At 71.1% G+C, this 115,343-nt stretch carries 89 protein-coding genes and 1 pseudogene (2 of these 90 running past the window's edge); 55 read left to right on the plus strand and 35 right to left on the minus strand.

What is annotated here, in order from left to right:
* The 4 genes from AB0959_RS04090 to AB0959_RS04105 all read left to right on the plus strand — a co-directional run.
* Positions 1-778 carry the 3' portion of a helix-turn-helix transcriptional regulator gene (locus tag AB0959_RS04090; RefSeq protein WP_366824690.1) on the plus strand. 95 nt of this gene lie to the left of the window's left edge, so only the last 778 of its 873 coding nucleotides appear in the window; the start codon falls outside the window, past its left edge; the stop codon is at positions 776-778.
* Entirely contained in the window at positions 775-1,026 is a 252-nt protein-coding gene (locus AB0959_RS04095; protein WP_366824692.1) for a DUF397 domain-containing protein, read from the plus strand. Before AB0959_RS04090 ends, AB0959_RS04095 begins: the two co-directional genes overlap by 4 nt.
* 76 nt (positions 1,027-1,102) lie before the next feature.
* Complete coding sequence (locus AB0959_RS04100; RefSeq protein WP_366824693.1) at positions 1,103-1,918, plus strand: SAM-dependent methyltransferase; 816 nt, start codon at positions 1,103-1,105, stop codon at positions 1,916-1,918.
* A gap of 218 nt (positions 1,919-2,136) precedes the next feature.
* Complete coding sequence (locus tag AB0959_RS04105; RefSeq protein WP_366824694.1) at positions 2,137-3,141, plus strand: peptidase; 1,005 nt, start codon at positions 2,137-2,139, stop codon at positions 3,139-3,141.
* Between the two features lie 4 nt (positions 3,142-3,145).
* Here AB0959_RS04105 and AB0959_RS04110 read toward each other — a convergent pair whose 3' ends face one another.
* From AB0959_RS04110 to AB0959_RS04155, 10 genes are all read right to left on the minus strand, one after another.
* Positions 3,146-4,687, minus strand: coding sequence for a vWA domain-containing protein (locus tag AB0959_RS04110; protein ID WP_366824695.1), 1,542 nt, complete (start codon positions 4,685-4,687; stop codon positions 3,146-3,148).
* On the minus strand, positions 4,684-7,569 hold the full coding sequence (locus AB0959_RS04115; protein WP_366824696.1) for a hypothetical protein: 2,886 nt from the start codon (positions 7,567-7,569) through the stop codon (positions 4,684-4,686). The genes AB0959_RS04110 and AB0959_RS04115 overlap by 4 nt, the downstream gene beginning before the upstream one ends.
* Positions 7,566-8,684 (minus strand): hypothetical protein, encoded by a 1,119-nt coding sequence (locus AB0959_RS04120; RefSeq protein ID WP_366824697.1) that lies wholly within the window; start codon positions 8,682-8,684, stop codon positions 7,566-7,568. Before AB0959_RS04120 ends, AB0959_RS04115 begins: the two co-directional genes overlap by 4 nt.
* The gene (locus tag AB0959_RS04125; RefSeq protein ID WP_366824698.1) at positions 8,677-10,785 is read right to left on the minus strand and encodes a hypothetical protein; all 2,109 of its coding nucleotides are present in this window, start codon (positions 10,783-10,785) and stop codon (positions 8,677-8,679) included. The genes AB0959_RS04120 and AB0959_RS04125 overlap by 8 nt, the downstream gene beginning before the upstream one ends.
* A gap of 244 nt (positions 10,786-11,029) precedes the next feature.
* Positions 11,030-13,039 (minus strand): serine/threonine-protein kinase, encoded by a 2,010-nt coding sequence (locus tag AB0959_RS04130; protein WP_366824699.1) that lies wholly within the window; start codon positions 13,037-13,039, stop codon positions 11,030-11,032.
* 3 nt (positions 13,040-13,042) lie between these two features.
* Positions 13,043-13,975: a hypothetical protein gene (locus AB0959_RS04135; RefSeq protein ID WP_366824700.1), complete on the minus strand. Its 933-nt coding sequence runs from the start codon at positions 13,973-13,975 to the stop codon at positions 13,043-13,045.
* 1 nt (position 13,976) lies between these two features.
* Positions 13,977-16,811 carry an SAV_2336 N-terminal domain-related protein gene (locus tag AB0959_RS04140; protein ID WP_366824701.1) on the minus strand — a complete coding sequence of 945 codons (2,835 nt, stop codon included), beginning with the start codon at positions 16,809-16,811 and terminating at the stop codon, positions 13,977-13,979.
* A gap of 4 nt (positions 16,812-16,815) precedes the next feature.
* The gene (locus AB0959_RS04145; protein WP_366824702.1) at positions 16,816-17,928 is read right to left on the minus strand and encodes a MoxR family ATPase; all 1,113 of its coding nucleotides are present in this window, start codon (positions 17,926-17,928) and stop codon (positions 16,816-16,818) included.
* A 38-nt stretch (positions 17,929-17,966) separates the two neighbouring features.
* Positions 17,967-19,985 (minus strand): caspase family protein, encoded by a 2,019-nt coding sequence (locus tag AB0959_RS04150; RefSeq protein ID WP_366824703.1) that lies wholly within the window; start codon positions 19,983-19,985, stop codon positions 17,967-17,969.
* A gap of 4 nt (positions 19,986-19,989) precedes the next feature.
* The gene (locus AB0959_RS04155) at positions 19,990-21,171 is read right to left on the minus strand and encodes a hypothetical protein (RefSeq protein ID WP_366824704.1); all 1,182 of its coding nucleotides are present in this window, start codon (positions 21,169-21,171) and stop codon (positions 19,990-19,992) included.
* Positions 21,172-21,702: 531 nt separating this feature from the next.
* On the opposite strand from AB0959_RS04155, the gene AB0959_RS04160 reads away from it, so the two are divergent.
* The 3 genes from AB0959_RS04160 (at position 21,703) to AB0959_RS04170 (ending at position 25,745) form a co-directional block, all read left to right on the plus strand.
* Complete coding sequence (locus tag AB0959_RS04160; RefSeq protein WP_366824705.1) at positions 21,703-23,661, plus strand: serine/threonine-protein kinase; 1,959 nt, start codon at positions 21,703-21,705, stop codon at positions 23,659-23,661.
* A 517-nt stretch (positions 23,662-24,178) separates the two neighbouring features.
* Positions 24,179-25,366, plus strand: coding sequence for a cytochrome P450 (locus AB0959_RS04165; protein ID WP_366824706.1), 1,188 nt, complete (start codon positions 24,179-24,181; stop codon positions 25,364-25,366).
* A gap of 163 nt (positions 25,367-25,529) precedes the next feature.
* Complete coding sequence (locus tag AB0959_RS04170) at positions 25,530-25,745, plus strand: DUF4177 domain-containing protein (protein WP_366824707.1); 216 nt, start codon at positions 25,530-25,532, stop codon at positions 25,743-25,745.
* Positions 25,746-25,847: 102 nt separating this feature from the next.
* Here the strand turns inward: AB0959_RS04170 and AB0959_RS04175 are convergent, their stop codons facing one another.
* From AB0959_RS04175 to AB0959_RS04185, 3 genes are all read right to left on the minus strand, one after another.
* The gene (locus tag AB0959_RS04175) at positions 25,848-27,332 is read right to left on the minus strand and encodes a DEAD/DEAH box helicase (protein WP_366824708.1); all 1,485 of its coding nucleotides are present in this window, start codon (positions 27,330-27,332) and stop codon (positions 25,848-25,850) included.
* Positions 27,333-27,503: 171 nt separating this feature from the next.
* Entirely contained in the window at positions 27,504-27,707 is a 204-nt protein-coding gene (locus AB0959_RS04180) for a cold-shock protein (protein ID WP_062705208.1), read from the minus strand.
* Positions 27,708-28,068: 361 nt separating this feature from the next.
* Positions 28,069-28,491: a secondary thiamine-phosphate synthase enzyme YjbQ gene (locus AB0959_RS04185; protein ID WP_366824709.1), complete on the minus strand. Its 423-nt coding sequence runs from the start codon at positions 28,489-28,491 to the stop codon at positions 28,069-28,071.
* Between the two features lie 120 nt (positions 28,492-28,611).
* On the opposite strand from AB0959_RS04185, the gene AB0959_RS04190 reads away from it, so the two are divergent.
* The 6 genes from AB0959_RS04190 (at position 28,612) to AB0959_RS04215 (ending at position 34,015) form a co-directional block, all read left to right on the plus strand.
* Positions 28,612-28,695 (plus strand): putative leader peptide, encoded by an 84-nt coding sequence (locus AB0959_RS04190; protein ID WP_366824893.1) that lies wholly within the window; start codon positions 28,612-28,614, stop codon positions 28,693-28,695.
* 166 nt (positions 28,696-28,861) lie between these two features.
* On the plus strand, positions 28,862-29,779 hold the full coding sequence (locus AB0959_RS04195; protein WP_366824710.1) for an ABC transporter permease: 918 nt from the start codon (positions 28,862-28,864) through the stop codon (positions 29,777-29,779).
* Positions 29,752-30,516, plus strand: a complete 765-nt coding sequence (locus AB0959_RS04200; protein ID WP_366824711.1) for an ABC transporter ATP-binding protein — start codon at positions 29,752-29,754, stop codon at positions 30,514-30,516. Before AB0959_RS04195 ends, AB0959_RS04200 begins: the two co-directional genes overlap by 28 nt.
* Before the next feature lie 84 nt (positions 30,517-30,600).
* On the plus strand, positions 30,601-31,632 hold the full coding sequence (locus AB0959_RS04205) for an ABC transporter substrate-binding protein (RefSeq protein ID WP_366824712.1): 1,032 nt from the start codon (positions 30,601-30,603) through the stop codon (positions 31,630-31,632).
* Complete coding sequence (locus tag AB0959_RS04210; RefSeq protein ID WP_366824713.1) at positions 31,632-32,792, plus strand: LLM class flavin-dependent oxidoreductase; 1,161 nt, start codon at positions 31,632-31,634, stop codon at positions 32,790-32,792. Before AB0959_RS04205 ends, AB0959_RS04210 begins: the two co-directional genes overlap by 1 nt.
* A gap of 140 nt (positions 32,793-32,932) precedes the next feature.
* Positions 32,933-34,015: an NAD(P)-binding domain-containing protein gene (locus tag AB0959_RS04215; protein ID WP_366824714.1), complete on the plus strand. Its 1,083-nt coding sequence runs from the start codon at positions 32,933-32,935 to the stop codon at positions 34,013-34,015.
* A gap of 102 nt (positions 34,016-34,117) precedes the next feature.
* Here AB0959_RS04215 and mltG read toward each other — a convergent pair whose 3' ends face one another.
* Positions 34,118-34,960, minus strand: a complete 843-nt coding sequence (mltG, locus tag AB0959_RS04220; RefSeq protein ID WP_366824715.1) for an endolytic transglycosylase MltG — start codon at positions 34,958-34,960, stop codon at positions 34,118-34,120.
* A gap of 100 nt (positions 34,961-35,060) precedes the next feature.
* Complete coding sequence (locus tag AB0959_RS04225) at positions 35,061-36,866, minus strand: ABC transporter ATP-binding protein (RefSeq protein WP_366824717.1); 1,806 nt, start codon at positions 36,864-36,866, stop codon at positions 35,061-35,063.
* A 96-nt stretch (positions 36,867-36,962) separates the two neighbouring features.
* On the opposite strand from AB0959_RS04225, the gene AB0959_RS04230 reads away from it, so the two are divergent.
* From AB0959_RS04230 to AB0959_RS04240, 3 genes are all read left to right on the plus strand, one after another.
* A complete protein-coding gene (locus AB0959_RS04230) occupies positions 36,963-37,424 on the plus strand; it encodes a MarR family transcriptional regulator (protein ID WP_366824718.1) in 462 nt (153 codons plus the stop codon).
* Between the two features lie 81 nt (positions 37,425-37,505).
* Complete coding sequence (locus tag AB0959_RS04235; RefSeq protein WP_366824719.1) at positions 37,506-38,195, plus strand: helix-turn-helix domain-containing protein; 690 nt, start codon at positions 37,506-37,508, stop codon at positions 38,193-38,195.
* Between the two features lie 229 nt (positions 38,196-38,424).
* Positions 38,425-38,853 (plus strand): hypothetical protein, encoded by a 429-nt coding sequence (locus AB0959_RS04240; RefSeq protein ID WP_366824720.1) that lies wholly within the window; start codon positions 38,425-38,427, stop codon positions 38,851-38,853.
* On the opposite strand, the gene AB0959_RS04245 is transcribed toward AB0959_RS04240, so the two are convergent.
* From AB0959_RS04245 to AB0959_RS04255, 3 genes are all read right to left on the minus strand, one after another.
* Positions 38,854-40,227, minus strand: coding sequence for a cation:dicarboxylase symporter family transporter (locus AB0959_RS04245; RefSeq protein WP_366824721.1), 1,374 nt, complete (start codon positions 40,225-40,227; stop codon positions 38,854-38,856). It abuts the gene before it with no gap.
* Positions 40,228-40,371: 144 nt separating this feature from the next.
* Complete coding sequence (locus tag AB0959_RS04250) at positions 40,372-41,976, minus strand: peptide-N4-asparagine amidase (protein WP_366824722.1); 1,605 nt, start codon at positions 41,974-41,976, stop codon at positions 40,372-40,374.
* 104 nt (positions 41,977-42,080) lie between these two features.
* A complete protein-coding gene (locus tag AB0959_RS04255; protein WP_366824723.1) occupies positions 42,081-42,833 on the minus strand; it encodes a hypothetical protein in 753 nt (250 codons plus the stop codon).
* A gap of 260 nt (positions 42,834-43,093) precedes the next feature.
* Here AB0959_RS04255 and AB0959_RS04260 point away from each other — a divergent pair, with 260 nt between their 5' ends.
* The 4 genes from AB0959_RS04260 to AB0959_RS04275 all read left to right on the plus strand — a co-directional run bounded on the left by AB0959_RS04260 (position 43,094) and on the right by AB0959_RS04275 (position 47,605).
* Entirely contained in the window at positions 43,094-44,944 is a 1,851-nt protein-coding gene (locus AB0959_RS04260; protein WP_366824724.1) for an ABC transporter ATP-binding protein, read from the plus strand.
* Positions 44,941-46,722: an ABC transporter ATP-binding protein gene (locus tag AB0959_RS04265; RefSeq protein WP_366824725.1), complete on the plus strand. Its 1,782-nt coding sequence runs from the start codon at positions 44,941-44,943 to the stop codon at positions 46,720-46,722. Before AB0959_RS04260 ends, AB0959_RS04265 begins: the two co-directional genes overlap by 4 nt.
* 103 nt (positions 46,723-46,825) lie before the next feature.
* Positions 46,826-47,296, plus strand: a complete 471-nt coding sequence (locus AB0959_RS04270) for a DUF5709 domain-containing protein (protein WP_366824726.1) — start codon at positions 46,826-46,828, stop codon at positions 47,294-47,296.
* A gap of 54 nt (positions 47,297-47,350) precedes the next feature.
* A complete protein-coding gene (locus AB0959_RS04275) occupies positions 47,351-47,605 on the plus strand; it encodes a type B 50S ribosomal protein L31 (protein WP_366824727.1) in 255 nt (84 codons plus the stop codon).
* Positions 47,606-47,633: 28 nt separating this feature from the next.
* On the opposite strand, the gene AB0959_RS04280 is transcribed toward AB0959_RS04275, so the two are convergent.
* Entirely contained in the window at positions 47,634-48,428 is a 795-nt protein-coding gene (locus tag AB0959_RS04280) for a metal-dependent hydrolase (protein WP_366824728.1), read from the minus strand.
* A 143-nt stretch (positions 48,429-48,571) separates the two neighbouring features.
* Between AB0959_RS04280 and AB0959_RS04285 the strand changes: the two genes are divergently transcribed.
* Complete coding sequence (locus AB0959_RS04285; protein ID WP_366824729.1) at positions 48,572-51,085, plus strand: DUF3516 domain-containing protein; 2,514 nt, start codon at positions 48,572-48,574, stop codon at positions 51,083-51,085.
* Positions 51,086-51,125: 40 nt separating this feature from the next.
* Positions 51,126-52,046: an acyl-CoA thioesterase II gene (locus AB0959_RS04290; RefSeq protein ID WP_366824730.1), complete on the plus strand. Its 921-nt coding sequence runs from the start codon at positions 51,126-51,128 to the stop codon at positions 52,044-52,046.
* Positions 52,047-52,053: 7 nt separating this feature from the next.
* On the opposite strand, the gene AB0959_RS04295 is transcribed toward AB0959_RS04290, so the two are convergent.
* Together AB0959_RS04295 and AB0959_RS04300 are read right to left on the minus strand one after the other, a co-directional pair.
* Entirely contained in the window at positions 52,054-52,779 is a 726-nt protein-coding gene (locus AB0959_RS04295; protein ID WP_366824731.1) for a nucleotidyltransferase domain-containing protein, read from the minus strand.
* 84 nt (positions 52,780-52,863) lie between these two features.
* Positions 52,864-54,132: an SGNH/GDSL hydrolase family protein gene (locus AB0959_RS04300; protein WP_366824732.1), complete on the minus strand. Its 1,269-nt coding sequence runs from the start codon at positions 54,130-54,132 to the stop codon at positions 52,864-52,866.
* Positions 54,133-54,493: 361 nt separating this feature from the next.
* On the opposite strand from AB0959_RS04300, the gene lanKC reads away from it, so the two are divergent.
* The 4 genes and pseudogenes from lanKC to AB0959_RS04320 all read left to right on the plus strand — a co-directional run.
* On the plus strand, positions 54,494-57,202 hold the full coding sequence (gene lanKC, locus AB0959_RS04305) for a class III lanthionine synthetase LanKC (RefSeq protein WP_366824733.1): 2,709 nt from the start codon (positions 54,494-54,496) through the stop codon (positions 57,200-57,202).
* An 89-nt stretch (positions 57,203-57,291) separates the two neighbouring features.
* Positions 57,292-57,420, plus strand: a complete 129-nt coding sequence (locus tag AB0959_RS04310) for a SapB/AmfS family lanthipeptide (protein WP_366824734.1) — start codon at positions 57,292-57,294, stop codon at positions 57,418-57,420.
* 185 nt (positions 57,421-57,605) lie between these two features.
* Positions 57,606-59,414, plus strand: coding sequence for an ABC transporter ATP-binding protein (locus AB0959_RS04315; protein ID WP_366824735.1), 1,809 nt, complete (start codon positions 57,606-57,608; stop codon positions 59,412-59,414).
* A gap of 1,126 nt (positions 59,415-60,540) precedes the next feature.
* Positions 60,541-60,873: pseudogene (locus tag AB0959_RS04320) on the plus strand (ATP-binding cassette domain-containing protein); the annotation flags it as partial.
* Positions 60,874-61,155: 282 nt separating this feature from the next.
* Here the strand turns inward: AB0959_RS04320 and AB0959_RS04325 are convergent.
* The 3 genes from AB0959_RS04325 to AB0959_RS04335 all read right to left on the minus strand — a co-directional run bounded on the left by AB0959_RS04325 (position 61,156) and on the right by AB0959_RS04335 (position 63,577).
* The gene (locus AB0959_RS04325; RefSeq protein WP_366824894.1) at positions 61,156-61,764 is read right to left on the minus strand and encodes a response regulator transcription factor; all 609 of its coding nucleotides are present in this window, start codon (positions 61,762-61,764) and stop codon (positions 61,156-61,158) included.
* A gap of 270 nt (positions 61,765-62,034) precedes the next feature.
* Positions 62,035-63,036 (minus strand): DUF6397 family protein, encoded by a 1,002-nt coding sequence (locus tag AB0959_RS04330; RefSeq protein ID WP_366824736.1) that lies wholly within the window; start codon positions 63,034-63,036, stop codon positions 62,035-62,037.
* Between the two features lie 136 nt (positions 63,037-63,172).
* Positions 63,173-63,577, minus strand: a complete 405-nt coding sequence (locus tag AB0959_RS04335) for a roadblock/LC7 domain-containing protein (RefSeq protein WP_366824737.1) — start codon at positions 63,575-63,577, stop codon at positions 63,173-63,175.
* Positions 63,578-63,670: 93 nt separating this feature from the next.
* Between AB0959_RS04335 and AB0959_RS04340 the strand changes: the two genes are divergently transcribed.
* Positions 63,671-64,099: a PPOX class F420-dependent oxidoreductase gene (locus tag AB0959_RS04340; protein ID WP_366824738.1), complete on the plus strand. Its 429-nt coding sequence runs from the start codon at positions 63,671-63,673 to the stop codon at positions 64,097-64,099.
* Positions 64,100-64,122: 23 nt separating this feature from the next.
* Here the strand turns inward: AB0959_RS04340 and AB0959_RS04345 are convergent, their stop codons facing one another.
* From AB0959_RS04345 to AB0959_RS04365, 5 genes are all read right to left on the minus strand, one after another.
* Positions 64,123-64,728, minus strand: a complete 606-nt coding sequence (locus AB0959_RS04345) for an ATP/GTP-binding protein (RefSeq protein ID WP_366824739.1) — start codon at positions 64,726-64,728, stop codon at positions 64,123-64,125.
* A 224-nt stretch (positions 64,729-64,952) separates the two neighbouring features.
* Entirely contained in the window at positions 64,953-65,366 is a 414-nt protein-coding gene (locus AB0959_RS04350; protein WP_366824740.1) for a DUF742 domain-containing protein, read from the minus strand.
* 19 nt (positions 65,367-65,385) lie between these two features.
* On the minus strand, positions 65,386-65,823 hold the full coding sequence (locus AB0959_RS04355) for a roadblock/LC7 domain-containing protein (RefSeq protein ID WP_366824741.1): 438 nt from the start codon (positions 65,821-65,823) through the stop codon (positions 65,386-65,388).
* Positions 65,820-68,465: a nitrate- and nitrite sensing domain-containing protein gene (locus tag AB0959_RS04360; protein WP_366824742.1), complete on the minus strand. Its 2,646-nt coding sequence runs from the start codon at positions 68,463-68,465 to the stop codon at positions 65,820-65,822. The genes AB0959_RS04355 and AB0959_RS04360 overlap by 4 nt, the downstream gene beginning before the upstream one ends.
* 50 nt (positions 68,466-68,515) lie before the next feature.
* Positions 68,516-69,289, minus strand: a complete 774-nt coding sequence (locus AB0959_RS04365) for an MHYT domain-containing protein (RefSeq protein WP_366824743.1) — start codon at positions 69,287-69,289, stop codon at positions 68,516-68,518.
* 151 nt (positions 69,290-69,440) lie between these two features.
* On the opposite strand from AB0959_RS04365, the gene AB0959_RS04370 reads away from it, so the two are divergent.
* The 3 genes from AB0959_RS04370 to AB0959_RS04380 all read left to right on the plus strand — a co-directional run bounded on the left by AB0959_RS04370 (position 69,441) and on the right by AB0959_RS04380 (position 71,479).
* Positions 69,441-70,040 carry a class I SAM-dependent methyltransferase gene (locus tag AB0959_RS04370; RefSeq protein WP_366824744.1) on the plus strand — a complete coding sequence of 200 codons (600 nt, stop codon included), beginning with the start codon at positions 69,441-69,443 and terminating at the stop codon, positions 70,038-70,040.
* Positions 70,041-70,160: 120 nt separating this feature from the next.
* Positions 70,161-70,457 carry a hypothetical protein gene (locus AB0959_RS04375; protein ID WP_366824745.1) on the plus strand — a complete coding sequence of 99 codons (297 nt, stop codon included), beginning with the start codon at positions 70,161-70,163 and terminating at the stop codon, positions 70,455-70,457.
* A 134-nt stretch (positions 70,458-70,591) separates the two neighbouring features.
* On the plus strand, positions 70,592-71,479 hold the full coding sequence (locus AB0959_RS04380; protein ID WP_366824746.1) for a hypothetical protein: 888 nt from the start codon (positions 70,592-70,594) through the stop codon (positions 71,477-71,479).
* 42 nt (positions 71,480-71,521) lie between these two features.
* Here the strand turns inward: AB0959_RS04380 and AB0959_RS04385 are convergent, their stop codons facing one another.
* Positions 71,522-71,710 carry a hypothetical protein gene (locus AB0959_RS04385; protein ID WP_366824747.1) on the minus strand — a complete coding sequence of 63 codons (189 nt, stop codon included), beginning with the start codon at positions 71,708-71,710 and terminating at the stop codon, positions 71,522-71,524.
* A 231-nt stretch (positions 71,711-71,941) separates the two neighbouring features.
* Between AB0959_RS04385 and AB0959_RS04390 the strand changes: the two genes are divergently transcribed.
* The gene (locus AB0959_RS04390; protein ID WP_366824748.1) at positions 71,942-74,794 is read left to right on the plus strand and encodes a DEAD/DEAH box helicase; all 2,853 of its coding nucleotides are present in this window, start codon (positions 71,942-71,944) and stop codon (positions 74,792-74,794) included.
* Positions 74,791-76,065 carry an SWF or SNF family helicase gene (locus AB0959_RS04395; RefSeq protein WP_366824749.1) on the plus strand — a complete coding sequence of 425 codons (1,275 nt, stop codon included), beginning with the start codon at positions 74,791-74,793 and terminating at the stop codon, positions 76,063-76,065. Before AB0959_RS04390 ends, AB0959_RS04395 begins: the two co-directional genes overlap by 4 nt.
* A gap of 404 nt (positions 76,066-76,469) precedes the next feature.
* On the opposite strand, the gene xylA is transcribed toward AB0959_RS04395, so the two are convergent.
* Positions 76,470-77,636, minus strand: coding sequence for a xylose isomerase (gene xylA / locus AB0959_RS04400; protein ID WP_366824750.1), 1,167 nt, complete (start codon positions 77,634-77,636; stop codon positions 76,470-76,472).
* Positions 77,637-77,819: 183 nt separating this feature from the next.
* Between xylA and xylB the strand changes: the two genes are divergently transcribed.
* The 7 genes from xylB (at position 77,820) to AB0959_RS04435 (ending at position 86,499) form a co-directional block, all read left to right on the plus strand.
* Positions 77,820-79,265, plus strand: a complete 1,446-nt coding sequence (gene xylB / locus AB0959_RS04405) for a xylulokinase (RefSeq protein ID WP_366824751.1) — start codon at positions 77,820-77,822, stop codon at positions 79,263-79,265.
* Positions 79,266-79,375: 110 nt separating this feature from the next.
* Positions 79,376-80,587 carry an ROK family transcriptional regulator gene (locus tag AB0959_RS04410; RefSeq protein ID WP_366824752.1) on the plus strand — a complete coding sequence of 404 codons (1,212 nt, stop codon included), beginning with the start codon at positions 79,376-79,378 and terminating at the stop codon, positions 80,585-80,587.
* Positions 80,588-80,814: 227 nt separating this feature from the next.
* The gene (locus AB0959_RS04415) at positions 80,815-81,828 is read left to right on the plus strand and encodes an acetamidase/formamidase family protein (protein ID WP_366824753.1); all 1,014 of its coding nucleotides are present in this window, start codon (positions 80,815-80,817) and stop codon (positions 81,826-81,828) included.
* Between the two features lie 102 nt (positions 81,829-81,930).
* Entirely contained in the window at positions 81,931-82,530 is a 600-nt protein-coding gene (locus tag AB0959_RS04420) for an N-acetylmuramoyl-L-alanine amidase (RefSeq protein WP_366824754.1), read from the plus strand.
* Positions 82,531-82,667: 137 nt separating this feature from the next.
* Positions 82,668-83,969 (plus strand): GAF domain-containing protein, encoded by a 1,302-nt coding sequence (locus tag AB0959_RS04425; RefSeq protein ID WP_366824755.1) that lies wholly within the window; start codon positions 82,668-82,670, stop codon positions 83,967-83,969.
* A 55-nt stretch (positions 83,970-84,024) separates the two neighbouring features.
* Positions 84,025-85,548 (plus strand): aldehyde dehydrogenase, encoded by a 1,524-nt coding sequence (adh, locus tag AB0959_RS04430; RefSeq protein ID WP_366824756.1) that lies wholly within the window; start codon positions 84,025-84,027, stop codon positions 85,546-85,548.
* A gap of 189 nt (positions 85,549-85,737) precedes the next feature.
* On the plus strand, positions 85,738-86,499 hold the full coding sequence (locus tag AB0959_RS04435; protein WP_366824757.1) for a ZIP family zinc transporter: 762 nt from the start codon (positions 85,738-85,740) through the stop codon (positions 86,497-86,499).
* Positions 86,500-86,544: 45 nt separating this feature from the next.
* Here the strand turns inward: AB0959_RS04435 and AB0959_RS04440 are convergent, their stop codons facing one another.
* Entirely contained in the window at positions 86,545-87,750 is a 1,206-nt protein-coding gene (locus tag AB0959_RS04440) for an aromatic ring-hydroxylating dioxygenase subunit alpha (RefSeq protein ID WP_366824758.1), read from the minus strand.
* Positions 87,751-87,970: 220 nt separating this feature from the next.
* Here AB0959_RS04440 and AB0959_RS04445 point away from each other — a divergent pair, with 220 nt between their 5' ends.
* The 6 genes from AB0959_RS04445 to AB0959_RS04470 all read left to right on the plus strand — a co-directional run bounded on the left by AB0959_RS04445 (position 87,971) and on the right by AB0959_RS04470 (position 96,379).
* Complete coding sequence (locus AB0959_RS04445; protein WP_366824895.1) at positions 87,971-88,474, plus strand: trehalase-like domain-containing protein; 504 nt, start codon at positions 87,971-87,973, stop codon at positions 88,472-88,474.
* Between the two features lie 313 nt (positions 88,475-88,787).
* Complete coding sequence (locus AB0959_RS04450; RefSeq protein WP_366824896.1) at positions 88,788-92,390, plus strand: nitrate reductase subunit alpha; 3,603 nt, start codon at positions 88,788-88,790, stop codon at positions 92,388-92,390.
* On the plus strand, positions 92,390-94,012 hold the full coding sequence (gene narH, locus AB0959_RS04455; RefSeq protein WP_366824759.1) for a nitrate reductase subunit beta: 1,623 nt from the start codon (positions 92,390-92,392) through the stop codon (positions 94,010-94,012). Before AB0959_RS04450 ends, narH begins: the two co-directional genes overlap by 1 nt.
* Positions 94,009-94,632, plus strand: a complete 624-nt coding sequence (gene narJ / locus AB0959_RS04460) for a nitrate reductase molybdenum cofactor assembly chaperone (protein WP_366824760.1) — start codon at positions 94,009-94,011, stop codon at positions 94,630-94,632. The genes narH and narJ overlap by 4 nt, the downstream gene beginning before the upstream one ends.
* Positions 94,629-95,372 carry a respiratory nitrate reductase subunit gamma gene (gene narI, locus AB0959_RS04465; RefSeq protein ID WP_366824761.1) on the plus strand — a complete coding sequence of 248 codons (744 nt, stop codon included), beginning with the start codon at positions 94,629-94,631 and terminating at the stop codon, positions 95,370-95,372. The genes narJ and narI overlap by 4 nt, the downstream gene beginning before the upstream one ends.
* A complete protein-coding gene (locus tag AB0959_RS04470) occupies positions 95,369-96,379 on the plus strand; it encodes a tellurite resistance/C4-dicarboxylate transporter family protein (protein ID WP_366824762.1) in 1,011 nt (336 codons plus the stop codon). The genes narI and AB0959_RS04470 overlap by 4 nt, the downstream gene beginning before the upstream one ends.
* 70 nt (positions 96,380-96,449) lie before the next feature.
* Here AB0959_RS04470 and AB0959_RS04475 read toward each other — a convergent pair whose 3' ends face one another.
* Positions 96,450-97,118, minus strand: coding sequence for a helix-turn-helix domain-containing protein (locus AB0959_RS04475; protein ID WP_366824763.1), 669 nt, complete (start codon positions 97,116-97,118; stop codon positions 96,450-96,452).
* 124 nt (positions 97,119-97,242) lie between these two features.
* Between AB0959_RS04475 and AB0959_RS04480 the strand changes: the two genes are divergently transcribed.
* The 7 genes from AB0959_RS04480 to AB0959_RS04510 all read left to right on the plus strand — a co-directional run bounded on the left by AB0959_RS04480 (position 97,243) and on the right by AB0959_RS04510 (position 109,006).
* Positions 97,243-98,457 (plus strand): cytochrome P450, encoded by a 1,215-nt coding sequence (locus AB0959_RS04480; protein ID WP_366824764.1) that lies wholly within the window; start codon positions 97,243-97,245, stop codon positions 98,455-98,457.
* Between the two features lie 140 nt (positions 98,458-98,597).
* Complete coding sequence (locus tag AB0959_RS04485) at positions 98,598-98,798, plus strand: ferredoxin (protein ID WP_366824897.1); 201 nt, start codon at positions 98,598-98,600, stop codon at positions 98,796-98,798.
* Between the two features lie 357 nt (positions 98,799-99,155).
* Positions 99,156-103,427, plus strand: coding sequence for a HAMP domain-containing protein (locus tag AB0959_RS04490; RefSeq protein WP_366824765.1), 4,272 nt, complete (start codon positions 99,156-99,158; stop codon positions 103,425-103,427).
* 229 nt (positions 103,428-103,656) lie between these two features.
* Entirely contained in the window at positions 103,657-106,050 is a 2,394-nt protein-coding gene (locus AB0959_RS04495) for a SpoIIE family protein phosphatase (protein ID WP_366824898.1), read from the plus strand.
* A 35-nt stretch (positions 106,051-106,085) separates the two neighbouring features.
* Entirely contained in the window at positions 106,086-106,499 is a 414-nt protein-coding gene (locus AB0959_RS04500; RefSeq protein WP_366824766.1) for a cytidine deaminase, read from the plus strand.
* Positions 106,500-106,670: 171 nt separating this feature from the next.
* Positions 106,671-108,335, plus strand: coding sequence for an allantoin permease (locus AB0959_RS04505; protein WP_366824767.1), 1,665 nt, complete (start codon positions 106,671-106,673; stop codon positions 108,333-108,335).
* A 167-nt stretch (positions 108,336-108,502) separates the two neighbouring features.
* Complete coding sequence (locus AB0959_RS04510; RefSeq protein ID WP_366824768.1) at positions 108,503-109,006, plus strand: hypothetical protein; 504 nt, start codon at positions 108,503-108,505, stop codon at positions 109,004-109,006.
* Positions 109,007-109,078: 72 nt separating this feature from the next.
* On the opposite strand, the gene AB0959_RS04515 is transcribed toward AB0959_RS04510, so the two are convergent.
* Positions 109,079-109,942, minus strand: coding sequence for an NAD(P)H-binding protein (locus tag AB0959_RS04515; protein ID WP_366824769.1), 864 nt, complete (start codon positions 109,940-109,942; stop codon positions 109,079-109,081).
* Between the two features lie 203 nt (positions 109,943-110,145).
* Here AB0959_RS04515 and AB0959_RS04520 point away from each other — a divergent pair, with 203 nt between their 5' ends.
* Complete coding sequence (locus tag AB0959_RS04520; RefSeq protein ID WP_366824770.1) at positions 110,146-110,832, plus strand: TetR/AcrR family transcriptional regulator; 687 nt, start codon at positions 110,146-110,148, stop codon at positions 110,830-110,832.
* A gap of 181 nt (positions 110,833-111,013) precedes the next feature.
* Here the strand turns inward: AB0959_RS04520 and AB0959_RS04525 are convergent, their stop codons facing one another.
* Positions 111,014-113,443 carry a SpoIIE family protein phosphatase gene (locus tag AB0959_RS04525; protein ID WP_366824771.1) on the minus strand — a complete coding sequence of 810 codons (2,430 nt, stop codon included), beginning with the start codon at positions 113,441-113,443 and terminating at the stop codon, positions 111,014-111,016.
* A gap of 338 nt (positions 113,444-113,781) precedes the next feature.
* Between AB0959_RS04525 and AB0959_RS04530 the strand changes: the two genes are divergently transcribed.
* On the plus strand, positions 113,782-114,447 hold the full coding sequence (locus AB0959_RS04530; RefSeq protein ID WP_366824772.1) for a hypothetical protein: 666 nt from the start codon (positions 113,782-113,784) through the stop codon (positions 114,445-114,447).
* Positions 114,448-114,643: 196 nt separating this feature from the next.
* Positions 114,644-115,343 carry the 5' portion of a DUF4142 domain-containing protein gene (locus tag AB0959_RS04535; protein WP_366824773.1) on the plus strand. Its footprint extends 5 nt past the window's final position, so only the first 700 of its 705 coding nucleotides appear in the window; its start codon is at positions 114,644-114,646; the stop codon falls past the right edge of the window.

Below are 115,343 nucleotides of genomic sequence, written 5' to 3' on the forward strand. Positions count from 1 at the left end.
GGTGTCACTGGACGACGCCGCGAAGGCCCTGCGCGTGAAGCCCCTGACCATCCGCCGCCTGGAGAAGGCGGAAGTGGCCCTCAAGCCCCTCTACGTCGAGAAGCTGCTGGAGACCTACGGGGCCGGCCGGCAGGAGATCGACGAGTTCGTCACGCTGGCCGAGCGCGCCAACCAGCCCGGCTGGTGGCACCCGTACCGCGATGTGGTGCCCACGTGGTTCACCGCGTACGTGAGTCTGGAGACCGGCGCCAGGACCCTGCGCACGTACGAGCCCCACTACGTCACGGGGCTGCTGCAGACGTACGGATACGCGCGTGCCCTGCTGCGCGCGGGTTTCCCCCAGGACAGTGACGAGGACCTGGAGCGACGGGTCGATCTGCGGCTGCGCCGCCAGGGCCTGCTGGAGAGATCCGAACCGCCCACCCTCTGGGTCGTGATGGAGGAGGCGGTGCTGCATCGCGCGGTGGGCGGGCCCGAGGTGATGCGGGAGCAGATCGACCGGCTCCTCGCGGCTTCGGAACTGGACCACGTCAGCGTCGACATCGTGCCGTTCTCCGCCGGCGCCCATGTCGGGGTGTGCGCCCCCTTCACCTACTTCCGGTTCGAGGAGCGGGAACTGCCGGACATCGTCTACAGCGAGATCCTCTCCGGCTCGATGTATCTGGACCAGCGCTCCGACGTCGTGGCCCATCTCGAGGCGCACAACCGGATGTCCCTGCTGACCTCCTCGGCGGACAGCAGGGCGCTGTTGCACCGCATGCGCAAGGAGTACTCATGACCACCACCGACAGCAGTGTCTACAACGGGATGCCCGCGTCGGCCCTCGGCGAGCAGGGCTGGGAGTGTCCCTGGAGCGGTCCCAACGGAGGTCAGTGCGTGGAGACGAAGCAACTCGCGGACGGCCGCGTGGCCCTGCGGCAGTCGACCGACCCCTCCGGCCCCGCGCTGATCTGCACACCCGAGGAGATCGCCGCGTTCGTCGCGGGAGTCAAGAAGGGCCTCGCCGATCACCTGACGGCCGGCTGAGCCAGAGCACGAGCCGGCGGGACGCACCCCCACGCCCCGCCCGGCCCGCCGACGCACCCCACTGAAGGGAAACAGCATGAGCACCCCCCACGCCGCGCGGGACATCGACACCAGTCGGCCGCATTCCGCCCGCATGTACGACTACTACCTGGGTGGCAAGGACCACTTCGACATCGACAAGCAGGCGGCCGAGACGGTCGCCGCGGCCTATCCGGGCATCTTCGTGTGCGCCCGGGAGAACCGCGCCTTCATGCACCGGGCCACCCGCGTCCTCGCGCAGGAGCACGGCATCCGGCAGTGGCTCGACATAGGCACCGGCATCCCCACCGAGCCGAACCTGCACCAGGTGGCGCAGGGCGTGGTGCCCGACGCCAGGGTGGTCTACGCCGACAACGACCCGCTCGTCCTCAAGTACGCCGAGCGCCTCATGCGCAGCACGCCCCAGGGGCGGACCACCTACCTCGAGGCGGACGTCAACGACCCGGAGGCGCTCCTGAACGCCCCCGAGCTGGCCGAGGTCCTGGACCTGGACCGGCCCGTGGCCCTGTCCCTGAACGCGCTCATGCACTTCATCACCGACGCCCAGGACCCGTACGGGATCGTCGGCCGTCTGCTGGGCGCCCTGCCCTCGGGCAGCGCCCTGGCGCTGAGCCACTGCACGCCCGACTTCGACCCGGCCACCTGGCAGAAGGTCACCGACATCTACACGAACGCCGGAACCCCCGTGCGGTTCCGCTCCCAGCAGGACGTGGCGCGCTTCTTCGACGGGCTCGACCTCCTCGAACCCGGCATCACCGTCGGCCACCGCTGGCGCCCCGACACCCCGGCGGGCGAGACCGGTCCCACGGACGCCGAGGTCAGTCTGTGGACCGGGGTGGGCATCAAGCCGTAGACGCGATCAAGCCGTAGGCACCGCGACGAGAGCTGTCGGCGTGTTCTGTTCGTGTCCTCCGCGGAGAGGGTGTGTGGCTTTTCGGTCATGGCGATGACGTGCACCTGTCGGACTTGTGGGTCCGGTGGCAGGCTGCCTCCTGACTGCGCGCAGTAACACCCCTGCCTGACCGGGCGGTTGGTCCTCCGTCGCCCGGCCCCCTCGCAGAAGGAGACCGCGTGAACGGCAGCCTCAGCAGGCTTCACTCATCCGGTGGCACCCGAACTCGCCGCACCCTTCTCGGCGTTCTGGCCGGCGTCGCCGCACTGCTGACCACGGGTATCACCGCCGCGCCGCCGAGCGCCGCCGCCCCGGAACCAGGGGTGGTGGCACTCTCGGCGCAGCAGCACGCCCGTGGTTTCTGGACCCCGGAACGGATGCGTCGGGCGGCTCCGCTCGACCTGCTGTCCGTCGACCGCTCCGCCGTGGGGACGTCGTCCCCGCGCGGAGGCGAGAAGTCCGTCGTCGCGCCCACTTCACCCTCCGCCGTCGGGCCATTGGCGATACCCGACGGCGGCGGACCCTGGACCGGGGGCGGCACCGTGGTGCGGACCGCGGGGCGTGTGTTCTTCACCTACCAGGGCCGTACCGCATCCTGCTCCGGCAACGCCGTCACGAGCGCCAACAAGAGCACCGTGATCACCGCCGGACACTGCGTCAAGCTGGAGGGCGCCTGGCACACCAACTGGGTGTTCGTTCCCGGCTACCACGACGGGCAGGCGCCGTACGGCACGTGGACGGCGTCGAAGACCCTGTCCACACCGCAGTGGACGGCCAGTGAGGACATCAACTACGACGTCGGCGCGGCCGTGGTCGCCCCGCTCGACGGCAAGCGGCTGACCGAGGTCGTCGGCGGCCAGGGCCTCGCCTTCAACACCGGCTACAACAAGGCCATGTACGCCTTCGGGTTCCCCGCCGCCGACCCGTACGACGGCGAGAAGTTCATCTACTGCAGCGGCACCACCTACCGGGACTTCCTGCTGTCCGACGACCACGGACTGACCTGCGACATGACCGGCGGCGCCAGCGGCGGTCCCTGGTTCACCCAGTTCGACGAGGGCACCGGAACAGGACTGCAGTCCTCGGTGAACAGCTTCAAGTACAACTTCCTGCCCACAGCCATGTACGGTCCGTACTTCGGCTCGGACGCGCAAGCCCTCTACCAGACGGCCCAGTCGTCCTGAGCGATCACAGACGCTGAGCGGGCAACGGCGTGTAGTGGAACTCGATGCCGCACAGCAGGACGGTCTGGCCCGGCGAGCAGACGATCTCGCGTTCCGGCCGGTCGGCGGTGCGGCAGCGCAGGCGGATCGTCGGCTGCTCCCGCAGCGGGCCCGGAACGCTCTTGATCCTGACCGTGCCGGTGCTCTCCAGCAGGGAGGAGAGGTCCGCCGTGACCTCACGGCGCCCCTGCAGAGGGATCTGCAGGGGCTGCCGGGCGTCGACCGCCTCGGCGGACACCAGTCCCTGGACCGGGCGGTTCCGGCGCAGCAGCCAGACGCCGGACGGGACGGAGGCCGCCAGGAGGAGGACCAGCAGGGCGGCCCACCGCAGCGCGTCGGCGGACGTCTGCGCCGTCCCCGCGACGGCCAGGGACGCGCCGGCCGGGCCGTCGGCGAGGTCGGCGCCCCGGTGGGCGTACCGCTCGGCGTCCGCCGCCAGGGGGGTGCTCACCTTTCCGGCGACGGACAGGTGCCAGGTCTCGGGCTCGGCGCCGCCGAACCAGTCCTCGTGATGGGCCGTGGCCGGGCTCAGCGAGAAGTCGAGGTCCCGGGACTCGCCGGGCCGGAGGTCGACCGAGCGGGGCAGGTCCTCGGCGAGGGCGACCCCCTGGGGCAGACCCTCGATCCGGAGACCGGTCAGACGTACGGGCAGGGCCTTCGTGGTCGCCGTGAGGCGCAGGCGCATGTCCGATCCCGCGGACACCGGCCGGCCCTTCCCGGTACCGGGCCACGAGACGGCGATCCCCTTGCCCTTGTCTCCCGCCACGGACAGCGCGGCCTGCCGCAGCCGCGTGTCGTCCTGAGCCTCCGTCATGGCCGCGCCGATCCTGCTGCCCGACTTGTCGAGCATCTGGTAGGCGGGGAAGACCTTGGCCAGCACGTCCTCGACGGCGGAGCCGGACGTCAGGCCGATGCCGTAACCGGTCAGGGTGCGGTCCGCCGGCAGACCGGAGGCCTGTTTGCGCAGGGCTGACCAGCCGCTCGCCTCGAAGTCGCGGTAGCGGGAATCGTCGGGCGCGTGCAGTTCGGCGTCGGACAGCAGCAGCACGCCGCAGACGTCGGTGCCGGTGCGCTGCAGACCGTCCAGCGCCTGCTCGAAGGCCCGGCCGAAGTTGGAGGCGGTGCCGCCCGGTCTCGTGGGCAGGGCCTCGTCGAGCTCTTCGAGCGCCTCGTCCCGGGACATCATCTCGCACGCGCGGGCGCCGTCGCTGAACGGGATCAGGCAGACGCGGTCCTCGGGGTGGAGCGACTTCAGGAACGTCGGCAGCACCGCGCGGACCTTGTCGTACGAGCCGTTGTCCGCCATGGACTGCGAGGTGTCGACGAGCACCGCGTAGCTCGCTCCCCGGTGGCCGACGACCGTGTCCAGGAAGGACTCCAGGTCGCCGGCGCCCGCCGCCCGGGCGGGCGCACAGGGGCCCAGTGCGGGCATCAGCGAGAGGACACCCGTGGTCAGAAGGGCCGTCAGGGCACGGCGGGGCGCCCCGAGCCGGTTGTTGCTCATCATTGGCTGTTTCCTTTGTTCCGCTTCTTGTGCCTGCGCGGCCTTCCCGAGGACAGGCCGAGAAAGGACAACAGCCGCACCCGGCGCAGTTCACGCACCCGTGAACGCTGCTGTCTCAGATCCCTCTTCGCCTGTTTCAGAACCGTTCCGGCCCGCCATCCGCCGCCGCCGTGACCGGAGGCCCGGCCGGCCACGATCAGTCGCCGGATGTCCTGCAGCGCTTCCGTGGTGGCGTGGACGCTGCGCTGCTGCTCGGTCAGGAGCACGAGCTCCAGGTGGTCGAAGAGCGCCTTGCGGTCCTCGTTCATGGCCTTCTCCCACCAGCGGCCCGCCAGTTCGAGGGCCTCGCGGCCGTCGTGGCTGTCCAGCCGAAGGGCGAAGGGGGCCCACATCGCCGCGATCTCACGGGCCGGGTAGGACTGTCGGACGGCCAGCGCGAAGTGTTCCATCGGGGTGTACTGGTCCTGCGGATGCTCTCCGCGCCGCAGGGTTTCGAGGGTGCCGGAGGCCGGCGCTCCCCCGTGGCCGAGGACGGGCCCGCGTCCGGAGTCCTCGCCGGACCAGACCATCGCCCCGCCGGCCATCTGTGCGCCCCCGGCACGCTGGTCGGGGCCGGGCCGCCGCACGGCCTGGTGCTGCGGGTGCGTCCGGCCTGCGGGCAGCTCCGCCCTGCGCCGCGCGTCCGCGGCCCGGGCGGACGCCTCGGCCTCCCGCCGCTCCCACTCCCGCTCCCGGGACACGACACGCTTGCGCAAGTCCGCCACGGCAGCGTGGTCCTGGGCGCCTTGGAGGGCGGCCAGCACGATGGGCTCCCCCTCCTTGCCGAAGGGGTCGGCCAGCACCGGCTCGGCGAGTTGGCCCAGCAGCACACCCAGAAAGGGATGCAGCCTCCTGTCCCGCAGCAGGAAGTCCAGGCTCCGCGCGTAGGCGAGGCACGCCTCCGCGCGCCACTGCGGGCCCATGGCCGGGAGTCCGACGAGGCAGCGCAGGACGTCGGCCCACGCCCGGCAGTCCTGCCAGACGTCCGCGACGGCGAGCACGGCCGCCAGAGCCTGCGCGCCGTTCTCCGCCGCCTCGTCCGGCGGGGTCGTGGCGCGGGCCGCTCCCCGGTTCCGGAAGGGGAGAGAGAACATCGCTCCGTCCCGCCCGTTCTCGCCGGTGGGCACGGTGCCGCGCGATCCGACGGCCAGCGTGCACAGCGGGCCCCACAGGCCTTTGACGACCTCGGCCGCCCAGTCCGGCCGCTGCGCGCCGACAGCGGCGGAGAGTACGGAGAACGCCTCTCCCGGCGTCGGGAACGGCTCGACGAGGGCCGCGTCCGCCTCGCCGCGCGGCAACAGGACCGACCACGCCCGCAGCCAGGCCGGTGCCTCGCGCCTGCCCGCCCCGAGCAGGTTGAGCCAGTGCCGCAGCCTGACCGGATCGGCCGACTCCTTGCCGAGCACCCCCAGGGTGAGCCGGCGTTCCTCCCAGAGCACGTACACGGGGGCGGTACGGTCCCCGATCACCCTGGACGGTCTCAGGACGCACAGGCAGTCGACCACGAACGGCAGCCGTTGGTCCGCGTCGGGCCCCTCACTGCCGGACAGCAGCCGGAGGACCTCGGCCTCCTTCCCGCACTCCTCCACCATCTGCCACAGGCGGCTCAGCCGCTCCCGGCAGGACGAGCTGTCCGTGCCGGAGGCGACACCGCTCAGGGACACGCTCAGCAGGTTCTGCGCCACGCACGCGGACACCAGCGGCCCCTTGCCCTCTTCCACCCACAGCCGCCGCAGCGCGTCGTCCATCTCCCGGTCGCTGTACTCGACCACGTAGTCGATCCCGCGCTGGACGAGCCGCTGCACGTCGGCGGAGTCCGGATCGGCGCCGTCCGTCAGGCTGTTGAGTCCCTCGGCGACCAAGTGAACCGACTCGTGGCCGGCCTCCACGGCGTTCACCGCCGCCTGAAAGGGGTCCAGCCGGTCGAGGCAGCGCAGGATGCCGCCGTGGTCGGCCACCGCGAGGGGGGCGTCGTGGGACAGCAGACTGCCGGTGACCGTCTCGAACCCCCGGTCCTCGATCAGGTGGGCCAGCCGGCTCCGGTAGTACTCGGGGCGGCCTTCGGGGAGTTGCGGGAGGGTGCCCAGCCGCACGGTGAGGGCGGTCGGGGTGTGCCCCGGCCCGAAGGCCAGGTGGGTGGGCGGGTTGTCGCCGCCGTCGACGCAACTGCCCACGGCCAGTCCACTGCGCACCCCGTACGGCAGGAAGCCGACGACCGCGTCGAACACGGCCAGCCGGGTCCGGGCGTCGAGCGGGCCGCCGCCGGTGATGACGACGGGCTCGCCGTGCAGGAGGAGCGCCGCCACGGCGGCGGCCCACTGGGCGGCCGCCGTGCGCCGCCGGTCCGTCTCCGCTCCGGCGGGGATGCCCGGCACGTGGCCGGCGACGGTGTCCAGCCCGGTGAGCAGTCCGTGGCCCGACCGCACGGCCACCTGCAGCGGGATGCCGTCGCCGTGTTCCGGCGGCAGCGGTACGTCGGACACGGCGTCCCACAGCGTCACGTACTCCACCCGGTGGCGAACGAGTTCGGGCGAGCTCAGCAGGAAGTAGCGCGTCGGTGTGACCTCCCGGTTCGCACCGTCCCGCAGCGGTGAGGGCTCCATCACCGAGATGCCGGTCCACTGGCCCTCGTCGAAGGGCAGGCCGACCATGGAGACCCACGGCAGCCGGTCGTGCGCCGCGCTCGCGGAGGGCGGGTTGCCGAGGCCCGCGGCGGTGATGTACTGGGCGAAGAAGTCGCGGCGTTCGGCCCCTCCGGCGCAGTGCAGCACGTCGTACTCGCCCAGGGAGCCGGGTTCCTTGCTGTACCAGGCCCACGGCGCCTTCACGGTGAACACGTCGTTCACGGGCGTCCCCCGCCTCGCAGGCCGAGCAGCAGCGCGACGAGCGGGTCCATGACGTTGTACGGGCTGAGCGGACCCACGATGCGGTAGTCGCCGTCGACGACGTTGACGTTGCCGAACCTCTTGAGGTCGATCGAGCCGCCCGGCATGGTGCCGAAGCCGATCGAGGACGTGGTGAAGTAACGGATGCGCGCCGGATGGAAGTTGGCGCGCAGGGTCTGTCCCACCAGCCGCATGGTGCTGCCGTGCAGGTCGTCGGCCAGCCAGTCGAAGAAGCCGGCCGGGTCGCACACCACGGGCACACCGCCCCGCCCGAGGTCGGTCCAGCCGCCGCGCCGGGCCCGGTCGAAGACCTCGGGGTCGTCGAACTTCGTCAGGCAGACGGCGATGTGGTGCGGCAGGTAGGGACCGTCCAGGCGGTTCTCCTCCATGCAGATGCGGGTGATCCGGGTCAGTGTGCCGTTGAGGTAGGCGAAGGAGTCGCTGTCCTGGGCCTCCCGCAGCGGGTCGAAGAGGTAGACGAGCCCCTGGGCCCGGGCCAGGTGCTCGATGCTGCGGGTGGCGATGGATCCGCCCTTGAGGTCTTCGTACGCGCCGCCGGGCACGTCCAGAACGCTCAGGTCGAACTCCATCCGGGGCGAGGGCCGCGCGCGCCAGAGTCTGCGTCTGCCGAAGGCGGTGCCGCTGACGTCCCCGCGGAACCGCCAGGCGTAGGAGCGGACCTGCTGGGTCGCCGGCGGGAAGACCCGGTCGATGGCCAGCTGCCGGGAGGTCTCCACCAGGAAGGCCTCCGACGCGTCGTCCGACGGCACGACCTGCCATCGGCCGTACGGGCCGGCCGGGTCGAGCGCCGCGAGCCGCAGCGCGCCCAGGAACGTGGTCTTGCCCGAGGCCGGGGAACCCCAGACCCCGATCCGGGTCGCGCTGTCCTGCTGGGCCGCGGTGGCGAGTTCGGGGGCGGACGGTGCCGGGTCCCCGCCGCCGTCCTCGGCCGGCGCTGGGGCGGACTCGACCGGCCATATCTGTTCCAGAGGGTCGTCTCCGCCGGGCTCCGGAAAGGGGTCCGGCGGCATGAGTGCCGGTGGGAACCGGGTCTCGTCCGGCTCGTGTTCAGTCATCGCGCTCACTGTCCTTCCGGCTGGGTGGTGCTCCCGCAGGGCCGAAGCCGTGCGGCACGGCGTGACGCCGGCCGCCCGGGTCGGTCAGCAGTCCGGGTGCCTCGGTGGGGTGGCCCAGGGCGCTGCTGACGCACAGGGCGACGTCTTCCGGTGTGTGGGTCCCGAGGGCGAAGAGGTGGTCGCGGCCGAGGTCGCGCCAGGCCTTCTGCAGTCGTTCGAGGGTCTTGGGGCGCCAGTGCCCGGGGATGCCGGCGTCCAGGTCGCGTACGCCGACGACGGTCAGGCCGGGGCAGGACACCGACCGCAGACGGCGCAGGGACTCCTCGTAGTCGCCTCCGTCGGGGCAGGGCAGGCTGAGGTCGGCCTGCTGGCGTGCCGGGTGGGGCGGCCGGCGAGCCAGCACGAGCAGGACGTGCCGGGCGCCGTCGCGCCAGTGCCGCCAATGGGCCGCGGCGTGCAGGGCGTCCTCGAGCGGGGCGGCGTAGTCGTGCCGTACGGGGCGCGCGGAGTAGCGGCGAACGGCCTCGGCGGCGGCGCCCGCGCTGCCCGGCCCCCAGGGTCTGAGTACCGTGGCGGCGGCCCCGGCGCGCACGGGCAGGAACGTGTGGTCCTCGTAACCGATGAGCCCGACGCTGAGGCCCTGCGTCGTCCCCGTGTGCGGGCGGCCGTTGTCGCGGACCGGCCGCCAGGCGCCGCCGACCTGCTGGAGCAGCGTGCCGAGGAAACGGGCGCGGCGTTCGAACTCCTCGCGGCCGCCGCCGAGTTCGAACAGGAGCAGCAGATCGGCGGCCCCGGATCGGGGCAGGGCGGGGGTGGTCGGGTACGGCAGTGTGTGCCCGCCCCGACCCTCCGCGAACAACTCCGGTCCGGTGAAGCGCAGTTGGCCGTGCCGGTCGAGTGCGACGGTGACGGTGGTGCGGTGTCCGGGCCGTACCCGGGTCCGACCGGTCCGCAGCACCGGCCAGTCCTCGGTCCGGGTGCCCCTGGCCGTGACCAGCGGCAGGGCATACACCCCGGAGGTCTGCCCGGGTTCCGCCAACAGCTCGACGGAGGTCAGCAGTTCGCCGTCGCGGGGCAGGGTGGTGCCGCCGGGGAAGAGGATGCGGGCCGAGGTCCTGTCCTGGTCCGGCGGGCCGGCCTGGGAGGGGCGGGTGAGCAGGGCGTAGCCGTGGCGCAGCGGTACCTGGTGGCAGGCCTCCGCCACGATGTCGTCCAGCGTGCGGGCGTCGGAGGCGTCGAGCAGCACCTGCGCCGCCGCGGCCGCCCGGGTCGCCAGCGCCCTGCCCGCGTGGCCCGGCCAGCGCCAGCCGGCCGCCTGGCTCACGAGGATCAGCGGCACCATGCGGCCCTGGGCGCGTGCGGCGCGCAGGGGCGCCAGCGCCGTGTGGAGGGCGCGGTCGATGACCGGTTCCCAGGCGTGGTCGGCGGCGCGCGGCACGCCGCGCACGCCGTAGGGGGGCGCCGTGCCGATGCCTCCCGCGAGGACGAAGGCACGTTCCGCCACCGAGGCGGGCAGCCAGGGCACGGCGTCCGGCCAGCTCGTTCCGCCGTCGGCGGGAGAGCGGGTCCAGCCGGTCCCGTGCTCGTCCCGCCCCAGTTCCCGTACGGCCAGGCCGGTCGCGGAGATGCCGAGGACGCAGACGGCGTCGCACTCGCCGGCCGCGAGCGCGGTGAGGACGGACACGGCGCCCGCGAGGCTGCCGCGGGACACGCCCGGGCTTTCCTCGAGGGCGCGGACCCGGGCGGCGGGCGCGGGTCCCCGGGAGGGGGCGCGCCGGACCAGGGACCGGAGCCGGACGTCGACGGTGCCGGCCGGAGGCCTGCCGCTCGACGGCCTGCCGTGTGCGCGGCCGCTCGCCGCCATGTGCCGCGAGGCGAGGACGGCGGCGGCGATGTCCCAGGACCAGCAGGCGGCGATCTCCTCGTTCCGCGCGTCGGGGCCGGCGGCCGCGCCCGGCTCCCAGCCGCAGGTGTCGCAGGGCCCGGGGGCTCCGCTCGACCAGCAGACGGGGCAGAGTCCGGGTGCGGTGACTGCCGGGTCCCCGTCGCCGGCGGCCGGTGGTGCGAAGAGCTCGGATCCGTCCCGGCGGACGCTCGTCACGGGCGACGCCCAGGGCCCTTGTCGCCGGATGTGGATGTCGGGCGCTCACTCGCCCTCGAAACGTTGTGCACGGTTTCCCCCTCGGACCGGCGCCCCCACGGCTGTGCCGGGGCGTTGACCTCCCGGTGACGTACTGCCGGCTGAGGGCGCGTCAGCGATCGTACTGGGGCACCTGCCCCGTTGTCCGACGAAAAGATGGAATCTTTCACTAATTTATCTGTTAAGCATGTACATCTCAGGAAATTCAGGGCACGGAGAGAGTGCGGTTCGCTGCCCGGAGGCCTGCCTCGTCCAGCGTCAGGCGGCGCACCGCACCGTCGAGTCCGACCGCGATCAGGCCGCCTTCGACCGGGCGCAGACCGGAGACCGCGGTCAGCTCCCAGCACCGTTCCTCGCGGCCGTCGGCCATGCTCAGCAGGCGGATCCCGCCCTGGTCCGCGACGCACACCGCCGAGCCGTCCGTGAGGACGTCCAGGGCTCGTGGACCCGGGGCACCGAGAACCGCCGCCGTCCACAACGGGCGTTCGTTCACGGCGTCCAGGGCTGTCACGGCACCCTCGGCGGTGGCGACCACCACGGTCTCTCCGCAGACGACGGGTGGCAGGTGCACGGTGCCGCCCACCCTCGTGCGCCACAGGGACCGGCCCGTGTCGCGGCACAGGCCCTCGACCCGCCCGTCCGCCGTGGCCACGACCACGGCGTCACCGAGCTCCGTCGGGCCGCCCGGGCAGACTGCGCGCAGGTCCACGTCCCACATCGGACTTCCGTCGTCCATCCGCCGGCTCAGCACCGTGCCCCGGTCGGTGCAGCAGACCACCGTCGTGCCGGTCACCAGGGGCCGTCCCGTCACCGCGCCGACGCCCTCGGCGGCCCAACGGGGGTTCCCGGTCACGGGGTCCAGCACCCGCACGCCCGTCCCCTCGGCGACGAACAGCCGGTCGGTGCCGCCGTCGAGGCCCCCTGACCAGCCCACCGCGTGCACCGCGGCCGCGAACCGGTGGCGCGCGTGCGTGGGGCCGCCGGCCGCCGGACGGACGTGGTGCACCGCTCCGTCGGCGGTGCCCAGGACCACCGCGTCCTGAGCCGGGACCATGCCGCCCCTCACCGGCGCCCCGAGATCCAGGCGCCACAGAGGCCGCCCACTGCGGTAGTCCACCCCATGAAGGACCCCTGCCGAGGTCACGGTGAGCACCGCGTCCTCGCGCAACCAGGGCGCGACACGGATCCAGTCGTGGCAGTGCCACACCCACTGCTCACCTGCGGCAACGGCCGGTGCCGTCCTCAGCAGGCCCTGCCGTGACCGGCTCGTGGGCTGCTCCCGCCCGCTCGCCTCCTCCTGCTCCAGGTGGTCGGCGCGCGGCCCGATGACGGAGCGCAGCTCGTCCCGGTGCCGTTCGAACACCCGTAGCGCGAGGGGCGGATAGGGGATGCGGGCCGTGTCCGCCGCTTCGGCCAGGGTGGTGCGCACCTCGTCCATCGTGGGGCGGTCGGTGTCCGTGAACCGCAGGCAGGCGGTGATGAGTTCGCGCAGGCCGCCCTCCCGCACGCCGCTGATGTCCGGTGGCTCGGTGAGAGCGCGCAGCCGGATGTCGAACTGGTTGCGGCCGCTGTAGGGCGGGTGTCCGGTGGCGGCGAACAACAGGGTCGCGGCGAAGGCGAACACGTCGGCGGGCCCCTGGGCGCGGCCGAGGCCGCTCGCCTGTTCGGGCGCGGCGTACTGGAAGCTGCCCATGGCGTCCGCGGTGACGGTCAGGCTGGGATCGGCGGCGAGCCGTACGAGGCTGAAGTCGATGATCCAGGGCCGGCTCCTGGTGACCAGGACGTTGCTGGGCTTGAGGTCCCGGTGGTAGAGCCCGGCACCGTGCAGGTCGGCCAGGGTGCCGCCCAGGACGTGACCGAGGGCGAGCACGGTGTCCTCGGGCAGCGGGCCTGCCTCGTCGACCAGCCGCTGCAGGGAGGGGCCCGGGATGTAGCGCGTGGCCAGCCAGGGGCGCCGGGCCGCCGGGTCGGCGTCCAGCAGTTCGGGGATGCCCTCGCCTCCGGCGCGGTCGACGGCCTCGATCTCGCTGCGGAACCGCGGCCGGAGCCGCTCCGACTCGGCGACGTCGGTGCGGATGAGCTTGATGGCCGCGAGCCGGCGCGCGGCCGACTCCTCCCGTCCGAGGAACACCTCGCCGAACCCGCCCGCGCCGATGCGCGACAGCAGCCCGAACCGTCCGAGCCATCTGGGGTCGTCGCCCCGCAGTGCTTCCATCGGTCAGTCCTCCAGGTACGCGTCGGCAGAGGGCCTCGTCCCGCGTCGTGTGCCGTCGCCGGGGAACGAGGCGGGGGCGGTCCGTTCGGCCAGCGCCCGCAGCAGGCCGGCGGTGCCGAGTTCGTCGCGCATCAGCCGCAGCCTGGCCAGATGGGCGCGTGCCGGGTCGGAGGCGGGTTCGGGCGGGACGCCCTCCTCGACCGGGAGCCGGCGCGGTGAGGACGCCCTCGTGTAGCAGATCCACGGAGTGGCCGCCGTGGCGTCCGGCGCCCATGTCGAGGCGGTCAGGGCCGCCCGGTAGCCGAAGGGCAGCAGGGAGGCGACGGCGTCGATGGTGCTGATCCGGCTCAGGGCGAACCGGTCGCCCGGGGCCGCCAGGGCCAGCGGCGCCTCCAGCGCGGCCGCCGCGGTGGCGGCCACCCAGTGGAAGCCGAGGTCCTCCACCACCTGGGCGGTCCGCTCCACGTGGTCGTTCCGCGCCGCCAACAGCACGGGGGCCGTGTCCTGCTTCGCGTCCATCGGCAGCGGCACGGGCCGTACCTCGTTCCACAGGGAGACCAGCCCCATCCCGTGCCGGGCCACGTCCTCGTAGGGCACCAGAAAGCAGCGGGTGGTGGCGGAGCGACGTCCGGAGGAGTCCCAGGTCGCCTCCGCGAGGCTGTTCCAGTCCGTCACGGAGACGGTCACCCACCGGCCGCGGCCGGCCGTCGCTCCGGCTCCGCACACCCCGAACGAGATCCACGGCAGCGTCTCCCCGGGACGACCCGCGACGGACCACGGAGGCGGGGTGCCGAACAGCGTGTCGCGGACCACGCGTTCGAACCAGGCCACGGCCGAGGGTCCGTCGCTGCAGACCAGGACGCGGTAGTCGCTGCTGTCGGCCTGGGGTTTCGACAGCACGGCCCACCGCGCGCGCAGGGTGAGAGAAGAGTCCATGTCAGATGTCTCCCGACGCCCGCCCCAGGGCGATCAGCGGCTCCAGCACGTTCAGCGGCCGGGCCGGACCGCGCAGCACCCTCAGGCCCCGTTCGTCGTACGTCTGGTTCGAGCAGTCGTCCAGGTTCAGGGCCCCGTCGGGGGTGCGGTGGAACCCGATCGCCGACACCGCGTACCACGACACCCGTTGCGGCAGGAAGTTCCTGGTCACCAGGTTCCGCGCCCTGGCCACGTCGACCGAACGGTCGCCCAGCCAGGCGATGTAGCCCTCGGCATCGGCGTCCGGCACGCACGGGTCGCCCTGCGAGGTCTGGCCCACCCAGTTGCCGCGCCGCGCGTCCTGGAAGACGAAGGGTTCGTCGAACTTCGTGACGCAGAAGGCGACATGGTGGGGCAGGCGCCCCCGCAGGAGTCGGCCGCTCTCGTGGAACTCCTGGGTCAGCCGCTCCAGATGGGGCACCAGGAACTCCGCCTGGGGGCCGGTGCCCACGGGGTCGATCAGGATCACCAGGTGCCCGGCTCGCCCCAGATGCGCGTCGAGGACCCGGTTCTGGCCGTAGTTCTCCCGCCGGTACTCGCGTCCGCCGACATCACAGAAGTCCAGCGCGAAGTCGACCCGTTCGGGGCGCCGCCGGCCCGTCACCTCGGCGCGGAACACGTACGAGAACGCCGTCGGGCCCATGGTCGCCTCGGGGAAGCGGCGCACGACGGCCAGGGCGTTGGTCTGCTGGACGAGGAAGTGTTCCGCCTGCTCGCTCTCGGCGATGACGTTCCAGCGGCCGAGCCGCGGCCGTGCCGCCGTGGCGGCGAGCGAGGCCGCCGCCAGGAACGTGGTCTTGCCGCTGTGCGCCGTGCCGAGGACGGCGATCGTACGCCTCGGCTGCCGAGCCGCCGGCTCCCGGAGCTGCGGCTCGTCGGTCGGCGCCGGGGCCGTCCCCGGGACGGCGGGAGCGGTTCCTGGAAGGGGCGGCGGGAACGCGGCTGGTGTGCCGGTGACGGGAGGCGCGGGGACCGGCTCCGGGGACGCGGGAGCCGTCGGGGCGTTCTGCGGGGAGGCGAGGGGGGCACCGGAGGCGCCGGGGCCGCTGGACGTGCCGGTCGTGTCGGGGAGTTCGGCGACGGCGGCCTCGATACGGCGCACCGCGTCGCCGTAGGCCGGCCCGAGTCCCCTCAGGAGGCGTGCCGCGATCTCCGCGAACGGACGCGTCTCCGGGTCGATCTGTCCGACCAGCCGGGCGTCGCGCGGCGATGCCAGCAACGCGGGGAAGGCGAGCGCGGTGCGGCCCATCTTCGTGGACACGTACGCGGAGACCGTCTGGAAGGTCTTCACCGCCTCGACGCGGTCCATGCCCTCCAGCAGGGTCTGCCGGGTGTCCCCGACGAACTCGTAGGCGGGCTCCGCCTCGTGGGCTCCGGTGGCGTCCCGTACGGGCCTGGGCCGCAGCAGTCCGCTGAAGAACACCTCGGCCAGCGGCGCCGGATCGTAGGGCTCCTTGCGCCACTGGCTGGTGACCAGGTGGGTGAGCCACATCGTGGACAGGTTCAGCGGCACCACGGCGAGGCTGCGCAGCAACCGCCGGGCCCGCGGGGTGGCGGTGGCGTCGAACTCGTCCAGCAACTCCTCCTCGTCGACCGGCTGTTCGGTGGCGGTGTCCGGTACGGGCGCGGGGGCGGGCCGCTCGTCGGCGGGCCCGGCCGCCACCACCCAGGCCGGAGCGGACACCACCCGGGAGCGCGCCCCCGTGAGCAGTGAGGCCCACCGGTTGAGGGAGTCCGGCGCCAGCGGCACGACGGGGACGGCGTGCGGCCGTCCGCCGTGCGGCGGGCGGCCACCGGGCCACAGGTCCCTCAACGACCAGCCGGCCGGAGTGAACCGCTGCGCCCCCGGGCCGGACCGCGCCCCGTCCGCCTGCGGGTGGAATGACACCGGCAGCGGGGCGACACCGGTGCGCCCCCACAGATGGCGCGGCAGCAGATGGACGATGACCACCGGCCCGTGCGCGGCCAGCAGATGGACCTGCGCGGCCAGCCGCCCGTCGTGCCATCCGGGACCGACACCGTCGGTGACGAAGGCGGTCAGGCGCCTGCCGCCGGGCTCCAGCAGGGTGCGCAGACCGGTACGGCCGCCACCGGCGGGCGTCGGCGTGGTCTGGGCGGTGTGCGGGTCCAGCCAGCGCACGGTGACCGACCGGAAGGCGCCGAACCGGGCGGCGGCCCTGCCCATCTCGCGCATCAGCGGCGTCCACAGCCTCATGGAGGAACCGGTGTCGCACACCAGCGCGAGGTCGTAGTGCGGCTCCTCGGCGGCCGTGACCATCGGCACGACCATGCCGGTCGCGGCGGCGAACTCCGCGGTCAACTCCTCGTCCACCACGGTCCGTACGGGCGAGGGGCTGGTGCGCCGCAGCGGGCGCAGGGCGTTGCCCAGCCCGGGCCGGCCGGGCAGCCACCGGGCCGGCAGCGGCGCCGGGACACGGCTGGAGACCCCGCCCATCTCGGCGATCGCGGGTTCGGCGGCCCGCAGCCACAGCCCCATGTCGTGGCGCGCGGCGCCGCCGGGCGCCCGGAACGGGCCACCCGGCGGGAGCGGACCGCCCTCAGAGGTCGCCGGGGCCTCACCGACCGCCGGCTCGCGCGCGCCCTCGCCATCGCCATTCACATCGCTCCCGCGGTCGCCACCCGGGTCGGCGGAGCCCAGCTCCGGGCTCGAACGCATCCCTGTCGGCGAGGAGTTCACCGCGGGCAGCCGCCCGGCCAGCCAGGCGATGTCGAGGATCTCTCCCAGGCCGACCTCGGCATCGCAGTCCAGCAGCGCCCTCGCGACCTCCGGGTCCACCGCGTCACGCTCCGGAGAGCGGGTGGAACACCGCGTTCGCGATGGTTTCCATGTCCTCCGGTCCCAACTGGGCCGTGAGCCTGAGGCGTACGGCGTTGATCAGCTGGTCGGGCGAGAGCTGACGACCGTCGTCGGTCAGCTGGTCGTAGCGCTTCAGGACGTCCCTGACCTCGGACAGGTCCCGCATCTCCGGCACGTGGGCCCGGAGGATCTCGTGGAGTCGGGTCCCCTCGGGACGCTTGAGGCTCAGGAAGAGACAGCGGCGGCGGAAGGCCGGTGGGAACTCCCGGTCGCCGTTGCTCGTGAGGACTACGACGGGGAACTGCGCGCACCGCACCCGCCCCTGGTGCACGGGCACCCGGTCGTTTCCGTCCCAGCTGAGCACGCGGACCGGCGAGTCGGCGATCCGGCGCAGCTCGGGGATCTCGTAGCCCCCCGTCTCGAAGACGTGCAGCAGGTCGTTGGGCAGGTCGACGTCGCTCTTGTCGATCTCGTCGATCAGCAGGACCCGGGGTCGGCGCCTGGGCAGCAGCGCGTCGCCCAGCGCGCCGAGCCTGATGTACCGTCCGATGTCCTCGTGGTCGCCCTTGCCCTTGGCCACCCTGCGGTTCTGGGCCGAGCCCTTGCGCAGGTTCATGTCGTGCAGGCGGCCCAGCACGTCGTAGCCGTAGAGGCCTTCACGCAGGGTCGAGCGGCTGGTGATGCCCCACCTCAGCACCGGCCCGAGGCCGAGTTCGCGGGCGATGGAAGAGGCCAGGGTGGTCTTTCCGGTGCCGGGCGGGCCGGTGACCACCAGGGGCCTGCGCAGCTGGATGGCGGCGTTCACCAGGTCGTGCACCTCGCGGTCGCCGCGGTACGCGACCGCGACCCGGTCGTCCCAGGAATCCTCGCTCTCGGTGCGGGGCGGTGGCACCGGAAGGCCGATGTGGTCCGGCTCCCGCTCGCGCAGCCGGGGCTCCTCGTCGGGGGCCACGAGCGTGGACAGGCGGAAGGAGCGCCAGGGCGGGGGCTCCGGAATGTCCGGGGTCGTGTCGGCCGTGGTCCGGGGCGCTCCCCAATGTCCGCGGTAGACCCACCAGTCGGGAGCCTCCGAAGAGGCGCTCGGGCCTTCCGTCATGTGCTCTTCCCTTCTGTTCGCCGGGCCCGGAGCCCGGGTCACGGCATGGCCACCGCGGTCCGGACCAAAGGAGAACGACGCGGGTCGTCGAAAAGCACGACCATGTCCCGGAACACCTCGGCCTCGTCGCCCCCTTTGCAGCGCAGGTCGAAGACGATCTCGGGCACGTCCTCCAGGGGACGGCCCTCGAGCTGGCGGATCAGGCTCTCCCGTATCAGCGCGCCGTCGCAGAGCGCACCGCCGTCACCGCCGCGCACACAGCTGCCCGCCGTGGACCGGGCAGGCCAGACGGCCAGTACCGCGCCGTGGTTGAGGGCCGTGCCGACCATGTCGAAGGACGCGCCGTCGTCCAGGGGGCCGGAGAGCACGATGCCGGCGCACACGTCGGTCGCCGCGTTCGCGGTGAAGGCGTGTTCCACCGCGCGGGCCTGCCCCGCGTGCCGCTCTCCTCCGGGTGCGCACACAACGGCGCAGTCCCCCCACTGCAGTCGCGCCGCGGGGACGGAGTCCAGCAGCGCGCCGCGGCGTTCCCAGCTCAGTGTCTGCGGGCCCCTGCGGTGCCGCCAGCGGTCGCGCAGCACCACCGGGGCGTTGTCCCCCAGCAGCGGCGCCTTCCCGCTCGGCACGGTGAAGCGCGGCATCGTGTCGAAGCGGTGGCCGAACAGGTCCCGGTCGACGATGAACTCCACCCAGGCTCCGTGCAGTGCGGAGCGGACCTTGGAGTGGGCTCCGTCGTATATCTGCTCGACGAGCGTGGCGAACTCGCCCTTGTGCCAGCTCCTTTCCGGGACCTCGATCCGCCGGCGTTTGTGCCCGGTGTAGAACCACGCCTGGGCGCGGTAGGTCGGCTCCGGGAGGTTCGCGGCGGGTTCGGCCGCGTCGCCTCCCTGGGTGATGTCGTCCAGCCGTTCCAGATCGATGACCAGGTGGGCCCGGGACCGGGGTGGTGCGTGGTGTGCCGCTTCCCGCGGCAGCGGGGCCAGACCCTTGGCGGGGGCCCAGGAGCCGTACCAGTCGTGGATCTCGTCCCGCAGGCGTTCGACCCGGGTCAGGACCGCGCAGAGATCGGTGATGCAGTGGCTGCCGTCCGCGCGGTGCGGCAGTCGTGTCACCCGTACGGCCATGTCCGGCAGGGTCAGGTCGTCGTCGGGCACGCGGGGCCCGAAGGCGTGCAGCCAGTCCCACACCTCGCCCTCCTCCTGCGAGGTCAGACCGGCCCCGCTCAGGAGCGCGCGCAGCCGTTCGGCCTGGCGCGGGGTGACCGCCGCGCCGGGCAGGAAGTCCTTGTCCACGAGGACCCGGCCGCGGTGGGAGATCCAGTAGTGGGTGGGTATCTGGCCGTAGTCGGGATCCGCCTGCTCGTAGGCCGTCTGGAAGCGCTCTTCCAGGGCGACGGCGGCCTCCTCGATCGTGTCGAGTTCCAGCCGGTCGCGGCGCGGCAGCGGCTTCAGAGCCTCGATCAGCCGACGGGTGAAGACTCCGCCCTGCTCGTCGAAGAGCGCCTGCTCGCCGTGGCGGGCGCCGTACAGCACGAGCCCGTCCCAGTCCGGGTGCTGTACGACACCGGCGGCGGTGACGAGCGTCTGGGCGCCGGTGTCACCCGCGGGTGCCGAGTCGCCTTCCCGGCAGGCGTCGATCACGAACAGCAGGCGTCTGGGTCTGCCCGGGCCGGCCACGCGGGCCTGCATGTCCTCCAGTTCCATGAAAGCGCCCTGGGACAGGTACAGGCGGTGCCGGCCGGTTTCCCTGCCGATCGTGCCATGGCCGAGCCAGTAGAGGACGAAGGCGTCGTCCTCCCCCAGTTCGTCCAGGGGGCCCTGGCGGACGAAGAAGTCCAGCAGCGAGGCGAGTTCGGCCCGCGCCCGGTTCACCGTGCCGGCCCTGAACTCCTCGTGGATCCGGTCGGCGTTGGTCAGGACGGTGACGGAGCAGGGCTCCCCGACATGGTTCACCAGCCAGGAGGCGAAGCGGGCGCCGGCGGCCGCCGAGCCGGGCAGTTCCCGCAGCGGCGAGCCCTCGTACGTCTCCGGGCACACCACCAGAGCGCGTACCGCCATGTGCTCAAGCCTCCTCGACGGCCGCGCGGACGGCCTCGAACACCTGCGGGGTGGTCCAGTAGGAGCCGTGGGCCCGAGGGAAGGGCTCCCGGGTGTCGACCTCGACGTCCGTGACCCGCCCCGCGAAGTGGTCCTCGGCGGGGAAGGCCAGGAGGTCCTCCTGGTCGACCACGTTCACCCAGCGGGCCCGGAAGTGCTCCGGCAGGGGCGCGCCGAGGCGGTGGGTGGCCAGCGCGTCCAGGCCGTAGAGGTACGGCACCTGGCTGCCGACGGTGACCAGGAGCCGTACGTCGGGCAGGTCGTGAGCCACCAGGGTCTCGAAGCACGCCACTCCCCCGAGGCTGTGCCCGAGCAGGACCACGGGTCCGGGGAGCTCCCTGACCCGCTCGGCCAGGAAGGTCCGCAGGGGCTTGCCGCGGGACTGGTAGAGCAGGATGTCACCGAGGGCGGGCGTGGCCCGGGTGAGGATTCGCTCGCGGTGGCGCCGGACGACCGGTCGGGCCATGTGCTGGGCCGTCGACCAGGCGACGGCCCGGGTCCTGTCGCCCAGGCCCAGGGGTGCCGATCCCAGGCACTTCTCGATGGCACGCCACAGCGCGTCGCGTTCCGCCGCGGACACGAGCACCGTGCCGCCGTCGTTCTCCCGAAGCCTGATGTGCACGGCGGTCAGGCAACGGGCGACGAGGTCGTGCGATGCCCGGGCCGCGAGAAAAGGGAGCGCGGCCGTGAATTCCTCGTTCCGCAGCACCTCCGTCACGGCTTCGCGCACGTGGTCGCCGAGTTCCCCGGAGGGAGCCAGTTGCTGGATCACCGGTTCGTCGGGGAGTTTCCGCATGCGCGATCTCAGGAGATCCAGGGCTCTCGGCGAGACGGAGGACGCGGCACCGGGCGCCGCCAGAACGGCCGGACGAATTTCGAACAGCGGATCGTCGTACAACCGGGCCCATACGGCCCGTTCCGCGTTCGACCAGGTCGCCCCCGACTCGTCCGGGGACCACAACTCCCCTGCCGCGTCTTCCTCTTCGGACTTCCGCGTTGATGCGACGCCGAGCACGTCCCCCCAGGAACACGTCTCCACCACCGCGTCCGTCAGCGCATCGCGAAAACCGTCCCCGATACGGTCGAACGCTTCCCGCTCCCGCTTCGACCGAACGCCTGTTCCGTGGACAAACAGAATCGTCGCCATTGTCCTTGCCCCCCGTGCCCTGCCCCCGAGCCACGGCGAAGAGCACCGTGGCGGACGCCAACCGTAGCGCGACACACGTTCCTTTTGACCTGCGCTCGGCGAATTCACCCGCGACACAGCAGGAATGGGCAATTCGGAAAACAATCGACCTGTCAGCGATCAGAAACAGGTGGACATCGGACGCGCCGGTCGGCTCGTTACTGAGCCCGGGACAAGGAGTATTCGGGCGGCGGGCATATCGCGAATACACCTGCGCGCCAAGCTTCCCTCATGCGCGTCAGCCGAGAAAGCTGAGCCGCAGGGGTCGGCTGGGCACAGGAGAGGAGGAGCCGGCCTCCGGCGATCGTCGTGGGGCAACCACATCGACGTGCGGATCACGCGCGCAGGCCGTGGAGGCCCGCGAAGGGTGCGCGTCCGGCAACTCGAAGCCAGGTAGCGTCTGTTCACGTCAAACGGAAGCTCATAGGCAGCCGACTCGTGACCTTCGTGGCGGAGAGTGGGGCAGAGCGCCGACCGAGGGGAGACAACCAGATGACGAAGCCGTCGACAGGCGACTTCGACGCGATCTCCAGTGGAGTTGGTGACAGAATCGGCCGGTACCGGCTGCTCAGAACCCTCGGCACGGGCGGCATGGGTCGGGTCTGTCTGGCGCGTTCGGAGGGCGGGCGCACGGTCGCGGTCAAGTTCATCAAGCCGGAGCGGGCCGCCGAACCCGAGTTCCGCGAGCGCTTCCGGCTGGAGGTGGAGGCGGCGCGCAGGGTGAGCGACCGCTGGACGGCGCCGGTCCTCGACGCTGACACCGAAGCCGAAACGCCGTGGGTGGCCACCGGCTACATAGCAGGGCCCTCGCTCGAACACATCGTCTCGCCCCACGGGTACGGCCCGCTGCCCGCCCTGTCGGTACGTACCCTCGCCCATGGACTCGCCTGCGCTCTGCTGGACATTCACGGCGCGGGACTGGTCCACCGGGACCTCAAGCCCTCCAATGTCCTGATCACCATCGACGGCCCTCGGGTCATCGACTTCGGTATCGCGCGGGTGCTGGACGCGGCGCCCGGGTCGACCCTGACCAGCTCGGGCATGCTGGTCGGCTCGCCCGGCTTCATGTCACCCGAGCAGCTCAGGGACAGGCCGGTGGGCCCGGCCGCCGATGTCTTCTGCATGGGTGCGGTGCTGGCGTACGCGGCGACCGGGCAGACGCCGTTCGGCGGCGGCGGGTCCGGCAGTGTTCACGCCGTGATGTTCCGCATCGCGCAGGAGCAGCCGGACCTGACGGGCATCGAGGAGCCGATGCGGGGACTGATCGCCGACTGCCTCGCCAAGGATCCGGCGGCCAGGCCGACTCCGGAGGAGGTGGTCGCACGGGTGCGACCGGTGGCGACCGGCAGTTCGTCGCCGCCGTGGCTGCCTGCCCAGATCATCGCCGAACTGGGCCGGAGCGCCGTCCAGTTGCTCGACACGGATACGCCGCCTCATACGAGTGCAACGGCAGCGTCGACACCTGCCGCCCCCGCATCGTCACCCGCACCGGCCACGCCCGCGCCTTCCCCCGCCGCTTTCCCCGTGACCTGGGAGGAACCTCCTGCGTCGCAACGTTCGGAGTGGGGGACCCTGGTCGTGCCGAAGCCGGACCTCAGGCCCGCGGAGCCGACTCCGTCGCCGCGCCCTCGCCCAACGGGCAAGAGCCGGCGGGCCGCGATCGCACTGGTGGCCGCCGCTCTGGTGGCAGGAGCCGCGTTCGCCGCGTCGGCCGCCGGTCTGCCGCTGCCCTACGGGGGCTCGGAATCCGACTCCGATCACAACGACGGCCTGACATCCGATGTGCCCAAGGAATTCGTGGGCGTCTGGGCGGGTGAGGTCGAGCGGGACGGGAAGCCCACCGGTCAGTACCGCCGGTTCACCGTCTCGCCTGGGCAGTTGGGCGAGGTCGTCGCCACCAGCATCAGCCTCGGCAAGACCTATGAGTGCAAGAGCGACGGCAAACTCGCTGCCAAGCCGTCCGATGGCGGTACGTCACTGCGGCTCGACACCAAGGTCGTCAGCAGCGTCCCGGCGGGCACCTGCTCGGCCCTCGGCGAGCATGCCCTCTCCCGGACCGATGGTGGCTCCCTCCGCTGGGAAGCGGCGGGGCGTGCCGCCGAACTGCACAGGATCGAAGGACCGGAGAAGCTCCCCGAAGAGCTGCTCGGCACCTGGCAGCGGCCCCTGGCCAACGGTGGTACTCAGCGGATGACCATAGAGCAGAAGGCAGTGGGAAGCCCTGCCGCCGCGTTGGTCTCGGACGGCGCCGGCGAGCACTGCGAGGCCGGCATGAACCTGGTCTCCGCAGGGGACGCGGACACTCCCGTACGGTTCGCACCGCCCGCGGTCGACCGGGCCAAGTCCTCCGGCCTCTGCCGCCACGGAGGCTCCTCCACGGTACGCCCCGAGGGCGACGCACTCGTGCGTGAGCTGGCAGGCGGCCAGCGGCTCACGTATACGCGGGGCTGAGGAGCCGCCGGCCGATGGAATCGAGCGTGAGTGAGGAGCGAGGTGCTCCTGCCGATGGACCGGGTCGCCGCCCGCCGGCCCGGTCATCCGTGAGGGTGACCGGGCCAGTCGCCTGTCACGGTGCCGATGGGCGAACCGATCTGCACCACCGGGGCGACCAGACGCTCGATGCGGCCGACAGCATCGAGGCGTCGGCCGGACGCCGTCACCGGGACCGCTCGGGCTCCTGCTCGCGAGGGTCGCCATGGCCTGCCGGCGGGCCGAGTTCGCGATCGCTCGTCGCTGATCGAGGGCGTCCGACATCCGCCACCAGGTGGAGCAGATGGAGCCCGGCCAGTGACCAGTACCCGGATCGGCGCGGTCACGACGGGCTCTCTCCGGACGTGGACAGGCCTTGCGCTGATATACGTGCCCGCACGGCGAACCCTCCGCCAGCCCGCCGGCAGGCGTTGAATTCGCCGCCCAGGACCTAGTGGGCTCCGGGGAGGACAGAATTCCAGGAACAGAGGTGACTTCTATGGGGACAGCGCGCCGGTTTCCGCTCGGCTCCGCGACCACGCTCGCGGAACTGGAGGAGAACCCTCACCCCCGACTGGCCCTGCTGCGCGCCCGCGAACCGGTTTCGTGGCTCCCCGTGCTGGGCGGCTGGCTGGTGACCCGGCGTGATCTCGCACTGCGCGTGATGCGCGACGCGGCGACCTTCACCGTGGACGACCCCCGCTTCTCCACCGCCCAGGTGGTCGGTCCGAGCATGCTCTCCGTGGAGGGCACCGAGCACAGGCGGCACCGCGCCCCCTTCACCGACCCGTTCCGCACGCAAGACGTACACGACCGGTTCACCGGGTTCGTGGAACAGGAAGCCGCCCGGCTCGTGGAAGGCATCCGGCCGCGTGGCAGCGCCGAACTGCGCCGGGAGGTGGCCGGGCCTCTGGCCGTGGCCGTCGTTGCCGAGTCGCTGGGCTTGGTGGGCGCGGACGCCGGCGCGGTTCTGTCCTGGTACGACTCCATCGTGAGCGCGGTCTCCGACATCACCGCCGGGCTGCCGGCGAACCCCGCCGGAGCGGCGGCGTTCGAGGAGCTGCGAGAAAGCGTCGAGGCGACGGTCGCGGCAGGAGGCGACGCGTCGCTGCTGGTCGCGGTGGCCGAGAGCAAGCGCCTGAAGCTGCCGGAGGTGGTCGCCAACGCCGCCGTGCTGATGTTCGGCGGTATCGAGACCACCGAGGGCATGATCGCCAACGTCGTACACCACTTGCTTGCACACCCTGGTCAACTCGCCCTCGTGCGTGCCGATCCGGATCTGGTCGACGCGGCGATCGAGGAATCGCTCCGCCTGGAACCCGCCGCGGCGGTCGTGGACCGCTACGCAACCGCCGACGTGACGATCGGCGAGGCCGACGTGCGGCGCGGTGATCTGGTGGTCGTCTCGCTCGCCGGGGCGAACCGCGACCCCGAGATCTTCCAGGACCCCGACGGTTTCGACCTGCGACGGGACAACTCCCGCCTCCAGCTGGCCTTCGCGCACGGCCCGCACTTCTGTCTGGGCGCCCACCTGGCCCGCCTGGAAACCCGCGCCTGCCTCCTCGCACTCCTCGACCGTCTCCCCGGCCTGCGGCTCGACCCGGCCTCGCCCACCGCGCCCAGAGGCCTGGTCTTCCGGAAGCCCCCGGCTCTGCGCGTCCGCTGGGACGTGCCGGCGCGGCGCTGACGCGTGCCCGGCCGGCGAGCGCGCGCCGTGGTCACCGCGTTGCAGCGCTCCTCGCCCCCTCCCTCGATGCCATGACCCCACCCCGCCGTGTGGGGCAACACCGAATGGTGATTGGCTGTCCCCGGTTCTGTTCAGCCGGTCCACCCACGGGAAGGCCCCAGCCGTGAGCAACGCCTACGCAGTCGAGTACAAGGTCGTCACCTTCCGCGAGTCACTGATCGGAGACGCCCTGGACAGCGACAAGCTGGAGAAGGTTCTGAACAAACACGCCGAGGACGGCTGGACCCTCAAGGCGATCACGTCCGCCGACGTCAAGGGCCGTATAGGGCCCGGTGCGGTCGAGGGCCTGCTGCTCACTCTGGAGCGTCCGCGCCGCTGACCGGGACGGGGCGCCGTTCACCCAGGACTCCGTGAAGCGCATCTCCGTGTGGCGCAAGCCGGCCTGAGTCACGCACACGGCGTACGAGGCACCGTTGGCGACCTATGCCCCACGACGGACCCGGGCGGCCTTGCGGGCCTCGGCGATCTGGCGGGCCTCAGCAGACCGGCGGGACTCGCCACCGCCGCCGGCCCGCCCCGGGCGGGTGCCCAGACCGCGGAAAGGGGCCCCGCCGCGCTTCGGGCGCTCCGCGACCGGCCCGCTGCCGCCGACGGGCACACCGGAGGGAGCCTGGGCGCCGGTGATGCGGCTCAGTTCGGCCTCGCCGGAGCGGACCTGCGTGATCTGCGGCCTGATGCCCGCGTCGGACATGAGACGGGCCATGTCCCGGCGCTGGCCTGGGAGGACCAGCGTGACGACACTGCCGGACTCGCCGGCGCGGGCAGTTCGGCCTCCGCGGTGCAGGTAGTCCTTGTGGTCGTTGGGCGGGTCGACGTTGACGACGAGATCGAGGTCGTCGACGTGAATGCCCCGAGCCGCGACGTTGGTGGCCACCAGCGCCGTGACGTCGCCGGTCTTGAACTGTGCCAGGGTGCGAGTGCGCTGGGGCTGTGACTTGCCACCGTGCAGCGCCGCTGCCTTCACGCCGCTGCTCAGCAGGTGCTTGGTGAACTGGTCGACAGCGTGCTTGGTGTCCAGGAACATGAGCACGCGCCCGTCGCGGGCAGCGATTTCGGTGGCGGTGGCGTACTTGTCGGCGCCGTGCACCTGCAGCACGTGATGCTCCATCGTGGTGACCGCACCCGCCGACGGGTCGACCGAATGGACTACCGGGTCATGGAGGTAACGACGGACCAGGAGGTCGATGTTGCGGTCCAGCGTGGCCGAGAACAGCATGCGCTGGCCGTCGGGACGTACCTGGTCCAGCAGTTCGGTGACCTGCGGCATGAACCCCATGTCCGCCATCTGGTCGGCCTCGTCCAGAACGGTGACGTTCACCCGGTCCAGGCGGCAGTCTTTGCGCTCGATGAGATCTGCGAGGCGGCCAGGGGTCGCGACGACCACCTCGGCCCCGGCCCGGAGCGCAGCGGCCTGCCTGCCGATCGACATGCCGCCGACCACGGTGGCCAGCCGCAGTTTCAGCAACCGGGCGTACGGGGCGAGCACATCGGTGACCTGCTGGGCCAGCTCACGCGTGGGGACGAGGATCAGGGCCAGCGGCTTCCGCGCCTCGGCGCGCTGCCCGCTCGTGCGCACGAGGAGCGCAAGGCCGAAGGCGAGCGTCTTTCCCGATCCGGTGCGCGCGCGGCCCAGGACGTCCCGCCCTGCGAGGGAGTTCGGCAACGTGGCGGCCTGGATCGGGAACGGCTCGTTCAAGCCGAGACTGGTGAGCATCTTCAGCAACTCGACCGGCATGTCCAGTTCACCGAAGGTGGCGGCCGCGGGCAAGGCCGGGGTGACGTTGACCGGCAGCGTGAACTCCGCCTGTGGCGTGGAGGGACGGCGCCCGGTGCCGCCTGGACCGGCGCCGGGGCGCCCCTGACCCTGCGGGCGGAAACGGTTATTCGTGCGAGCCGAACGGCTCATGGAGAACCTTCCTCGACGGGCGCGCATCGAGGAATTCCCGACAGGAACGAGCCGGACGAATTGCAAGAACGAGCCGAATACGAGACCAAACGAATTCCAGCGAAACACAAAGAAACAGTAAGCTGGGGCCCCGCAAGGTGCGGGGCCCCAGCTACCTCATACGCTGCGACGTCAGGCAGGAGTGATGTTCTCCGCCTGCGGACCCTTCTGGCCCTGCGTGACGTCGAAGTTCACCTTCTGACCTTCCTGGAGCTCACGAAAACCCTGGGCGGCGATGTTCGAGTAGTGGGCGAAGACGTCCGGGCCGCCGCCGTCCTGCTCGATGAAACCGAAGCCCTTTTCCGCGTTGAACCACTTGACGGTGCCAGTAGCCATGTCACATCCCCTTGGGGCCAGTGCCCGGGGGCCCACACCTTGTGAACCCCTGCGTTGCCACAATGAACCCCGTCCGGATAAGCACCGGAGATACGAAAATGCCCGACGACATCCAGCCGCCGAGGCACTTGAAGTTTCGGGAACCACAACTGCAACTGCCCGCAAGTTTAGCACGGTAAGCACATAGGCACTACTCTCACCGGTGGCCTACGGCCTCGGCATCGAGGGCGCCGGATCAGTACCGCCCGGTCGGCGCCAACTCGAAAACATGCGGAAGGTGAACTTTCAATCCCGATTCACCTCCGCGAAACAGAGGCCCGGAATCCCTCCGAGTAGGCCTCTGGTCGCCACAATGGCCGCCTCACCCCAGGAACGACAGGCGGACCTCCCTGTTCGAGTTGTCGCGGTTGGTGTCGACGAGGCACACCGACTGCCACGTGCCGAGCTCCAGTCGTCCGTCGACGACCGGCAGTGTGGCGTGGGGGGCCACGAAGGCCGGGAGGACGTGGTCGCGGCCGTGGCCGGGGCTGCCGTGGCGGTGTTGCCAGCGGTCGTCCGCGGGGAGGAGGGAGTGGAGCGCGGCGAGCAGGTCGTCGTCGCTGCCGGCGCCCGTCTCGATCAGGGCCACTCCGGCAGTCGCGTGCGGGACGAAGACATTGAGGAGGCCACCCCGTCCGGCGGCCACGTCCCGCAGGAACTGTTCGCACTCGTGGGTGAGGTCGACGACCGTCTCCCGGGAGCCGGAGGCGATGTTCAGGACTCGTGTGGTGAAGGCATCGGACATGCCTCCATCCTCACTCACCCGCCCGGCCGCACGAGGGAGCGACGGTCCGTCCCGTGAAACCAGGGTCCACTCCGCGAGACGCCATTGACCGTACAGGGCCGCCTGGTTACGTTCGGGTACATGTTGCGTCCAGTCATGCTCACTTCGCGCGGTCACATCGACCTGCTGCGGGTGGCCTCCGCCGCGTGTCGTCGCGGCCGCTGACGCCTTTCTCCCCCCCCTCTCTTCTTTTCTTCGCGTCCGCGCGTCGTCCTACCCGCACGCCTGACAGCGGTCGACTGCCGCTAATCCGCGTCCGGCGCGGCGCCGCCGGAGTGCGCTCCCCCCACCACCGGTCCCCCCACCAGTTCCCCCTCCCCGTGGAGCATCCATGAGCATCAGCCATGCCCCGCCCGGGTCGCCCGAATCCGATATTTCGGGTATACGCAAGGCGAACCCCGAGTCCGCCGAGGCCCGGGCCGCGGACCCCGCCGAGCGCGGTGCCCCCGACCTTGAACCCATCGTCCCCAGCTCCACCCGACGCACCCGCGTCCCCCGCTGGCTGCGTCGCACCGCGGGCCCCGTCCTCCTGCTCGCGCTGTGGCAACTCCTCAGCGGCACAGGCGTGCTGACGGCCGATGTGCTCGCCTCGCCCGGGCGGATCGCACAGGTCGCGGGTGATCTGATCTCCGACGGTTCGCTTCCGGCTGCCATGGGCACCTCGCTGCGGCGGGTCGCGCTCGGGGTGTTGTTCGGCGTCGTCGTCGGTACCGCGCTCGCCCTTGTCTCCGGCCTCTTCCGGATCGGCGAGGACCTCGTCGACGCTCCCGTCCAGATGCTGCGGACCGTGCCGTTCGTGGGTCTCATCCCGCTGCTCATCATCTGGTTCGGCATCGGCGAGGCCCCGAAGGTGGCGATCATCACCCTCGGAGTGACGTTCCCGCTGTACCTGAACGTGTACGCCGGTATCCGCGGCGTCGACGCCCAGCTGATCGAGGCCGGGGAGTCCCTCGGGCTGTCGCGCCGGGGGCTCGTACGGCATGTCGTCCTGCCGGGCGCGCTGCCGGGCGCCATGACCGGTCTGCGGTATTCCCTCGGCATCGCCTGGCTCGCGCTCGTGTTCGCCGAGCAGGTCAACGCGGACGCCGGACTCGGCTTCCTCATGGTGCAGGCGCGCGACTTCCTGCGCACCGACGTGATCGTGGTCTGCCTGATCGTCTACGCCTTCCTCGGCCTGACCGCCGACTTCATCGTCCGCTCCCTCGAAAGGCTGTTGCTGCAATGGCGACCGACGTTCACGGGCCGGTGAGCCCCCAGGCGACCGGGGCGCCCCGAGCGGCACTCGCCGTTCACGTCGAGGGCCTGACCCGGTCCTTCGACGGCCGCGCCGTCATCGACCAGCTCCAACTCGACGTCCAGCCGGGCGAGTTCGTGGCCCTCCTCGGACGCAGCGGCTGCGGCAAGTCGACGCTCCTGCGCATCCTCGCGGGACTCGACCGCGATATCGAGGGCACCGTCCTCGTACCGCGCCGCAAGGCAGTCGCCTTCCAGTCACCGCGGCTGATGCCGTGGAAGAAGGTGTGGCGCAACGTGCTGCTCGGTCTGCCGGGCAAGCCCGAACGCGCCGTCGCCGACCGGGCCCTGGAGGAGGTCGGCCTGAGCCACCGCTCCAACGCCTGGCCGAAGACCCTCTCCGGCGGCGAGGCCCAGCGCGCCTCACTGGCCCGCGCACTGGTCCGCGAGCCCGATCTCCTGCTGCTCGACGAGCCGTTCGGCGCGCTGGACGCCCTCACCCGGATCAAGGCCCAGCGCCTGGTGGGTGAGTTGTGGCAGCGGCGCGGCTGCGCGGTGCTGCTCGTCACGCACGACGTCGAGGAGGCCGTCCTGCTCGCCGACCGCGTCCTGGTGATGGACGGGGGTGTCATCGCCTACGAAACCCCGGTCGAGCTGGAGCGTCCCCGCGACATCGCCGATCCCGGTTTCGCCGAACTGCGCGGCCGGTTGCTGAGCCGGCTCGGCGTCGACACCGCGGCCGAGGCCGCCTGAAGTCCCCTTCCCCTCTCCTCTCCCCCTCCACGGCACCCGCCCGTTGCTTTCCACCCCCACGTGCACTCACCGAACGGAAACACCATGCGACGACGTCTCGTCCCCGCCGCCCTGTTCGTCCCCCTGGCCCTTCTGCTCTCCGCCTGCGGCGGCAACTCGGCAGCCGACACGTCGACCGGTGGAAGGACCGACGGCCAGGGTTCCCTCACCCTCGACGTCGGTGACCAGAAGGGCGGTTCCGAGGCCATCCTGCGGGCCGCCGGGGAACTCAAGAACCTCGACTACAAGATCAAGTGGTCCACCTTCACCTCCGGCCCACCGCTCCTCGAAGCCGTCAACGCCAAGGCCGTCGACATCGGCGGTGTCGGCAACACCCCACCCGTCTTCGCGGCCGGGGCCAACTCGAAGATCACGGTGGTGGCGGCCTGGCACGGCACGTCCAAGGGCGATGCCATCCTCGTGCCGAACGACTCGAAGCTGACGAAGCCCGCGCAGCTCAAGGGGAAGTCCATCGCCGTGGCCCAGGGCTCGTCGGCGCACTACCAACTGGTCGCCAACCTCGAGGCGGCCGGGCTGACGTTCAGTGACGTCAAGGTCAAGTACCTCCAGCCGGCGGACGCACTCGCCGCGTTCACCTCCGGCAAGGTCGACGCGTGGGCGGTGTGGGATCCGTACACCTCGCAGGTGCTCCAGGCCAAGCAGGGGCGCCTCCTGACGACCGGCCAGGGCATTACCAACGGACTCACCTTCCAGGTGGCGGCGCCGGACGCGCTGAATGACAAGAAGAAGTCCGCCGCGATCAAGGACTACCTGGAGCGGCTGCGCCGGGCCTACGCCTGGGTGTACGACCACCCGGCGGACTGGGCGAGGGTGTGGTCGAAGGACACGGGTCTTCCCTACGAGGCGGCTCTGGCCTCGGTGAAGCGCACCCAGTCCAGCCGTGTCCCGGTTGCGGTGGACAAGCCGCTGATCGCCTCCGAGCAGGAGATCGCGGACGCCTTCACCAGCCTGAAGCTGATCCCCCGCAAGGTGGACTTCGGGAAGTTCGTCGACACCCGCTACAACGGCGACCTGCCGCCCTCCACGACCAAGCCCCGCGTCTTCAAGGAATCCTGATGACCGTTCACCTTCACTGGTTCCTGCCGACGGGCGGTGACGGCCGTACCCTCGTCGACCGGCACGCCTACGCACCGAACGACACCGGCACCGCGCTCCGGGTCCCCGGGGTGCGTCCCCCGGACATCGAGTACCTCGCCCAGATAGCCAAGGCCGCCGAACAGCTCGGTTTCGAGGCGGTGCTGACGCCGACGGGCACCTGGTGCGAGGACGCCTGGCTGACGACGGTCGCTCTCGCCCAGCAGACCGAGCGGCTGAAGTTCCTGGTCGCGTTCCGGCCGGGAGTGATCTCCCCGACGCTCGCCGCGCAGATGGCGGCGACGTACCAGCGTGTCACACGCGGCCGGCTGCTGCTCAACGTCGTCACCGGCGGCGACTCCGCCGAACAGCGACGCTTCGGCGACCACCTCGACCACGACCAGCGGTATGCCCGTACGGACGAGTTCCTCTCCGTCGTACGAGGCGTGTGGCGCGGGCAGCCGTTCGACTTCGACGGCGCGCACTACCGGGTCGAGGGCGGGCTGACCGCGGTGCCGCCGGACCCGGTGCCGCAGATCTTCTTCGGTGGCTCGTCGGCCGCCGCGGGGCCGGTCGCGGCCCGGCACGCGGACGTCTATCTGACCTGGGGCGAGCCTCCGGCCCAGGTCAAGGAGAAGATCGACTGGATCCGCGCGCTCGCCGAGGAGCAGGGGCGCACGGTCCGGTTCGGCATCCGGCTGCACACCGTCTCCCGCGACTCGTCGGCCGAGGCGTGGGCGACGGCGAACCGGCTGCTCGACGACCTCGACGCGGACACGGTCGCCGCGGCGCAGGCCGCGCTCGGGCGCAGCGAGTCGGTGGGCCAGCGGCGCATGCTGGCCCTGCACGGCGGTTCGCGCGACGAGTTGGAGATCTCTCCGAACCTGTGGGCGGGCGTGGGGCTCGTCCGCGGCGGCGCGGGCACGGCACTCGTGGGCAGCCATGCCGAGGTCGCCGACCGGATCGAGGAGTACCACTCGCTGGGCATCGAGCACTTCGTGCTCTCCGGGTATCCGCACCTGGAGGAGGCGTACTGGTTCGGGGAGGGCGTGATCCCGGACCTGGCGGCCCGCGGACTGCTCTCCGGCACGAGAACGCCGGCCGGGGGTGGCGCGCCGCTGCTTGTCGCGAGCGGTCGCTGAGCTGGCGCGGCAACTGCCTGCCATTGGCTCGGCATCTGCCGATCATGGGCTCGGCATCGGCTCGGCATCGGCCTGGCCTCGCGGAATCCGCGGGAACCATGCCCGGGAAGATCCACGACCCCGGTGCGGTTAGTAGAAGCGTGAACAACACCGGGGTACGAGACGTCGATGTCGTGGTCATAGGCGCTGGGCAGGCCGGACTGTCCAGCGCCTATCACCTGCGGCGCACCGGTTTCGAACCGGAGCGGGACTTCGTGGTGCTCGACCACGCGCCGCGTGCGGGCGGCGCCTGGCAGTTCCGCTGGCAGTCGCTCACGTACGGCAAGGTGCACGGGATGCATGCCCTGCCCGGCATGGAGCTGACCGGCGCGGACCCGTCGCGCCCGTCGTCCGAGGTCATCGCGGAGTACTTCGACACATACGAACGTACCTTCGATCTGCGAGTGCGCCGACCGGTCGATGTGCGGGCGGTGCGGGAGGGCGAGGGAGGGCGGCTGCTCGTCGAGACCTCGGCGGGAACATGGTCGACGCGGGCGCTGATCAATGCGACCGGCACCTGGGACCGGCCGTTCTGGCCGCGCTACCCCGGCCAGGAGACGTTCCGGGGGCGCCAGTTGCACACGGCGCACTACCCGGGCCCCGAGGCGTTCGCCGGGCAGCGGGTGGTGATCGTCGGTGGGGGCGCGTCCGGTACGCAGCATCTGCTGGAGATCGCCCCGTACGCCGCCGCGACCACGTGGGTGACCAGGCGCCCGCCGGTATTCCGGGAGGGATCGTTCGACCAGGAGGCCGGGCGGGGGGCCGTCGCGCTCGTCGAGGAGCGGGTCCGGCAGGGGCTGCCGCCGCGGAGCGTGGTGTCGGTGACGGGGCTGCCGTTGAACGACGCGATCCGCCAGGGCATCGCGGACGGGGTCCTCGACCGGCTGCCGATGTTCGACCGCGTCACGCCGGACGGGGTGGAGTGGGACGACGGGCGGCGCGTGGACGCCGACGTCATCCTGTGGGCGACCGGATTCCGTGCAGCGCTCGATCATCTGGCGCCGCTGCGGCTGCGTGAACCGGGTGGCGGCATCCGCGTCGACGGCACCCGCGTGGTCGCCGATCCGCGGATCCATCTGGTGGGGTACGGGCCGTCGGCGAGCACGATCGGCGCGAACCGGGCGGGACGCGCGGCGGTACGGGACGTCAGGCGGCTGCTGGCCGAGGAACCGCTCGCCGCGTGACGCCCCGACACGTGGTGCCTCGGCGCGTGGTGCCCCGGCATGTAGTGCCCCACGTGGTGCTCCGGCGCGTGACGCCCGGGCGCGTGCTGCCCTGACACAGGGTCACTTGGTCGCCTCCGCGCTCTTCCTGTTCCGGTTGAACTCCGCGACGTTGCGCTGGTGTTCCGCGAAACTGGCCGTGAAGCGGGTGTCGCCCGGTTTGACCGTGACGAAGTAGAGCCAGTCGCCGGGAGCCGGGTTGATCGCGGCGCGCATCGCCCCTTCGCCGGGGCTCCCGATCGGCGTGGGCGGCAGGCCCATGCGCTGGTACGAGTTGTAGGGGCTGTTGAGCCTCGTCTCCTCCTCGGTGGTGTCCAGCGTGAAGCGGTTCAACGCGTAGTTGATGGTCGAGTCCATCTGCAACGGAATACCGCGCTCCAGGCGGTTGAAGATCACCCGGGCCACCTTGCCCATGTCGGCCTTGCTGGCGGCCTCGGCCTGGACGATGCTCGCGATGGTGAGCGCCTGGTAGACGTTCATGGCGTTGCGCTGTGCACCGGCGGTGACCTGGCCTCCGTTCAGCCGCTGGTTCGCGGCGTCGACCATCGACGACAACAGGGACTCCGGAGTCGTCTTCTTGTCCAGGGAGTACGCCGCCGGGTAGAGGTAGCCCTCCGGGTTGCCCCCTGCGTCGGCCGGAAGCTTCAGCCCGGCCTTGCCCAGGGACTTCTTGGTGGTGCCCGTCGGCAGGGCAAGGGCCTTGTCCACGGCTGCGTAGACCTGCGTCGCCCGCCAGCCCTCGGGGATCACGAGGGATGTGGGGCGCTGCTGCTCACCGCCGATGTCGATGCTCAACAGCGGCACCACCACGGCGGTAGCCGCCGCGACGGCTCCGGTCACGATGAGGGCGATCCGGCCCCGGCGCGTCAGTCGAACCTTGCTCCGTGACGGAGTGTTGATCTGCATGCGGGCACGGTAACCCGATCAAGCTCGCAAACCCGGCATATCGTCATCTCGTCGGCTTCCAATCGGCGTCACGACGTCACGGGCGTCACGGGCGTCACGGTCACGATCGCGTCGGTTCCAGCTGGGCGTCCCGACGCACGAGGGCCGCGTAGCGCCCGCCCTGCTCCAGCAGTTCCTCGTGCGTGCCCCGTTCGACCACGCGTCCGGAGTCGAGGACCACGATCTGATCCGCGCCGCGGACGGTGGACAGCCGGTGGGCGATGGTCAGCGTGGTCCGGTTGGCCGACAGGGCGTCTATGGCCTCCTGCACGGCGTGCTCCGTACGGGTGTCCAGGGCACTGGTCGCCTCGTCGAGGATGAGCACGGGCGGGTCCCGCAGAATGGTGCGGGCGATGGCGAGGCGCTGCTTCTCGCCGCCGGAGAACCGGTGGCCGCGCTCGCCGACGATCGTGTCGTACCCGTCGGGCAGGCCCGCGATGTGCTCGTGGATCTGAGCCGCCTTCGCCGCCGCGCGGAGTTCCTCGTCGGTGGCGTCCGGCTTGGCGAAGCGCAGGTTGTCCGCGACGGAGGCGTGGAAGAGGTACGTCTCCTGGGAGACGACACCGATCGCGCGCGCGAGCGTGTCGAAGTCGAGGTCTCGCACGTCTACTCCGTCCAGCGTCACGCGGCCGCCCGTGACGTCGTACAGCCGTGGCACGAGGTGGCTGAGCGTGGACTTGCCGGCGCCGGTCGGGCCGACGACGGCGAGGCTGCCGCCCGCGGGGACCGTGATGTCGATGCCGTCGAGTATCGGGCCGCTCTTGTCGTCGTAGTGGAACTCGACGTTCTCGAACCGGACCTCGCCCTTGACCTGGTCGAGGTGGATCGGCTCTTCCGGCTCGGTGATGTCGATGGGCAGGTCGAGGTACTCGAAGATGCGCTGGAAGAGGGCGAGCGAGGTCTGGATCTGGACCCCGGTGGAGAGCAGGCTGACGGTCGGCCGGAACAGGCCCTGCTGGAGCGAGACGAACGCGACCAGGGTCCCTATCGAGACGGCAGGGCCGCCGAACTGGAGCGCCAGTCCCGCCGTCCAGTAGATGACGGCCGGCATCGCGGCCATGACGATCGAGATGACGGCCATGCGCCACCGACCGGCCATGTTCGACCGCACTTCGAGCTCGACGAGGCCTTCCGACTCCTCGGCGAAGGACTTCGTCAGCGAGTCGGCACGCCCCATCGTGCGGCCGAGCACGATGCCGCTGACGGACAGCGACTCGGTGACGGTCGCGGCCATGACGGCCATCTGCTTCTGGCGCTGGGTGGTGATCTTCTTGCGCTCCCTGCCGACGCGGCGGCTGATCCACACGAACAGCGGCAGCAGGAGCAGGGAGACGGCTGTCAGCCGCCAGTCCAGGGCGACCATCGCGATGATGGTCGCGACGACGCTGGTGAGATTGGAGACCAGCGAGGTGGCGGTGGAGGTGACCGTCGCCTGCATGCCGCCGATGTCGTTGGCGATGCGCGACTGGACCTCGCCGGTGCGGGTCCGCGTGAAGAACGCGAGCGACATGCGCTGCAAGCGGCCGTAGACGGCGGTGCGCAGATCGTGCATGACGCGCTGGCCGACCGTCGTGGAGATGAGGGTCTGCAGCACACCGAAGACGCTGGTGAGGACCGCGCTGAGGATCATGCCGAGCGCGAGCAGGGACAGCAGGCCCGTGCGGCCCTCGGGGATCGCCTTGTCGAGGATCTCCTTGAGGAGGAAGGGCGTGACGACCGAGACCAGTGACGCGGCGCCGACGAGCAGGCCGACGACAGCGAGGCGGCCGCGGTACGGACGGAAGAGTTTCAGGATGCGGCGCACCTGCCGTGGCTGACCCGGCTCGGTGCGCGGTGGTGTCCAGGGGGCGGGTTGATCGGGGTGCATGGGCTCCTACGGGATGTGTGGGATCAAGCGGATTGATGGAGCATAGCTCATTGTTACCTATGTTCACAATGAACAGCGTCCTGATATTGTTCCCGCATGACCACAGCCGACGCCGACGGCCTGCTCGCCGAGCAGTTGCTGCGGCTCACCCGCCGCGTGCACCGCATCCAGAAGCGCCATCTGGAGGGGTCCGGACTGGACATCACCCCGGCGCAGTCCCGACTGCTGCGCACCCTCACGCACTACGGCTCGCCCCCGCGCATGGCCGACCTGGCCGAGCGCCTGGAGGTGGTGCCCCGGGCCGTGACGACGCTGGTCGACGGGCTGGAGACGAGTGGACGGGTGCGCCGCGTACCCGACCCGACCAACCGGCGAGTGATACGCATCGAACTGACGGACGCGGGACGCGCGGCCCTGGGGGAGCTGCGCGGCGCCCGCCGGGCGGCGGCGGAGGAGATCCTCGCCCCACTGACGGACGAGCAGCGCGAGGTGCTGGGCGGCCTGCTGAACACGCTCGTCGACGGTGTGGCCATGCCCGCCGGAGCCGAGCGCGGCTGACCGACGGAGCCGATCCCACCACCCGCCGACCCTGAACTCGACAACAAACGGAGAAACATCTCCAATTGATACAGTGACCCCATGGGGACACCAGGAAACGCCGAGACACCCAAGCGGGCACTGCGCGCGGACGCCCTGCGCAACCGCCAGCGGATCATGGAAGCCGCCGGCGAGCTCTTCGAGGAGCGCGGGCTCGACGTCCCACTGGACGAGATCGCCGAGCGGGCCGGCGTGGGTGCCGGGACCCTGTACCGCCGCTTCCCCACCAAGGAGAGCCTGGTCGAAGCCGTCGCCGAGGACAAGCTCCAGTTGTGGGTCACGGCCACCGGAAAGGCACTGGAGCACGAGGACCCCTGGGCCGGCTTCACCTCACTGATCGAGTGGATCTGCACCACGATGGCGGCCGACCGGGGCTTCAGCGACCTGCTCAGCATCCGGCTCACCAACTCGGAGACGGCGGCACGGTGCCGCGAGGCCGGCGAGCAGGCCCTGGCCGACCTTGTCCGCCGGGCCCAGGAAGCCGGTGAACTGCGCTCCGACTTCGTACCGGAGGACTTCCTCCTGTTCCTGATCGCCAACGCGGCGGTGATGCACGTGACCAAGGAGGCCGCTCCGCACGCCTGGCGCCGCCTGCTCGCCTTCCTCCTGGAGGGCTGCCACGCCGCCAGGACCGGCCCCCTGCCGGCCGCACCGACTCCCCTTCAGATGGAGCGGGCACTGCTCGGCAACGCACAGGTGATGGGCGTCGGGCCCTGCGCCGAGAGGGACTGAGCCCAGAACCTCCTCCGGACCCCGCCCAAGCAGTCCGTCCCTCCGCCGGGGCACCACGACAGACGTGTGGTGCCCCAGCGGCGTTTCACCGGCCGGCGTCGAGTTGCAGCACGTGACCCGCGCCACATTCCCCATAACCGGAGAAGCTAGTCCAGTTATAGTTTCCCTGAAGCTGACACCGGGCGCGTCCGGCCACACCGGGCCGCCCACGGCTGGTCAGGAGGCTGCCGTGATCCCCAGCACGCTCACGAAGGGCACATGGCCACCCCGCGCTCGTCGTCTCGCGTACGACCTGGTCACCGGCCGGGTACCGCGCCGACGGGACGGGGAGAAACGGCGCCGACTACTGCTGGGGACGGCGGCCACGGCCGCGACGTTCTCCGTCTTCGTCGCCCTTCTCGATCTGACGGTGACCCGGAGATCACCCTCCGGAAGCACTCAGGCGGCGTCCGCCGGGGAGCTCTCCCGCCGTTACCGGGAGAGCCTCCTGGACGGCTGGGAGGTGCTCCAGAACGGCGCCGGCCAAGCCCTCACCTGGTTCCACACCTTCGGCCCCTGGCTACTGCTCGCCCTCGCCCTGCTCCGGCTGGGCCATCGCCGCCACGCGGCGCGGGGCCCGGCGCCGAGGGTGGCGCCGGACCCCGCGACCGCTGCGTGATCAGGTGCCCGCGGGAGCCTTCGAGGCATCATCAGGAGACTTCGTGGTGTCCTTCTCCGCGGCGCCCTCGTCCTCCACGAACGCGATCTCCCCGTCCAGCATCTTCCTGGCCCGCACCGTGTCGAGCGCTCCCTCCCACTTCGAGACCACGAACACGGCGACACAGTTGCCGAGCAGGTTCGTGGCGACGCGCATCGAGTCCATGATCCGGTCGACGCCGAGCAGCAGGGCGACGGCCCCGGCGGGAATGGCGCCGAGCGCCGAAGCGGTGGCCGAGAGGGCGAGGAAGGCGGACCCGGGGATGCCCGCCATGCCCTTGCTGGTCAGCATGAGGACCAGGATCACGGTGATCTGCTGGCTCAGACTGAGGTCCACGCCCACGGCCTGGGCGATGAAGAGCGTGCCGATGGAGAGGTAGATGGAGGCGCCGTCGAGGTTGAAGGAGTAGCCGGTGGGCAGCACCAGGCCCACCGCGTCGTCGCGGGCGCCCGCCTGGCGCAGCTTCTGCATCATGCGCGGCATGACGCTCTCGCTGGAAGCCGTGCCGAGCGCGAGCAGCATCTCCTCCCGCGTGTAGCGCACGAACTTCCACAGGTTGAGCCCCGTGACCAGCTTGAGCGCGAGGCCGAGCAGGACGAGGAAGACCACGGCGACGGCGTAGCAGAGGATGATGAGCTTGCCGTACGTCTTCATCACCCCGAGGCCGTACTCGCCCACGAGGTGGACCATCGCGCCGAACACGGCGAGCGGCGCCAGCTTCATCACGAAGCCGACGATCGCGAAGATGATCTCCTGCGCCTGCCCGATGGCCGGCAGGATCGCGGGGACCTTGGTGTGGCCGAGGTGGAGCAGGGCGGCGCCGACGAGGCAGGCCAGTACGAGGACCTGGAGCAGTGAGTTCTCCGCGAAAGCGCCGATCGCGCTCTGGGGCAGCGCGTTCAGGATGAACTCGGTGGTGGACGGCAGGGCACCGCCGGCGGTCTTGTCGTCGACCGCCGAGGCGTCGAGCTTCGAGGGGTCGACGTTCATCCCGGCGCCGGGGGCGAAGACGTTGGCGGCGATCAGGCCGATGAGCAGCGCGGCCGTGGACGCGACCTCGAACCAGATCAGGGCCTTGAGGCCGATCCGCCCGAAGGCCTTGAGGTTTCCGGCCTTGGCGATACCGACGACGACCACGCAGAACACGAGCGGTGAGATCACCGTCTTGATGAGACGCACGAAACCGTCGCCGAGCGGCTGGAAGGTCGTGGCCGTGTCCGGCCACAACCTCCCGACGACGATGCCGAGCACCAGGGCGACGGCGACCTGGGCGAACAGTGAGGTACGCAGTATGCGTGCGACGCGTCGCGGCAGGGACGGTACGGACTGCGGCACGAGCACTCCTCCGATGGGACTTTCTGGCATGCGGAAAAGTGCTTCCGCGTCGATCACTATCAAGGAGTTGCCGCTCGTGGAGAAGACCTCGGTGTTTCCGCCGTGTAAATCATCGAACAGGCGTCACATCACGCGCATTTCATCTCAACAGCCGTTGCTGTCCTCCGTCAGCACGCCCTGCACGGTGACGAGGGAGCGGTCGTAGCAGCCGCCCGAGCCGAACAGCCGGTAGCGCTCGCCGGTCGTACCGACCGCGTGGCGCTGGTCGCGCGGCACGTTCGCCGTATACGTGGCGTCGCCCGTGTACGTGTCGTCGAGCAGGGACCACGCGGTGCGTCGGCCGCCGTGCTTCTCGGTCACCGCGGCCTGGTCATTGAGGGTCAGGACCGTCCGCAGCCGGTCGCCCGCGCCGATCGTCGTCGTGCCGTCCATCGTGTAGGTGCGGTGCGTCCGCGCCGTCCGGGCCGGTCCGCGCCCGTCCACGGTGACCGTCTCGTTGTCGGTCCAGGTCGCCTTCAGGGCGTCGGGGTTCTCGCCATCCGCCCATGTGTGCACGGAGGTGTTCGTCAACTCGCGACTCACGGTGGTCGTCACCCGTCCGTGTGAGGTATTCACGTACCCGGCGACCGTCAGCCGGTGGCCGCCCTCGGTGTCGAGGCGGTGCCCGGAACCGGGGGTGTAGGTGGAGGAGTTGGCGAGGTCGCCCGCCCTGACCCTGGTGAGCCCACCGCTGACGTGCTCGCTCTTGGCATCCTGCCAGACGAGGACGTTGACCGGAGTGCTCCAGCCCGTCTGCCCCTCGGGAACGCCGACGACGGAGACCTCGACCCGGTGCGGACGGCCGTCGTTGAGGAGCCCCGCGAACGGCGTGAGGTCGTACTCGACCGGCTTGATGTCGAAGGCGCGGGGCCCCGGAATCACGTACCAGAGGAAGGGGTTGGACCAGCCGCCGGTCCACACCGTCGGGAACGGCGCGGCGATGCCCGCCGGTTGACCGTCCACCTTGATCTGCACCTCGCGGTACGGTCCGTCGTCCGCCTTGCAGGAGTACGGCGCCGGCTCGGGCACCGTCAGGTACCAGTACTCCTCGCAGCCGCCGCCGGAGCCGGTGGCGTACACCTCCGCGACGACGCGTTCGCTGTTGCGGGGCGTGGTGAGGGTGCCGTCCTGAAGGGTGAGGACCCTGTCGGGGGTCCTGGTCGCGTCGGGCCTGCCCGCGTAGAAGGTCAGCGTGGCCTTGACGTCGATGATGCCCGTGTACGTGTCGTCGACGACGTTGCCGATGAGCATCTCCACGGGCTGTGCGGTGCGCAGGGTGTCGCTGTAGCGCGTGACGTCCTTCTCGACGGACCACTCGATGCCGTCGGGCGACGGTTGCGGGGTCGACGTGCGGAAGACCTCGACACCGCCGACGTGCAGATAGCCGAGGCGGTCGTACTGGCGGCCCTTGACCTTGCCGTCGAGGCGGAGCACCACTTTGCTCCAGCGGTCGCCGCATCCGCGCGGGGGCTCGTACGCCCCCTTGTACGGCGTGAAGTCCTTGAACTGCGCCTCGGCGACGGTGACCTCGCAGGACCTGCCGCCGGGCTTCCTGACCGACGGTGCGGCCGTGACCGGGTCGTGCCAGTCGGTGCCGAACTCGGCGGGCACGTCGGCGGAGGAGGCCGGCTGCGCGGGGCTCGCTCCCAGGAGGGTGCTCGCCAGGAGGGTCGCTCCGGCGAGCATGGACATGATGATCCGGCATCTCATGGCGGTGTTCTACGGGGAGTTGGCCCGCACCGCAATGACACCTCAGGTCACAAACGCAGTGGACGCCTCAGGTCACCCGCGCACCCGATGAGCCCTCAGGCCACTCATGCCTCCAGATCCGCCTTGTCCCCCATCACGATCACGGGATGCTGGGCAGGGTCGAGGGTGCGCAGCAGGTACTCCATGCCGGACTTGGACAGGCTCACGCACGCGGACGTACCGCTGCCGTGGTCCATGTGCAGCCAGATACTGCCGCCCTTGGACTGGCCCTCGGGGCGGGTGGGGTCGTTCGGCGAGGTGCCCTTGACGCGGTTGTAGTCGATGGCGATGACGTAGTCGAAGTCGTGCCAGTGCGACTTGGCCCAGTAGTGCGGTGCCTGGAAGGACGCCGACTCCGTGTACGGGAGCTTGGCGCCGGGGTCGGGCAGGACACCGCCCGCGTCGCTGAGTGAGAACACGCCGACGGGGCTGCGCTTGTCGCCCTCGTGGTGGTTCGTGGTCCAGCCCTTCTTGCCGTTGTGGCCCTGCCAGCTGCGGGTCTTGTCCCAGGTGGAGCCGTTCTTCGTGTAAAGGACGACCGTGGCGTCCGCGTCGTCCTTGCCCTCGCCGTAGACGGCCACCACCTGCCGGGAGTTGGCCGGTATCTGCTTGCGCAGGCGGTCACTGACGTCCGGGATGCTCCTGAGGTCGGTGGTGCGCGCCTTTGCCTGCCCGGCCCTGCCCTTGGGGCTCGCGTCGGACTTGTCCCCGCTGCCCCCGCCCGAACCTCCGCACGCCGCCAGGGACATCACCATCACGCCGCAGACCGCTGCCGCCACCCGCGTGCGCATCGCGCCGTTCGCACCGCCTGTTCCCATGCCGACCATGGTCGCACCACCCGACAGGCCGCTGCCCGCGCCCCCCGGCTTTTCCGGCCATATGCGGGCGGTACGGGACGGACCTTTGCCCCGTGCCGGAAAATCGTTTGCCTTCGACCACGGAATGACGCGAGCCTTTCACGGTTTGTTGTCGGCCTGCGTTCCGGCGGTCGCCGCTCGTCATCGTCGGTGCCATCCGGTCCGCCCGGGCCTCCTCCCCCCACTTCTCACCCCCACCTGATACGAGCCACTGGGACGTCATGCAGATCCAAGACCTTCCGTACCCCGACCCGGGTGTGCCGGACGCGAGCTCGGGGCCCCGATTCCTGCGGTGGCTCTTCCGGAACCAGCTCGGCGGGCAGCTCAAGTCCCTCGCCTGGGGACTGCTGCACTTCACCGCCGTCTGCGGGCTGCCGTTCTGCGTCGGACTCGCGGTGCAGGCCGTCGTCGACCGCTCCGGTTCCCGGCTGGCGCTGGCCGGCGGGCTGATGGCTCTGTGCGCGGCGGGGATCGCACTGGGCGAGACCTTCCTGCACCGGGCCGCCGTCACCAACTGGATCACCGCCGCCGCGCGCGTACAGCAGCTGCTGGCCCGCAAGACGGCCCAGCTGGGTTCGGCACTGACGCGGCGCGTGGCGGCCGGTGAGGTCGTCGCGGTCTCTACGGGCGACGTGGAGAAGATCGGCTGGTTCGTGGAGGCCCTGTCCCGGTTCACGGCCGCCGCGCTCACCGTGGTGCTGGTCTGTGTCGGCCTCACCGTCTACCAGCCCGCGCTCGGCATCGTCGTCGCCGTGGGCGTCCCGGTCCTCGCGCTCGCCGTGCTGCCCCTGCTGCCCAGGGCGACCCGGCGCGCGGACCATCAGCGCGAGAAGGCGGGCCGCGCCACCGAACTCGCCTCGGACACGGTCGCCGGTCTGCGGGTGCTGCGCGGCATCGGCGGCGAGGAGCTGTTCCTGGAGCGCTACCGCCGCGCGTCGCAGGAGGTGCGGCACGCGGCCGTACGCAGCGCCCGCATGTGGTCCCTCATCTCCGCCATCCAGGTGCTGATGCCGGGTCTGCTGATGATCGCGGTCGTCTGGTACGGCGTGCACCTGGCCAGTGAGGGCCGGATCACCGTAGGCGAACTGGTCACCGTGTACAGCTCGGTCATGCTGCTGACGTACCCCCTGCGGCACTTCGAGGAGATCGCCATGGCGTACTCCTTCTCGCGGCCGTCCGCCAAGCGGGCCGCCCGGGTGCTGTCGCTGGAGCGCGCCACGGACACCGAGGGGTCGCGGGAAGCGGTCGTCCCGTCCGGCGACCTGTACGACCCTGCGACCGGGCTCCTCGCGCCCGCCGGCCGGTTCACCGCGGTGGTGTGCGGCGACCCGGACGCGGCGGGGCTGCTGGCCGAGCGGCTGGGCGGGCATCCGGCCGAGCAGGGCACGTCGGTGCTGCTGGGCGGTGTACCCCTCGACGACCTTCCGCTCTCCAGCGCCCGCACGGCCGTCCTGGTCCAGGACAAGGACCCCGTGCTGTTGTCCGGTTCGCTGCGCGAGCTGCTCGACGTGCCGGCCTCGGGCGAGGTGAACGCCGACGAGGCACTGGCCGCGGCCCAGTGCGGGGACGTACTGGACTCGCTCGCTCAGGGCTCGCTGGACGCCGAGGACCCACTCGACGCGCGGATCACCGAGCGCGGCCGGTCCCTGTCCGGTGGCCAGCGACAGCGGCTGGCACTGGCCCGGTCGCTGATCACGGACCCCGAGGTGCTCGTCCTGGACGAGCCGACGTCCGCCGTCGACTCGCACACCGAGGCCCGGATCGCCGCGGGGGTCCGATCGCTGCGCGCGGACCGCACGACGGTCGTGTTCACCTCCTCTCCGCTCCTCCTGGACCATGCCGACCGGGTCGTGCTGGTCCACGACGGAGAGGTCGTGGCCGTGGGCAAGCACCGCGAGATGGTGCACAACGAGCCGCGGTACCGGGCGGTCGTGACCCGCGAGACCGATGACGAGGCTGTGCTGCGCGAGGCCGATGAACACCAGGAACATCCAGAACACACCCGGGAAACCGCCACCGTGAGCGGCCCGGCCGCACGGGGCGTACGGGAAGAAATCGAGGAGACAGCATGATCGGCGTGGCGCCACCGGCGTACGACCCGGCCGCCCCGACCACGGCGAACACCCTGCCCGTGGGCGCGCCCGCGACCGTACGCGCCTATGTGAACGAGCTGCTCCGCCGGCACCGGCGTGCCTTCGTCCTGCTCGTCACCGTGAACACGGTCGCCGTCGTGGCCTCGATGGCCGGGCCCTGGCTGCTCGGCGATCTGGTCGAGCGCGTCTCCGACGACGCCCGTGAACTGCACCTGGAGCTCACGGCGGGGCTGTTCCTCGCCGCGCTCGTCGTCCAGGCCGTGTTCGTGCGGCAGATGCGGCTGCGCGGCGCCATGCTCGGCGAGCGGATGCTGGCCGATCTGCGCGAGGACTTCCTCGTACGGTCGGTGGGGCTGCCGCCGGGCGTGCTGGAGCGGGCGGGGACGGGTGACCTGCTGTCCCGGATCACCACGGACATCGACCGGCTCGGCAACGCGATGCGTGAGGCGGTGCCCCAGCTCACGATCGGCGTGGTGTGGGCGGGACTGCTGCTCGGCGGACTCGCCGTGACGGCGCCGCCGCTCGCGCCCGCCGTGCTGGTAGCTCTGCCGCTGCTGGTGGTGGGCTGCCGGTGGTACTTCAGGCGGGCGCCCTCCGGCTACCGGTCCGAGGCCGCCGGATACGCCGCCGTCGCCGCCGTCCTCGCGGAGACCGTGGACGCCGGGCGCACCGTCGAGGCGCACCAGCTCGGCGAGCGCCGCATCGCGCTGTCGGATCGCCGTATCCAGGAGTGGACCGCTTGGGAGCGCTACACGCTCTGGCTGCGCTCGGTGCTCTTCCCCGTCGTCAACATCACGCACGTCACGGTCCTCGGCTCGGTCCTGATGATCGGCGGTGTGTTCGTGCTGCAGGGGTGGATCGGCATCGGCCAGCTCACGACGGGCGCGCTCCTCGCTCAGATGCTCGTCGACCCGGTGGGCCTGATCCTGCGCTGGTACGACGAGCTGCAGGTCGCCCAGGTGTCGCTGGCCCGTCTGGTGGGCGTGCGCGACATCGAGCCGGACGACGGTGACGCCTCCGTCACCCCGGACGGACGGCACGTGCGCGCGGACCGGGTCCACTTCGGTTACCGCGCCGACGTCGACGTCCTCCACAAGGTCTCGCTGGATGTCGCCCCTGGCACCCGGCTCGCCCTCGTCGGCCCGTCCGGCGCGGGCAAGTCCACGCTGGGCCGACTGCTCGCCGGGATCTACGCGCCCCGCGACGGCCGCATCACCCTCGGTGGCGCCGAGCTGTCCCGCATGCCGGCCGAGGACGTCCGCTCCCACGTCGCCCTCGTCAACCAGGAGCACCACGTCTTCGTCGGCTCCCTGCGCGACAACCTTCTTCTGGCCCACACGGGCGCGCAGGACGCCGAGCTGTGGGCGGCCCTCGGCGCGGTGGACGCGGACGGCTGGGCGCGTGCCCTGGACGAGGGCCTGGACACCGAGGTCGGCTCGGGCGGGCTCGCGCTGACCCCGGCGCAGGCCCAGCAGATCGCGCTGGCCAGGCTGGTCCTGGCCGACCCGCACACGCTGGTCCTGGACGAGGCCACCTCGCTCCTCGACCCTCGGGCGGCCCGCCACCTCGAACGCTCCCTCGCCCGGGTCCTCGACGGCCGTACCGTCGTCGCCATCGCCCACCGCCTGCACACGGCCCATGACGCCGACGTCATCGCCGTCGTCGAGAACGGCCGCATCACCGAGCTGGGCAGCCATGACCAGCTGGTCGCGGCGGACGGGGCGTACGCGGCGCTGTGGAGGTCCTGGCACGGGTGATTGGCCGCTGAAACGGGGGGCACCCTGCCGTTGCACGGTGCCGAAGCCGGGTGGAAGGCTGGAGGGGTGGCACCGGGCACCGTCCCACCGACTGGAGGTAGCCGTGAACAGCACCGAAGGATGGGGGGACGACGTCTACCAGCCCGACGCATCCGAGATCCAGGAAGACACCGGACTGCTGGACTCCGAGGACACCCTGGAGAGCGACGGGGTCACCGATCCTCTCGACCGGGGCTGGTCACCGCCGGAGCGGCCGTGGGCGGTGGAGCGCCCCGACGTGACCGCTGCCGAGCGCCGGCACGGCGAGACCCTGGAGCAGCGGCTCTCCGAGGAACTGCCGGAGGTCCGCACCCCCGACGGGGACGGTATCGGCGACTGTCAGGGCACGGACGGCGAGCCCCTGGACGACGAGGTGGGTGCCCGCCGCTCCGGCCGTCTCGTCGCCCCTGACGAGGGCGCGCACGAGGACGAGGAGAGCGGGCTGATCGCCACCGACGTGGGCATCGACGGTGCGGCGGCCACGGCCGAGGAGGCCGCGATGCATGTCGTCGACGAGGACGCCCGGTTCGGCTGAGGCCCGAAGGGACAGCAGAGCCGAGTTCCACCCCGCCCCCGCGGAAGGAGCACCATGCAGCAGGACAAGCACCCCGACTACCGCCCCGTGGTCTTCCGCGACCGGGCCGCCGGATACGCCTTCCTCACCCGGTCGACCGCCACCAGCGATCGGACCATCGAGTGGGACGACGGCGAGACGTACCCGGTCGTGGAGGTCGAGATCTCCTCGGAGAGCCACCCCTTCTACACGGGCAAGGCACGGACCGTGGACTCCGAGGGCCGGATCGCCCAGTTCGAGCGGCGTTACGGCGGCGGAGGCACGGCCTGAGACGCCCGGGGCTCGGGCCCGGACCCGCTCAGATGAAGTTCAGGGCCGCCGCGCAGCCCACTCCCCCGAGCAGCATGAACACCGGCATCAGCACCTTCAGCTCGACCCAGCTGCCGGCACGGAACCGCATGAACTTCGGCGGGCCCACGGGGTACCAGCGCTTTCGGCCCACGGGGATGGGCCACAGGATCGGGCAGCCGGAGATCGTCAGCGCGTCGCCGATGTCGTGCACCACGGCGCCCAGGAGGACGGGCAGCCCCAGCCACATGTACTCCTGACCGGGCGCGGTGAAGAGCCAGTCCGCCCCGTTGCCCGGCTTGTCCAGTATTCCGGCGAGGATCCAGGCGCTGGTCGCGGCCAGCAGCCACACCAGGACGTCGCTGCTGGAGCCGCGGGCCGCGCGCCACAGCAGCCCCTCGATGGCGAGCACCAGGTGCACGAAGAGGATGGCCAGCACCGCCCACCGGCCCCCGGTCATCGCGGCGACGGCGAAGCCCACGCCGATCAGCACCGCCCACAGCCAGGTGTGCGTCAGCGTGCGGTGCCCACCGGAGCGACGCGGGTCTCCCTGCGACCTCGTCGCCTTGTAGACGGCGTACGAGAGTTTGTCGACGATCTCGCACAGCCAGCGCGAGAGGGGGCCGAAGGCCCGCGAGATGGTGGCGGCCTTGTGGTCCAGGTCCGGGGCCAGCGCGGCGCCGGCGCATATCAGTGAGCCGACCAGCAGGACCGGCCAGGGCATCGTGTGCCCCGTCGCCGCGGCGGCCGCCCCGACGCCGAGCCAGGCCGCGGCCCCCGACAGTGAGTGTGCTGGTCCCATCATGGCCGTATCCCGCCCCATTCCTGTTGTGCCACTGTCCAGTTGCCAGTGCTCTGACGTGTTGTCGGCGCCACAGCGTAGCGTTCGTGATCTTCGCACTCGCAGCCGATTCCCCCATCGGGTGGGACGGCAGGCAAGATGGGTGCGTGACCCTCATCGATCAGCTGCCGCAGACCGCCGACCCCGACGCCTTGTTCGACGCCTTCGAGTCATGGGCCCAGGAGCGCGGTCTCACCCTCTATCCGCACCAGGAGGAGGCGCTGATCGAGGTGGTCTCCGGGGCCAACGTCATCGTGTCGACGCCCACCGGCTCCGGCAAGAGCATGATCGCCGCGGGCGCGCACTTCGCGGCGCTCGCCCGGGACGAGGTCACGTTCTACACGGCGCCGATCAAGGCTCTCGTCTCGGAGAAGTTCTTCGAGCTGTGCAAGCTGTTCGGCACCGAGAACGTCGGCATGCTGACCGGCGACGCCTCCGTGAACGCGGACGCGCCCGTCATCTGCTGCACCGCCGAGGTGCTGGCGTCGATCGCGCTGCGCGACGGCAAGGACGCCGACGTCGGCCAGGTCGTGATGGACGAGTTCCACTTCTACGCGGAGGGCGACCGCGGCTGGGCCTGGCAGATCCCGATCCTGGAGCTGCCGCAGGCGCAGTTCATCCTGATGTCGGCGACGCTCGGCGACGTCTCGATGTTCGAGAAGGACCTCACCCGCCGCACCGGCCGCCCGACATCGGTGGTGCGCTCGGCGACCCGTCCCGTTCCGCTCTCCTACGAGTACCGGCTCACCCCGCTCACCGAGACGCTGACGGAACTGCTGGACACCAAGCAGGCCCCCGTCTACATCGTGCACTTCACCCAGGCGCAGGCCGTGGAGCGGGCGCAGGCGCTGATGAGCATCAACATGTGCTCGCGGGAGGAGAAGGACGAGATCGCCCAGCTGATCGGCAACTTCCGCTTCACCACCAAGTTCGGCCGCAATCTGTCCCGTTACGTACGGCACGGCATCGGTGTGCACCACGCGGGCATGTTGCCCAAGTACCGGCGCCTGGTGGAGAAGCTGGCCCAGGCCGGTCTGCTGAAGGTCATCTGCGGCACGGACACGCTGGGCGTCGGCGTCAACGTGCCCATCCGCACGGTGCTGTTCACCGCCCTGACGAAGTACGACGGCAACCGGGTGCGGACCCTGCGTGCCCGTGAGTTCCATCAGATCGCCGGGCGGGCCGGTCGCGCGGGCTTCGACACGGCGGGCTTCGTGGTGGCGCAGGCTCCCGAGCACGTCATCGAGAACGAGAAGGCGCTCGCCAAGGCCGGCGACGACCCGAAGAAGCGCCGCAAGGTGGTCCGCAAGAAGGCGCCCGAGGGTTTCGTCGGCTGGACGGAGAACACCTTCGAGAAGCTCATCGCCTCCGACCCCGAGCCGCTCACGTCCCGCTTCCGCGTCACGCACACGATGCTGCTGTCGGTCATCGCCCGCCCCGGCAACGCCTTCGAGGCGATGCGGCATCTGCTGGAGGACAACCACGAGCCGCGCAAGCAGCAGTTGCGGCACATCCGGCGGGCGATCGCCATCTACCGCTCCCTCCTCGACGGCGGCATCGTGGAGAAGCTCGACGAGCCGGACGCCACGGGCCGGATCGTCCGCCTGACCGTCGACCTCCAGCAGGACTTCGCCCTCAACCAGCCGCTGTCGACGTTCGCCCTCGCGTCGTTCGAGCTCCTGGACCCCGAGTCGCCCTCCTACGCCCTGGACATGGTGTCGGTCGTCGAGTCGACGCTGGACGACCCGCGCCAGATCCTCGCCGCTCAGCAGAACAAGGCGCGCGGGGAGGCCGTGGCCGCGATGAAGGCGGACGGTGTCGAGTACGAGGAGCGCATGGAGCGGCTCCAGGACGTGTCGTACCCCAAGCCGCTGGAGGAGCTCCTCTTCCACGCGTACAACACGTACCGCAAGAGCCACCCGTGGGTCGGCGACCACCCGCTGTCGCCGAAGTCGGTCATCCGCGACATGTACGAACGGGCGCTGTCCTTCACCGAGTTCGTGTCCTTCTACGAGCTGGCCCGCACCGAGGGCATTGTGCTGCGCTACCTGGCCGGCGCCTACAAGACCCTCGACCACACCGTCCCCGACGACCTCAAGTCGGAAGACCTGGAGGACCTGATCGCCTGGCTCGGTGAGATGGTGCGCCAGGTCGACTCCAGCCTCCTCGACGAGTGGGAGCAGCTCGCCAATCCGGAGGAGATGACCGCCGAGGAGGCCCAGGAGAGGGCCGACCAGGTCAAGCCGGTCACCGCCAACGCGCGCGCCTTCCGCGTCCTCGTCCGCAATGCCATGTTCCGCCGCGTGGAGCTCGCCGCCCTCGACCAGGTCGACGAACTCGGCGAGATGGACGCGGAGTCCGGCTGGGACGCCGAGCGGTGGGGCGAGGCGATGGACAGGTACTGGGACGAGTACGAGGAGCTGGGCACCGGACCCGACGCGCGCGGTCCCCGGCTGCTGATGATCGAGGAGGAGCCACAGAACGGGCTGTGGCGGGTCCGCCAGGCCTTCGCCGACCCGAACGGCGATCATGACTGGGGCATCAGTGCGGAGGTCGACCTCACGGCCTCCGACGCCGAGGGACGCGCCGTCGTCAAGGTCACCGACGTCGGCCAGTTGTGAACAGACGCCGGACGGCTGCGAGCCACAGGAGAGCCAGCAGATGACGACGAACACCGGAAACAACCCCGCGGACACACCTGCGGACAAGTCTGCGGACAACCCCGCCGAGCGCCTCGTCGACCTGCTGGATCTGGAGCAGATCGAGGTCAACATCTTCCGTGGCCGTAGCCCGCAGGAGTCCCTGCAGCGCGTCTTCGGCGGTCAGGTGGCAGGCCAGGCCATGGTCGCCGCCGGGCGCACCACGGAGGGCGACCGGCCGGTGCACTCGCTGCACGCGTACTTCCTGCGTCCCGGCCGTCCGGGCGTGCCGATCGTGTACCAGGTCGAACGAGTCAGGGACGGGCGGTCGTTCACGACCCGGCGGGTCACCGCCGTGCAGCAGGGCCGCACGATCTTCAACCTCACCGCCTCCTTCCACAGGCCCGAGGAGGGAAGCTTCGAGCACCAGCTGCCGCCGGCCCGCGAGGTGCCGGACCCCGAGTCGCTGCCGACGCTCGCCGAGGAGATCAAGCAGCATCTGGGCGAGCTGCCCGTGCAGTTGGAGCGCATGGCACGGCGTCAGCCCTTCGACATCCGTTATGTGGACCGGCTGCGCTGGACCCACGACGAGGTCGAGAACGCCGAGCCGCGCAGCGCGGTCTGGATGCGGGCGGTCGGACCGCTGGGCGACGACCCTCTGGTGCACACCTGCGCGCTGACGTACGCGAGCGACATGACCCTCCTGGACGCGGTCCGCATCCCCGTGGAACCCCTGTGGGGCCCACGCGGTTTCGACATGGCGTCACTGGACCACGCGATGTGGTTCCACCGGCCGTTCCGGGCGGACGACTGGCTGCTGTACGACCAGGAGTCACCGATCGCGGTGGGCGGCCGCGGGCTGGCCCGCGGCCGGATCTACGACCGCGAGGGGCGGCTGGTCGTGTCGGTCGTACAGGAGGGACTCTTCCGCAAGCTGGACTGATCTGGTCTCAGGTGCTCCAGCGTTGCGAGTACCCCTCCCTCAGCGGTCCGCCGAGCAGGTCGAGCACCTGCTCGACCGCGGTCGCCAACGGTTCGGGGTCCGCGTGTTCGGCCACCGCCAGATGACCGTCCAACAGGGACTTGCCCCGTTCCGGGTCCGCGCTCAGCAGTCTGCGCGGGAGCCATTTACCGATACCCGTCCACGCACCGTGGTGGGCCGTGAGCAGGTGCGTCGCCTCGCGCAGGGTGTGGTCGGCGATGGACAGCTGCTCGTACCGGTCGGCGGGCGGCGTATCAACCAGGTCGTCCATGTAGCAGGTGAGTACGTAACGGCCGTGCTCCCGCTCTGCCGGAGTCAGGGCGGGCGGGCCGGCCGCGAGTACTGCTCGCGCCCGGTCGCGGGTACGGGCCAGATGGCCGTGCGGGTCGGTCAGGGGCAGGCCCTCGGCATAGATGAACAGAACGGTCCCGCGGCGACGGGCACGGTCCCCCGCGAAGAACTCGGGGATGTCCGCGACGGAGTTCAAGAACAACTCGGCCAGACGCCCGTCATGGCGGATGACCTCGCGGCGGCTGCTGTCCGAGTCCGGTAAGAGGACGGCCACGTCCAGATCACTGGCCGGGGTGGCACGGCCCTGGGCGGCCGAGCCACCGAGCATGGCGCCCAGGGCCTGGGGGAAGCGAGCCGTCACCAAGCGGAGGGCTTCAGCCCGCACAGTTTCCTGATCACTCATGAGGGTTCATCGTGCCAGCCCTCAGCGGGTTTCGGCGCATGACGGCCGCCCGCGGCACCCGGGCGGCCGTCCTTGGAAGGGGGTTCAGGCGGCGTTGCGGTCGGCACCCCGTGGCACGGTGAAACGGAGGTCGTTCAGCTCGATCGCGTCGGCCATCGCCTTCAGCCCCGCGTCGTTGAAGTGCAGGTGGTCGCCCGGGTCATACGCGGGCAGGATGCGGTGGGGGTCTGCGGGGTCGCGGACCACGGCGTCGAAGTCCACGACGGCGTCGAAGAGGCCGCTGGTCCGGATGAAGGCGTTGACCGACTGGCGTACGGCCTCACGGGCCTCGGTGTAACCGCCGTTGCCGCCGTACGGGGTGATGGTGGCGCCGATGACGCGGATACCGCGCGTGTGGGCGCGCCGCACGATCTGACGGTAGGCGTCCTCGAAGGCGGCCGGGTCCGTCTGGTTGGGATTGCCCTTGATGTCGTTGATGCCCTCCATGAGGATCATCGCGCGGACGCCGGTTCGGGACAGGACGTCGGCGTCGAGCCGGGACAGGGCGCTCGGACCGGTGCCGTCGAGCAGGATGCGGTTGCCGGCGATCCCGGCGTTCAGGACGCCGAGTCGGCGGTGCGGAGGCAGCGCGCGCAGCCGTTCGGCGAGCCGGTCGGGCCAGCGGCGGTTGGCGCTGGACGTCGATCCCGATCCGTCGGTGATGGAGTCGCCGAGGGCGACGACGCTGCCGGCGGTGCGCGGGCTGAACACGTCCACGCCGGTCACGTAGTACCAGGAGCTCGTGGTCCCGGTGTAGGCGGAACCGTCCTCGTCCGCGGCGCGGTTGCCGGACGGCGCGAGGAAATTGGTCTGCAGGGCCGAGCGGTGATACGTGGCCGGGCCGGAGTCGACCGGTGTGTACACGGTGATCAGGAGGTTGGCGCCGTCGGGAACCTTGAGCGACACGGGGTCGGTGACCGTGTCCTCGCCGGCCGGGACGGTCACCGAGGCGGCGCCGCGGAACGTGGCGGTGCGCATCGTCCCCGCGGCGGCGTCCGGACTCGTCGGCTCGCCCCGCTCCTGCAGTGCCACGGTCACGGAGCCGAATTCGAGCGGGGAGGTACCGAGCCGGTTGGAGATGCGGACGCGCGCGACGCGGCCGCCGACGCTGACGTGGACGACATTGCGGATGGAGGTGCCGGGCAGGGCGGGGACGGTGCCGGAGACCGCCGCCTCCCAGGTGCCCGTCCAGCCGCGACGGGTGGCGGGGGCAGGCCCCGCGTCGGCTCTCGCGGGCAGCGCGCCCGCCGTGCCCAGCAGGGCAAGGGCCAGCGCCGTCATCAGGACAGCGAGAAGGTGCCGGTTCTTGGTCATGCGGGTTCGCCTTTCCAGTGTTCCGTGGGCATGGGGGTGCGCGGAGTCGACCGGAGGCTGAGCGACTCGAAGAGAACCATCGATTCATCGGAGGTGTCAACACATTGGACCCCGAGCGGAGTGGGTGACGCTCACCAAGCACGAAATAGATCCGATCTATAGGGTGGCGTGCAGCGGGCCCACCTTCCATGTCCCCTGCCCCTCGCCCTCCCCCTGGTCGAAACCCTCCGAACATGTCTTTACGCATGCGTTCCTCACGGTGATCTCGTGACAGGTATGAGGGCGTTCCGGTGACAGACGTGACTGTCCGCGCCCCTGACGGGCTGAAAGGCTCGGTGTCACGCGGCCGAGGGGGATGCGGATGGACAAGCGGTACGAGGTGTACGCGCTCGCCGACGGGCACTTCTACGAGACACCCGACAGGTTGTCGGCGGGTGACAGCGGCGTCGTGACCGCCGGTGACACTCGGGCGGTGCCGTCGTACCAGGTGGCTCGGCGTGATGTGCCCCAGGGGTGGCGCGCGGAACGGATCGGCGACTGGCTCACCATGACGCCGGACGCCGAAGGCCGGTCGCAGTCCGGCCCCACGCAGGGCTGGAAGGTTCACGCCTCCGCCACCCGGGCGAACGCGGAACGGATCGCGGCCGAGGTGTGGGACTACTGCGTGCCCCGGCTGATCCCGTTCAAGTTCGTACCGGGGCCCCATCTGCTGCACCTGCGGAACGCCAAGTACGCGCCCCGCGACGGCAGCGGCAAGTTCGTCACGATCTACCCGGCCGACGAGGAGCAACTGCACCTGCTCCTGTCCGAGCTCGGCGAGCGGCTCGCCGGCCTTGAGGGGCCGTACATCCTGACGGACCTGCGGTGGAACGACGGGCCGCTGTACGTGCGGTACGGCGCCTTCTCACGCTCCTTCGTGGTCGACGAGCGTGGCTCGCTGGTACCCGCGGTACGCGATGGCGAAGGCAGGCTCGTGCCGGACCGGCGGGATCCTTCCTTCCGGGTGCCGGAGTGGGTGACGCTGCCGGCGTTCCTCGAACCCCAGTTGGCGGCACGGAACACGACGACGGTCGGTGACCTTCCGTACCGCATCGAGAAGGCTCTGCACTTCTCCAACGGCGGCGGCGTGTACGCGGGCACCGACGTCCGCGACGGCAGCCGCGTGGTCCTCAAGGAGGGACGCCCGCACGCGGGGCTCGCCGCGGACGGTGCCGACGCGATCGCCCGGCTGGAGCGCGAGAAGTCCGCCCTGGAACGGCTGTCGGGGCTGGGTGTCGTGCCCGAGGTGCGCGACTGGTTCCTGCTCGGAGACCACCGTTTCCTGGTCATGGACTTCGTGGAGGGGCGCCCGCTCAACTCCTTCTTCGCCGAACGGCATCCGTTGCTCGCGCCCGATCCGGACCCGAACGCGGTCTCCGCCTACACGGAGTGGGCGCTGCGGATGTACGGGGCCGTCGAGGAGGCGGTCGAGGCGGTGCACGCGCGGGGGATCGTCTTCAACGACCTGCACGCCTTCAACATCATGGTGGCGCCCGACGAGCAGTCGGTGTCCCTGCTGGACTTCGAGGCTGCCGCGCCCGTCGAGGAGAACGGCCGACAGGTCGTCGCCCACCCCGGGTTCCTGGCCCCACCGGACCGTACGGGAGCGGACGTCGACCGGTACGCGCTCGCGTGCCTGCGGCTCGCGCTGTTCCTGCCCGTCACGTCGCTGTTCGTGGTGGACCGGGGAAAGGCCGCACATCTGGCGGAGGTCGTCGCCGGTCAGTTCCCGGACGTACCGCGGGAGTTCCTGGACGCGGCGGTCGCGGAGATCACCCGCGCCGGTTCCGGACGTCCCGCGTCGGCCCTCACGGAGGGGCACGAGCCCGGCGCGCCCGCGCCCGCTGGTGTCCGGCCCGCGCCGGCCACGCCGTTCACCGCGCTGGCCGAACCGGGTGACTGGCCCTACAGCCGGGACTCGATGGTGAAGGCGATCCTGGCCTCCGCGACACCGGGACGCGACGACAGGCTCTTCCCGGGCGACGTCGCGCAGTTCACGGATGGCGGCGGGCTCGGGCTGGCGTACGGGGCTGCCGGAGTGCTGTACGCCCTCGCCGAGACCGGCGCGGAACGGTACGAGGAGGGCGAGCGCTGGCTGCTCGACCACACCGATCCCCTGCCACTGGGCACACCCCTCGGCCTGTACGACGGACTCGCGGGCGTCGCGTACGTCCTCGACCGCCTCGGACACCGGCAGCGGGCGCTGGACCTCGTCGACCAGGTCCTGCACGAGAAGTGGCAGAAGCTGTCGTCCGACCTGCGCGGCGGGCTGGCCGGACTCGGCCTGGTCCTCGACCATCTGGGGCGGACCACGGGCGAGAACTCGCTGGACGAGCGGGCGGCGGAGGCCGCGGAACTGCTCGTACGGCGGCTCGGCGAGCCCCGGCCCGCACCGCCCAGGCGGCGTGCCGGACTGTTACGGGGCGCGAGCGGGCCCGCCCTGTTCCTGCTGCGGCGGTACGAGGCGACGGGCGACCCCGCCCTGCTGGAGGCGGCCGGCGAGGCGCTGCGGCAGGACCTGGAGGCGTGCGTCCTCCAGCAGGACGGCGCGCTCGCCGTGGACGAGGGCTGGCGCACCATGCCGTACCTCGCGGACGGCAGCGTGGGGCTCGGCATGGTGATCGACGACTTCCTGGCCCACACCGACGAGGACGACGCGGAGCGGGCCGAGGACTTCGCCCGTGCGCGCTCCCGCATCCTCACGGCCGCCACCTACCGCTTCTACGCGCAGCCCGGGCTCTTCCAGGGGCGTGCCGGAATGATCCTGCACCTCGGCCGCACGGGTGCGCCCAGGGCGCGGCTGGACGAACAGATCGCCGGACTCGGCTGGTACGCGATGCCGTACCAGGGCCAACTTGCCTTCCCCGGCCATCACATGATGCGCCTCTCCATGGACCTCGGCACCGGAACGGCCGGATGTCTCCTGGCCCTGGGCGCGACGCTCGCCGACGAGCCCACCGCCCACCTGCCCTTCCTGCCGGCCCTGCCGCCCCGGCGCGGGCGGCCCACAGAACGCGGCTCCGCGAACTGACGGAACTGACGGAGTCGTGAGCAACACCGCACCAATCCCGTCCCCACAAGTGGTCCTCGGACGAGGACCACGGAGAGAAAGGAACCAGCATGGCGCTGCTCGACCTGCAGACGATGGAAGCCGACGAGACCACCGGTGGTGGCGGGGGCGGTGGCCCCGTGAGCTCGCTCAGCGTGCTGTCCTGCGTCAGCGCGGCCAGCATCACCCTGTGTCTCTGACCGTCACGTTCACGATGACACCGGCGTGACCCGGCCCCGGGTGGTCCCTCCTCGCACGGGAGGGAGCATCCGGGGCCCTTCGGCACGCCGGCGCTCGCAGGACCAACCGCACGTGGCGCACGAAGAACACGTGGCGCACGAGGAGCACGTGGAGCACGAGGAGCACGTGGAGCACGAGGAGGCGTATGACGACGCTCGCAACCAAGGGTCCGACGACGCCCTCCGTCGCGCTCGTGCGCTCGGCCACCCGCCGCAGCGGTGCCCGCTGTGTGACGCTGGCCCTGGTCACCACGGCCGTCGCCGGGGCGAACCTGTTGCTGCCGGCCGCGCTGGGCCGAGCGCTCGATCTGTTGCTGGCGGGCAGCGCCGACACCGGGCGCTGGGTCCTGTGGTGCGCCCTGCTCATGCTGCTCCTCACCGTCCTGGACGCGGCCGAGACCGTCCTCGGCGGGACCACGAGCGCCGAGACCACGGCATGGCTGCGCCGACGGCTCGTCGACCACGTACTGGCCGTCGGGCCGCGCTCCGTCGGACGGTTCGGATCCGGGGACCTCGTGGCGCGGCTCGCCGGGAACGCCGCTCAGGCCGGCACGGCGCCCACCGCCATCGCCGGGCTGGTCGCCGCGGTCGCCGCACCGGTCGGCGCGGTGGTGGCGCTCGCGCTGATCAGTCCCTGGACAGCGGCTGTGTTCGTCGTGGGCGCACCGGTCCTCATGCTGCTGCTGCGCGCGTTCACACGGGACTCGTCGGAGTGCGTGGCCCGCTACCAACGGGTCCAGGGCCGCATCGCGGACGCGCTGTCCGAGGCCATCGGCGGCCACCGTACGATCGCCGCCGCCTCCGCGGAGGAACGGACGACGGCTCGTGTCCTGCGCCCCCTGCCCGAACTGTCCCGTGAGGGGCACCGGATGTGGCGGGTCCAGGGGCGGGCCTCCGCTCAGGCCGTCGCCGTGGCACCGCTGCTCCAACTCGGCGTGCTGGCCGTGGCGGGCGTCCTTCTCGGTGGAGACAGGCTGTCCGTGGGCGAGTTCCTCGCGGCGTCCCGCTACGCAGTGCTGGCGGCCGGCGTCGGCGTCCTGGTCGGACAGGTCGCGGAACTCGTGCGGGCCAGAGCGGCGGCCGCCCGTCTGGAAGAGGTGCTGGCGGAGCCCCCGACGGAGTACGGTGCCCGCCGGCTGCCTGACGGACAAGGCCGGCTGGAACTGCGCGGGGTCAGCGTGCGCCGGGGCGGGCGTACCGTGCTGGACGGCGTCGACCTGGTCGTGCCGGCCGGGAGCACGCTCGCCGTGGTCGGCCGCTCGGGCACGGGCAAGTCGCTCCTCGCAGCGGTGGCCGGGCGGCTGACGGACCCGGACGAGGGAGAAGTACGGCTCGACGGCGTACCCCTGCGCGAACTGGACCAGCAGGAACTGCGCCGTGCCGTGTCCCACGCCTTCGAACGCCCCGCCCTGCTGGGCGAGTCCATCGAGGACACGATCGCCTTCGGTGTTCCGACGCCCGACCCGGCCCGGGTACGGGAAGCCGCCAGGGCAGCCCGCGCCGATCCCTTCGTCCGCCGCCTCCCCGAGGGCTACGCCACGCCCTGCGCGGACGCTCCCCTGTCGGGTGGCGAGATCCAGCGCCTCGGCCTCGCCCGGGCGTTCGCCCACCCCGGCCGGCTGATCGTCCTGGACGACGCGCTCTCCAGCCTCGACACGGTCACCGAACGCCAGATCACCGAGGCCCTGCTGCGCCACACCGCGGGGAGCACGCGGCTTGTCGTCGCCCACCGCGCCTCCACGGCGGCCCGCGCGGACGTGGTGGCGTGGCTGGACGGAGGCAGAGTACGGGCCGTGGGACCGCACGCCCGGCTGTGGCGAACGGCGGACTACCGCAGGGCCTTCGGGGCTGCCGATGCCGAGCCCACACCCGACCCGGTACAGGACGGAGCCGGCCCGGCACAGGACGGAAGCAACCCGGTACAGGACGGAGCCGGCCGTGACCGGCGTGCGTGACGGCGTGGGCGGGCGAGGGCTGCGGTTCCTGCGCCGTCGGTGGGCGGTGGTCGCACGGCTGGCGCTGTGGTCGGTCCTGGAGACGGCGCAGACCTTCCTCCTCGGGTACGCGGTGGCCCGCGCCCTGGACGGCGGGTTCCTGGCCGGGCGGGTGGACGTCGGACTCGGATGGCTGACGGCGGGAGCGGCCGCGGTAGCCGTGGGCGCGTACGGGACGGCACGGGTGTACGGCTGTGTGGCCGCGCTGGTCGAGCCGTTGCGGGACCGGCTCGTGCGCGCGGTGGTGGAGCGGGGGGTGCGGGAGGCGGACGGCGGCACGCTCTCCGGGCTCACGCAGCAGGTGGAGATCGCCCGGGACACCTTCGCCGGGCTGGTGATGGTGTCGCGTTCGTTCGTGTTCACGGCCGCCGGTGCGCTCATCGGGCTGTTCTCGCTCGCGCCGTCGCTCCTGCTCATGGTGGTTCCTCCGCTGGCCCTGGGGGTCGCTCTCTTCGTGGTGTCGTTGCGGCCGTTGGCCCGCAGGCAGGAGACGTTCCTGGCGGCCGACGAGGCCCTCGCCGCCCACCTGGGTGCCGTGTGCCCCGGGCTGCGGGACATCACCGCGGGCGGTGCCGAGGAGCGGGTGGCCGCCGACGCCGGTGAACGCATCGGGTCGGAGCTTCGCGCGGCCTGCTCCCTGGCCCGCTGGGGCGTCCTGCGGGTCGGGGCCCTCGCGGTCGGCGGCCGGCTCCCGGTCGTGCTGCTCCTTTCCGCCGGCCCATGGCTGCTGGACCACGGCGTCACGGCGGGTGACCTGGTCGGCGCCCTGGCCTACGTCACCCAGTCCCTCCTGCCCGCCCTCCAGAACCTGGTCCATGGCCTGGGCACCAGCGGGTCCCGCCTCGTGGTGGTGCTGCGCCGCCTGGCACCCTCACAAGCGCAGCACACCGATGCGGCGCGCCCGGCCGACCGGAACACGGACATGGACACGGACACCGCTCGCGTCCCGCGAACGCCCGCCTCGGCACCTCGGCGCGATTCCGCCGTTCCCGACGCCGTGAGCCTCTCCCACGTCACGTTCGCCTATGGCTCCACCAGCGCCCCGATCATCGAGGACCTCACTTTGCGGCTCCCGCGGGGCACGCACATGGCCGTGGTGGGCCCCAGCGGTATCGGCAAGTCCACGCTCACCGCTCTCCTCGCGGGCCTCCTCGAACCCGTACAAGGCACCGTCCACTTGTGCGGCAATCCGGCATCCGGCATCACATCTCGAACACAACGTGTCCTCATTCCGCAGGAGGCGTACGTCTTCCGGGGATCCCTTGCCGAAAACCTCGGCGAACTACGGCCGAAACCCGTGCCCGAGGGCGAACTGCGAGCAGCGGCCGACGCGGTGGGACTCACCGGTCTCATGGACCGGCTGGGCGGCCCCGGCGCCGAGATCGAGCCCGGCGCACTGTCCGCCGGGGAGCGGCAGCTCGTGGCCCTGACCAGGGCGTATCTGTCGGACGCGCCCGTGGTCCTGCTCGACGAGGCCACCTGTCACCTCGACCCCGAGGCGGAGGAGCGCGCCGAGCGTGCCTTCGCCGGGCGCGCGGGCACCACACTCGTGGTGGTGGCCCATCGCATCGCCTCCGCCCAACGTGCGGACCGGGTGCTGGTCATGGACGGGCGGCGTGTCGAGTACGGGCGCCATGACTCGCTGGTGGAGCGTTCGCCCCTCTACCGGGATCTGGTGGGCGCCTGGGAACCGGGGCAGCCCCTACAGCCATCCCTCGCCCTGGGAGATGCGGATGGCGTCGATCCTGTTGCGCGCCCCCGTCTTGCGAGTGATGGCTGCCATGTAGTTGCGCACGGTCCCGTGGGACAGGTGCAAACTTCCGGCGATCTCCGCGACGGAGGCACCCTCGGCGGCCAGTGACAGCACGCTCAGCTCCCGTCGGGTGAGCGGCATCTCGGCGGCCTTGAGGAAGCCGAAGCCCAGGGAGTCGTCTATGAAGCGGTGACCTGCGGCTACCTCGCGGATCGCTGACACCAACCGCTCCGGCGAGCCCTCCTTGGCCACGTAGCCCAGCGCCCCGGCCTCCGCGGCACGCTTCAAGAGCCCAGGTCTGTTTGCCTGTGCAATCACCAGAAGGTTGGGCTTGGAACCGTCCGCGCCCCCGACACAGAGCTCGGCGAGCGGAGGCACCCCGAAGGCGTCCGCGGAGTCCAGGTCCACCGCGCAGACGTGCGGCCGCACGGTCCTCACCCGTCCTGGCGCGTCGCGCCCCGGCACATCGTGAACCTCCAGGTCGGGCTCGCGGCGGAGCCACTCCGCCAGGACCGACCGCACCAGACACGCGTCGTGCACCAGTAGTACGCGGATCACCTTCGCCCCCTCGAACTCCCCGTTTACCGCTCCCACCCTCTGAGCGCGTGCCCATTGTTGGCGACTGCGACCGCTCCTGGACGCGAAGATCCAGCCATCGAGGTGCGAAGGGGCGCACGGGGAGCGCCCGCAAGCCGGGGCGCGCAACGATCGGGGAGGCATGCATCGGGGCCAATGGGGTACGGCGACGGCGCCTGCGGGAGGTGGGGTCTGCCGACGGCAGCATCATCAGCGTCTCCTGGGAGGTCGTGGTGGTTCCGCGCCGGCCGGTCAGGGGTTTCTGCGACGCAGCCATCCGAGCAGGCCGCGTGGTTTCTCCGAAGCCTCGCCGGGCTGGGACGACGCCTCGTCCGACAGCCCTCCGAACCGCACCGCACCCGATGCCCGCGCCACCGCAACCGGCGCCGGCGCCCCGAATGGTGCATCGCTCTCAGGCGGAGCCTTCGGCCCGGGTCGTGGCGCCGCCCGGCTCTCGCGGGCCTCGGCAACGGTCTGCCGCAGATCGGACCGCAGCCAGTCGATCTCGTCGGGGTCCCCGGCCGTCGTGATCCTGGCGGCGACCTGCGCGGCCGGTGAGTCGGGCGCGCCGTGGGCCGGCTGTGCGGGTCGGAGGCGGTTGATGTACGCGCGCTCGTACGGGTCCCGAACGATCTCCGCGACCTGGACGGGGTCGAGGAGCGACGCCACGGCCGCGGCCCGCGCCCACGGGTCCTCGGCCTGACGCAGCAGGAATCCGAGGTGGCGTCCCCGCCAGTTGCGGGGACGGAGGTCCAGGCCGGTGTCCAACTGGTCGCGCAGATGCTGCGGCGTACGCCCGGTCAGCAACGGCGCGTTCTGCTCGTCCGCCGCGAACTGGCGCAGTTCCTCCGCCAGATACAACCAGACCACGGCCCTGTAGCGGTTGAGGTAGAAGTGGACCGGAGCCAACAGGCCCAGGCGGGCGAGGCGGGTGAACCGGGCGCTCGTCACGTTCATCAGTGCGGCGCCGTCCACGGTGCCCACCGCCCTGACCCGCTCCCTCAGGCTTTCGGGAAAGCCATTCTCGGTGCTCACCCTGTCGATCTCCGTCCGCGCGACGCGGAGGCCACCGCCTCCGTCGTCGACGACGGTCCGGATGCATCCCAGGTGAACGGCGAGGTCGAACTCTCCCCGTTTCAGTCCCAGTGACCGCGCGGCATGGCTCTGTGAGAGCGAGGTGCCGCGTGCCCGGGCGCGGGTCGGGGCGGCGGGCGCGACGGTTGTGACGGACTGGGTGACGGTGTTGCCGGACATGACGGTTCTCCCCCGTGTGCTGATGTGCCGGCGCCGGTCTGCGCCCGCCTCGGAAAAAACCGTAGCCGGTTTGCCGGACATCGCCGTCGGCCTGTGGATAACTCCGCAGACCCGGGAGAATTCGCAGGTCAGAGACCTACGGCTGAGCGCGTTCAGGTCGACGCGCATCCACGCCGAGATGCTCTCCGACGCGATTCACGAGCAGAGTCATCTCGTAGGCGACCTGGCCGATGTCGGCTTCCGCGGCGCTGAGCACGCACAGGCAGCTGCCCTCGCCCGCCGCGGTGACGAACAGCACCGCCTCGTCGAACTCGACCATGGTCTGGCGCACGTGTCCGGCCCCGAAGTGGCGGCCGGACCCCTTGGCGAGGCTGTGCAGTCCGGACGAGACGGCGGCGAGGTGTTCGGCGTCCTCGCGCCTCAGCCCTGTGCTCGCACCCGTCACGAGCCCGTCGCTGGACAGCACCATGGCGTGCTGTACGTGTTCGACGCGCTCGGTCAGGTCGTCCAACAGCCAGCCCAGTCCCGCGTTCTGCGGCATGTTCAGTGCTCCCCGTGGTTTGTCCCCCCTGGCCGGAGGATCCGACGAATCAGCCTTCCCCACCTCCGCCGCCCGAGCAAGGAGGATGGACACATGGCACAGAAGATGACCGACGAGCAATGGCAGGCCTTCGTTTCACACGGGACCCGCACCGGCAAACTCTCGACCGTCCGTGCTGACGGGCGGCCCCACGTCACTCCGATCTGGTTCGTGCTGGACGGTGACGACGTGGTCTTCAACACCGGAAAAAGCAGCGTCAAGGGGCGGAATCTGGCCAGGGACGGCCGTGTCGCCCTGTGCGTGGACGACGACCGGCCCCCGTACGACTTCGTGGTCCTGGAAGGGAGGGCCGAGTTGTCGGAGGACCTCGACGAGCTCCGGCACTGGGCCACGCGGATCGGCGCACGCTACATGGGCGAGGACCGTGCCGAGGAGTTCGGTGCCCGTAACGGCGTTCCGGGTGAGCTCCTCGTCCGCATAAGGCTGGACAAGGTCCTGGCGTATGCGCGCGTAGCCGAATAGGTATCGCTCTCAGCCCACGGAGTTCAGCCCACGGAGTCGAGCAGCCGGGCGGTGTGCATCCGCCCGGCGTACTCGACGAGCCGTATCAGCACCTCCTTCCCGGAGTCACGGTCGCGGGCGTCGCAGAGGACCACGGGCGTCCCCCGGTCCAGGTCGAGGGCGCGCGAGACGTCGTTGGCGCCGTACATACGGGCGCCCGCGAAGCAGTTGACGGCGACCACGAACGGGATCTGCCGGTGCTCGAAGTAGTCCACCGCGGGGAAGCAGTCCTCCAGCCGGCGGGTGTCCGCGAGGACGACCGCGCCGAGGGCGCCCTGCGCCAACTCGTCCCACAGGAACCAGAACCGGTCCTGTCCCGGCGTGCCGAAGAGGTAGAGGGACAGTCCCGACCTGATGGTGATGCGCCCGAAGTCCATGGCCACGGTGGTGGTGACCTTCTGGTCCACACCGCCCGTGTCGTCCACCGACCGGCCTGCCTCGCTCAGCAGTTCCTCGGTGCGCAGCGGTCTGATCTCGCTGACCGCGCCCACGAGGGTGGTCTTGCCCACGCCGAAACCACCGGCGACCAGGATCTTCAGCGCCAGGGCGGCCGTGTCCCCGCCTGTGTCATCGGAGTGCTCGGAGACCATCGATCACTTCTCTCGGGAGTGCGGTGTGCGGTGGGCGTGAGGGCCTGTGCGCGAAGTCAGCATGATGACAACTCCCCACGGTTTTCAGGGTGTTCGACCGTATATTGACCGTTCCGATCGACTCCCGTTCGTTCGGGATTCACATGGGTGCGGAAGTCCGCACACGAAACAGGCGAGGAAGTCGATACGTCGCCACCTCCAGGTCGTCGACAGCTCTGGGTCGTCTACAGCGCCTTCAGCCCCTCGATCACCTCACGCAGGATGCGCTCGTCGGGCAGTTGCGCAGGGGGCACGGGGCGGCTGACGGTGACGCGGCCCAACTCCAGAAGGTCACCGAGGAGCACGCGCACCACGCCCACGGGCAGGTCGGCGTCCGTGGCGAGCTCGGCGACCGACTGTGTCTCGGCCCGGCACAGGTCGATCAGGGCCCGGTGTTCGGGACCGAGTGCGGTGTCGTCGACGCCGGGAGCCGTGGTGACGAGCGTGACCAGGGCGATGAGATCGAACCGCACACCGGTGGGGCCTGGCCGGGTGCGTCCGCCCGTCATGGCGTACGGGCGGACGAGCGGTCCCGCCTCCTGGTCGTACCACTGGCTGCCCGGCGGCTGGTGCGGGGCACGCGCCCCGTTCTCGGTCATCTGCACGGGCCGTCCTCGGTCACCCGGTGACCGGCGGGCGCGTGGCGGCGCGCAACGGGGTGTGCAGATGCTCGCCGACACGTTTCACCAGGCGCGCCATCTCGTACCCCACCAGACCGATGTCGGCGGTGACGGCGGTGAGCACGGCGAGGCAGGAGCCGTCGCCGGCCGCTGCCACGAACAGGAAGCCGTCGTCCATCTCCACCAGGGTCTGGCGCACGCCACCGACACCGAAATGTCGGCCCGCTCCCTTGGCCAGGCTGTGGAAGCCGGAGGCGACCGCGGCCAGGTGCTCGGCGTCCTCGCGTTCGAGACCCGTGGACGCGCCCACGGCGAGTCCGTCGTTCGACAGCACCACGGCGTGCCGTATGTCGCCTACTCGAAGCACCATGTCGTCCAGCAGCCAGTCGAGTTCGGCGGATGGCTGGGCGGCTCTCGCGCTCGGGTCCTGAATCATGCGGGGTCTCCTTCGCTGGTGTCGCCGCCCACCACGGGGTCGGGGGTGATGGCACGGTGGCCCGGTGCCCTGCCGCCGCCGCGCACCCAGCCGTCGCGGTAGGCCGCCATGCGCTCGCGTACGAGTTCGGGGGTGCGGTCGTCGGCCCTGGGGCCTCGGAGGCCCGGCGCCGGTGCCGGTGGATCGGGGCGCCGCTCGCGCAGTTGCGGCGCCAGGTTCGCCTGCCGTACCCGGCGCGGGAGTTCGCCGGGCCGCTCGGTGTCCGGCACGGTCCCGTGCGGGCGCAAGGCGGCGACTTCGGGGGGTGTCGTCGTGGGTGTGGCGTCCGCCGCCGAGCCCTCCTCCACGGCGGACGCCACGGGAGCCACCAGCGCGGGCCGCTCGGCGGGCTGCTGGACAGGCTCCTGCCAAAGGGCGGCCGGTACGCGCGCGTGGGCGCGGCCAGAGGCCGGTCCCGTGTCCACGACCTGCCCCACGTCCACGGCCTGTCCCGTGTCCATGGCTCGTGCTGCGTCCGGGGCGTGGCCTGTGTCCAAGGCGTGCCCGGTGTCGACGACCGGACCGGGTGAACGTTCCGCCGCGCCCGTGTGCAGCAGGGCTGTGGGCAGCAGGACGACGGCGGTGGTTCCGCCGTAGGGCGAGGTCCGCAGGTGGACCTTGATGTCGTGCCGGGACGCGAGTCTGCTGATCACGAACAGACCGAGCCGGTCGCTGTCGAACAGGTCGAGGGCCTCGGACTGTTCGATGCGCCGGTTGGCCTCGGCGAGTTTGTCCTTGCCCATGCCGAGGCCGCGGTCCTCGACCTCCACGGCGTAGCCGTTGCCGACCGGCTCCCCGGTGACGCGCACGCGCGTGTGGGGCGGCGAGAACTGTGCGGCGTTCTCCACGAGTTCGGCCAGGAGGTGGGTGAGGTCGGCGACGGCGGTGCCCACGATCCGTGCCTCCGGGAGTTGCCGTACCTCCACGCGCGCGTAGTCCTCCACTTCGGAGACGGCCGCACGGATCACGTTGGTCAGCGGGACCGGCATGCGCCAGGCACGGCCAGGGGCGGCCCCGGAGAGGATGATCAGGCTCTCCGCGTGCCGCCGCATGCGGGTGGTGAGGTGGTCCAGCCGGAAGAGGTCGCTCAGCTCGTTCGGGTCCTCGGATCTGCGCTCCATGCTGTCCAGCAGGCTCAGTTGGCGGTGCACGAGGACCTGGCTGCGGCGGGCGAGGTTGACGAAGACGCCGGAGATGCCGCCGGCCAGCTCGGCGCGTTCGGCCGCGGCGCGCAGGGCGGCGCGGTGCACGATGCCGAGGGCCTCGGCGACCTGTCCGGTCTCGTCCTCGGCAGGTTGTCCGGCCGGAGCCTCGGCGTCGACGTCGATCTCCTCCCCTGCCCGCAGCTTGCGCATGGCCCGGGGGAGTTTGTGACGGGCGATCTCCAGGGCGCCGTTCCTCAGGCTCACGAGCTCGACGACGAGAGCGCGTCCGATGCGCACCGAGATCACGAGGGACGCGGCGACGGCGACGAGCCCCAGCAGGACCGCGGCACCGGCCGGGGTGAGCAGTCCGCGTGTGAAGGGGTCGGCCCGGTCCGCCACATCGTGTCCGGCGCCTGCCTCGATCGCGCGCATGCCGTCCTGCACGCGCGCGTGCACCGTGTTCCAGTCGTCCTCGGACACGGCGCCCGCGGCCCTCGCGCCGGGGCGAGCTGCGAGCACCTGGTCCTCGAGGGTTCTCAGGACCGCGTAGGCGCCGCTCTCGACGAGGCCGCTCCAGGCGGTCCGTTCGCGGCCGCGCAGGTCCGCCACGGCTGTTGCCGTCAGGGTGCGACGGGTCTCGACGGCGCCGGTGTAGAGCCGCAGCCGCTCGCCGTCGAGGGCTCCGGTGAGCCGGGCGCCTGCGAGCACCGCGTCCTCCTGGGCCAGTGCCTCGCCCGCGCGCGAGAACTCCAGCAGGACACGCGCGTCGGAGCCGAGCTCGGCGTCCTGGACGCCGGTGAGGGCACCTCCCACCCCGAAGGCCGTGACGATCGCCGCGGTGTACTGCCTGTACGTCTCGCTCCAGCCGGCGCGACCGTCCAGCACACCGGTCCGCAGGGTGCTCAACTGCTCGGCCCCGGTGACGAAGGCATTGAGGCGCTCGGCCACTCCGGCGGGCAGCTCGGCGCCGTCGGCGACGGTGTGGCGGTCTCCCAGTCTCAGCTTGGCGACGGCGCGTTCGGTGCGCTCCGCCAGCTCCTTCAGGTCACTCTCCCGTCCTGCGGCGGGGGCGGTGGCCAGGCGCACGGCCGCTGTGCGCTCGGCCTGGAGCGCGGCGACGGCGGCGGCGACCGGGGCGCGTACGGAGGTGTCGACGCGCTGCGACTGCCGGAGGCGGGAGACGTCCTGGGCGGTACTGACGGTGGCGTACGCCCACAGGGCGAGCAGCGAGACCACGGGCACCATCAACAGGCAGACGATCTTGGCCCGTACGGTACGCGGGCGTACGTGCCGGCGCCCCGCGCCCGGGGATGCCTCGCTCGGGAATGCCACGCTCGGGGCGGCATCGAGATCGGGGCGCTCGTCGGCGGGCGGGCCCGCGTGGGCACGGCGACCACGCACCGGGAGCCGCGCCGACGACTCGGCGTCGGCCGTCGGGGTCCTACGGGGTGTACGCATGGCGTCCTCGATCGGAGTGGTTCGGAGTGCCCGAGCTGCGGTCGCGCGCCTCAGTGAGCGGCGCTCTCGACGGGGCGCTGCGCCGACGCCGACGCCTCGCTTTCCCCTGCCGTCGGAGACAGCGCGACGAACGCCGAGGTCAGGAAGAGATAGGACCCGAGGCCGACGGCGAGGGGGAAGATGAACTGCATCGCCGTGGCCCCGGGCAGGGCCTCGCCGGAGGGAACGACACGCACGTTCACCGCGAACATCGCGGTGTAGTGCATGCTGCTCACCGCACCCCCCATGACGAGGGAGGCGACAGTGACGGCGACCGGTGAGCTGATGTGGAGCGCGGCCCACAGGGCAGCCGTCGCCGCGACCACGGCGATCACCACGGAGAGCGCGACGAGTACCGGGTCGTAGCTCACGTCACCGTGCAGACGCACCGCCGTCATGCCCAGGTAGTGCATGCTCGCGACGCCCAGTCCGGTCGTGAGCCCGCCGAGGAGCAGAGCGCGGGTGCGGTCCCGGCCGTACCCGACGGCGAAGACTCCCGCGCAGACGACGGCCATGGCGACGAGAAGGCTGAGGATCGTCAGCGGCACGTCGTAGCGGATCTCGGTGCCGCCGACGCCGAATCCCAGCATGGCCACGAAGTGCATGGTCCAGATGCCGGTGCCGATCGCGGAGGCCGCGGTGACCAGCCAGTTGCGGCGCGACCTCCCGGTGGCCGCGAGCGCGCGGACGGTGCAGCGCAGCCCGAGGGCGGCACCGGTGCAGGCCATCACGTACGACAGCACGGGCGTCAGCCAGCCGAAGACGGCGTGGTCCAGGTGTCCCATGGCCCAGGGACGCTAGCCCTCACAAGGGCGCGCAAGGGGAGCTCGTTTCGAAAACCGGTGCAATGTGACGGATATCTGCGCCGGAGCGATCGCGTCACGCTCGAACCTGTGCACCGCGCCGCCCTCCGCGCCGGTGAGGGATCATGCGGACATGAGCAACGACCACACACACGTCCGGGAGTTCTTCACGGCACGCGCCGCCGCCTGGGACTCGCGGTTCCCCGACGACGGCCCCGCGTACGCGGCCGCGGTCGCCGACCTCGGGCTCCGTGCGGGCGACCGCGTGCTCGACGCGGGCTGCGGTACCGGACGGGCCCTGCCGCCGCTGCGTGCCGCCGTGGGGCCCACCGGAGTCGTCTTCGGAGCCGATCTCACACCGGCGATGCTGGAGGCCGCCGTACGGGCCGGACGGGACCGCGACGGGCAGCTGCTCCTCACCGACGTGGCCGCCCTGCCCCTGCGCGCCGACTCGCTCGACGCGGTGTTCGGGGCGGGGCTCATCTCGCACCTGCCTCATCCCGCCGAGAACCTGCGGGAGCTGGCACGGGTAGTGCGTCCCGGCGGCACGCTGGCCCTCTTCCACCCGATCGGCAGGGCGGCGCTGGCGGCACGACAGGGTCGGCGGATCACCCCGGACGACCTGCGTGCGGAGCCCAACCTGAGGCCGTTGCTCGCGGGGTCGGAGTGGCGGATGACGGCTTACGTGGACGAGGACGACCGGTTCCTGGCACTGGCCGAACGCGTCGGCTGAACCACCGAGGGCGCACGTGCCTAACCCCGTAGTCCCTCTTCTGTCGCCGACACCGCAACTCTACGTTGAAGAGGAGCATTTGGACGATCAGCGGCATCAGCGCAGGGGAAGGTGGCCCACATGTTCGACAGGCTCCGAAAGTCGTTCGGGAGATTCGTCTCCTCTACGCGCACGGACGTCGGCACCGGCGAGGACAAGCGCCGGCACAACCTCTTCGAGGCTGCCGCGGTATACGTCTCGGCGTGCGCCGAGGATGATCAGGACCGGATCGACGAAGCCTCGGCATGGGTGTCACCCGAGGCACTGTCCTTCGGGGTGAGCGAACTGGCGTGCAGGGCTGTCATCGCGCTCGCGCGGGAGCGCGACGAGTCACCCCAGAGGGTGGCACGCGACCTCCTCGGGCTGCCCGCCGCCTGACCGGGTGGCGGCGTTGGGCCGATTCGTCCCGGCCCACGGGTGACCACAGCGCCGCCCGGAGCTTCCTCGTCGTGACAAGCGCCTTCCGGGCGCATTAGGGTGCGCCGACGGACGAGATCGATGGGGAGGCTGGGATGGCCGGGACGGACGAGGACGCCGTCGCCGCCGGGGACGACGACGCGCTGTATGTACTGACCGCTGTACTGCTGACGCCGGCGCAGTTCCCCAGCGTGCTGGGCGACGACTATCCGGAGGCCTGCGCGGCGCTCGGTCTCGCGCCGCTCGCCGACGGGTACGGTCTCGTGCTGGGCCAGGACGGCGACGGGGCACGCTGGACGGTCGTCGTCGACGACGTGTCACTGGTGGCCGTGGCCATCGCGTCGTGGGACTGCGGCATGGAGTACGACCTGTCGCCGGACGAGCGATCGGTCGTGGCCGCGCTGCCCGGTTGGCCCCTCGCGGTGGCCGTGGCGGCGCCCGGCGTGCCCGCTCCGCACGACCCCCCGCCGGAGATCGCCGAACGGCCGCCCCTGTGCCCGCCCAACACCGAGATCTGGGGCCCGGCCCAGCGGCGCCTCGGAGCCGACGAGATCGCTCTGCAGTGGGCCGTCTGGCGCGAGCAACTCGGCGCCGACGCGTTCGTGAACCGCGAGGACGGCGAGACGTCCGGCGACGCTTCGGAGACCGAGGGCGACACCTCAGGACCCGAGGGTGACACCTCAAGGACCGAGGGCGGTGACGGGCAGAGCAGCACTCGCAGCAGCATCCGCCGGGTCCTCGCCGAGGCACGCGCGTACGTGGACTCGCCGCCGCCATTGGGACGCGTCCGCTCGTCCTTCGCGCCGGGCGACGCCCGGACCCTCCGCGCCGACGGTCCCGGCTGGTCCATGGTGGCCAGGACCGACGACATCGCGTTCCTCCTCGTAGACGAGGAGCCCGGTGAGGTGCTGCCGGTGGGGCGTGGCCCGGAGCTGCCCGGACTCCTGGAGTCCCTCGACAAGATCGCGGTACGCCCCAACTGAGCCGCCGTGGACCACCGGCCCGCGGTGCGGGCCGGTGACGCCTCAGCGGCCGAGCTCCTTGCGCGAGACACGGCGCAGCCTGCGCCGCTGCGAGGGGTCCAGCATGAGGTATGCGGCTGTCGGGATCCCCAGCACTATCAGGAGGTTGGCCCAGAAGGGGAAGGGCAGCAAGATCAACAGGATGATCCCGACCGCCGCACCCCCTGCGGCGATCTTCGCGTTCTTCGACATCTCCGTCGCCTCCTTCGCGGCCACTGCCGCTCTCTGCCCTGAGAACGGGTCCGCGCCTCGGGCAGTTCCAGCGCCGAACCCTGACGTGCCCCTGAGGGAACCCTGAGGCGCCCCTGAGAGCCATGAAGAGTGACCTACATCACTCTCTCACGATTCCTCGAGAGCACTCGCGGTGCTGTACCCTCGGCGACTCCGACTCAAGTAGTCAAGTTTGAGGAGTAGGCCATCGCCGTGCAGAGGATTTCCGCCCCGCCGTCGTCCCGGATCGCCGAACTCGCCTGCTGCTGTGCCGTTTTCGTGCCCGCCGACCCGGCCCGTACCGGCCACGTCGCCTTCTGGCGGCCCGATGGTGCGGCGCCCCCTGCGGTCGCTACTGGTTCCACCGGCGAAGTGACCGTCGTCGTGCCCGGTGACGAGGACATCGAGACGGTGCCCCTGCCCGCTGCCCTGCTGCCGGTGCGGGCCGCGTTGCCCGTCCTCACGCGCGCGCGTGCCACCGCGTCGGCACACCGATCGACAGCGTTCTGGGGTGCGGCCGCCGTGCTCGCGCTCCAGCTGGCCGCGCGGGGCCTCCTGCTTCCCGGCCTGTCCTCGACCGAGAACGACGCGTGGCGCATGGGCCCACTGCGGGCCGATGACCTGGAGCGACTGCGTGACCTGGCCGCCGCGATGCCGCCCGAGGCCCACGCCGTGCCCCTGGACGAAGCAGAGCCGTTACGGCTACCGGACCCGGAGCAGCTGGTGCGTGCCTTCCTCGACGCGGTCGCCGACGACCTGCCCCGCTCCCCCGCCGCGGCACTCGCGGCGGGCGGCCCGGCGTTCGCCGCTTCGGAGCCGCAGCGCGTGCCCGAGCAGCGTGCCTGGGCGGCCGACGTCGCCGCCGGACACGACGCCGGTTTCCGTCTCTCCCTGCGGGTGGAGGTGCCCGGTCTCGCGTCCGACGTGCCGGACGAGACACGGCTGTCGTTCCGTGTCGTGCCGCAGGTGCACAGCGCCGACGATCCCGCCCTCGTCGCGGATGCCTCCGCGGTGTGGGCCGGTCACGACACCTTCGGCCCCCGCGCGCGAATGGACGCCCTGCTCGCACTGCGGCGCGCGGCCCGTGCCTGGTCGCCGCTGACGCCGTTGCTGTCGGCAGCCGCCCCGGACTCCGTGGAACTCGCCGACGACGAGATCACCGACCTGCTCGGCGAGGGCACCCGGCTCCTGGCCGGCGCGGGCGTCGAGGTGCACTGGCCCAGGCAGCTGGCGCGCGGACTGACCGCCCGCGCGGTCATCGGGCCGCCGGACGACCACCAGGACCCGGCCGGCACCGAGTCGGACACGCCGTCGTTCCTCTCGGCCGACGCACTGCTCGCCTTCAACTGGTGTTTCGCGATGGGCGACCAGCAACTCACCCGGCAGGAGCTGGACCGTCTCGCCGAGGCGAACCGCCCCATGGTGCGCTTGCGCGACCAATGGGTCCTGGTGGACCCCGAGGAGGTGCGCCGCGCCCGCGCGCAGCAGGACCGCAAGATCACGCCCATCGACGCCCTCGGCGCCGCTCTCACGGGCTCCACGGAGATCGACGGCGTCCGGGTCGACGTCCACCCCACGGGATGGCTGGCGACGCTCCGGGAACGGCTGGCGGAGCCGGAGGGCCAGCCCCCCGTCGGGCAACCCGCCACGCTCGCCGCCACACTGCGCGACTACCAGCTGCGGGGCCTCAACTGGCTGGCCCGGATGACCTCCCTGGGGCTCGGCGGCTGCCTGGCCGACGACATGGGACTGGGCAAGACCATCACCCTCATCGCCCTGCATCTGCACCGCCAGAGCGACCCGTCGGCCGCGGGTCCCACACTCGTGGTCTGCCCCACCTCGCTGATGGGCAACTGGCAGCGCGAGATAGAGAAGTTCGCACCCGGTGTCCCCGTGCGCCGCTTCCACGGCTCCAGTCGTCACCTGGAGGGTCTGACCGACGGCGAGTTCGTACTCACCACGTACGGCACGATGCGTCTCGACGCACCGCGACTGGCCGAGGTCAGCTGGGGAATGGTCGTCGCGGACGAGGCTCAGCACGTGAAGAACCCGTACTCGGCCACGGCGAGGCAACTGCGCGGCATCGGCGCACGCGCGCGTGTGGCGCTCACCGGCACACCCGTCGAGAACAACCTCTCCGAGCTGTGGGCGATCCTCGACTGGACGACACCAGGTCTGCTCGGCCGGCTCGGCACGTTCCGCGCCCAGTACGCGCGGGCGGTCGAAGAGGGCCTGGATCCCGCCGCGGCCGAGCGGCTCGCCCGGCTCGTGCGGCCGTTCCTGCTGCGCCGCCGCAAGTCGGACCCCGGGATCGCACCCGAACTGCCGCCGAAGACCGAGACCGACCGTGCCGTGTCACTCACTCAGGAGCAGGTGGGGCTGTACGAAGCCATGGTGCGCGAGAGTCTCGCCGAGATCTCCGGTGCCGACCACATGGCCCGGCGCGGGCTGATCGTGAAACTGCTGACCGGGCTGAAGCAGATCTGCAACCACCCGGCGCAGTTCCTCAAGGAGGAGCGGCCGAGGATCGGTGGCAGGTCGGGGAAGCTGGAACTGCTGGACGAGCTGCTCGACACGATCCTCTCCGAGGGGGCGAGCGTTCTCGTCTTCACCCAGTACGTGCAGATGGCGCGGATCATCGAACGGCATCTGTCCACCCGCGGTGTGTCGTCGCAGTTCCTGCACGGCGGGACGCCGGTCCAGGAGCGCGAGGCGATGGTGCGGCGGTTCCAGGACGGCGACATACCCGTCTTCCTGCTGTCGTTGAAGGCCGCCGGCACGGGGTTGAACCTGACCCGGGCCGAGCACGTCGTGCACTACGACCGCTGGTGGAACCCGGCCGTGGAGGCGCAGGCGACCGACCGTGCGTACCGCATCGGTCAGACCCGGCCCGTCCAGGTGCACCGCTTGATCGCGGAGGGGACGATCGAGGACCGCATCGCCGACATGCTGCTGCGCAAGCGGGAGCTGGCCGACGCGGTGCTCGGTTCGGGCGAGGCGGCGCTCACCGAGCTGTCCGATGCCGAACTGGCCGACCTGGTGGAGCTGCGAGGGGGCACACGATGAGGGAACAGGACACCGAGCGCACGTTCGCCGCGCTGCCGCCCGCGGGCGGGCGGAGCTTCGCCCAGACCTGGTGGGGCCTGGCATGGCTGAAAGCGCTGGAGGACGCGGCCCTGGACTCCCAGCAGATCAAGACCGGCCGCAGGCTCGCGCGCGCGGGAGGCGTGGGTGCCGTTTCGGTGCGCCCGGGGCGCATCACAGCCGTCGTCCAGGACCGCGACGGCACGGCGCACCGTGCCGATGTCCTGCTGCAGGAGCTGTCCGCGGAGCAGTGGGACCGCTTCCTGGACCTGGCCGTCGAACGGGCAGGGCACGTCGCGGCCCTGCTGGACCGTGAGATGCCACCGCATCTCGTCGAGGACGCCGCCGACGCGGGAGTGGAACTCCTGCCGGGGCTGGGCGACCTGGAGCCGGAGTGCGACTGCGACGCGTGGGACCACTGCGGTCACACCGCGGCTCTCTGCTACCAGATGGCGCGGCTGCTGGACCAGGATCCGTTCGTCCTGCTGCTGATGCGTGGCCGTGGTGAACGCGCGGTGCTCGACGACCTGCACGTGCGCAGCGTCAGCCCGAGCGAGGAGGAGCCCACGCCCTGCGAGGAACCGCCTGAGGAGGGCGTGGACGCCGCCGAGGCGTACGCGAGCGGAAGCATCCTCCCGGCCCTCCCGCCGCTCCCCTCGGCCCCGGAGTTGCCCTCCCAGCCCGGGTCCCCGCCTTCGCTGGACACCGAGACCCCGCCCGCGCCCGGGGTCGACCCGGCCGCTCTGGCGTTTCTCGCGGCGCGGGCCGCGGCGCAGGCCCACAGGCTGCTCTTCGCGGCGCTTGCGCCGGGGCACGATCAGGACGCGGTCGAGGAGGAGCTGACGCCCTCCGAGGATGCCGTCCGGCTCGCCGCGGACGCTTCCGAAGCGGCGATCACCGCGCGCCTGGCCGAGGGGACGGGGCGCGATCGCGAGGGGCTGGACATCGCCGTCCGCGCCTGGCGGTACGGGGGTACGGCCGCGCTGTCGGTACTGGAGGAGGAGTGGCTCCCGGAGGCGGAATCGCTCGCACGCGCGCGTGCCGCCCTGGATTCGGCCTGGGACGAGGAGGATCGGCCGCGACTGAGCGCCGCCGGCAACCGCTGGACGGTGATCGGCGCCCCGACCCAGCTGCGCCTCGGCCGGGACGGCCGCTGGTGGCCGTACCGCGAGGAGCACGGCCACTGGGTGCCCGCCGGTCCTGCGGCCCACGACCCGGCCACGGCGCTGGCATCGGTGGGCGGCGAGGCATGAGCCAGGAGCACGGCATGGGGACCGGCCACGGGGCGAGACCGCAGGCGACGCTGTCGATGCCCGGGTGGTAGCCGCCCTGGTCCGGGTACTGCACGAGGGTGCCCCGCGCGGTGCCCGCCGGCCGGAAGGTGTACCGCCCGGGGGAGCGTACTTCTGGGAGATGGCCTGCCCTGACCCCGCCCCGGCGGCCGGCCGGTGGCAGGCCGAAGCCACCGAAGGCCCCCGGTGGGCGGTCCGTATCCCCCGTACGAGCCCCTCCGCGGGCCGAAACCACCACCTGCCGCCCTGCCGCGCGGAAGGGAGACGCGGGCAGAACCAGCCTCACGGCCTGCCACACGACTCCCTCCACAGCGCCACGGGTCCGGGACACATCGGGCGCCGCGGACCCGACGCGTCAGGGCGTGTCAGCCGCGCGCACCCAGCAGGTGGTCCATCGCCAGCTGGTCGAGCCGCTCGAAGGCCATCCCGCGCGCGGCGGCCGCCTCCGCGTCGAAGCCCTCGAAGGCCGTAGTGTCCGCGAGCAGCGCCTTCAGGCCGTCGGCCGCCGTCGGCTGGGCCAGCTCGTCCAGGCGGGAGGCGCGCAGGGCCTCCTGGACCTCGGGGTCGGCGCGGAAGGCGGCCGCCCGCTCCTTGAGGATGAGGTAGTTGCGCATGCAGCCCGCGGCCGACGCCCACACGCCGTCGAGGTCCTCGGTCCGCGGCGGCTTGAAGTCGAAGTGGCGCGGGCCCTCGTAACCGGCGGTCTCCAGGAGGTCGACCAGCCAGAAGGCGGAGCGCAGATCGCCCGCTCCGAAGCGCAGGTCCTGGTCGTACTTGATGCCGGACTGGCCGTTGAGGTCGATGTGGAAGAGCTTGCCCGCCCACAGGGCCTGGGCGATGCCGTGCGGGAAGTTGAGGCCCGCCATCTGCTCGTGGCCCACCTCGGGGTTGACGCCGTACAGCTCGGGGCGCTCAAGGCGCTCGATGAAGGCCAGGGCGTGGCCGACCGTGGGGAGCAGGATGTCGCCGCGGGGCTCGTTCGGCTTGGGCTCGATCGCGAAGCGCAGGTCGTACCCCTGGGAGGTCACGTACTCGCCGAGGAGGTCGAAGGCCTCCTTCATGCGGTCGAGCGCGGCACGCACGTCCTTGGCGGCACCCGACTCGGCACCCTCACGGCCGCCCCAGGCGACGTAGATCTTGGCGCCCAGTTCGACCGCCAGGTCGATGTTGCGGATCGTCTTGCGCAACGCGTAGCGACGCACGTCGCGGTCGTTGGCGGTGAACGCGCCGTCCTTGAAGACGGGGTGCGTGAAGAGGTTGGTGGTCGCCATCGGCACGGTCATGCCGGTCGCGTCGAGGGCCTGCCGGAAGCGCTTGATGTGCCCTTCGCGCTCGCTGTCGGAGGACCCGAAGGGGATCAGGTCGTCGTCGTGGAAGGTCACACCGTGGGCACCGAGTTCCGACAGACGCTGCACCGTCTCGACGGGGTCGAGGGCGCGCCGGGTGGCATCGCCGAACGGGTCCCTCCCCTGCCAGCCGACGGTCCACAGGCCGAAGGTGAACCTGTCCTCGGGGGTGGGCTGGTAGTTCATGCCGCGGCTCCTTGCTCGCTCCGACTATTTCGTCATGGCGATTAACAAATTAGTATGCGAAGGCATCTCTGGGAAGAGACGACGTGTCTCCGTGAGGAGACTGTGTGTGACAGCCGGGCCGCGCGGTCCGGGTGACTCCAGGTACAGGACCGATCCCGCGAGCCGCGGAAGAGGGAGAACCCGATGTCAGCAGCCGAGGGGCCACTCGTCGTCGGGGTGGACACATCCACCCAGTCCACCAAGGCCCTGGTCGTCGACGCGTCCACCGGTCGGGTGGTGGCGAGCGGGCAGGCACCGCACACCGTCTCCTCCGGAGCGGGCCGGGAGAGTGATCCGCGGCAGTGGTGGGACGCGCTGTGTACGGCGCTGCACCAGTGCGGGGACGCGGCGCACGAGGCCGCGGCGGTGTCGATCGGCGGACAGCAGCACGGGCTCGTCACGCTCGACGCCCAGGGCGACCCCGTCCGCCCGGCGCTCCTGTGGAACGACGTGCGCTCGGCACCCCAGGCCCGCCGCCTGGTGGAGGAGTTGGGGGGTGCGAAGGCCTGGGCGGAGCGCACCGGAAGCGTGCCCGGAGCCTCGTTCACGGTGACGAAGTGGGCCTGGCTCGCCGAGAACGAGCCGGAGGCGGTCCGTGCGACGGCCGCCGTACGCCTGCCGCACGACTACCTCACGGAGCGCCTGACCGGTCAGGGCACGACGGACCGCGGTGACGTGTCCGGCACGGGCTGGTGGGCCTCCGGGACGGAGACCTACGACGAGGAGACCCTCGCTCACGTGGGGCTCGACCCGGCGCTGCTGCCGCGTGTGGTCCGGCCGGGCGAGGTGGCCGGCACCGTGCGGGACACTCATGATCTGCCGTTCTCCAAGGGCACTCTGGTCGCCCCGGGCACCGGTGACAACGCGGCCGCAGCTCTGGGCCTGGGCCTGCGTCCCGGCACCCCGGTGCTGAGCCTCGGCACCTCCGGCACGGTGTACGCCGTCTCGACGCGACGCCCCACCGACCCCACCGGCACCGTGGCGGGCTTCGCCGACGCGCGGGGGGACTGGCTGCCGCTGGCCTGCACCCTGAACTGCACACTCGCCGTCGATCGGGTGGCCGAACTGCTGGGCTTGGACCGCGAGGCCGTCGAACCCGGCACGAGCGTGACCCTGCTCCCCTACCTGGACGGCGAGCGCACCCCCGACCTGCCGCACGCTTCGGGCCTGCTGCACGGTCTGCGGCACGACACGACGGCCGGACAGCTCCTCCAGGCGGCGTACGACGGCGCGGTCCACTCGCTGCTCGGCGCACTGGACCTGGTGCTCGACGCGGACGCGGACCGTTCCGCGCCGCTGCTTCTCATCGGCGGAGGCGCACGGGGAGCGGCCTGGCAGCAGACGGTACGGCGGCTGTCGGGGCGCCCCGTGCAGGTGCCCGACGCCAAGGAGCTGGTCGCGCTCGGCGCGGCCGCACAGGCGGCCGGGCTGCTGACCGGCGAGGACCCGGCGGCGGTCGCCCGCCGCTGGGACACCGCGCGCGGGCCCGTTCTTGGCCCGGTGGAGCGGGACGAGGCGACGCTGGCCAGGATCGCCGGGGTACTCTCCGACGCGGCGCCGCTGCTGGAGCGGGAGCCGGACAAGCGCTGACGGGGCCGCCACGATGGTGGGCCCCGACCAGGACAGCCCCAGGGGGCCGGGCACGTTCACCGGGCTCGGCCCCTTCCGAAGGGGACGGCCGGACGAGGACTGACGGAGGCATGACCGCACCGCTGCACGAGGCCCACCCCACGAGTCCCGGGCGTCGACTGCCCGACACCCAGCAGGGCATGCGCCGTCGCAACCTCTCCCGCGTGATGCACACCGTCAACGCCGAGGGGCCGCTGTCCCGTGCCGCCGTCGCCTCGCACATCGGCCTGACGAGGGCGGCCGTCTCCACGCTGGTCGACGAGCTCATCCGTTCGGGCCTCCTGGAGGAACTGGGGCCCGAGCGGCCGGGCCGGGTGGGACGGCCGGGTTCCGCACTCGCCCTGAGCGGGCGCGGCCCGGCGGGGATCGGCGCGGAGGTCGGTGTCGACCACCTCGCGGTGTGCGCGGTCGACCTGCGGGGCGAGGTGCGGGCAAGGGCCGTGCGGCACGGCGTGAACCGCGGCCGCTCGCCCGAGCCCGTGATCGGTGATCTGACGGCGCTGGTGGAACAGGTCGTCGCCGCGGCGGAACGCGAGGGGCTGTGGCCCGCGGGCCTCGCGGTCGCCGTACCGGGCCTGGTGGCACGTGACGCCCGTACGGTGGTGCGCGCCCCCAACCTCGACTGGCACGACACGGACCTTGGCGCGCTGTTGTCCGGCGACCTGCCGCTGACGGTGGACAACGAGGCCAACTTCGGCGGCCTCGCCGAACTCTGGCTCGGCGGGGGGACCCTTCGGGACTTCCTGCACGTATCCGCCGAGATCGGCATCGGTGGCGCGGTGGTGGTGGACGGCCGTCTGCTGCGGGGAACCCGCGGTTTCGCGGGCGAGTTGGGGCACGTGCCCGTCCGGCCGGAAGGGCCTGAGTGCGCGTGCGGCGGACGTGGTTGCCTGGAGCAGTACGCCGGTGAGGAGGCCGTCCTGCGAGCGGCCGGCCTGGCGCCCGGAGAACACCGTGTCGAGTTGCTCGCGGAACGTGCCGCCCAGGGCGACAAGGACGTACGGCGTGCCCTGCGCGCCGCCGGAACAGCACTCGGCATCGCGCTGACCGGCGCGGTCAACCTGCTGGACCCCGAGACCGTGGTGCTGGGTGGAGCGCTGGCGGGCCTCGCGCCATGGCTGCTGCCGTCGCTGGAGCGGGAGTTGGCCCGCCGCACGGCAGGCCCGGCATGTGCCGTGACCGTGTCGCGGCTGGGTCCCGAGGGCCCGCTGCTCGGCGCGGCGCATTCGGTGGTGCGGGGCGTGCTGGACGATCCGGCCTCGGTGGCTGCCGGGCGGCCGTAACGCACAGGGGCCTCGAGCGACTTCCCTGGCCATTGCCCCTGGCCACTTCCCTGGCCACTCCCTTGATAACTTCCCTCCTGCGGGTGACGAGGTTATCCACAATCCCGACGCTGTCCACCGAAATCATCGCGTTCTTCCCGCCTGATCGCGAAGCGCCGTACCGTGATTCACGCGAGGCGCAGCCCGTCCTGGAGGTGGCTGCGCGGGCAGAACGGAGCTGTACGACCATGAGCGACCCCCGCGTCCTGACAGTGCGCCCCGAACCTGACGAGTACGCCTGGACGTTCGGCGGTGCGCCACCGGTGGCACGCATCGCGCCCGGTACGGTCCTCGACCTGTACACGGAGGACTGTTTCGCCGGCCGGGTGCGGTCGGAGAAGGACCTGGTGTCCCAGGTGTGCCAGTTCCCCTTCCTCAATCCGCAGACAGGCCCCTTCCACGTCGAGGGCGCCGAGCCGGGCGACACGATCGCCGTGCACTTCGTGTCGATCGAGCCGGCGCGTGACTGGGCGGCGTCCACTACGGTCCCGCTGTTCGGAGCGCTGACCTCCACTCACACCACGGCCACGCTGCAGCCGCCGCTGCCGGAGACAGTGTGGATCTGGCAGCTCGACCGGGCCCGCCGTACCGCGTTGTTCGCGGCGCACGACAGCGACATCCGGGCCGAGCTGCCGATGGATCCGATGCACGGCACGGTGGGAGTGGCGCCCGCCAATCTCGAAGTGCGGTCCGCGCTGGTTCCCGACGCCCATGGCGGAAACATGGACACACCGGAGATGCGAGCCGGCGTCACCTGCTACCTGGGCGTGAACGTGGAGGGCGCCCTGCTGAGCCTCGGGGACGGGCACGCACGGCAGGGCGAGGGCGAGACCTGCGGCGTCGCCGTCGAGTGCGCCATGAACACGGTGGTGATCGTCGAACTGCTCAAGGGGATCACCACGCCGTGGCCGCGTATCGAGTCCGACTCGCACATCATCTCGACCGGGTCCGCCCGCCCGTTGGAGGACGCGTTCCGGATATCCCAGCTGGACCTGGTGCAGTGGCTGGTGCGTGACTACGGGTTCAGTGAGCTGGACGCGTACCAGTTCGCCACGCAGACCGTCGAGTCGCCGCTCGCCAATGTCTGCGACACCAACTACACGTGCGTGGCCAAGCTCCGCAAGGAGTGGCTGCCCGCGCGTGAGCCCCACCGAGGACTGCACACACACCTGCGCGAGACGGCGGCGATGCTGCGGCGCTGAGGGCGTACGGAGCCGGAGGGCGGCCACCACACCCACGGCCTCGCCTCGCCCCCGCGCTCTGCCCCTCCGCCCCCTCACCCCCACCATCGAAAGGCAATCACCATGGAGCGAGCCAGACCCCTGCCCAGCAGGCGACGGCTGCTGAAGGGCGCGGCCCTCGCCGCTGTTCCCTACTCGTTACTCCCCGATCCCCGAGCCGGCGCGCAAGCGCAGGCGCTCGACTACCCACTCGCCACATGGCATCCGGCGAGCGAGTCCAACTACACGGCTGCGGAGCGCCCGACGAGCCACTCCCTCGACTACGTGATCATCCACGTGACGCAGACGGCGTACAGAAAGGCGCTGTCCATCTTTCAGGACCCGCGCAAACAGGTGTCCGCCCACTACGTCGTACGGTCCGCCGACGGATCCGTCGCCCAGTGCGTGCGGGAACGCGACATCGCCTGGCACGCGGGCAACTGGGACTACAACACACGCAGCATCGGGATCGAGCACGAGGGCTGGGTGGACCAGCCGTCCTACTTCACCGGCGCGATGTACCGGCAGTCGGCCAGACTCGCCGCGGCCGTCTGCACCAAGTACGGCATCCCCAAGGAGCGGGCCCACATCATCGGCCACTACGAGGTACCGGGCACGGACCACACCGATCCCGGACCGCACTGGGACTGGGAGCGCTACATGGAACTGGTCAACTCCGCGTGACCGCGCGGAGGGGGTCGCGGCGGGGCCGGCGGCGCGTACGAACACACCTGGGAGGTGACAGCCGAGGAACTTGTCCGTGCTCGTGGTGAGGGCGACGATGGGGGGTGCGAGCCGCATCGCCTTCCGGGGAGGCCGAATTGACCGATGCATGGGTGGCCCTGGAACCGGGGGCCGACCCCGTCGAGCGAGTGCGAGTACTGCGCCGGGCGCATGAGAGGTTCACCCAGGCGGGCACGGTGGAGCGCCCGGTGCGTTCCGTGGTGGCCGACTCGTGGCGGCGTTCGGCGAGGGCGGGAGTCGGCCCGGACGGCACCGCGTGCGTGGAGCTCACGGACGGGGACCTCGGTTCCTACCGGGCGGAGCACCCACTGGCGCGCGCGATGCCGTTGGTCCGGGAGCTCATGGGCACCTTCGCGGCGGACGGCGAGCATCTGCTGGCGGTGTGCGACGCGCAGGGCAGGATGCTGTGGGTCGAGGGGCATCCGGCGACCCTGCGGCGGGCGGACCGGATGAACTTCGTTGAAGGTGCGCGCTGGGCCGAGAGCGCGGTCGGCACGAACGCGCCGGGTACGGCGGTCGCCGTGGACCGGCCGGTGCAGGTGTTCGCGGCGGAGCACTTCATACGGCGGGTCCAGCCCTGGACGTGCGCGGCAGCACCGGTGCACGATCCGCGCACCGGCCGGGTGCTCGGCGCGGTGGACATCACCGGTGGGGACGGGCTCGCGCATCCGCACAGCCTGGGCTTCGTGCAGGCGGTGGCGCGCGCCGCGGAGTCCCAGCTCGCGCTGCTCACCCCGCCCGAGACGGTGGTCGCCGGGACGCTCGACCTGACGGCGCTCGGCCGGGACGAGGCGCACCTGGTCGTGGACGGCCGGAGGATCAGGCTCAGCCGTCGGCACAGCGAGATCGTGGTGCTGCTCGCCCGTCACCCGGAGGGACTGACCGGCGACGAGCTGCTCTGCGCCCTGTACGAGGACGAGTCGGTGACACCGGTGACCCTGCGCGCGGAGCTGGCCCGGCTGCGCAGACTGCTCGGCCCCGCGCTCCTGGGGTCGCGGCCGTACCGGCTCTTGCTTCTGGTCGAGTCCGATGTCGCCGTCGTGGAGCGGAGGTTGGAGACCGGCGCGGTCACCGGGGCCGCGACAGCATACGGCGGCCCGCTGCTACCGGGTTCGCAGGCCCCGGCGGTGGTCCGGTTGCGTCAGCGGCTGGCCGACGGGTTGCGTACGGCGCTCATCGCCCGGCGTGACCCCGACCTACTGGCGAACTGGGCGCACGCGCCCTGGGGCGAGGACGACCTCGACATATGGCGCGCTCTGGCGGCCGTACGTCCGACGGCTGCGGTACGGGCACGCCTGGAGGAGCTGGAGTCCGAACTGGCGGCGCCGCCGGGATGGGCACCCGGCACCGCAACGTTGTCGCAACGTAGGTGTTCCTAGCCTCGCGGCGAGAGCTGCCCAACAGCGGGCAGCGCGTTCTCGGGAGGCAGGGACCATGACGCGTTACGCAGCGCCCGGTACCGACGGCGCGATCGTCTCGTACGAGGCGCGCTACGACCACTTCATCGGCGGGGAGTACGTGCCGCCGGCCACTGGGCGGTACTTCGAGAATCCGAGTCCGGTGAACGGGCAGCCATTCACGGAGATCGCCCGCGGGACCGCCGAGGACGTGGAGCGGGCGCTCGACGCGGCGCACGCGGCGGCGCCCGCGTGGGGCCGTATGTCCGTGGGCGAGCGTTCCGACATCCTCCGGAAGATCGCCGACCGGATGGAGGCGAACCTGGAGAAGCTGGCGGTCGCGGAGAGCTGGGAGAACGGCAAGCCGGTCCGGGAGACGCTGGCCGCCGACATCCCGCTCGCCATCGACCACTTCCGGTACTTCGCGGGAGCGATCCGCGCGCAGGAGGGTTCGCTCTCCGAGATCGACGACGACACGGTGGCGTACCACTTCCACGAGCCGCTCGGCGTGGTCGCGCAGATCATCCCATGGAACTTCCCGATCCTGATGGCGACGTGGAAGCTCGCGCCCGCGCTGGCGGCGGGAAACGCGGTCGTCCTCAAGCCGGCCGAGCAGACGCCGGCGTCGATCCACTACTGGCTGAGCCTGGTGGCGGATCTGCTGCCGCCGGGGGTGGTGAACATCGTCAACGGGTTCGGCGTCGAGGCCGGCAAACCGCTGGCGTCGAGCTCACGCGTGGCGAAGGTGGCGTTCACCGGTGAGACCACGACGGGGCGGCTGATCATGCAGTACGCCTCGGAGAACATCACTCCGGTCACGCTCGAACTGGGCGGCAAATCGCCGAACATCTTCTTCGACGACGTCTCGACGGCGAACGACGACTTCCGGGACAAGGCGCTCGAAGGCTTCACGATGTTCGCGCTCAACCAGGGTGAGGTGTGCACCTGTCCCTCGCGGGCGCTCGTGCAGCGCGGGCACTACGCCGGGTTCATGGAGGCGGCGGTCGCCCGTACCGAGCTGATCAAGCCCGGGCACCCGCTCGACACGGACACGATGATCGGCGCCCAGGCCTCCAACGACCAGCTGGAGAAGATCCTCTCCTACCTGGACATCGGCCGACAGGAGGGCGCGAAGGTACTGACCGGCGGGGAACGCGTCCAGTACGACGGCGAGTTGAAGGGCGGCTACTACGTTCAGCCGACCATCTTCGAGGGCGACAACCGCATGCGGATCTTCCAGGAGGAGATCTTCGGACCGGTCGTGTCCGTGACGTCGTTCGACGACTTCGACGACGCGATGAAGATCGCCAACGACACGCTGTACGGCCTCGGCGCGGGCGTGTGGACGCGGGACATCAACACCGCCTACCGCGCGGGCCGTTCCGTGCAGGCGGGTCGCGTCTGGACGAACTGCTACCACGCCTACCCGGCCCACGCCGCCTTCGGCGGCTACAAGGGCTCGGGCATCGGCCGCGAGACCCACAAGATGATGCTGGACCACTACCAGCAGACGAAGAACCTGCTGGTGAGCTACTCGCCGAAGAAGCTTGGGTTCTTCTAGAACCATCCAGTGGGCGCCTGGAAGCGGTCTTGCCCGAGCAGCCGAGTCCCGCTTCCACTACGCCAGCGCCGGCCCGCGCGCAGCTCAGTCGGCGTCGCCGCAGCCCAGCCGGCGTCGCCACAGCCCAGCCGGCGACAGCCGGGTCCCTCGGTAGGTGACGTCGGAGAGGCTCCGGGTACCGGTAGCGGCATGGCTGAAGTGGTGCAAGCGGGACTGTGGGGGCTGCTGGCGGGCTCGGCGCTTCTCCTCGGTGCCGCGTTCGGTTATGGGCTTCGCGTGCCGCAGAGGGTGATCGCCATGGTGATGGCCTTCGGTGCCGGGGTGCTGTTGTCCGCGGTCTCCTTCGAACTGGTCGGTGAGGCGTACGAACAGGCCGGGATCACACCGGCGGCGATCGGCACGCTCGTCGGCGCCGGTGCCTACACCGCGGGCAGCCTCTGGCTGGCCGTCCGCGGGGCCCGGCACCGCAAGCGCTCCGGCCTTCAGTCCGCACAGTCCCAGCCGTCGGAGGGCGAGCAGGGTGGATCCGGGATGGCACTGGCGCTGGGAGCGTTGCTGGACGGCATCCCGGAGTCGGCGGTCATCGGGGTCAGCCTGCTGGACGGCGGGGCGGTCAGCCTGGTGACGGTGGCGGCGGTGTTCATCAGCAACGTTCCGGAGGGGCTGTCCAGTTCGGCGGGCATGAAGCGGGCCGGCCGCGGCAAGGCGTACGTCTTCGGTGTGTGGTCGGCGATCGCCGCCGCCAGCACCGTCTCCGCCGTCTTCGGTTACACCGTCGTCGGAGCTTTCTCCCCGGCCGTGATCGCGGCGGTCACCGCGGTGGCCGCCGGAGCGATTCTCGCCATGATCGCCGACACGATGATCCCCGAGGCCTTCCAGGAGACCCACCTGGCCATCGGCCTGATCACCGTGTGCGGCTTCTTGGTCTCCTTCGCCCTGTCCCACGCCTGACCCTCACGACTGCGGCATCGGGCTGCCGGAGCACCCGCAGAGGCCTTACGGGCAAGAGCGGCCCGGCCCCGCCGGGCTTGCGGAGTGGCCGGGGGCCGGGCCCGTGCGGTCGTCCGAGGCGGTGGGGTCCAGGGCTGTGGTGTCCGCGGCGCCCCCGGGAGTCAGAGGTACGCCGTTGGCGCGCAGCACCTCGCGAAGGTCGAGGATCAGGGGGAAGACCTCGTGATTGCGGTCCTCCCCTTGCTCCTCCCACGCCCGCTGCTCGGCTTCGACGGCCATCCGGTCCTCGGCGAACACGCGCTCGGTGAAGCGTCGGATGAACGGCCAGACCAGATGAAGGGCGCCGGGAACCCGTGGTTTCTGGATCATGAGCAGGCCATATGCGTGGCAGGTGCGCTGTTCGGCGTCCTCGGGCACGTAGGCGGCCCAGAGGCAGAAGGCAGGGTGATCCGCGTTCTCCGGGACCAGGTCGAGTGTCTGGTACGGGTATGCGGTGCGGATGGTCATGACGTCGCGGGAGGCGCTGCCGCCGATGCCCTGGGAAGCCAGCAGGCCGGCGCTGCGGTTCCGCTTCCCCCCTGCGTGGGTGAACAGGTACGTGGCCTCCACCGACCGCGCATCGGTCCGGTACTCCAGCAGTTCCGGGTGGAGCCTTCCGACGACGCCCCGGTGGAGGAACTGGTGATTCATGTCGAGCAGGTTCTCGTGCATGAACGAGTAGTGGCAGCGCACGGTCCGGGAGAAGGCCATGGTCCTGTACTTCGGTGAGCCGAAGGCCGGCAGCTCGGGCAGCGCGGTGACCGCCGCCTTCTCCGGATCGCCCGGGAAGACGAACACCAGGCCGTACGCCTCGCGGACCGGGTAGCCGCGCACGCCCCTCGGCGGCCGGGCATCGCCCTTGGACAGGTACGGGATCTGCGAGATACGGCCGTCGCCGCGATAGGCCCACGCGTGATAGCAGCAGCGGAGCGTCTCGCCCTGTACGACGCCCATGCTCAGCGGCACCTGCCGGTGGGCGCACCGGTCCTCCAGCGCGTAGACGCCGCCGCTCGCGCCGCGGTACAGCGCGATGCGTTCACCGGCGAACGCGGTCGCGCACACCCGTCCGCCGCGCACGTCCCCGGACAGCGCCACCGGATACCAGAAATCCGGGTTCGCCCCGACGCGCCGCAGGTCCGCCTCGTGGGAACCCGGATGGCGGTAGTTCGAGGGCCGACCACTCCCGGCCCCGTCGGAGTCGGTCTCGGTCATATCTCTCCCTCTCCACGTGGGACAGCAGCCTCATCCTGACAGCCGCTCGCCTTCCACGCCGGGCCCGACGCGTCCGGACGGGTGAGTACGAGATGCGAGACCCGCGATGGCGCCGCCGGTTGCGCGTTGGCTGACCGGAGTCGTGGTGGCGGACATCGCCCCCGGAGTGGTTTCCGGCCGGCCGCGCCGGGAAACCGCCTGCTCCATGGACAGTGGCGAGATGACGGCGGCGGGGCAGGGCGGCGCCTGTCCTCCCTGGGCCCTGTGGGAGTACGCCTTCCTCGCCGACGGCGAACGCGGGGCGCTGGTGGATCCGGAAGGAAGGATCGTCTGGCTGTGCGCGCCGCGCTGGCACAGCGACGCGGTTTTCTCCGCCTTGATCGGGGGCGCCGGGCACTTCACCGTGGAACCCACGGACCGCTGGCACGTGTGGGGCGGCGCCTACGAGGAAGGCACGCTCATCCGTGTGAGTCGTTGGGTGACCCGGGACTCCATGATCGAGTGCCGTGATGCCATGGCGTTGGCCAAACACCAGATCGGCGACCAGGTCGACGCGTTCCGCTGGTTCGAACGCACACGGGCGGCGTGCGGACCGTCCGGGCTGTTCGCGGAGGAGTACGACGTCCGTCAGCGCCAGCTGCGCGGCAATCTGCCCCAGGCGTTCGTCCACGCCCTGCTGCTGGAATGCGCCGTACGCCTGGGCGATGCCCCGGCTCAGCGATAGGGGCGATAGGGAATTTCAGCCGAATACCACTCGGCTTTCGGCACTTCCTGGCATGAGGTTCCTTCAAACCTCTTCCCCGAACAATCGTTTCTCGCCCAGGTGACCGAATCCAGGCAGAGAGCATTGCAAAGGGAAAGAAAAATAAATTCTTGATACATCCAACTGGCCCGAAAGCGATTTGTGCGGCGGGCCGGTAGGGGCATTCTTGCCTTCGTTCACCGACATGAGGGAGTTCGAGGGCGTGGGACGTGGCAGGACAAGGGCGGAACGGATCGCCGCGGAGGCGGCTGAACGGCTCCTCGCGGCCGGCCAAATGCTGCAGCGGGCGCCCACGACACCGGAGCGACGGGCGGTCTTCCGCGCCGACCAGCAGGTCAACGACCAGCCGTACAGGGAGCGCTGGGCGCACGACAAAGTGGTGCGCTCCACCCACGGGGTGAACTGCACGGGTTCGTGTTCGTGGCAGGTGTACGTCAAGGACGGGCTGATCACCTGGGAGACGCAGGCGACCGACTACCCCTCTGCGGGCCCTGACCGTCCCGACTACGAACCGCGCGGCTGCCCGCGCGGCGCTTCGTTCTCCTGGTACACCTACTCGCCGACACGCGTGCGCTATCCGCACGCGCGCGGTGTGCTGGTGGAAATGTTCCGCGACGCCAAGCGCCGTTCCGACGGCGATCCGGTCGCGGCGTGGGCCGAGATCACCGGCGATCCGGACAAACGGCGCCGCTACCAGTCGGCACGCGGCAAGGGCGGACTGGTGCGTATCGGCTGGGACGAGGCACTGGAGATCGCGGCCGCAGCCCACGTGCACACATTGCGGGAGTACGGGCCCGACCGGATCGCCGGATTCTCGCCGATCCCGGCGATGTCGATGGCCTCGCACGCGGTCGGCGCCCGCTTCCACGCCCTGATCGGCGCGCCGATGCTGTCGTTCTACGACTGGTACGCCGATCTGCCGATCGCCTCGCCGCAGGTGTTCGGCGATCAGACAGACGTTCCCGAGTCGGGCGACTGGTGGGATGCGGCGTATCTGATGCTGTGGGGATCAAATGTGCCGGTCACGCGGACCCCCGACGCGCACTGGATGGCCGAGGCCCGCTATCGCGGCCAGAAGGTCGTGGTGGTCTCACCGGACTACGCGGACGCCACGAAGTTCGCCGACGAGTGGCTGCACCCGCATCCGGGCACCGACGGGGCGCTCGCCATGGCGATGGGCCATGTGATCCTGCGCGAGTACTTCGTCGAGCGGCAGGTGCCGTACTTCACCGACTACGTCAAGCGGTTCACCGATCTGCCGTTCCTCGTCGGTCTGGACGAGCGCGCGACGAAGGAGATGGACACGTATACGCCCGGGGCGTTCGTCACGGCCCGGGATCTGGATCTGGCCAGGGACGCCGAGGCGGCGGCGCGGCGCTGGATGCCGGTGCTCTACGACACGGTGTCCGGCGAGCCGGTGGTGCCGAACGGCACCCTGGGCGACCGCTGGGGCAAGGCGAGCGAGGGCCGGTGGAACCTGGATCTCGGCGATGCCGAACCGCTGCTGAGCTTCCACGGGCGCCCCGGAGCGACGCGGGCCGAGGTGGTGCTGCCCCGCTTCGACGAGGACGGCACGACGGTGCGGCGCGCCGTGCCGGCGCTGCGCATCGGCGATCGGCTGGTCACGACCGTCTTCGATCTGATGCTGGCCCAGTACGGCGTGGGGCGCGACGGGCTCGGTGACGGTCGGCCGGTGTCGTACGAGGACGCGTCCACGCCGTGCACTCCGGCCTGGCAGGAGGCGATCACCTCGGTGCCCGCGCGGGCGGTGGTCCGTGCGGCGCGGGAGTTCGCCCGGACGGCCGAGCAGACGCGGGGGCGCTGCATGATCGTGATGGGGGCGGGCACCAACCACTGGTTCCACTCCGACACGATCTACCGCTCGTTCCTGTCGCTGCTGCTGCTCACGGGCTGCCAGGGCGTCAACGGCGGTGGTTGGGCGCACTACGTGGGGCAGGAGAAGGTGCGGCCGTACTCCGGCTGGCAGCAGTTGGCCACGGGCTCCGACTGGGTGCGCCCGTCGCGGCAGATGGCCGGCACGCCGTACTGGTATCTGCACACGGACCAGTGGCGCTACGAGAAGTTCAGCGCGGACGCCCTGACCGCGCCGACCGCTCCCGGCACACTCCGCGGCCTGCACACGGCCGACCTCGTGGCCCGCTCCGTCCGGCAGGGGTGGATGCCGTCGTACCCCACCTTCGGGGCCAATTCCCTCGAGCTCGGGCGGCGGGCACACGAGGAGGGCGTCGATCCGGCCCAGTGGGTGGCCCGCGAGCGGGACGCGGGCCGTCTCTCCTACGCCTGCGAGGACCCCGACGACCCGGTCAACTGGCCGCGGGTGCTCACCGTGTGGCGGGCCAACCTGATCGGCTCCTCGGCCAAGGGCAACGAGTTCTTCCTGCGGCACCTGCTGGGAGCGTCCGACAACGCCGACGCCGACGAGGCCCCGCCGGAACTCAGGCCCCGCGACGTGACCTGGCGGGACGACGCGCCGCGGGGCAAGCTCGACCTGCTGCTCGCCCTCGACTTCCGGATGACGTCCACGACCCTGTTCGCCGATCTGGTGCTGCCGGCGGCCACCTGGTACGAGAAGCACGACCTGTCCAGCACGGACATGCACCCCTATGTGCACGCCTTCTCCCCGGCGATCAGCCCTCCGTGGCAGGCGCGCACGGACTTCGAGATCTTCCACGGGCTCGCCGCCGAGGTCAGCAGGCTGGCCGAGGGACGTCTGGACGTGGCCCACGACCTGGTGGCCACCGCGCTGCAGCACGACACCCCCGGCGAGGCCCCGCCCGACGGACCCACCGGCCCGCTGTTCACCGTCGTCGAACGGGACTACACCGCGATCGGCGACCGGATCGCCGCCCTCGGCCCGCTGGTCGAGGAGCAGGGGATGACCGTGAAGGGCGTGACCGTCCAGCCCGTGCAGGAGGCGGGCTGGCTGGCGGCGCGGTGCGGCAGGGCGGCCCGTGGCCCTGCGCGCGGTCGTCCCCTGCTCGACACGGACGTCAAGCTGTGCGAGGCGATCCTGGCCCTGTCGGGCACGACCAACGGCCGCCTCGCCGCCGAGGGCTTCGAGCGGCTCGCCGAGCGCTGCGGCGCCGACACCGGCCTCACGGAGCTGGCGGCGTCGGTGGCCGAGCGGCGCGTGGAGTTCTCCGACACACAGGCCCGTCCGGTGCAGGTCGGCGCGAGCTTCGAGTGGTCGGGCAAGGAGGCTCCGGACCGCCGCTACGCCCCGTTCACGATCAACACCGAGCACTTCAAGCCCTGGCACACGCTCACCGGACGGCAGCACTTCTACCTCGACCATCCCTGGATCGCCGAATTCGGCGAACAACTCCCCGTCTATCGCCCCCCGTTGGGCCAGAGCATCGTCGGCGAGCGCCCGCGGGGCACCGACGATCAGGACGCGCGTTCGGTGACCGTGCGCTATCTGACACCGCACTCGAAGTGGTCGATCCACTCCGAGTACCAGGAGAACCTGCTGATGCAGACCCTGGCCCGTGGCGGCCCGGTCATCTGGATCAGCGTGGACGACGCGAGCGCGATCGGCGTGGCGGACAACGACTGGATCGAGGCGGTCAACGCCAGCGGCGTGGTGGTGGCCCGCGCGATCGTCTCCCATCGCATGCCGCCCGGCACCGTGTTCATGTACCACGTCCAGGAACGCATGGTGAACGTCCCCAAGTCCGAGGCCACCGGGCGGCGCGGCGGCGTCCACAACGCCCTCACCCGGCTGCTGATCAAGCCGACCCACCTGATCGGCGGCCACGCACAGCTGTCGTTCGCCCCCAACTACTACGGCCCGACCGGCAACCAGCGCGACGCGGTCACCGTCATCCGCCGCCGCTCCCAGGAGGTCGACTACTGATGCGCGTGATGGCTCAGATCGCGATGGTGATGAACCTCGACAAGTGCATCGGCTGCCACACCTGCTCGGTCACCTGCAAGCAGACCTGGACCAACCGGTCGGGCACCGAGTACGTGTGGTTCAACAACGTCGAGACCCGCCCCGGCCAGGGCTACCCCCGCGCCTACGAGGACCAGGACAGATGGCGGGGCGGCTGGCAGCTCAAGCACGGCCGGCTGGTGCCGCGCAGCGGCGGCCGGGCCCGGCGGCTGGCCCGCCTGTTCGCCAATCCCGAACTGCCCTCGCTCGACGACTACTACGAGCCGTGGACCTACGACTACGAGAACCTGATCAGCGCGCCGCTCGGTGACGACGTCCCCACGGCCCCGCCACGCTCCCTCATCGACGGGCGGCCCACGCAGGTGACCTGGGGCCCCAACTGGGACGACGACCTCGGCGGCGGGCCCGAGCACCTCGCGGGCGACCCGGTGCTGAAGAAGATGAACGAGCGGGTGCGGCTGGAGTACGAGCAGGCGTTCATGTTCTACCTGCCGCGCATCTGCGAGCACTGCCTCAACCCGTCCTGTGTCGCGGTGTGTCCCTCCGGGGCGCTGTACAAGCGGATCGAGGACGGCATCGTCCTCGTCGACCAGGACCGCTGCCGAGGCTGGCGCATGTGCGTGACCGGATGCCCGTACAAGAAGGTGTACTTCAACCACGCCACCGGCAAGGCCGAGAAGTGCACGCTCTGTTACCCGCGTATCGAGGCCGGGCAGCCCACCGTGTGCTCCGAGACCTGCGTGGGCCGCCTGCGCTATCTCGGCGTCATCCTCTACGACGCCGACAAGGTGGGCGAGGCCGCCGCGACCGCCGACGAACGGGACTTGTACGAAGCCCAGTTGGGCTGCTTCCTCGATCCCGACGACCCGGCGGTGCAACGCGCCGCCGAGGACGCGGGCATCCCGCACGACTGGATCACCGCCGCGCGGCGCTCCCCCGTGCACGCCCTGATCAGCCGTCACAAGGTGGCGCTGCCCCTGCATCCGGAGTACCGGACGATGCCCATGGTCTGGTACGTCCCGCCGCTGTCGCCGGTCGTGGAGTCGCTGACCGCCACCGGCCACGACGGGGAGGACCCGGCGAAGCTGTTCGCGGCGATCGACTCCCTGCGCATCCCCCTGGAGTACCTCGCCGGGCTGTTCACCGCCGGCGACGTGGCCCCCGTGGAGACGGCGCTGTGCCGGCTGGCGGCGATGCGCTCCCACATGCGTCGCGTCAACCTCGGCGAGGAGCAGGACCCGGCCATCGCCCGCGCGGTCGGCATGGACGCGGAGGGCATCGAGGCCATGTACCGGCTGCTGGCCCTCGCCAAGTACGACGAGCGCTACGTCATCCCCACCAGCTACACCGCCGGCGTCCCCGGGGACGACCTCGACGCCGGGTGCAGCCTCGACGGCCACGGCGGTCCGGGCATGTACGCGCCCGACACCTTCCACACCCCACCCGCCGCCCCCGGCCCGGGCCCGGGCCCCGAGCCGGAGCACGCGGGCGTGTCGCTGCGTGGCCGCGTCAACCTCCTGAACTGGAACGGGCGCGGGCGCCCCGACGGCCTCTTCCCACGCGGCGAGGAGGGGCAGGCGTGAGGACCGCACTGATCCATCAGGCCGCGTCGCTGCTCCTGCTCCACCCCGGCCGGGACTGGCCACAGCGCCTGCGTCTGGTCACCGGCACCCTGGGCGGCGTGCCGGGAGCGGACACCGAGCCGCTGGCACGGTTCTGCGCGACCATGGCCGACGTCCCCGCCCTGGAGCTGTCGGCCCGCTACGTGACCACCTTCGACCGCAGCCGCCGGCGCACCCTCCACCTGACCTACTACACGGACGGAGACACCCGTCGGCGCGGCGAGTCCCTGCTGAACTGGCGGGAGCTGTACCGCGCGCACGGCTGGCAGCCGCCCACCGACGAACTGCCCGACTTCCTGCCCCTGGCCCTGGAGTTCGCCGCCCGCTGCCCGGAGCCCGGCCGCCGAGCCCTTCAGGATCACCGCGCGGCACTGGAACTCCTGCGCCTCGCGCTGCACGAGCACCGCAGCCCGTACGCCGACGTCCTGGAGGCGGTCTGCCGCACCCTGCCCGGTGCCTCACCCGCCGACCGCGCCGCGGCCCTGCGCCTGGCCCGTTCGGGGCCGCCCGTCGAGAGCGTCGGCCTGCTGCCCTTCCCCCAACGCCCGACGATCCCGTACGCGGAGGGAACCGCCCGGTGAAGCATCTGCACATCGCCCTCTGGGGTGTACTCCCCTACCTGGTCCTCACCATCCTGATCGCGGGCACCGTCTGGCGCTACCGCTACGACCGCTTCGGTTTCACCACCCGCTCCAGCCAGCTGCACGAACACCGGCTGCTGAGCGTCGGCGGCCCGCTGTTCCACTACGGGCTGCTCTTCGTGGCGGCCGGGCACGCCATCGGCCTGCTCGTCCCCGAGTCGTTCACCGAACGCGCCCACGTGCACGAGTGGCTGTACCACGCCAACGCGCTGGTCGTCGGCGGCACCGCGGGCCTCGCCACCCTCACCGGCCTGGCGATCCTGCTGTACCGCCGACTGCGCGTGCCCGCCGTCCGGGCCGCGACCAGTCGCAGCGACCGCGCGGTCTACCCGGTCCTGGCCTGCGTCATCCTGGCGGGACTCACCGCCACGGCCACCACCCTGCAACCGCACTCCTACGACTACCGCCTCGGCGTCTCGGTGTGGTTCCGCTCCCTGTTCACCCTGGATCCGAACGTGCCCGCCATGTCCCACGCGCCGCTCCCCTACCAGGTCCACGCCCTGCTCGGCATGACCCTGTTCGCGCTGTGGCCCTTCAGCCGCCTCGTCCACGCGTTCACCGCACCGCTCGGCTACCTGACCCGCCCCTATGTCGTCTACCGCTCCCGCGGCACACGAAGGACCCCGGCCATGCACCGGCCGGGACAGCCGACGGCACCGCGCGCCACCGTACGCCGGTGACGTGGCCGGCCCTCCTCGACCGGTGCCGACGGCTGCCACCTGCCTGTTTCGCGCCCGTGATGGCCACCGGCATCGTTTCCCGGGCTCTGGCGCAGGCCGGGGCCCGTGCGGCGTCCGCCCTGCTGTTCGGCCTCGCGGTGGCCGCCTACCTCACGCTCCTGACCGCCACCGTGCTCAAGACGGTCCACCACCGGACGGCCCTCGGGGCGGAACTCCGCGACCCGGCCCATCTGTTCGGCCACTTCACGCTGGTCGCCGCCAGCGGTGTCCTCGCCACCCGCCTCGCCCACGGTCAGGCGCGGGTCGCGGCATACGCCCTGCTCGCCGTCGCGGCAGCCGTGTGGGCGACCCTGGCCGCCGCGGTCGTCGGACTGGGGCGCTCCGGCGGACGCGGCCTGCTGCGGCAGGCCGACGGCACCTGGTTCCTCGCCACCGTCGGCCTGCAGGCCCTCGTGCTCACCCTCAGCAGCGTCCGCACGGGCCCCGCCGCTCTCATGGTCGCCCTGGTGCTCTGGGGCGCCGCGGTCCTCCTGTACGGCGTCACCCTCACCTCGGTCGTCCTGCGGCTGCTGCGCGACCCGCCCGGAGCGGCGGCGCTCACCCCCACGTACTGGATCACCATGGGCGCCGCCGCCATCAGCACCCTCGCCGGTGCCCAACTCCTCGCTCACGAAGGGCTTCTTCCCCACCCGGCCCAAGGCCTCCTCGACGGTACGGTCCTCGTCCTGTGGGCCTGGGCCACCGTCCTGATCCCCCCGCTGCTGGCCGCGGGCGTCTGGCGCCACCTGCACCAGCGCGTGCCCCTCACCTACGAGCTCGCCCTGTGGTGCATCGTCTTCCCCCTGGGCATGTACGCCACCGCCACCGCCCAACTCGCCACCGCTCGCCGGATCAGTGCCCTGACGTCCGCCGAGCGCCCGCTCGTGTGGGCTGCCGCGACGGTGTGGCTGGCGGTCGGCGCACGCTACCTGGCCGCCCGCCTGCGCCCTCGTCCCGTCGGCGGGTGACCTGAAGGGGACCGCCGAAGCGTTGTCGCTGCCGTATCGCCCTCCCGGTGGCGATTTCGGCGGCCCCGCGTCAAACGCTTCCCTTGCCCGACAGTCCTCGGGTGACGAGGCCGAGTGCGCCGGCGAGGTGTTCGCGGTGCCGGTCCATGGCTTCGGGGGTGATGCCCTTGTCGGCCACGGCATGGGCGAGGTCGTCGGCCGCCACTTTGAGTACGGCGTTCATGGTGGCGGCCCGCATGCGGACGTCGAGCGCGTCGGACGGCATGCCCGTCCGTTCGGAGAGCACTTCGGCGAACGTGTCTTCCGCGCGTTCCCGGAGCACGAGGTAGGCGGCGCGCAGCGCGGGTTCGTCACGGGTCATGCGGACCACGGCGAGAACTGCCTCGACGTCCCCGCCCGACGACGAGTCGAGGACGGGTCGGTAGGCCGCTCGCAGGTGCTCCGTGAGGTCGAGTTCGGGTGACCAGGCGTGCAGGACCTCTCGGAAGGCGTCGAGCATGGTCGTGAGCAACGGCTCCACGCAGCTTTCCTTGCTGGGAAAGTGGCGCCACAGCGTGCGTTCGGAGACTCCGGCGGCCCGCGCGATCTGCTCGCCGGAGGTGGCGGCCACGCCCTGCTCGGCGAACAGCCGGACCGCGTGGCGGGAGATGTCGAGACGTTGCCGCCTGCGTTGCTCGTCGCTCACCGGCGGCCGTCCCCGGCGGGGTACGGGGCCCTCGTCCACCATCAGGTCCTCCATCGGGTGATCTAAGCATGTCCGTGTCACGGGCCGACTGGCCGAAACTTTATTGGCAGCCACTGTCAAAAAAGTGCTACGGTCGAACTGCCTGAAGATCACATTCAGAGGTCACAGGAGGAGAGCCATGAGCGTTGCCGCCGAGCGTTCGCAATTACCCTTCGCAAGGCCGAACGTGCTCGACCTCGCGCCCCTGTACGAGGTGCTGCGCCGGGAGGCGCCGGTCACGCCGGTCACCACACCGGCCGGAGATCCCGCCTGGCTGGTCACGCGCTTCGAGGAGGTTCGCGACCTGCTCGGCGACAAGCGATTCGGCCGCTCCCACCCCGAGCCGGAACGGGCGTCACGTCTGACGACCGCCGCGGTACTGGACGGGCCCACGGGCAACTACGACACGGAGGAGGCCGACCACACACGGATGCGCCGGCTGCTGACCCCGGCGTTCTCCGCCAAGCGGATGCGGATGCTCTCCGATCACATGCAACAGCTGGTCGACGGCTACGTCGACCAGCTGCTCGCCGAGCACGCCGCCGCTCCCGACGGGGTCGTGGACCTGCACACCGGGCTGGCCTTCCCGCTGCCGGTCGCGGTCATCTGCCGGCTGCTCGGGGTGCCCGAGAGCGACCGCGAGCTCTTCGCCTCGTTGTCGGAGCGCATGTCCAACTACGCCATCGGCGACGAAGCCCACCGCGCGCGGGACGAGTTCAACGCCTACATGACCACGCTCGCCGAGACCAAGCGCGCCCAGCCGCCGGGCGAGGACGTGATCTCCGACCTCGTACGCGCCCAGAGCACCGACGCGGACTACGACTACGCCGAGATGATCCAGCTCTGTGTCGGGCTGCTGTTCGCGGGGCACGAGACCACGGTCAACCGCATCGGCCTGGGCACGCTCTTCCTGCTCACCCGCCCCGACCAGTGGCAGACGCTGGTCGCCGACCCCGACGGCCGGGTCAACGCCACCGTCGAGGAGATCATGCGCCTGGGCGCGCCCGGCGATCTCGGTCTGCTGCGGTACGCACACACCGACGCCGACGTGGCCGGTGTCACCATCCAGCGCGGCGACGCCGTGATCCTGTCGATCAACGCCGCCAACCGCGACGCCTCCGTCTACACCGACGCCGAGAACTTCGACCCCGCTCGCCCGGAACGCACCCACCTCGGATTCGGCCACGGCGCGCACTTCTGCATCGGCGCGAGCCTGGCCCGCACGGAATTGCGCGTCGTGTTCGCCACGCTCGCCCGCCGCCTGCCCGGTCTGCGGCTGGCCAAGAAGCTCGATGAGCTTCAGGTGCGCACCACCCTCACCGGCGGCGTCACGGAACTTCCCGTGACCTGGTGATCGACCTCTGAACATCCCGCACACCCGATCGACGAGCAGGGCATCTCCCGTGGATGACCTGCTCGTCGCACGACCTGGTGAGTCCAGCGGTGAGTCCCGCGGAGCAGAACAAGGACGACAGCGAGGTGAAGGAGGACGTCATGAAGGTGACCGTCGATCAGGACAGGTGCGTCGGGTCCGGGCAGTGCGTGCTGGCCGCGGACGACGTGTTCGACCAGGGCGACGAGGACGGGATCGTGGTGCTTCTGGACCCCGCTCCGCCGGCGGACCGCCTGGCGGACGTACAGCACGCTGCCGCGGTCTGCCCGGCCCTGGCCATCGCGGTCACCGTCGAGGGCTGACTCGGCCACGCCGTTGAATACGCAAATCGCGACGCGCTCGCATTGTTACTGACGTCGGCTTTCAGAATGTAGAAGTCCGAGGAGTGCCCCGGCCCAGTTCTCGCCAAAATCCTTCCCAGTACCCCTGTTCGCCACGCCCATGCACGATCCTTTCTGTCTGAATCCGTGTGGCTCCCAACTTGGTCACAGGCTTTGTTCCGGGCTCGGAACATGGGTTAGCCTGCGGCGTATTTTCTCATCGCGCAGATCCGTGAACTGCGGAAATGCACGCACGACAGCCGGACCGTCGATGCGGTCCGGGGGGAGTTCCGAGTCCTCGGCTTTCGAGGACTCTTGGGGAGCGGAACGAGGGTGCGCATGACCAGCAACAGCACCGGGGTCGTCGACGCCGTGCCGGGCGACCAGGAGTTACGGCAGCTCCTGGCGGGCCTGACGGCCGTACGGGACGGGGACTTCGGTACGCGCCTGCCGGACGACGCCGAGGGCCTCGTGGGCGATATCGCCAAGGTCTTCAACGGCATGGTGGACCAACTGTCCGTGTTCACCTCCGAAGTGACCCGGGTGGCCCGCGAGGTCGGCACCGAGGGCACCCTCGGCGGGCAGGCGCAGGTGCCGGGTGTCTCGGGCACCTGGGCCGACCTGACGGACTCGGTCAACGCCATGGCGGGCAATCTGACCACCCAGGTCCGCGACATCGCCCAGGTGGCCACGGCGGTGGCCAAGGGTGACCTCTCCCAGAAGATCGACGTGCCCGCCCGCGGCGAGATCCTGCAGCTGAAGGAGACCGTCAACACGATGGTCGACCAGCTGTCCGCCTTCGCCGACGAGGTCACCCGCGTCGCCCGCGAGGTCGGCAGCGAAGGACGCCTCGGCGGACAGGCCCAGGTGCCGGGTGTGGCCGGTGTGTGGCGCGACCTCACCGACTCCGTCAACCACATGGCGGGCAACCTCACCGGCCAGGTCCGCTCCATCGCCCAGGTGACCACGGCGGTCGCGCAGGGCGACCTCTCCCAGAAGATCACCGTCGACGCGCGCGGCGAGATCCTGGAGCTCAAGTCCACCATCAACACCATGGTCGACCAACTCTCCGCCTTCGCCGACGAAGTCACCCGCGTCGCCCGCGAGGTCGGCACCGAGGGACGCCTCGGCGGACAGGCGGACGTCAAGGGCGTCAAAGGCACCTGGCGCGACCTCACCGACTCGGTGAACTTCATGGCGGGCAACCTCACGGGCCAGGTCCGCAACATCGCGCTGGTGGCGACCGCCGTAGCCAAGGGCGACCTCTCCCAGAAGATCACCGTCGACGCGCGCGGCGAGATCCTGGAGCTCAAGTCCACCATCAACACCATGGTCGACCAACTCTCCGCCTTCGCCGACGAAGTCACCCGCGTCGCCCGCGAGGTCGGCACCGAAGGACGCCTCGACGGACAGGCCCAGGTACGCGGTGTGTCGGGGACCTGGAAGGACCTCACCGACAACGTCAACGTGATGGCGTCGAACCTGACCGGCCAGGTCCGCTCCATCGCCCAGGTCGCCACCGCCGTGGCGCGCGGCGACCTGTCGCAGCGGATCACGGTGGAGGCACAGGGCGAGGTGGCGGCGCTGGCCGACGTCATCAACACGATGGTCGACACGCTCTCCGCCTTCGCCGACGAGGTCACCCGCGTCGCCCGCGAGGTCGGCACCGAAGGACGCCTCGGTGGACAGGCGAACGTGCCGAACGTCGCGGGCACCTGGAAGGACCTCACCGACAACGTCAACTCGATGGCCAACAACCTCACCGGTCAGGTGCGCAACATCGCGCTGGTGACGACGGCGGTGGCCAGGGGTGACCTGTCGAAGAAGATCGACGTGGACGCCAGCGGCGAGATCCTCGAGCTCAAGACGACGATCAACACGATGGTCGATCAGTTGTCGGCGTTCGCCGACGAGGTCACCCGTGTCGCCCGCGAGGTCGGCACCGAGGGGCGCCTCGGCGGACAGGCCGAGGTCGAGGGCGTCTCGGGCACGTGGAAGCGCCTGACGGAGAACGTGAACGAGCTGGCGGGCAACCTGACCCGGCAGGTCCGCGCGATCGCCGAGGTCGCGAGCGCCGTCGCCGAGGGCGACCTGACGCGTTCGATCACCGTGGAGGCGTCCGGCGAGGTCGCCGAGCTCAAGGACAACATCAACTCCATGGTGGGGTCCCTGCGGGAGACCACCCGCGCCAACCAGGAGCAGGACTGGCTCAAGACGAACCTCGCCCGGATCTCGGGCCTGATGCAGGGCCACCGCGACCTGCCCGTGGTCGCCGAGCTGATCATGGACGAGCTGGTTCCCCTGGTGTCGGCCCAGTACGGCGCCTTCTACCTGGCCGAGGAGGGCGGCGACGGGCCCGAACTGCGGCTCGTCGGCTCCTACGGCTACCCCGAGGACAGCGGCCGGCCCACCCGTATCGCCTTCGGCCGCACCCTGGTGGGCCAGGCGGCCCGCAGCCGGCGCACGATCACGGTGGACGAGCTGCCGGCCGGCTACATGACCATCTCCTCGGGCCTCGGCCAGGTGGTGCCGACCGCGTTGGTGCTGCTGCCCATCGTGGTCGAGGGCCAGGTCCTCGGAGTCATCGAACTGGCGTCGGTCACCCCCTTCACGCAGACCCACCAGGACTTCCTGGCGCAGCTGATGGAGACCATCGGTGTCAACGTCAACACGATCGTGGCCAACGCCCGTACCGACGAGCTCCTGGTCGAGTCGCAGCGTCTGACGGCCGAACTCCAGGCCCGCTCGGCGGAGTTGCAGGTCCAGCAGGAGGAACTGCAGCGTTCCAACGCGGAACTGGAGGACAAGGCCTCGCTGCTGGCGGCGCAGAACCGGGACATCGAGGCGAAGAACCTGCAGATCGAGCAGGCGCGGCAGGAACTGGAGACGCGTGCCCAGCAGCTGTCGCTGGCCTCGAAGTACAAGTCGGAGTTCCTGGCGAACATGAGCCACGAGCTGCGCACCCCGCTCAACAGCCTGCTCATCCTCGCCCAGTTGCTGGCCCAGAACCCGTCCCGCAACCTCACGCCCAAGCAGGTCGAGTACGCACAGATCATCCACTCCGCCGGCTCGGACCTGCTCCAGCTGATCAACGACATCCTCGACCTGTCGAAGGTCGAGGCCGGGAAGATGGACGTCACGCCCGAGCGGGTGGCACTGCGGCACCTCATCGAGTACGTAGAGGCCACCTTCCGGCCCATGACGTCGCAGAAGAGCCTGGACTTCGCGGTGACGACCGCTCCCGGCGCCCCCGCGGACCTGCTCACGGACGACTCCCGGCTGCGCCAGGTGCTGCGCAACCTCCTGTCGAACGCCGTGAAGTTCACCGAGCAGGGCGGCGTGGAGCTGAGCATCGAGCCCGCGGCGGACGACGAGGTGCCCGCGGACGTGATCCGGGGCAGCGCCGTGGTGGCCTTCCGCGTGAAGGACACGGGCATCGGCATCCCGGAGCAGCAGCTGGAGACGATCTTCGGCGCCTTCCAGCAGGCGGACGGCACGACGAGCCGGAAGTACGGCGGTACGGGTCTCGGTCTGTCCATCACGCGGGAGATCGCCCAGTTGCTCGGGGGTGCGGTGACGGTGGACAGTACGCCCGGCCAGGGCAGTACGTTCACGCTGTTCCTGCCCGTGGCCCGGCCCGACTTCGAGGAACTGGTCAGCAACGGCGCGGCTCCGGAGCGGGCCTCGGCCGAACCCCTTCCCGAGGGGTCGGCCCGACCGGTGCCGGCGCCCCGGCCCGGGCCGGGGCCGCGGCCCCGGCGCCTGCTCGTCGTGGAGGAGCGGCCGCGCGGTCTGCTGACGCTCGTCGCGGAGAGCGTGGTCGCCGATCTGACGCACGGGCGCGACGACGGTGGGCAGCGGCCCGCGGTCGACATCATCACCGCCGTCGGCGCGCAGGAGGCGGCCGGCGCCCTCGCGGCCGAACCGTGCCACTGCGTCGTCCTGGAGCTGGGCATGCGGGAGGGCGAGGCGTCCCGTTTCCTTCAGGCCCTGGAGGGCGACTCGGCGCTGGCGAGTGTTCCCGTGCTGGTGCACAGCGGTCACCGCTCGGACGTGACCCTGGAGGAGACGCTGCGGTCCCGCTCGGCGGGCGGGGCGCTGGAGTTCCTGTCCAGTCTCGACGAACTGCGCGAGCGCATCGCCCTGCATCTGTCCGCCGAGCAACCCGGGGACGTGCTGTCCCTGGTCCGGCCCGAGGAACCGCAGCCTCTCACGCCGCCTGTCGTCGATGAAGCGGCGGCGGGCCGGACCGTCCTCGTCGTCGACGACGACGCGCGGAACCTCTTCGCGCTCAGCGGGATGCTGGAGCTCCACGGCTTCAGGGTGCTCCACGCCGAGAACGGGCGCAGGGGCATCGAGACGCTGGTGAACAGCCCGGACGTCGCGCTCGTGCTGATGGACGTGATGATGCCGGAGATGGACGGCTACACGGCGACGGCGGAGATCCGCAGGATGCCGCAGTACGCCGAGCTGCCCATCATCGCCGTCACGGCGAAGGCGATGCCCGGCGACCGGGAGAAAAGCCTCGCCTCGGGCGCCAGCGACTACGTCACCAAGCCCGTCGACACGCGCGACCTGATCGCCTGCGTCCGGCGCTGGCTGCCCGCATGAGTGCGCCGGCGTCCGCCGTCCCACAGCGCCTGTCGCCCCCCGCCGCAGGGCTCTTGAGCCGAGGAGCATCCACACCGTGAGCATGTCCCAGCATCCGCCCGAACCGGGGCAGGGCGGTGAGCCGAGGCTCGAATCCGGTGCTGCCCCGGCGTCCTCCTTTCCCTCGGTGACTCCTGACGACCCGTCGGTGGCCCGCGATGGGCTGCCGGGGGCTTCCGACACGCCGTCGATGGCTCCTGACGACCCGTCGGTTGCCGGCGGCGGGCTGTCCGCGGATCTCGTGGGCGGCCCGGCCGCCTCTCCGGTGGGCAGACTGGCGGCCACCGTGGAACGGCTCAGCCGGGAGGTGCGGGCCGCCCAGGCCGAGGCCGAGGGGCGTGCCCTGACCGAGCTCGCCAAGGGCATCCTGGTCGAACGGCTGAAGTGCGGGCCGGCCCAGGCCGCCCGGCAACTCGCCGAGCTGGCCGAGCAGGCCCAGGTCACTCCCCTGGAACTCGCGGTCGACGTCATCAACCAGGCCGCCCGGGACCGGATGTCCGAGGTGACGGGCGCGTTCCTGGCCGCCACCAGGGCCGCCGGCGAAGCGGAGGCCGAGTCGGCCGCCGTACGCCTGCGCGTGGCCGAGAGTGGCGTGCTGGCCGCGGACGACACGCAGGCCGTCGCCGACGCCCTGCTGGATCAGGCGCTGAGCCCCCTCGGCGCGGTGGCCGTGGCCATATGGGCCGCGGGTGCCGACGGTTCGCTCTCCCTCGCGGGCAGCGCCGGGTTCTCACCGGCCGAGGCCGTGCGCTGGCGTTACGTCCCACCGGACGTGGTGACGGTGGCGCGGCGCGCACTCACCGAGCGCGAGGGGCAGTGGATCGCCGCGCTCGGGGAGACCGGGCTGCCCAGCATCGGCCTGCACCACCATCCGGACGGCGGCCGGGCCGCCCTGCCCGCCGGCACCGGAGGGCGCATCCACGGCGTGCTGGAGATCGCCTGGCCGGCTCCCCTGGCGCCGCAGCCCCCGCAGATCGTCCGCCAGGTGGAGGCTCTGGCCGAGCTGTGCGCCCACACGCTGGAGACATACACGCCCCAGCACGGCGCGGCCCGTGAGCCGCGTCTCCTGCCGGACGCGGCGGAGTTGATGGATCTGGCCGACGGGCTGCACGATCCGGCCCTGGTCCTGGTGCCCCACCTGGACGGGGCCGGGCACCTGGTGGACTTCCGTATCCAGCACGTCAACAGTCGCTTCCTGGATCCGGCCGGCCGACCGCGGGCGGTCGTGGGCGGCGCGCTGCTCCTCGAGGCCTACCCGATGGCCGCGGGGGACAGTGAGCTGTTCCAGCGCGTCGAGCGCGTGTACGCCACCGGCGAGCCCTTCAGGGCCCGCCGGATGAACCTCACCGCCCTCGTCGACCAGGTCCCCCTCTCGGCGGTCGCGGACATCAGCATCAGCCGGCACGGCGCCGCTGTTCTCCTCATCTGGCGTATCGAGGACGAGACGGCGCGGCTGGCGAGCCTGCTCCAGCACGCCCAGCGCCTCGGCCGTATCGGCGGCTTCGAGGAGAACCTACTGAACGGCGAGATCACCTGGAACGGGCAGCTGTTCGACCTCTACGGGCGTCCGCGGTCGAGCACCCCGGTGCCCCTGGAAGAGCTCCCGACCCATGCGCACCCGGACGACGGCGTCTCCATGCGCCGCTTCCTGCGCACGCTGTTGCACCACCGTCGTCCGGCGGCCGCGGCGTTCCGGCTGCAGCGTCCGGACGGGGTGACGCGCCACATCCGGATCGTCGCCGAACCCGTGCTCGACACCGACGGCCGGCTGCTCGTCGTCCGCGGCGCCTGCCAGGACATCTCGGCCCAGCACTGGACCGAGGTGGCGCTCGCCGCCACCCGCGACCAGCTGGCGCACACCGAGCAGCAGGCCAGCGAACGCAACCGGCTGACCCTGCAGTTGCAGCACGCCATCATGCCTCCCACACAGACACCGTTGCGAGTGCCGGGCCTCCAGGTGGCCGTCCGCTACCGGCCCGCGGAGACCGAACAACTGGTGGGTGGCGACTGGTACGACGCCGTCGTGCTGCCGTCCCGGCTGGTACTGCTGTGTGTGGGGGACGTGGCCGGCCACGGCATCGAGGCCGCGACCAGCATGGTCGTCCTGCGCAACGCGCTGCGCGGCCTGGCGGTGACCGGCGCCGGGCCGGGCCAGCTGCTGTCGTGGCTCAACATCGTGGCGCACCATCTGACGGGCGCCGTCACGGCGACGGCGGTGTGCGGTCTGTACGACCCGGCCCGGCGGACGCTGCGCTGGGCCAGGGCGGGCCACCTGCCGCCCGTGCTCGTCCGGGACGCCGAGGCGACTCCTCTGCCCCTGCTCAAGGGGTTGCTGCTGGGCGCGGTTCCCGAGGCCGTGTACGAGGAGGCCGAGATCCAACTGGCCGCCGAGGACACCCTGTTGATGTACACGGACGGCCTGATCGAGCGCCGAGACCGGTCCGTGGAGGAGTCCCTCACCCACCTGCTGACCACCGCCCGCGCGGCGCCCAGCACGCTCGACCAGCAACTGGACCGCCTGCTCACCTACAGCAAGTCCGACACCGACGACGACACGTGCATCGTGGGCATCCGGGTCGGGTGAGCGCGGCGCGGCGGCGAAGCCCGAAAGCAGAGAAGATGACCACGCAGACCCACCACGTCGACCACGAACTCATCGAGGCAGCGGCCCATGTCGCCCGCACCCGCTGCCGGGGCGACAACCACACCATGGCGGCCGCGGCCCGTGCCCAGGACGGTCGTATCGTCACCGCGGTGAACGCCTACCACTTCACGGGAGGACCGTGTGCCGAACTGGTCCTGATCGGCGCGGCAGCCACCCAGGGTGTCTACGCGCTGGACACCATCGTCGCCGTGGGCGACCGCGACCGCGGGGTCGTCCCGCCGTGCGGCCGGTGCCGTCAGGTCCTTCTCGACTACTTCCCCGCTCTCAAGGTCATCGTGGGCGAGGGAGACCGCATCCGAACCGTCCTCGTCACGGACCTGCTGCCCGAAAGCTACGTGTGGGCCGACCACCAGCTCGATGCCGAGTAGACCTTGCTGCTCTCGGCGAGCTGACACCGCCCATGGCCCGACGAGGTGAGTCTTCAGAAACGTCGCGTTCACGACAAGGGGAACGGACGGCAACAAGCGCTTCCTAGCGTGACCGGCCGTGGAGGCTCTCCACTCATCCCCCCACCCGCCAGCGCCATCGGGAGGCGTGACATGAGCACCACCGAGTCACGGCTGAATGCGACAGACACGACGAAGACCACTGACCAGGCGGTCAAGGAGACCCTGGAGGACTACACCCTCCGTTTCGCGCCTCGCAGTTACCGCCGCTGGACGCCGATGGTCGTGGCGACCACGGCGCTCGGCGGCATCGCCTACATGGCCGACTTCTCCATCGGCGCCGGCATCGGCCTGGCCCACGGCACGGGCAACGCGCTCATAGCGATCGCCGTGGCCGCGGTGGTCATCTTCGTCACCGGTTTTCCGCTGGCGTACTACGGCGCCCGCTACAACATCGACCTGGACCTGATCACCCGCGGCTCCGGCTTCGGCTACTACGGCTCGGTCCTGACCAGCGTCATCTTCGCCAGCTTCACCTTCATCTTCTTCGCCCTCGAAGGCTCGATCATGGCGCAGGGCCTCAAGTTGGGCCTGGGCATTCCGTTGTGGCTGGGCTACCTGGTCTCCACGCTGATGGTGATCCCGCTGGTGATCTACGGCATGAAGGCGCTCAGCAAGCTCCAGGTGTGGACCACACCGGTCTGGCTGCTGCTCATGGTCGCCCCGCTGGTCTACCTGATCGCCACCGACCCCGGCAGTGTGGACCGCTTCCTCGCTTACGCGGGCACCGACGGCGACGGCGGCGTCAACACCGCTTCCGTGCTGCTGGGAGCGGGCGTCTGCCTCTCCCTCATCGCACAGATCGGCGAGCAGATCGACTACCTGCGCTTCATGCCGGCCAAGACCGCCGCCAACAAGCGCGGTTGGTGGACGGCCGTCGTCATGGCCGGCCCCGGCTGGGTGGTGCTCGGCGCGCTGAAGCAGGCCATCGGTGTCTTCCTCGCCGTGTACATCCTGGCCAAGGTCGGTCCGGCCGCGGCGCCCGAGCCCATCCAGCAGTTCCGCGGCGCCTTCGACGCGATGATGCCGTCCTGGATGGTCATCCCGCTGGCCGTGGCCCTCGTCGTCATCAGCCAGATCAAGATCAACGTCACCAACGCGTACTCGGGTTCGCTCGCGTGGACGAACTCCTTCACCCGCGTCACCAAGCACTACCCCGGCCGCATGATCTTCGTCCTGGTCAACCTGGCCTTCGCGCTCGCCTTGATGGAAGCCGACATGTTCAGCTTCCTCAACAGCATCCTCGGCTTCTACTCGAACTGCGCCATCGCCTGGGTCGTCACCGTCGCCACCGACATCGGCGTCAACAAGTACCTGCTGAAACTCTCCCCGCTCCAGCCGGAGTTCCGCCGGGGGATGCTCTACGCGGTCAACCCCGTGGGGGTCGTGGCCTTCGTCGCCGCCTCCGGTCTGTCGATCGCCATGTACTTCCACGCCCTCGGCGACACCCTCCAGCCGTACTCCCCGGTGGCCGCGGCCGTCATCGCGTTCGTCCTGACCCCGCTGATGGCTGTCGTCACGAAGGGCAGGTACTACCTGCGCCGCACCAACGACGGGATCGACGAGCCGCTGCTCGACGCGGAGGGCAACCCCAGCGCGAAGACGTACGACTGCCACGTCTGCCACCAGCCCTACGAGCGTCCGGACCTGGCCGCCTGCGAGACGCACGACGCCGTGGTGTGCTCACTGTGCCTGAGCACCGACAAAATCAGCGACCACGTCCTGCCCGCGGCTCCCTCGGCGCCCGCCGTCGCCTGATACCCGCCGAACGACGCCGACTCAAGCGCTGAGCCGCACCGCGCGTGGCTCAGCGCTTGAGCCGGCCTCGGTGCGCAGGCGTTCCGTCGGCCGGGCTTGACTCTGACGCCGCCGGAACCTCGACGATCGCGCCGTACGGCACACGGCGACTCATCCCGGAGGCATTTATGCTGCGCGGCAAGGGCATCCTGAACCATCTGGCCCGCGCCCTGATCGCCGACTTCGACTCCCTGCCGTACCGCGAGCGCAACCTGGCCCGCTTCGTCCTGCTCGACCCGGCTGCCCGCGAGCTGTACCGCGATTGGGAGAACGTCGCACAGAACTTCGTCGCCGTCCTGCGCCTGGCCTCCGGAAGCCACCCCGACGACCGGCAACTGAACGAGCTGATCGGCGAGTTCTGCGTCAAGGTGCCGGAGTTCAGCGCGTGGTGGGACAGCCACCGCGTCCAGCAGTGTGCTCACGGCGACCAGCGGTTCCACCACCCCGTCGTCGGCGATCTCACCCTGCACCACGAGACCCTCGCCCTGCCCGCCGACCCGGACCAGGAGGTCTGCCTCTACTCGGCCGAGCCCGGCACCGCCTCCGCCGAGACCCTGCGCCTGCTCGCCAGCTGGACAGCCCCCACCGACGCGGAAAGGAACTTCCCCGCCGATGCCAGGCAGCATCCCTGACACCAGCGCGCGCGGAGCGGGCTACCGGCGCGCCAGGGCCCAGGCCAGGGCCTGAGTCTGGAACTGCTCGGTTCACCGGGACCGTACGACGGCCTCCAAGGCATCGTGGACGGTCTTCGCCGGGTGGCCGATGGTGGCTTCCAGCGTCGGTGCGGTGGCGTTGAACTCGCCATTGCGCGACGCGGCGAACATCGTCAAGGAGAACTCCGCAGCCGATCGAGGCATCCCGCCGGCGACTGCCGCGGACAGCCACTCGTTGTCGTCCATGACCACTCGGGTGATGGTCCGCCCGGTGATGCGGCTGAGGATGTCGGCAACGTGGGCGAAGTCCAGCGTGTCGGGGGCCGACAGCGGCGGCGTGGTCCCTTCGAGTGCTCCGTCTTCGGTCAGAGCGACGGCCGCGGCCTCTGCCAGGTCCTCGTGGGCAGTCCAGGACACCGGGCCGTCCTGCGGGGCGGCGAGCGTGCCGGTCTCCAGCGCCGCGCTGACGTAGAGACCCAGGGTGGAGGCATAGAACCCGTTGCGCAGGGCCGTGTACGGGACTCCTTGCCGCTCGAGGTGCTCCTCGGTAGCCGCGTGGACCTGCTGCGGCGGGAAGAGCGACGTGGGAGAGGCAGCCTGGTGGCTGGTGTAGAGGATGCGTTGGGCACCCGCTTCCCGCGCCGCGTCGATGGCGGCGCTGTTGGCGGTCAACGCGCCGCCTCCTCGGATGGCCGCGGAGACGACCAGCACGCGCTCGGCGCCTTCGAAAGCGTGCTTCAGGCTGTCGGGTTCGGTGAAGTCCCCCGCTCGGACCCGGACGCCGCGCTCGACGAGGTCGGCGGCCTTGCTCACGTCGCGCACGCTGACGCCGATCCTGCCGGCCGGTACCCGCTCCAGCAGACGGTTGACGATCAGCGCCCCGAGGCGTCCGGTGGCTCCCGTGACGATCAACATGGGGGCTCCCCTCTGATGATGTTTCCAACGGAACGGAAATAACGGTAACACTGATATTTCCGTTGGTTGCAACCGCATGCGTTCATTCGCGGGTTCGGATGCCCGAGGCGCGCTTGTCAGCAGGTTTGGGCTTACTCACAGCGAAGGCGCGTCAGTATCAGCGATAGCATCGCCGGTCACGGACGGGCGATAACATCGTCTCCATGGCACCGAACACGCAGCGGCGAGACATCACCCGGGACCGCATCGTGAAGGTCGCGGCCGACCTGCTGCGCGGTCAGGGCCCGGCGGCGGTGACCACGCGCCGTGTGGCCCACGAGGCCGGGCTGCAGCCTCCCGCTCTCTACCGTTTCTTCCAGGGCAAGGACGACCTGCTCGATGCCGCCGCGGAGCATGTCTTCGCCGAGCATGTGGCGGGAAAGCAGACCACCGCACCCTCGGACGACCCTGTGGAAGACCTACGCGCCGGCTGGAACACACAGATCAGCTTCGGTCTGGCCAACCCGTACGTATACGGCCTGTTGCTCGACCCGGCCCGCGCGCGCGACACCCCGGCACAGGTCAAGGGTGTGCTGGTCCTCGCCGAGCGCGTGCACAGGATCGCCGCCGCCGGGCGGCTTCGGGTGAGCGAGGAACGCGCCGTCAACCTCATCCGCTCGGCGGGCGTCGGAACCGTCCACACCCTGCTGACCCTGCCGCCCGAGCAGGGCGACCCGCACCTGGCCGATGCCGCGTTCGACGCGATCGCTCGCGCCATCCTCGCGGATCAGCCCGCCGTTCCCGCCCAGGACCCGGCGGCCGTCGTCGCGGCCTTCCGTACCCTCCTGCCCGAACTGCCCAGTCTCAGCAAAGCCGAGGCCGCACTTCTCGACGAGTGGCTGCAACGCTGATCCAGCGCCGCGCAACGGCGCCGGCCACGTCGCGCCGGCGTTTTCTTCGGCGACCCGGTGCGGATGGCGGGCGCGTACGTGAAGTCGTACGACCGGGAGCCCTACAAGGCCAGGGTGCGGGACTTCATCTCAGTCACCCCGGCCGGGCGTGGGAGCGGGGCCGGGAAGCACTGATCAATGCTCACCATTGCCCGGTGGAGCCACAGGCGTTCGGGGGCGTCGTCTTCCGCTCCTCGTCGGGGATGGCCTGTTCGGCCCAGATGGTCTTGCCCGTGCGCGTGTGGCGGCTGCCCCAGCGCCGGGCCAGCTGGGCGACGAGCAGGAGGCCGCGGCCGCCCTCGTCGAAGGCGCGGGCGCGGCGCATGTGGGGAGCGGTGCTGCTGGAGTCCGAGACCTCGCAGATGAGTGTGGTGTCGCGGATCAGACGCAGCTGTACCGGGGAACCGCCGTAGCGGACGGCGTTGGTGACCAGCTCACTGACGATGAGTTCCGTGACGAAGGAGACGTCCTCCAGTCGCCAGGCGGCGAGTTGGTCGCAGGCCAGCTTGCGGGCTCGGGCGACGAACGTGGGGTCGGCGGGAATGTCCCAGGTGGCGACCTGATCGGCGTCCAGCGCGTGGGTCCGGGCCAGGAGCAGGACGACGTCGTCGGCGGGACGCTCCGTCAACAGGCTTCGCATGACTCCGTCACACGTCTCCTCCAGGGGACGGCCCTTGCCGCCGAGCGCCCGGCCGAGGAGGGCGAGTCCGTCGTCCATGTCGTGGTCGGGGGCCAGGACGAGGCCGTCGGTGTACAGGGCGAGCACGCTGCCCTCAGCGAGGTCGTACTCCGCGGTTTCGAAAGGCAGACCCCCGACACCCAGCGGCGGCCCGGCCGGCACGTCGAGGAACGTGGCGTCGCCGTCCGGGGTGACCAGGGCCGGTGGCGGGTGGCCGGCCCGCGCCATGGAGCAGCGGCGCGAGACGGGGTCGTAGACGGCGTACAGGCAGGTGGCGCCGATCTCGCCCGGGCTGTCGGCGTCCTCCTCGGCGCCGTCCGCCGTCGTCTCGGCGTCCAGGCGCAGGACGATGTCGTCGAGCTGTGTGAGCAGTTCGTCGGGAGCCAGGTCCACGTCGGCCAGGGTGCGAACGGCCGTGCGGAGCCGTCCCATCGTGGCGGACGCCCGCACACCGTGGCCCACCACGTCGCCGACCACAAGGGCCACTCTCGCCCCGGACAGGGGGATGACGTCGAACCAGTCGCCGCCGATCCCGGCACGGGAACTCGCCGGCTGGTAGCGGGACGCGATCTCGACGGCCGCCTGCCGCGGCGCGTGGTGGCGGAGGAGGCTGCGCTGCAGTCCGAGGGCGATGGTGTGCTCGCGGGCGTAGCGGCGGGCGTTGTCGACGCATACGGCGGCGCGGGCTGCCAGTTCCTCGGCGAGCAGCAGGTCGTCCTCGTTGAAGGGCTCCTGTGTGCGGTGGCGGGCGAGGACCGACAGCCCGAGAGTGACACCACGGGCTCGCAGCGGCACCGCCATCAGCGAGTGGATGCCATGGATCTCGATGCTGCGGGCACGCTCCGGTGAGCCCGCCGCCCACAGCTGCCGGGTGACGTCGTCGATCGTGTACAGCCGGGCCCGGCCCGTGGTCAGCGCCCGGCCAGGCGGCGAGGTCTCGTCGTAGGTGTGCCTGCTTCCGACCGGGATCACGGCTTCGGGGCAGCCTTCCAGCACGGAGCGCTGAGCAGTGCGGTGAAAGACCAGGCGCCCGGCGCCGGGCGAGGGGGGCGCCTCCTCCCCGGCCAGCACCGAGTCCAACAGGTCGACCATGACGAAGTCGGCGAAGTAGTCCGTGCACACCTCGGCGAGTTCCTCGGCGGTACGCGCCACGTCCAGGGTCGAGCCGATCCGGAAGCTGGACTCGTTGAGCATGCTCAGACGACGGCGGGCCAGGAACTGCTCCGTACTGTCCATCGCCGCCAGGCACATGCCCCGTACCTCGCCCGCTTCGTCCTTCAGGGGGCTGAGGGACACCAGCCACGCGTGCTCGCGGGTCTCGCCGGGCGCGTGCAGCCATGCCTCGTACGGCACCGTCTCACCCGTTCGCAGCACCCGCAGCACCGCGTCGGCGAGCCCCTCGAAGCCCGGCAGCAGTCGCCGCCCGTCGGCCGACTCCCCCACCCGGCGCCCGAGCAGATCCTTCTGGGGCCTGCCCATCACCTCCTCCATGGCGGAGTTCGTGGCGACGGCGAGCCCGTCCTGGCCGAAGAGCGCGACCGGAACGGGAAGCTGGTCCAGGGCCCACCGGCGTAGCCGCACGGCCGGCTCCGGCACCCTGGCCGTCAGGAACCACTGGGTCTCCCCTGCCGGGGCCACCAGCGGATGCGCCTCCAGCTCCAGCTCCACACCGTGACCGTCCCGATGCCGCGCGTGAACAGTGCCGCGCCAGTCGCTCGGCTCGGCGAGGCAGCGCCGGGCCGAGGCGGAGAGGCCGTCGGCCAGCAACTCGGCCGCCCGGCGGCCCAGCACCTCATCCGGCTCGTATCCGAGCAGACGACGGGCGCCGGCACTCCACGCGATGACCGACCCTCTGGCATCCACCGCGGCCGAGGCGACACCGTGCTCACCCATCGTTCCTTCTCTCCGCGCGATCGGAGCCGCCGTCAGTGAGCTCCCGGTCCGAGTGCACGGCATGGCTTCCAGGTTCATTGTGCGCCGGGCACTCCGCACGGCGCACGCGACTACGCAGGGTAGTCGCGCTCGAAGCGGTGTGTGGGGCTGTGTGGGGCAATGGGCGGCAGCGTACCTTCCGATCACCCAAGGAGGCGACGCCTCGGACGATCACGTTCGTCGGGAGCAGCACCGACCGAGGTTCCCGAGCGCGCGTGCCTCACTTGTGGAGCAGGTGCCGGGCCGTGGTGAGTAACATCCCTCGTCAACAGCACAGTCCTTCGGAGAAGGGAACCGCCATGACCGAGACGGCATCGGAGACCACCGACATCAAGGCGCAGTACACCGCCCAGGTCGCCGCGGATCTCGAACGCAACGCCAAGGAGCAGGATCGTCTTCGCGGGGAGATCGACGCCTTGCAGGACCAACTCGAGGCGCTGCGGCAGGACCACACCGTGCTGCTGGACATGCGGAAGGCACTCGGCGCTGCCACCACGTCAACACCCGCTCCCTCCGCCGAGGACGTCGTGGCACCGTCCGTGCCCCGCCAGAAGACCGGCGCCAAGCCGAAGGCCGACAAGAAAGCCCCCGCCAAGAAGGCCGGTTCCCCACGAGGCGGCAAGACGGCCAAGGCTTCGGCCAAGGCATCGGCCACGGACTCAGCCACGAACTCGGCCACAGCCGCGAAGGCGGCCAAGCCGACGCTTGTCGAGCTCATCCGCCGTCACCTGAACGAACAGAACGAACCGCGCTCCGCCGCTGAAGTCGCCACCGCCCTCAGCCAGAGCCACCCCGACCGCCGCATTCAGACCAACGTCGTGCGCACCACCCTCGAAGGCCTCGTCGCCAAGAGCCATGCGCAGCGCGCCAAACAGGGTTCCTCCGTCTTCTACACCACCCCGGACGCCCAGGAATCCACCGCACGGTCCGGGGACGACGCGGAGCCGGAACAGGCGGGCGAGTGAACGCGCTGGTGATTGCCCGTCACTTCGCCGGTCACCTCGCTCATCACCTCCCACGTCACTTCGCATGTCACTTTGCTTGTCCTTGAACACAGCCGCAGCCTGATCCGTACCTCTTCCTGCGTGCCGTGCCAGCCGCAACAGGTGTCCACTCCTACCCCCTGGAGGAATCACTCTTCTCACTTGAGCGGGAGACCACATGCACGAGAACCGACACGCGGTACCCACGCGGACATCGGCACGGACGATCGCGATCATTGCCGTGGCGTGCGCCGTCGTCGTAGGCGTCGTCATCGCCATCAGGGCCGGTGGCGAGGCCTCGGCCAGCCCGACAGTCGCGGGCCAGGCGCAGCACGCCGGCGGGCATGCCGTCGACGCGGGCGGCGCCGGGCAGGCCGGGACCGCCCAGAACAGCACGGACGACCTGACCGTCACGGACGTCGACCGCGAGTTCCTGGTGAAGGTCCGGCAGGCCGGCCTGTGGGAGATCCCCGCCGGCCGGCTCGCCCAGACCCACGCCTCCAGCGAGGCCGTCAAGCGCGCCGGGGACCACCTGCTCGACGGTCACAGCAAGCTCGACCAGCTCGTGCGCGAGGACGCCGAGATCCTGGATGTCGAGCTCCCCAACGAGGCCACCGAGGAACAGCAGGACTGGGTCCGGCAGTTGAAGAACGCGCAGGGGGAAGAGTTCGACCGGCTCTTCGCCAACATCCTGCGTGCCTCGCACGGCAAGATCTTCGCCACCATCGCCGAGGTCCGGGCCGCCACCCAGAACGACCTCGTTCGCCGCCACGCCCGGCAGGCCAACCAGACCGTGATGGACCACATGGAGGTCCTGGAGGACACCGGCCTCGTCGACTCCTCGACCTTCGAAGAGGTCGAGGAGGCCGTCGCCCCCA

The organism is Streptomyces sp. NPDC046862, from assembly GCF_040704615.1.
Taxonomy (GTDB): domain Bacteria; phylum Actinomycetota; class Actinomycetes; order Streptomycetales; family Streptomycetaceae; genus Streptomyces.

Coding starts and splice junctions, on each gene's coding strand:
- AB0959_RS04095 (WP_366824692.1), top strand. CDS start 775: ATGACCACCACCGACAGCAGTGTCTACAACGGGATGCCCGCGTCGGCC.
- AB0959_RS04100 (WP_366824693.1), top strand. CDS start 1,103: ATGAGCACCCCCCACGCCGCGCGGGACATCGACACCAGTCGGCCGCAT.
- AB0959_RS04110 (WP_366824695.1), bottom strand. CDS start 4,687: ATGATGAGCAACAACCGGCTCGGGGCGCCCCGCCGTGCCCTGACGGCC.
- AB0959_RS04120 (WP_366824697.1), bottom strand. CDS start 8,684: ATGACTGAACACGAGCCGGACGAGACCCGGTTCCCACCGGCACTCATG.
- AB0959_RS04130 (WP_366824699.1), bottom strand. CDS start 13,039: ATGGAAGCACTGCGGGGCGACGACCCCAGATGGCTCGGACGGTTCGGG.
- AB0959_RS04135 (WP_366824700.1), bottom strand. CDS start 13,975: ATGGACTCTTCTCTCACCCTGCGCGCGCGGTGGGCCGTGCTGTCGAAA.
- AB0959_RS04145 (WP_366824702.1), bottom strand. CDS start 17,928: ATGACGGAAGGCCCGAGCGCCTCTTCGGAGGCTCCCGACTGGTGGGTC.
- AB0959_RS04150 (WP_366824703.1), bottom strand. CDS start 19,985: ATGGCGGTACGCGCTCTGGTGGTGTGCCCGGAGACGTACGAGGGCTCG.
- AB0959_RS04155 (WP_366824704.1), bottom strand. CDS start 21,171: ATGGCGACGATTCTGTTTGTCCACGGAACAGGCGTTCGGTCGAAGCGG.
- AB0959_RS04160 (WP_366824705.1), top strand. CDS start 21,703: ATGACGAAGCCGTCGACAGGCGACTTCGACGCGATCTCCAGTGGAGTT.
- AB0959_RS04165 (WP_366824706.1), top strand. CDS start 24,179: ATGGGGACAGCGCGCCGGTTTCCGCTCGGCTCCGCGACCACGCTCGCG.
- AB0959_RS04175 (WP_366824708.1), bottom strand. CDS start 27,332: ATGAGCCGTTCGGCTCGCACGAATAACCGTTTCCGCCCGCAGGGTCAG.
- AB0959_RS04180 (WP_062705208.1), bottom strand. CDS start 27,707: ATGGCTACTGGCACCGTCAAGTGGTTCAACGCGGAAAAGGGCTTCGGT.
- AB0959_RS04185 (WP_366824709.1), bottom strand. CDS start 28,491: ATGTCCGATGCCTTCACCACACGAGTCCTGAACATCGCCTCCGGCTCC.
- AB0959_RS04190 (WP_366824893.1), top strand. CDS start 28,612: ATGTTGCGTCCAGTCATGCTCACTTCGCGCGGTCACATCGACCTGCTG.
- AB0959_RS04195 (WP_366824710.1), top strand. CDS start 28,862: ATGAGCATCAGCCATGCCCCGCCCGGGTCGCCCGAATCCGATATTTCG.
- AB0959_RS04200 (WP_366824711.1), top strand. CDS start 29,752: ATGGCGACCGACGTTCACGGGCCGGTGAGCCCCCAGGCGACCGGGGCG.
- AB0959_RS04205 (WP_366824712.1), top strand. CDS start 30,601: ATGCGACGACGTCTCGTCCCCGCCGCCCTGTTCGTCCCCCTGGCCCTT.
- AB0959_RS04210 (WP_366824713.1), top strand. CDS start 31,632: ATGACCGTTCACCTTCACTGGTTCCTGCCGACGGGCGGTGACGGCCGT.
- mltG (WP_366824715.1), bottom strand. CDS start 34,960: ATGCAGATCAACACTCCGTCACGGAGCAAGGTTCGACTGACGCGCCGG.
- AB0959_RS04225 (WP_366824717.1), bottom strand. CDS start 36,866: ATGCACCCCGATCAACCCGCCCCCTGGACACCACCGCGCACCGAGCCG.
- AB0959_RS04230 (WP_366824718.1), top strand. CDS start 36,963: ATGACCACAGCCGACGCCGACGGCCTGCTCGCCGAGCAGTTGCTGCGG.
- AB0959_RS04235 (WP_366824719.1), top strand. CDS start 37,506: ATGGGGACACCAGGAAACGCCGAGACACCCAAGCGGGCACTGCGCGCG.
- AB0959_RS04250 (WP_366824722.1), bottom strand. CDS start 41,976: ATGAGATGCCGGATCATCATGTCCATGCTCGCCGGAGCGACCCTCCTG.
- AB0959_RS04255 (WP_366824723.1), bottom strand. CDS start 42,833: ATGGGAACAGGCGGTGCGAACGGCGCGATGCGCACGCGGGTGGCGGCA.
- AB0959_RS04260 (WP_366824724.1), top strand. CDS start 43,094: ATGCAGATCCAAGACCTTCCGTACCCCGACCCGGGTGTGCCGGACGCG.
- AB0959_RS04265 (WP_366824725.1), top strand. CDS start 44,941: ATGATCGGCGTGGCGCCACCGGCGTACGACCCGGCCGCCCCGACCACG.
- AB0959_RS04275 (WP_366824727.1), top strand. CDS start 47,351: ATGCAGCAGGACAAGCACCCCGACTACCGCCCCGTGGTCTTCCGCGAC.
- AB0959_RS04280 (WP_366824728.1), bottom strand. CDS start 48,428: ATGATGGGACCAGCACACTCACTGTCGGGGGCCGCGGCCTGGCTCGGC.
- AB0959_RS04290 (WP_366824730.1), top strand. CDS start 51,126: ATGACGACGAACACCGGAAACAACCCCGCGGACACACCTGCGGACAAG.
- AB0959_RS04295 (WP_366824731.1), bottom strand. CDS start 52,779: ATGAGTGATCAGGAAACTGTGCGGGCTGAAGCCCTCCGCTTGGTGACG.
- AB0959_RS04300 (WP_366824732.1), bottom strand. CDS start 54,132: ATGACCAAGAACCGGCACCTTCTCGCTGTCCTGATGACGGCGCTGGCC.
- lanKC (WP_366824733.1), top strand. CDS start 54,494: ATGGACAAGCGGTACGAGGTGTACGCGCTCGCCGACGGGCACTTCTAC.
- AB0959_RS04310 (WP_366824734.1), top strand. CDS start 57,292: ATGGCGCTGCTCGACCTGCAGACGATGGAAGCCGACGAGACCACCGGT.
- AB0959_RS04315 (WP_366824735.1), top strand. CDS start 57,606: ATGACGACGCTCGCAACCAAGGGTCCGACGACGCCCTCCGTCGCGCTC.
- AB0959_RS04330 (WP_366824736.1), bottom strand. CDS start 63,036: ATGTCCGGCAACACCGTCACCCAGTCCGTCACAACCGTCGCGCCCGCC.
- AB0959_RS04335 (WP_366824737.1), bottom strand. CDS start 63,577: ATGCCGCAGAACGCGGGACTGGGCTGGCTGTTGGACGACCTGACCGAG.
- AB0959_RS04340 (WP_366824738.1), top strand. CDS start 63,671: ATGGCACAGAAGATGACCGACGAGCAATGGCAGGCCTTCGTTTCACAC.
- AB0959_RS04345 (WP_366824739.1), bottom strand. CDS start 64,728: ATGGTCTCCGAGCACTCCGATGACACAGGCGGGGACACGGCCGCCCTG.
- AB0959_RS04350 (WP_366824740.1), bottom strand. CDS start 65,366: ATGACCGAGAACGGGGCGCGTGCCCCGCACCAGCCGCCGGGCAGCCAG.
- AB0959_RS04355 (WP_366824741.1), bottom strand. CDS start 65,823: ATGATTCAGGACCCGAGCGCGAGAGCCGCCCAGCCATCCGCCGAACTC.
- AB0959_RS04360 (WP_366824742.1), bottom strand. CDS start 68,465: ATGCGTACACCCCGTAGGACCCCGACGGCCGACGCCGAGTCGTCGGCG.
- AB0959_RS04365 (WP_366824743.1), bottom strand. CDS start 69,289: ATGGGACACCTGGACCACGCCGTCTTCGGCTGGCTGACGCCCGTGCTG.
- AB0959_RS04370 (WP_366824744.1), top strand. CDS start 69,441: ATGAGCAACGACCACACACACGTCCGGGAGTTCTTCACGGCACGCGCC.
- AB0959_RS04375 (WP_366824745.1), top strand. CDS start 70,161: ATGTTCGACAGGCTCCGAAAGTCGTTCGGGAGATTCGTCTCCTCTACG.
- AB0959_RS04380 (WP_366824746.1), top strand. CDS start 70,592: ATGGCCGGGACGGACGAGGACGCCGTCGCCGCCGGGGACGACGACGCG.
- AB0959_RS04385 (WP_366824747.1), bottom strand. CDS start 71,710: ATGTCGAAGAACGCGAAGATCGCCGCAGGGGGTGCGGCGGTCGGGATC.
- AB0959_RS04395 (WP_366824749.1), top strand. CDS start 74,791: ATGAGGGAACAGGACACCGAGCGCACGTTCGCCGCGCTGCCGCCCGCG.
- xylA (WP_366824750.1), bottom strand. CDS start 77,636: ATGAACTACCAGCCCACCCCCGAGGACAGGTTCACCTTCGGCCTGTGG.
- xylB (WP_366824751.1), top strand. CDS start 77,820: ATGTCAGCAGCCGAGGGGCCACTCGTCGTCGGGGTGGACACATCCACC.
- AB0959_RS04410 (WP_366824752.1), top strand. CDS start 79,376: ATGACCGCACCGCTGCACGAGGCCCACCCCACGAGTCCCGGGCGTCGA.
- AB0959_RS04415 (WP_366824753.1), top strand. CDS start 80,815: ATGAGCGACCCCCGCGTCCTGACAGTGCGCCCCGAACCTGACGAGTAC.
- AB0959_RS04420 (WP_366824754.1), top strand. CDS start 81,931: ATGGAGCGAGCCAGACCCCTGCCCAGCAGGCGACGGCTGCTGAAGGGC.
- adh (WP_366824756.1), top strand. CDS start 84,025: ATGACGCGTTACGCAGCGCCCGGTACCGACGGCGCGATCGTCTCGTAC.
- AB0959_RS04435 (WP_366824757.1), top strand. CDS start 85,738: ATGGCTGAAGTGGTGCAAGCGGGACTGTGGGGGCTGCTGGCGGGCTCG.
- AB0959_RS04440 (WP_366824758.1), bottom strand. CDS start 87,750: ATGACCGAGACCGACTCCGACGGGGCCGGGAGTGGTCGGCCCTCGAAC.
- AB0959_RS04445 (WP_366824895.1), top strand. CDS start 87,971: ATGACGGCGGCGGGGCAGGGCGGCGCCTGTCCTCCCTGGGCCCTGTGG.
- AB0959_RS04450 (WP_366824896.1), top strand. CDS start 88,788: ATGCTGCAGCGGGCGCCCACGACACCGGAGCGACGGGCGGTCTTCCGC.
- narH (WP_366824759.1), top strand. CDS start 92,390: ATGCGCGTGATGGCTCAGATCGCGATGGTGATGAACCTCGACAAGTGC.
- AB0959_RS04475 (WP_366824763.1), bottom strand. CDS start 97,118: ATGGAGGACCTGATGGTGGACGAGGGCCCCGTACCCCGCCGGGGACGG.
- AB0959_RS04480 (WP_366824764.1), top strand. CDS start 97,243: ATGAGCGTTGCCGCCGAGCGTTCGCAATTACCCTTCGCAAGGCCGAAC.
- AB0959_RS04485 (WP_366824897.1), top strand. CDS start 98,598: ATGAAGGTGACCGTCGATCAGGACAGGTGCGTCGGGTCCGGGCAGTGC.
- AB0959_RS04490 (WP_366824765.1), top strand. CDS start 99,156: ATGACCAGCAACAGCACCGGGGTCGTCGACGCCGTGCCGGGCGACCAG.
- AB0959_RS04495 (WP_366824898.1), top strand. CDS start 103,657: ATGGCTCCTGACGACCCGTCGGTTGCCGGCGGCGGGCTGTCCGCGGAT.
- AB0959_RS04500 (WP_366824766.1), top strand. CDS start 106,086: ATGACCACGCAGACCCACCACGTCGACCACGAACTCATCGAGGCAGCG.
- AB0959_RS04505 (WP_366824767.1), top strand. CDS start 106,671: ATGAGCACCACCGAGTCACGGCTGAATGCGACAGACACGACGAAGACC.
- AB0959_RS04510 (WP_366824768.1), top strand. CDS start 108,503: ATGCTGCGCGGCAAGGGCATCCTGAACCATCTGGCCCGCGCCCTGATC.
- AB0959_RS04515 (WP_366824769.1), bottom strand. CDS start 109,942: ATGTTGATCGTCACGGGAGCCACCGGACGCCTCGGGGCGCTGATCGTC.
- AB0959_RS04520 (WP_366824770.1), top strand. CDS start 110,146: ATGGCACCGAACACGCAGCGGCGAGACATCACCCGGGACCGCATCGTG.
- AB0959_RS04525 (WP_366824771.1), bottom strand. CDS start 113,443: ATGGGTGAGCACGGTGTCGCCTCGGCCGCGGTGGATGCCAGAGGGTCG.
- AB0959_RS04530 (WP_366824772.1), top strand. CDS start 113,782: ATGACCGAGACGGCATCGGAGACCACCGACATCAAGGCGCAGTACACC.